This window comes from Belliella marina, assembly GCF_042682445.1.
GTDB lineage: Bacteria > Bacteroidota > Bacteroidia > Cytophagales > Cyclobacteriaceae > Belliella > Belliella marina.
Genome location: NZ_JBHUHR010000005.1, coordinates 1 through 103,846, shown reverse-complemented (window position 1 = coordinate 103,846; position 103,846 = coordinate 1). Strand labels below are relative to the sequence as shown.

Below are 103,846 nucleotides of genomic sequence, written 5' to 3'. Positions count from 1 at the left end.
AGTTCGTATATAAGCTAAACAGAAGGTATTTCGGTGAAAAATTATTCGACAGATTAATTATTGCAGCAATTCAACACTACGTGTAAGATTGTGGGGAGTCATATTAAGTAAAATCGAATATTATTTTTACAATCCCGGGGCAGACTAATGTTCCGGGATTTTTTTGTGAATACCAAAAGATGAATATGTAGGAAAATTGCTTTTAAGCCAATACCAGACAGAATCTGGACCTTGTGGACTTGGTGAAACCTTAGTGGACTTGGTGGTAAAAAAAACTTTACCACAAGGAACACAAAAGCATTAAACTAAAAGCTTCGCCTAAAAGCGAGAGGTTCTCCCTCCTGCTTGGTACATAAACTTGGCAGCAGATAACTATACAATTCTCACCCAAATAGATCAGAACTCAGGTAACGGTCCCCACGATCACAGGCAATACAAACTATCAGCCCCTCAGATATTTCAGAGGCGACCTGTATTGCCGCACACAATGCCCCACCACTACTCATCCCAGCAAGGATCCCTTCTTCCATTGCCATTCTCCGTGTCATTAAAGTAGCATCCTCCTCACTCACATCTATAATTTTATCTACGCGCTTGGGATCAAATATCTCCGGCAAAAACTCAGGTGACCATCTCCTGATACCCGGAATGCTTGATCCGTCAGTAGGCTGTGTACCTATGATTTGTATGGCATTATTTTTCTCTTTGAGAAATTTAGAAACTCCCATAATAGTCCCGGTGGTCCCCATCGCAGACACAAAATGTGTCACTTGTCCATTGGAATCATTCCATATCTCAGGCCCCGTGGATTTATAGTGGGCGAGGTAATTATCTTCGTTTGCAAATTGGTTCAGCATAAAAAACTCTTCCTCATCAGCCATTTTCTCTGCCAATTGCCTGGAATACTCAATGGTTTTATCAGCTGGGGTAAGGATTACTTTTGCACCATATGCCTCCATAGACAATACCCGCTCTTTGGTAGAGTTGTCGGGCATGATCAGCGTCATTTTTACCCCGAGCAAATTCGCTACCATCGCCAAGGCTATTCCGGTATTACCACTTGTAGCCTCCACAAGACTATCTCCCTCTTTGATATCACCTCTATCCAAAGCAGATGAAATCATATTGTAGGCAGCCCTATCCTTGACGCTTCCAGCTGGATTTTGTCCTTCCAATTTGCAAAAAATCTTGACCTTGGGATTGGTGGGAATCGCATTCAACTCCACCATGGGGGTACTCCCTATTAATTCAAATAATTTCATTTTTCTTGATTAAGCAAAACCTATTCTGAATCATTCCTGAAGACATACATATCGGTCTTTTCAGAATCGGCATCATACATTCTTGCTTGATAGTAAATTTTACTGTTTGCCGGCACTGATCTGGTTAACCAGACGTTTCCACCAATGATGGAATTCTCCCCGATTACGGTATTTCCTCCCAATATGGTGGCTCCTGCATAGATCACCACATTATTTTCGATGGTCGGATGGCGCTTGGTGTCAGCATCCTCCTTGTGCACACTCAATGCGCCCAGTGTCACTCCCTGATACAATTTTACATGATTGCCTATGACCGTAGTCTCTCCAATCACCAATCCTGTACCATGATCTATGCAAAAGTGATGTCCAATACTTGCTCCCGGGTGGATATCTATCCCTGTTCTGCTATGCGCAAATTCAGTGATGATCCTCGGGATCATCTTGATTCCAAGCAAATACATCTCATGGGAAACCCTATATGCGGCAATCGCATAAAAACCTGGGTAACATCTCAAAATCTCAGCTCTGGACTTGGAAGCAGGATCCCCTGTAAACATCGCATCAACATCCTGATGAATCAAATCAAATACTTCCGAAAGGCTTTCAAAAAACCTGGCGCTTAGCGCATCTCCATCACCTTGATGTAAATGTTTGTTTCTTCTCAAAATATCAGAAAACTGTAACTTTAAAGCTTCTAAATTCTCCCCTATTTCCTCTTTGTCCCGCATGATGTTCAACGCATATTCAGGAAAAAGCAAACCCAACAAGCTTTCAAAAAAAGTCTGGATGAGCTTTGGTGAAGGGCATTCCGGGCAATCTTGATGGGATTTGTATATTTTGTCAATCAAATTTTTCATGCTGTTTGGAGTGATTTCAAATCATAGAACAAAACCCACCCGAATCACATAAGGTTCATTATAGGGTGATCTTAAATTATCGTGGAGTAGATTGTACAAAAACGTAAAATTAGCCCCGCCTCGGTTACCAAATGGAACAAAATATCCTGCACCTACAAAAAAGGCAGGCACCCATTCCCTTCGATACTCCAAAGTACTTCTATTATACAAATCAAAATTCAACATTTCGAACTCCGTATGTGCGAAGATACTGGGGAACACATTGTATCTCAAAAAAGTACGTCCTCCATATAAACTTCTATTGCCTGTAGAGTTCCCAACAAAACGTCTATCATCAAAATACTGATAAGTAGCACCAACACCTCCAGAAAACTTATCTGTTATCATTGCTCCCACCAGAGGGGATACATCCACAAAGGTGATTGTACCAAATTGCATGGCTAGATTTCCTCCGTAATACAGTCTGTCCTTAAGTGGCGGATTACTTTCGGTATCAATTTCCCGCTGTGCCTGTGCACCGAAACTCAAACAAAAAAATAAAGCTAGGAGAAGGAATGTGTAGTGTTTATTATTTGTCTTGGATAATAACATAGAGGTCTTCAGTTTTCTTTTTCATCAAATACCTTTCACGGGCAAACTTCTCAAGAAGTTCGTAATTGCTCATCAATTCTTCCCTGTCTTGCTTGATTTTTTCTTTTCTCTCCAAGAGAAATTCCTTTTGATTCTCCAATTCCTTCACTTTGGAATTCAACTTGAAATGGGAAAAAATATCATTGGAATCTATGAATATCATCCACAGGACAAACAATGCCGTGAAGACGAAATAAAAATTCTTGGTGTATTTTAGGTATTTGTTCATTTTTGAAAAGCCTAATATTAAACAAATATAGAAAATTCATGACTATAGATAAAAGAAGAATCTCTTTTAAATCAGATTGGTCCCATTTAACAACTCCACGTCTACATCACCCCTCTACTGTCCTTTACCTAATACAATCGAATTCCCCAATAATTGGCCCTGAATATTTCAACTTTATTTCTACCATATTTCTATGGTATATCTACTTTATTTTCTCACTATTTCTATTTTATTCATACCTTATCCCAACCACACACAGCTTTCAAAAATCACCTCACAAACCTCCACTCAGCCCCATCACCAAACAATTCATAGCCTGCCTCATTGAAAGTTTTCAATTGCTCTGGGTCATTGATTCTATTTTTGATAATAAAGTCTGTCATCATCCCTCTTGCTTGCTTTGCAAAAATGCCTACAATCTGATATTTACCATTTTTGTATTCCTGAAAAACAGGGGAAACGACTTTTGACTTTAGAGCATCTTGATTGACCGCCTTGAAGTATTCCTGTGATGCCAAATTAACGATAGGCTCACCATCCGCTGCGGCATTGATAGCTTTCGCAATCCTGTTGTTCCAAAACTCATACAGGTTTTTACCCTTCTTGTTTTCCAATTTAATCCCCATCTCCAATCTATATGGCTGTATCAAATCCATCGGCTTCAATAAACCATACAAACCTGACAATATCCTGAGGTGGATTTGGGCAAACTCAAAATCCTCTCTGGAAAAATTATCCACATCGATCTTGGTATAAACATCCCCTTTGAATGCCAGTAAAGCCTGTTTGGCATTCTCTGTATCAAAAGTTTTTTTAAACTCTTTGTATCTCTTTTCATTCAAAGAAGCGATATTTTCGCTTACTCCCATGAGTTTCCTAATATCATCAGTACTCTTTTTCTTCATGATAGACACCAACTCAAAAGTTTCTTTTTGAAAATCAGGTGTCGTAAAAACTTCCACTTCGGTACTCGACAAATCCAAAGTCTTGGCAGGTGATATCAATGTAAGCATATATTATAAATTATTCTAATCTATTCGATGACCAAGATCGCTTCCCTAAGCGTCCTTGTAATATTCTGGTTGTTACTCCTAAACCGTACAACCACCGGATATGTTCCAATCGGGACAATCTCTCCATTCACTTTTCCATCCCATGGGCAGTATCCAGTTGTCGTGTCTCTTGGCAGGTTACTTTCTTCACAATAAAAAATCAACTCTCCCCATCGATTGTATATAAACACTGCCAATTCGTCAATAAACTCATTGGTATAAACCACAAAACCTTTGTTTCCAGAAGGATGACTTGGATTCATGGCATTGGGAAATCTAATCAACAGGTTGCATTCTTCCACAACATCAAATTCGACTTCTTCCTCACAACCCAAATCATCAAACACTACAAGTCTGTATCGCCCTTCTTCTGTAGGGGTAAATGTAGGTTCTGTTGACACAGGAAGTTCTTCTCCTGCTTTGTACCATTCATAATTCTCATATTGTCCCGGGTCGATTTCAGTCAAGATATTTTCCAAAGCACAAATAGTATACGACTCCAGCAACACCGGACTTTCCAAGTCTGACTGCCTGATTGAAACCTGCTCCCTACCTACTACACATCCGAAATCATTCCTGATCACAAATTCATACAAACCATCTACTGTAGCGGTATACACACTTGAATCTTCAAATTCCGTAAGGGGAATCCTGTTGGTTCCTTCAATCCTGAACCACTCTATGCTTGTGTTATCCAAATCTCCACTGATGGTAATTGTCGTAAAGGGATCTTCGGCACAAAAAGGAAGTACCTCCACCTCATAATCCAGTTCATTTTCAAATTCCTCAACTGTAAACGGTATGGGAGGTGTCGGGCAATTTGACCCTACCCTAGGCTGTACGTCCAATGTATAATCACCAGCCCCAGAAGGGTTGAAAACCTGGCTCCTTCCCACCACATCCCCATTTGCATTTCTCCAGAAGAAAAACACATCAGCAGGATCAGTTCCATTCAGAATTGCTTCATACGACACCCCTGTCACACAATCCACTTGGGGTTCGGAAAGATCAAATTGAATGGCATCATTGATGGTCAAATCGATGGTCCTTTCTCTTGGACAAGCATCTCCATCCTGTCCTTCTGCATATACGGTATAGACTCCAGTAGTCAGCAAGGTATAGATACCGTCTGCATCTGGAGCTACAAGTCCATCAGGTCCCTCTACTTCATAGGTTAAGTTTGACTGACTCAAGGGTTCAAATTCAAAAATCTCACAGGCCACGACATTCGAAGGGACTGAAAAATCAACCAAGAATCTTCGCTGAACAACTACTTCTCCAACAGGTACCGCACAGCCAGTTGCATCCTCAATTTGAACCTCATACTCACCATGCCTCAAACCTTGGATAAGGGTACTTTGTCCTGCAAGACTTCCTGTAAGCTCTTCCCCATCTCCCTGACGGGTGATGGTATAGGTATAGGTGCCTGTTGGGGGGGCATTCAATGCTATTGTAATGGATCCCGGTAAAATTTCATTTACCCCACATGCTTCACCAGTACTCTCCAAAACCACATCTTCAAGCTCAGCAGGTGGGCTTGCATTAGAAATAGTGGCAGTTTGGGTAAGCTCGCATCCGAAAGCAGTTTCTGCCCGGATGGTATAGTTCCCCGGATCGAGATTCTCAAAAACAGGAAGAATTGTTCCCGCAGAAATATTCGTAAAAGAATCCCCTGTTTCCAACACCTCAATCAATGCTACATCAACCAAGACAGTAACTTCAAAGCTACCCTCTGGATTATCGCAGTCGGCTTCTGGAATCAAGTAGACTATTTCAAAATCCGGCAATGGAAACACCTCCAACTCTAACACTTTTTCTACCATACAACCTGGTACAATCGGATCTTCTGTGATAAAGATGATCTCGTACTGACCAGGGCCTGGCAAATCCTGAGAGGGGGTAATTTCGAGTTCAAATGCTTCACCTACCGGAAACTGAACCCTATCAGGAGAGCCTACAAGCTGATAAAACCACTCTCCCGACACAGGGGTATTTGGAGCAAAAACCACCAATGATTCATCATGACAAACCTCTTCGGCAGTCTGTGTCAGTTCAAATTCAAAAGCAGGACCAACAAAAACCGATCTTGTAGCTGGACAAGCATCAAAAAACTCTTCGTCCTCATTGGTATTTCTAAATGATACCGTCACGGTATAAATACTTTCCTCTTCTACTGTAATTTCATTGGAATTCTCATCACCAATTTGGAATCCAGCCGCATTTCTCCATTCAAAATCATAGAGTCCCTCTGCTGGATCATAGCCATCTATTGCGGTCAAAGTAACAGGAGTGCCGCTACAGAGAGTCACATCATCTTCCAAAGTGATCGCAGGTGGCGCAACTACCAATACCTCCCACTCGCCTTCGTAATACGCTGCGTCACCACACCTATCTACCAGCAAGGCAACAGTAAACAAGCCATCCCTTTGGAAAAAATATGTCAAAGTCTGATTCTCTTCACCTGGGCCTCCCCCTTCAAAGACCACCTCTCCATCTTCATGGGTAATCGTCCAGAAGTAACTGTCAATATCCGGTTCGCCAGCACCCTCAAAGAGACCTTCCGCACCATTCTCTGGATCCAAGCATAATCTTTCCGGGCCTGATATTTCCGGTTCGGGAATACTGCTTCCCGACTGCTGTACAAATGACGGGAGTCCCAAATTAGAGCTTGTTCCCGGCAATAATTGAAAACCATCTGTCGTACCAGTACTTGGCGTACACAAACTTCCAGGCTGGATTGTTCCCAAGAAATTCTGCCCCGGCCTTGCCACATAGATATCTCCCATAGGTCCCATTTGGATCGCTCCAATCGGCCCATTGATCCCCAAATCATTTCTGGAATCCAATATACACTGTGCTCTTTGTGCACTTGTAGTGGCAGACTCGAAACATTCCCCACAACTCAAATCATCATCTTCATCTTGTGATGTGGGGCTTTGGATGGTAAACTCCTCCACTTTTCCTCCATTTCCAGTGTAAGTGACGAAGATCCTATCGCTGTCATTTGAAAACTCCACTCCATAAACATCGTCTCCATTACAATCCAGATCCACCAAAGCATACTCCGTCAATCGCCCTGTACTTTGGTCAAAATCAAAAAGCTCCACCCTGCTACAGGCACCGTCTTGGATGGTCACCGCCACCTTCGATCCATCAGGGCTAAACTTCATACCTCCAACCCCAGTATCAAATCCATGGGTAGAGCCAACAGAGGAGAATACAGGTGGCCCAATCCCAAACCCATTGACAGGATAAGCCCTAAATGTATTGTTTCCCAATTCATGGAAAAGTACCCAGGTAGTATCCCCCGCTGCAAGTGCCGCAGAATGCTCTGTGGAAGGGCTGAACAAGAAATTGTCTTTTGTTACTACATTCCCAACACCTGTAGGGTTCTCAGATTTGATATCTACCAGGGAAAATTTCACCTGATTGCTCCCGTCAGCTGCCGTAGATGTTGTGAAAAGATAAAAAATCGTCTCGTCTTGGGGAATAGGGACTGCCAAAACACCTTCCGAGGCCTGGTTACTCCCTCCAATATCTTCGCCATTTTCCATGACATCACCGTTCAGATCCCAAACAGTGGACCCATCAGTGTAGAACAATACTTGCCCAGTTTCATCTGAAATGGTTGTAGTGCCTGCGGGAATATTTTGCGGATGCGTAACTGCCCTTGGTATAGGGCCATTTGGATCATCTGGGTCTGGATTGAAGTCCATCCCAGCGCCATCCCCAAAATACCAGACATTATTACTCTGATCATCCAAATCCCAAATCCGCACCCGGATACTTGCATAGGCATAGCAAGAAGACCCCTCTTCCCTAACCAACGCCCAATACAATCCAGGCTCACAAACTTCATTTGGCTCCTCTCCCATCCAACCTCTATCACGCTTATTTGACCAAAAATATTCAAAATTACCGCCACCTCCAGGTCCACCGACTCCACCACCACCAGGCTGTCCACCTTGCCCCTCTTCTCCCTGCTGAGCTTCCAAAAGCGGCATCAAATCAATACAGTTTGGCGCACAAATAGTGGTGTCTTGGGGAGAAAAATTAGCTTCCAGATCATTCTCCAATAGATTGATTGTTTTGGTCACTTGCCTTGTAGTCCCATCCGCAAATGTCACTACAAGCGTTGCTGTCACACTTTGATCAGCGGTCGCCTCTGCCGGCAAAAGCAAATGTTCCTGATTGAAATCAATTTCTATTGGATCCCCATCTTCATCTGTCAGTACCGGCTCAAAAGACCACTCGAAACTTACAGGCCTATAGTTCAAAGGTGTGATGCTGCTTGTAAGCTGGACAGGATTGTTACTACAGGGTTCTTCTGGCTCCCAAGTAAAATCCACATCTGCTTCAACATCTGCATTGGGCGCAAACTGTGGAAAAATCCTGCCACAAAAATCCACCCCATCAAACGGATCTTCATTTATTTCCAATTCATCTAAATCTTCTTCATCGGGATTATCTACCCTTCCGATAAGCTGAGGACCACCTTCTACTTCTTCATAGATATAATACAACCTGCCATCTGGCCCCACCTTGATATCATAAATATTAAAAATTTCATTTTCCAAAGGAATCAATTCAGGTTCGGCATCCAGATCGTTTGTGGGAACTCTAAACAATTCATTTCCCCTCGAAAAGTAAACAAACGCTCCATCAGGGCTAAATGAGACACCTTCGATGGCATCATCCCCACCTGATTGGGAAACCGTGCTGACAGCTCCGAAACTGCCCGTGGCAGTATCATAATCTATCAAAATCAGATCTTCATTAGGGTTCTCCGGGATCAGCATCAACTGTCCAGTTTCCTCATTGAAGATGATGGCTTTCGGAGTAAAGGGAATGTTAATATCATCAGTATCAGTAAAATCACCTTGGGTATCCTCTATTCTCTTTGAAACCAAATTCCCTCCAGAGAAGCTAATCAAATAGGAAGGTGATTGTGAAGACTTGATTACGGCGATTGCACCGCTGGCCTGACCGATATTTTGGTTCAGAGTAATCACCTCACCCAAAGGAGGTTGATTTCCCGCTGCTCCACCAAGAGCATTCATATCCACGACAGAATAGAGCAATTGCCCTGCCGGGGAAATGTGAAAAGTGTAGAACAACCTATCTCCATCTGGATCATAGCCCAAGGTACCAATGGCAACCTGTTGCCTTCCATCAATATTTCCATTGATCCCATTTGGCGCCCCTTGCATTTGCAGATCGTCCGAGTTATATACCAACTCCCCATTGGTATAAAAAATAACATTCCCAGTGATGGGGTCTATTGCTATTGCATTGTTGTTTTCTCCCACCACAATAGACCCAGGCAAGGTTCTTACAACAGGATCTTCCCCTCTCCCAAAAGACAGGTAATTGTTTTCCTGTCCCGAACCACAGTACCCAAAAATCCACTCATTGTTATTTACACCTTGTGAAAAACCACTTTTTATGGAAAATATGCATGTCAGCACACATAAAAGTGTGAAAATCAAATTAAACTTTATAGATTTAAAGGGGCTTTTCATATTTTACATTCCGAAGGTAAAACAAGGCTAAGTCATCAACGTTTACCTAATAAATTGGATATCTTAAATAAACGAACAAAAACTTGATTAGGTCTCATCTATTCCTTCTTTTTTTCACATGCTCATGTATTTTTATTGTGGGATCTTCCAATGCGCAAGACCCGCAATATAGTCAATATTATGCAGCGCCTTTATATTTGAATCCTGCTTTTACAGGTTCAGAACAGGCTACACGTATTGGTGCAAACTATAGAAACCAATGGCCGGGAATGAATGCACAGTTTACCACCTTCTCTGCATACATTGACACGTATCTTGATGACTATAACAGCGGGGTCGGTCTCCTTGTCATGAATGATGTCGAGGGAGCCGCCCAATTAAGGTCTACTACTATTTCAGGGCTATATTCCTACGAACTAAGAATCGGACAAGGTGCTTATTTCAGGCCGGGATTTCAGGCAAGCTACATCAGACGGGACATTGGTTTTTATGAAAATCTGATCTTCGCCAATCAAATTGACCCTACCGACCCATTTGGACCCACACTCCCCGGTGATGAAATCCCCGGTCTGGGAGAACCAGTCAACTTGCTTTCACTGTCTTTGGGAGGCTTGTTTTTTACAGAAAAATTTTGGCTGGGGGCATCTGTCCACCACGTCAACCAACCCAACCAATCTTTTATCGACAATGGGATAAGCAACCTTCCTATGAAACTTTCGCTTCATACCGGCTATAAGATTTCTTTGGGATCTGGTGGGTACAGAAATGATTTCACCCACATGTTCAAGGAGCGGTATTTTGTACCTACAGTCAATTACAAAAGGCAAGGTCCCTTTGAACAGCTAGATGTCGGAGCTTATTTATTTATGGAGCCAATTATTTTTGGGCTTTGGTATAGAGGCTTACCCTACAAACCCGTAGAACAACAAAGTAATCGTGATGCCATCGTCATGATGGTAGGCGTCAACTTGCTTTCGGGCTTGAACATGGGCTACAGCTTTGATTACACTGTATCCAATTTGGGCATACAGTCTGGAGGGGCTCATGAGGTCAGCATCTCCTATGTTTTCCCCAGCCAAAACCAAGGAAAACCTAGAAGAAGAGACACTATTTTGCCATGTCCTAAATTCTAAAAAAGGATATTAAAAGATTAAAGCAAAGACTACTGTTGACGAGATTTACTTTTTCTTCTTGAAAAGAGAATCCACAAACTCCTTTCTGTTGAAAACCTGCAGATCTGTCATTTTTTCCCCGACACCGATGTATTTTACTGGGATTTTGAATTGATCAGAAATTCCGATTACAACGCCACCTTTTGCTGTCCCATCCAATTTGGTGATCGCAAGTGCATTGATATCAGTAGCCTTGGTAAATTCCTTGGCTTGGAGGAATGCATTCTGTCCAGTGGAACCATCCAAGACCAGAAGAATCTCATGAGGCGCATCTTCGATGAATTTTTGCATGACCCTTTTTATCTTGGTCAATTCATTCATCAAATTCACTTTTGTGTGCAGTCTACCTGCTGTATCTACGATCACTACATCAGCATTCATCTCGACTGCTTTCTTGACTGTATCAAAAGCAACAGAAGCCGGGTCGGTGTTCATACCGTGGGATATCACAGGCACATCGACTCTATTCCCCCAAAGGATCAATTGGTCAACAGCCGCAGCCCTAAAAGTATCGGCAGCTCCAAGTACTACTGATTTCCCAGCTTGCTTAAACTGATGGGCCAATTTACCGATTGTGGTAGTCTTTCCCACTCCATTCACGCCCACCACCATGATGACATATGGCTTTTTGTCGGCAGGGAGATCAAAGTCAGCCAGATCAACACTTTGGTTTTCTTCCAGTAATCCCACCACTTCTTCTCTGAGAATAACATCCAGCTCGGCAGTATTTACATATTTATCTTTTGAGACACGCTCTTCTATCCTTCTGATGATTTTGATTGTAGTATCCACACCTACATCAGAAGTGATCAGAATTTCTTCCAGTTCATCGAGTACAGCCTCATCAACTTTAGATTTGCCAACTACGGCTTTGCTAAGTTTTGTTAAGATATTATCACTTGATTTCTGAAGACCTTGATCAAGACTTTCTTTTTTCTCTTTGGAGAAGAAGCCAAAAATTCCCATAACATTTACAATTTGAGCCCGAATATAATAAAAAAGTCCCTCTAGAGTCGTACTCAGAGGGACTTTATATTTGCATAATGATGCAAATCGTAATTATTTTTTCAAGGTTTCCTGAACCATAGTGGTTGGAACCATCTCTTCTCTGAAGGTGTAAGCTCCGGTTTTTTCAGACTTGACAGCCTTGATAACCTTAGCGTAAGTTACACCACCTTCTTTCTTCAGGGTTGCTACTACTTTCTTAGCCATATCTTTGAGGTTTTATATATTGCCTTTCGACAACAGTCCTAGATTATTTAATTTCTTTATGAACCGTTACTTTCTTCAAGATAGGGTTGAATTTTTTCAATTCCAATCTCTCAGTTGTATTCTTACGGTTTTTTGTTGTGATGTATCTTGAAGTACCTGGAACACCAGAAGCTTTGTGCTCTGTACATTCCATAATCACTTGTACTCTGTTACCTTTCTTAGCCATCGCTCTGATTTTTTATAAAGAGTAAATCTTATTATTTAATGATAATGAAACCTTCGTTTTGAGCTTTTTTCAAAACTGAACTGATACCATTCTTGTTGATGGTTCTCAAAGCCTTTGAACAAACTTTCAATGTGATCCAAGCATCTTCTTCAGGCACATAGAAAGATTTCTTATGTAAGTTTGGAAGGAATTTACGCTTGGTCTTGTTGTTCGCATGCGATACATTGTTACCTACTTGAGGTCTCTTACCGGTGATGTCACAAACTTTTGCCATGATATATGATCGTAATATTTAAGACGTTTTTATAATTGAGTCTGCAAATATCGGAGTTTTTGCTGAATTACCAAAACCAACATTCAAAATAATTCCGTAAAGTTTTAAAAATGTGGATGATTAGGGGAAAAAGACAAAAGATTCAAGACAATAGACACAGGACGCATAATTCTTGGTGGGGAATAAGTTATTGGTTGATTAGGTTGATAAGGGACTAGGATGCTAGTAGTATGATTAACACTAAACAACTATCGACTAAAGACCGATAGGTTTGGTTTCGCCTAAAGAAGACTAAAGTGAACCCGAGACTTTGTGTTCCTTTGTAAAAAACTTGGTGATCTTTGTGGTTATAATTTTTACCACAAAGGTCACCAAGTAAAAACACCAAGTTCACAAAGAAAAAACACTAAAGTCTCCGCCTAAAGGCCAGCCCCCCCCCAAGATTGATACATTAATTAGTAATTAAAGAGTACAAGCAACATGAAGTTCTTCCCCAAGTTCTGTGTCCCCACAGAACTTTAGCTATTAGACAGATTGGTTTGTAAGGACACAAGCCACAGTAAAATCGAAAAGTCAAAGACTGATATATGCTTTGCGATATAATAGAAATAAGCCTTCGGCGAAATATTTGATTCTCGTATTGGATGAGAGCTGTTAGGTTTTTTAAAAGCCGACAGTTCTTTTATAAAGTTGATTTGTCTGACTTTCCCCCGAAGTCTTGTGCCCCACTGACCTTTTGCTGTCAAATAGAGATTAAATAAGAATTGACAGATGAGAAGAGACATAAAGTCTGCCCAATGGATATTGGGGATTCAAGTGGTTATTAAAGATATGGCTAAAGCCAATTTTTTAGCATTACTTTTCTTAAGGACGGGCTAAAGCACCATCCCATTTGATAATCTTCCAATTTTATAATTCTTCAACCCCTTATTTCTTCAACCTTTTGCCTCTTCCTTATATGGACAATGCTTGCAGCCATTTCCGCAGCAATAGCCTCTTCTTAGATGATATTGGGCGGTGAACACCATCATCCCATTAGAATTCAAGTAATAATCCCCCGGTATGAGTTTCGTCGGTTCAACTGGCTTCTTTTTTGAATTCATTCTTTATCCTCTATCGCTTTTACTATATTTGTGAAAGACGCTTAACCTTTTCACACAGCTAAATTTAAAGCTGTAAAATTACAAATTTTATGATGGAAACAATAAATTCAAGCAAGCAGGCCATTGAACTGGAAGATAAATATGGGGCACATAACTACCATCCACTCCCTGTAGTCTTATCAAAAGGAGAGGGCGTATTCCTATGGGATGTAGAGGGAAAAAGATATTTTGACTTTCTTTCTGCCTATTCGGCAGTAAACCAAGGCCACTGCCACCCTAGGATCAAAAATGCGTTGATTGAACAAGCTGGCACATTGACATTGACATCCCGTGCTTTTTTCAATGATGTGCTTGGCCCCTTTGAGAAATACATCACATCCTATTTTGGATTTGACAAAGTCCTGCCGATGAATACCGGAGCTGAGGGAGTGGAGACTGCTTTGAAGATCGCCAGGAAATGGGGCTATGAAAAAAAGGGGGTCGCCGAACACGAGGCTGTGATCGTAGTGGCTGAAAACAACTTCCATGGAAGAACAACTACTATCATCTCTTTTTCAAATGATGAAAATGCCCGCAAAAACTTCGGCCCATACACGCCGGGTTTTGTAAAGATACCTTATGATGATATTCCTGCTTTGGAAAAAGCTTTGGAAGATAAAAATGTGGTCGCATTTCTAGTCGAGCCTATCCAAGGTGAAGCAGGAGTCTATACACCTGCCGAAGATTTTATCAAAAAAGTATCTGAAGCTTGCAAAGCCAAAAATGTACTTTTCATCGCCGATGAAATCCAAACTGGTATCGCCAGAACGGGCTCCCTACTAGCCGTATGTGGAAACTGCACCTGTGAGGCACATTGCGAAAAGCAGTCTAGCTATACTCAGCCTGACATGCTGATTTTGGGCAAAGCCATTTCTGGTGGATTCTATCCAGTGTCAGCTGTCCTTGCCAATAATGACATCATGAACGTCATCAAACCGGGACAGCACGGCTCTACTTTCGGAGGTAATCCACTTGGAGCAAAAGTAGCAATCGCTGCCTTGGAAGTGGTAAGAGACGAAAAACTTGCCGTTAATGCGCGAAAACTCGGGGGAATTTTCCGAGAGAGAATGCAAATTTTGGTGGATAAATACAGCATTCTGAAGTTGGTAAGAGGCAAGGGCTTGCTCAATGCCGTTGTAGTCAACGACTCTGAAGACAGTTCCACTGCCTGGGACATGTGTGTAGCCCTGAAAGACAATGGGCTCTTAGCAAAGCCAACCCATGGCAATATCATCCGTTTTGCTCCACCTCTGGTGATGACCGAGGAGCAACTGCATGAGTGCTGTGATATTATCGAGAAGGTGGTGAAGGAATTTGATAATTGAAATAATCTCCAGTGAAATATAACTACGCTGATGTCCATCACTTTGATCAGATTGATCTTTGATGAAATAAAGTAGAAATATGGTGGATATACAGTTGAAATAGGATTGGAATATGGGAGATATAATCTGAAAGAGAACTCTGAATGGAGTGCCATGGTAATTTTAAACCATGGCATTCCATCTTAACTAGGGATACATCCTCCGTTATTTTTTGAATGTGTTATAATGCTGAGAGTATTAATACCTTCAGCTGAAAAATTACAACACCCCAAAACCCCATTCTTCACAGTGTTTTACAAAAGAAGAAAACTTACCACAAAGAGCTCCAAGGTTGCACAAAGGACACAATGGCATTGATTCATTAGTGAACCTCGTGAAAACTTTGTGAACTCCGTGGTTAAAATAACAACTATCTGATGGCTAAATCAATCTTCAATGAATCAATCCTTTGGATTGGAGATTTTCGAAAGCGTTGATCTGCCCTTGTACATCATTGCCGAAAAAACTTTGGAGCACTTGAGTCCATTCTGATTGTGCATACAACTTATGTAACGCATGGGCATCTTTGATATAGAGCATGGTAGGGTTTGGAATGAATTCTGCCAAGCCTTCAAATGTCTTTGGATTGATGATCAGGTTTTGGGTCGAACAAACCATCATCAATTTTCCGGAGAACTCGGTCAACCGATCATAATGCATGCCTACAAACTCAAATGGATTGTTTAAATATGCTTCCCAAAGCTCTTGGCTATTGTTATTCATCCACCGAATGACCTTGGGAGTAGATCGGGATGACAAGTGGTCATATAAGTAGTTTCGGCTATGTTCAAAAAGACGGACTTTTACAGCTATCTCATTTAAATGATCCTCATTGATATCCGGGATTAAATATTGCCAGTTATTAAATTGAAAAACCTTGTTTTGCATGACTAGTTTCTTCCTCCTAGAATCATCGAAAGGCTGGTCTAAACCAACATACCAAGCGAACTTAATCCATTTTTCCAGTGAATATAATTCTTGAATCACATCACCAAGGAATTCAAATGGTCTAAAGTTCATATTCCTCTGCAAATCAAAAAGAAGAGGATTGATGATAATCATTTTACCAACTTTATCTGGAAAAACACTGAGATAATGAAGCGCTATACCTGAGGCACTTGGATAAGCAATCAGATGGACCTGCCCATCCCCCAAAACCTCTTTCCTCCACCAAGCGAGATCTTTGGCTTGCTGATCTATGTTCAACCATTTGTAGGCATTGGACCAGTTCCTTTGCCCAGTATAGTTTACAAGCTGGCTTACTTCCTGAGACTTTGATCTCCCTTGAAAATACACGACGTTGTACTTTTTGGATAAGTCCAGCTGTGGCAAAAAGTTCATAAAACACCCATCCAAGGCATCCGACAAAACTACGATTGTTTCTTTGTCAGGATCAAAACCATTTACAAATGCATACTCTACTTTGATTTTTACACTGTTGGCATCATTGTGATCCAAGGGCACTAAAACATAATCAACTTCTGCTCCAAGTGTTGCTTGGACAGTCAAGGTAATCATAAATAATAAGCCAATTATTTTCATAGAGTATAAGTACAGCGAACATAAGCACAATTCTTGTTTTATGGTTTAATCTAAAGTTAATTCTAGTTAAGCGTACCAATGAAGGATCAAAATCTGGAAAATGCAAAGATGCAAACAATTAAAACGAAACTGTTTCCCCAACATCCTGTGGCATTTCGGTTGTATGCTTTACCTTTGCACCAAATCAAAACCAAACCTATTAGCCCATGCAAAAAGCAATAATTTTCGATATGGACGGAGTGATCTGCCACACCAACCCTTTTCATTCCATGGCATTCAAATCATTTTTTGCCAAAAGAGATATGCAGCCAACAGAAGAGGAATTTGCCGAGCACATGTATGGCAAAAGCAATTCATATATCATGAGCCATTTTTTCGGCAGAAAAATAGAAGGCGAAGAATTGCTTCAGCTTGAAGACGAAAAGGAGAGCCTGTTCAGGGAAATCTATGCCGACAAGATCATCCCAATAGCTGGATACCTGGAATTCTTGGACACCATCAAAGCAAAGAATATCCTGACCGGAGTAGCTACTTCAGCACCATTGGCAAACTTAGAGTTGATAGCAGGCAATCTTTCTCTTCTGAATAAAATGGAGTCTGTCTTGGCAAGTGAAAATGTCAGCAAACACAAACCTGATCCTGAAGTCTACCTCAAATCTGCCGATAACCTAAAAGTATCTCCCAAAAACTGTATCGTATTTGAAGACTCATTCTCTGGTGTAACAGCCGCTTTGAATGCAGGCATGAAGGTAGTCGGTGTACTTTCTTCACATACCAAAGATGAGCTTCCACCTTGCGACCTATACATCAATGATTACAAAAACCTCAAACTGGAAACTGTTTTGGATTTGTTTTAATATTCCAAACCACCTCCCAATCCTTCAAGGAGTTTGAACCTATTTCAGAAACCCAACCCTTCAAGGGGTATTGAACCCTTGAAGGGTTTATTTATTGCCTTCACCGAAATTTACTTAACAATTTTTTGCCCTTAATTTAATGTTTGAGTTTCCTTAACATTTTGGTAATAATGGAAACCAGTATAAAAATGGTATTTACTATTGTTTTTCAAGCTTTTGGATCCCACATCTCTCTACCTGTGTCATACAATAGGGAAATCACATAACAAATATTTAATTTCTCCATCATCATAAAGAAATATTGGCTTACCACCTTTGTAGCGCTGTACAATACTTCTTATTATTAAAACCCTTTCTGGTTATGCGAAGCAAAATCGCTATGGTCATCGTCTTAGGATTGATGGTCTTCTCCAAGGATGTTTTTGCAAGGGACATTCAACGAGATTCAACCGCAACGGAAGAGGTTCAAGCAACTTTGAAAAAAAGCTGGTTTGAATCCATTCAATTGCGTGGCTATGCCCAATTACGGTACAACCGATTATTGGAAACCAATCCCGACTTATCATGCGATCAATGTGACAAGTCTTGGGGTGACAATGGTGGCTTTTTCTTCCGACGAATCAGGCTTGTTTTTTATGGACAAATCCACGAAAGGGTCTATTTCTATATCCAACCAGACTTTGCCTCAGGGGGAGGTAATTTCGCCCAAATCAGGGATGCCTATTTCGATCTAGGCTTAGACCAGAAACAGGAATTCAGGCTCAGAATAGGTCAAAGCAAGGTTCCATTTGGCTTCGAAAACCTTCAATCCAGCCAAAACAGGACTCCCCTCGACAGAAATGACGGACTCAACTCCGCAGTAGCCAACGAACGTGACATAGGAGTGATGTTCTATTATGCTCCTTCGGTGATCCGAAAGAGGTTTAGCTATCTGGTTTCGTCAGGCCTAAAGGGCTCGGGAGACTATGGTGTATTTGGCTTTGGACTTTACAATGGACAAACAGCCAACCAGCCTGACAAAAACAATTCACTACATGTTGTATCGAGATTGACCTATCCTTTTGAATTGCCATCTGGTCAAATCTTCGAAACCTCCTTCCAAGGCTATACAGGAAAGTTTGTCATCAACAGAAATCCACAGACTGACTTTGACCAGACAGAATTCAAAGAATACAGGTATGGGCCAAGCTTTATCCTGTATCCCCAGCCATTTGGAATCCAAGCTGAATTCAACTGGGGGCGAGGTCCGGAATATGACCCGGAAACAAATACGGTAAACGACGCACCTTTGGAAGGTGGTTATGTTTTGGCTTCTTATTTTCTAAAGAAAGGAAAAGATATCTTTATCCCTTTCACAAGATACCATTATTATAAAGGTGGAAAAAAACACGAATTGGATGCTACCAAACACCGCGTAAAAGAAATGGAGATCGGCATGGAATGGCAACCTCATAAAAACTTCGAACTTGTCGCCATGTACACCATATCAGACAGAACCTTCGAAAACTCCCTGAATCCAAACAACAGACAAAAAGGCTCATTGTTAAGACTACAAGCTCAAATCAATTTCTAAATTTGATTTGAGCTTGCCGCAGGGAGCGCAAGGGTACGCAAAGTTTTAACACTCCGCACTTCATCTAAAAAACCCTTTGCGGCACTTTGCGACCTTCGCGGCAAACCCATTTCAGAAAAAAAAACTGCAATAGAAAGCGCAAGCACACACAAAGATTAAATGCTACGACCTTACCTAAAAATTCCTTTGCGCTACTTCACTACCCTCGCGGCAAACCCAGCCCAAAACATAATTTAACGGCAAGCTTTTTTATTTTCGCACATTTGAATATATATTTAGTCACAACTAAACAAATATTCAAATGAAAGCACTTGCAGGTTTTGTATTGTCCCTATTTATTTTTCTTTATTCCAATACTGAAAAAACATCCTCGAACTTCAAAGAGGACTTCAACAAAACCTTGAGAAAAAGTTCTGGAATTCCCGAATTGGCACAGGGCGAAGCAGCTGTCATCAATGTCTGGGCGACTTGGTGTGGCCCATGTATTCAAGAAATCCCGGAAATGAATGAAATTGTCCATGATTACAAAGGGGAAAACGTAAGGTTTATCGCATTTTCTGAGGAGACGGAAAAAGTCTATGAGACCTTTTTGAAGAAAAGAAAAAGTTTCCAATTCGACTATGAACTGAGTTTCGGCAACAAAGCAGCGACAGCATTGCTCAAGTCTTTGGACAAAAGTGATTACAAAGGCAGAGCCATTCCCCTACATGTACTGATCGACAAAAATGGAGAGGTAGCAGATGTCTTTGTAGGTGCCTCCCCCATCAATATCCAAAAAATAAAAGGTTTTTTGGAAGCAAATACATCCTCAGAATAATGTTGTTAACTTTGCAGCAAAACGACACCCACAATCATGCAAAGAAGACCGAGAAGAAATAGAAAATCCCAAGCCATCCGCAATATGGTGGAAGAGACGAGACTTTCTGTCAAAGACTTTATATTCCCAATGTTCCTGATCGATGGAATCAACCAAAAGATTGAAGTAGCTTCCATGCCGGGGATTTACAGATATTCACTGGACTTGATGCTGAAGGAAATCGAGGAATGTGTCAACCTTGGCATCATGGCATTTGATATTTTCCCTGCTTATCCCGAAAGCAAAAAAGACAAATATGCTACGGAAAGCCATAATCAGGAGACTTTTTATCTCAAAGCCATCCATAAAATCAAGACAATATTTCCGGAAGTGGTTGTCATGACGGATGTTGCCATGGATCCATATAGTTCTGACGGACATGATGGCTTAGTGGAGAATGGAAAAATCCTCAATGACGAAACGTTGGAGATTTTGGGAAAAATGTCCTTGGCACAAGCACAAGCCGGAGCCGATATTCTAGGTCCATCTGATATGATGGATGGAAGGGTTGGTTTCATCAGAGATATTTTGGATGAAAATGGCTTCACTGATGTGTCTATCATGTCCTACACTGCCAAATACGCTTCGGCATTTTATGGACCATTCCGTGACGCATTGGATTCCGCACCAAAATCAGGAGACAAGAAAACCTATCAAATGGATGCTGCCAATTACTATGAAGCTTTGGTAGAGGCTGATTTGGATACGGAAGAAGGAGCTGACTTTCTAATGGTGAAACCCGCCTTGGCTTATCTTGATGTGATTCGACTTTTGAAAGACAATTCCAATTTGCCGATTGCTGCATACAATGTAAGTGGAGAGTACGCTATGATCAAAGCCTCTGCTGAAAAAGGCTGGCTGGACGGAGAACGTGCCATGCTTGAATCCCTTCTCAGTATCAAGCGGGCTGGAGCGAATGTGATTTTGAGTTATTTTGCAAAGGAGTTTGCTTTGATTACCAAGGATTAGAAGATTGTGGAATTTTAAACTTGGAAGATTGGAAAATTTTAAGATTTTGGGGATAATTTTTTGGCTAAAGCCTCTTTTCATTATTGATCATTTTTTTCCTCCAGCTAAAGCAGGAGGCAAAGCAAAAGGAGAAAGCTATTTTCAATGAATTGGGATGGCGCTTTAGCCCATTCATTAGAAATACAGGACTAGATTAGGGGGCTTTAGCCAAATCTTTTCAATTTGTCTTTCTATTTGCTCTGGCTCTTGATTCTTATGTCTTGTGTCTCAAATCTCATATCTAAAAAAAGGCACCCATATCAAATACAGGTGCCTTTTTTATTTACCAAAAGCTAAACTAGCTTATTTTTTATCCTCAGATACTTCTTCGTAATCTACATCAGAAACACCGTCTCCAGCTTCAGCCGAACCTCCGGCGTTTGCTTCAGCTCCTGGTTGTGCACCTTCCGCTCCGCCGGTAGCATTGTACATCTCCTGGGAAGCAGCTTCCCAAGCTTTGTTCAAGCCTTCCATGGCTCCGTCGATTCCTGCCAAGTCTTGGGACTGATGTGCAGTTTTCAATGTTTCCAAAGCAGATGAGATATTCGCTTTATTACCATCGGAAAGCTTGTCACCATATTCTTTCAACTGCTTTTCAGTTTGGAAGATCAAGCTATCAGCTCCGTTCAGTTTTTCGATTTTCTCTTTCTCTGCTTTATCTCCGGCAGCATTTGCTTCTGCTTCTTTCTTCATTCTTTCAATATCATCCTGAGACAAACCTGAAGAAGCTTCGATCTTGATTTTCTGCTCTTTTCCTGTGCCTTTGTCTTTTGCAGATACATTGAGGATACCATTCGCATCAATATCGAAAGTCACTTCGATTTGCGGAACACCTCTTTGTGCAGGCGGAATATCACTCAATTGGAACCTACCGATAGACCTGTTGTCCTTCGCCATTGGTCTCTCTCCTTGCAATACATGGATATCAACCGCAGGCTGGTTGTCTGCTGCAGTAGAGAATACTTCTGATTTTTTGGAAGGAATGGTCGTGTTGGATTCGATCAATTTGGTGAAAACCCCACCCATGGTTTCGATACCAAGAGAAAGAGGAGTCACATCAAGCAACAACACATCCTTAACCTCACCAGTCAATACACCACCTTGGATTGCAGCACCGATAGCTACTACTTCATCAGGGTTTACACCTTTTGAAGGCTTCTTGCCAAAGAATTTCTCTACTTCTTCCTGGATTTTTGGGATTCTGGTAGAACCACCTACCAAGATCACTTCATCGATATCAGAAGCAGAAAGACCTGCATCCTTCAAAGCCTTGATACAAGGATCCATAGATCTTCTTACCAAACTTTCAGAAAGTTGCTCAAATTTTGCTCTGCTCAATGTTCTCACCAAGTGCTTAGGACCTGATTGTGTCGCAGTGATGTAAGGCAAGTTGATCTCTGTAGAAGAAGAGCTTGACAATTCAATTTTCGCTTTCTCAGCTGCTTCTTTCAATCTCTGAAGTGCCATAGGATCTTGTCTAAGATCGATTTGCTCTTCAGACTTGAATTCGTCTGCAAGCCAGTTGATGATCACTTGGTCAAAGTCATCACCACCTAGGTGAACATCACCGTTGGTAGATTTCACTTCGAATACACCGTCACCCAATTCCAAGATAGACACGTCAAATGTACCACCACCAAGGTCATACACTGCGATTTTCATATCTTGGTTTTTCTTGTCCATACCGTAAGCCAATGCCGCAGCAGTAGGCTCATTGATGATTCTTTTCACTTCCAGGCCTGCGATTTGTCCAGCTTCTTTGGTCGCCTGACGCTCTGCATCGTTGAAGTAAGCTGGTACGGTGATGACCGCTTCAGTTACTTCCTGACCCAAGAAATCTTCCGCAGTACTCTTCATTTTCTGAAGAATCATTGCCGAAAGTTCCTGTGGTGTATATGATCTGTCACCGATTTTAACGGCAACTGTATCGTTAGAACCTTGTTCTACTTTGTAAGAAGCATGTTTTTTATCTTCTGAAACTTCAGAAAACTTCTTCCCCATAAATCTTTTTACGGATGAAATAGTATTTGCTGGGTTTGTGATTGCCTGACGTTTTGCAGGGTCACCTACTTTTCTCTCTCCATTGCCGTTGTCCAAGAATGCCACGATAGATGGCGTGGTTCTTCTACCCTCACTGTTTTGGATGACCACTGGCTCATTCCCTTCCATTACAGCAACACAAGAGTTCGTAGTACCCAAGTCTATACCTATGATTTTTCCCATGATTATATATTTTTTATTTTTTGATTACTGATTTTTGAACTACAAATATCCTATTGGCAAGGGTTGTGCCAAGGGAAAACCCGTGGTAAATCACGTCAGATTGTCAGTTTGGAATGTCAAAACAAAAGGCGAAACCTGACATGCTTTTCCAAAACCATAAAAATCCCATGACAAAAACTGCATCCAATCCAAGTATTTTACAACAATCAACCATGCCATGCAACCATTTTATCAAAATACGTATCTTAGTAGTATGATTCGGAATAATTTGGCAAAACGTAGAAAAGAAAGAAAAAGATGGGCAGTCGTTTTTCTTATTTGCTTGGCCACAGCCTTATTCTTTTCTTATGAGCCAACAGAAAGTGATTTTTTGGGAAGGATATCCAACCCGATAGACTTTTTGAAAATGGAACAGGAAAACCAATTTTATAGAATAATCACAAAAATCTTCCCCCCGGAATTACCTGAAAGATTCAAAAGATTGTAACTTGATGATCAATTCTTTTTAAAACCAGCATATGTATTTAAGTGACATTTATATCTACCCTATCAAATCATTGGGAGGCATCAGGCTACCGGAGGCAATTTTGGAAGAAAAGGGCCTGCAGTATGACAGAAGATGGATGCTGACAGATGCATCTGGGAAATTTATGTCCCAAAGAAGCACCCCCAAACTCTCCCTGCTTCAAGTAAGCCTTTCAGAAAGCGGTCTGGAAGTACGGCACAAGCAGGATGAAACCATCCACATTTCTATACCTTTTGAGCCAAAAAGCACCGAAAAAAAAACAGTCACCATCTGGGATGATGGCGTAGAAGCACAGCTTGTGGATGAGGAAATCAGCAATTGGTTTAGCACCCAACTTGAAATACCCTGTGACTTGGTAATCATGCCGGAGAGCACCCAAAGAAAACTGGACGAAAAATACGCCGTCAATGGAGAGTCCGTCAGTTTCGCAGACGGGATGCCTTATTTGCTGATAGGTCAGGGATCTTTGGATGACCTGAATGAAAAGCTGGAAGACCCTGTGCCCATGGATCGGTTTCGGCCGAACCTGGTTTTTTCGGGTGGAAAAGGTTTTTCGGAAGACAGTTGGGTACAAATCCAAATAGGCTCTGCCCAATTCAAGATTGTCAAACCTTGTGCCCGCTGTATCATGACGACAATAGACCAAGAAACTGGCAACAAAGGCAAAGAACCGCTCAAAACTTTAGCAGGCTATAGAACAATAGGTAAAAAAGTCATGTTTGGACAGAATATGGTGCTTTTAAAAGGTTATAAAATCCGTATCGGAGACGAACTGAAGGTTATAGAAGAAAAATAGGAGACCATGGACTGATCACTGAATTAGGAAACCTGATTTTCAAACACAGCTAATTATCAAGAATACTTCTTTAGTTATTATTCCACACACAATAAAAAAATGGGGCTAAAATTTTAGCCCCATTTTCTATTCTCCAACACCTATTTTTACTAGAACGTACCATAGAAATATGAACCTGGATCATCCACGACTACCAGTGCGCCATATAGATTACCATCTCCAGCTGCCCAATCTATCTTGAATGTATTAGATTCGAAGTAGTTTTTGATAGCTGCCAATCCACTGCCTACCACATTCGTATTGTTGTCCTGTGCCATAAATTCAAACGATAGGTTCCCTTCATCATCCGTGAGGATTCTATAGGTAGTCCTTGCGTTGAAATTACTGCCGGCAACATTGTTATATGCAAAGTTGAGAATTGCTTCATTGGTATTTGTGAAAGTGAACTCCACCCTATTCAAGTTTCTACCTGCCAACCCAGCAAGTCCCGCTTTCCCAGCTGCAAACACATCCAAAAATACTGACGGCAATGGACTTACTGTCGAAGGATTGTATGTAAGCATGGTATATTGTTTGCCGTACCCCAAAAGGGTAGCCAAAGGAATAATTGGTGTAGGAGAAATACTAAAATACAACTTTTCCCCTTCTATCAGCAAGTAGAAATTCTCTTTCTCCACATCCCAAATAATATCTCCAAACGCCTTCCCTTCATACTCTAGCGTATCCCCTAAAGACAAACCCTCCAGCGTAAAAGCAAATTTTCCCTCAAGGGAAACGCTTTGACCATCCCCATCAATATAACTTAGTTGGAATGTCTTGTTGGACAAGGAAATATCTACAGCTTGTCTAATCCCATCACCAAAATCTACATACGGGAAACCATTCCCACCCAAATAGTTTCTGGTGATGCTGAACATTGTAGAAATCTCGCCGTCCTTCCATGCTGTAGCCTGAGCCGATGTTGCCGCATACAATGTCATTTTACTCCCTTTCTTCACTCCTTCCAAATCAATTTGGCCACTGGAAACGGATACAGTCGCAAATTCAAAATCGGAATCAAGCCCAGAACCCCTAGTCCCGCCATTGATGCTCTCATCCGGATCTGCAATCAGGTGGATATAATTGTAAGTATCAAAAATAACAGTCGGTCTTTGCAATGCCTTCAGCCTGTAGGTACTTTCCCTTGTCTCTGTAGCAGTTTCATCGCTGAAATCGGAGAGCATCTTCACCCTTCCGTTTGCCCCAAACTCAAAGAAAAACGAGAAACCTTTGCCTCCAGATGGATACATCCTTCCAATCCATCCGTTGTCAGCACTTTGCAACACCTCTTGCAATTCTTCCAAATTGGCAATCAACCTCTCGTCAGGGTTGTCCAATACCAGCTCCTCCTCCAAGTCGCAACCAAACAATCCTAAAACAAAAAGGAATGAATATATATATTTAAGTTTTTTCATGACTATCAAATTTTAGTTACCAAGTAGTCCAAAGAAATAATTTTCGTCATCACCTTCAACAGTGAACTTCCCAAACTGATCGGTCGTGCCTATCTGTGGCCTCCCATCTTTCCAATCGATCTTGAAATTGTTTTCTCCCAGATAGTCCATCAATGCCATCACATAGCTTTCGATAACCCTTGCATTGTTGTTTCGGGTAACAGCCTCTTCTGGTGGTCCTGTATAAGTAAAATCAGCTACCCCATCACCATCCACATGATAGTCAAACCCAAAATCGGCATAAAATGTACTGGCTAGGTTATTTGGGTTCTTGTAGGCGATACTGACCAATAGGGAACCTGCATCCACGAAAGTAAAATCAACACTTTCTATAAACCTTCCGGCATTTCCCAATGTCCCCAATGTTTCATTTGCTGTTTGGAATACCCCCATAAACAACCCTGATTGGTCTTCTCTTTCTTCCAAATCAAGCTTCAACGTCGAATAGGTTTCTTCTGCACCCAAAATAGTGTGCAATGGAGTCACTGGGCTTGGCGAAATATCTTCAATCGCCAAAGTTGTGGTTTCCTGTAATTTATAAAAATCGATGTCCCAAACTTGCTTGAAGTAGGTTACCACAATCTCCTCTTTTCTCCTCAGAGCCTGGACGGCTTGTGGGCTACTGATTCCTGCCAAGATATTTTCATACCCTAGCTTGCCTTCCGTCAACATGATTGCAATCATCTCGACAAAGTCTTCATCAGGAGATGAGGAAGAGTAGGGTGTAATAAAACCCATTTCCCTGGCCTGGGCATCGCTCAAAGTATTCCAAGAAGCTGTGTATGCCCCAGGGGTAATCTCTTTGTACTCGGGTGCATACATGATGTTTTGGTGAAGAATATGGGCAAACTCATGATGGATAGTCTTCAAAGTCCTCTTCACCATCGTCCGGTTGCTTCTTTCAAACTGGTTGACCCTGAATAAAACCACTTTTCTGCCAGCCTCTGCCTGCCCTACTGTGATCGTTCCGTTGGAATTATACTGCGGACTCCCTACCAATTGGTATTGCTTAGGTGCATACCTTTTGATAAAAGCCTCTTGGGTTTCTTTATTATACACATCTATCCAGCCTTCTTTCACTACTTCCATGATAGGGATGACCCTTTCTTCCTGTGGTGGAACCAACGTCCTATCGATAGCCAATTCCGATGCATCCCAACGGTACTTCACTTCTACATTGTATGGGACAAGGAAATTCTCATCCAACCAATGGTCGATTTCCGTTTTCTCCCAAACATCCCCCTCCAATCCCAATATCGGTTTGGACAAGTCTTCCTGAACAGCGCAGGAAAATACTACAAAGGAAAGCACAAGGGCAGATACCTTGTCAAAACACTTATTATCAATAATATATCTTTTCATAATTCAACTCTTCCGTTATTTAGAACAAATTATATTTTAGCGGGGATTCAACTCCAATCCCGCCTGCAATGCATCCTCAGGAATCTGCAAGACCCTTCTTAGGTCATCAGCGGCAAGAACGTGCGTCTCTCCAGTGGAAGTCCTATGCGTAACAGGGATCTTATGCCTCAAAATATCAAACCACCTCAATCCTTCATGCATAAACTCTGCTCTCCTCATATCCAGTGCGGCTTTTACGATTGCCTCTTTTGAATCTTCTGTACCATAATAACTGCGCACTTTTTGTTCTGTAAGACTGTGATTTGACGGGCTATAATTCACCACCCGCTGACTGACAAAAGTATTTAAGTCTTGGAGAGCCGCTTCATTGTTGCCTAACATGGCATGAGCCTCTGCTCTACTCAGCAACACTTCCTCTGTCGTAAACAATGGCACCATCACATACCCCCTACCAGTCGTGGCATTGATACTGGTCCTCACAAAATGCTCAGAAAATTTCCTCACATAGAAGGAAAGATTGCTTTGGGACCAAACGTTGTAAGCCATCTGGGTGCCTATCACATTGACTCTTCCCGAGCCACCAAATACGGAGTAGATGATCTCATTGGAAGTGGAATACCTATACCCCCTAAACCTTCTTGCCCACCAGGATGTCGTCTGTGCCAAAAGCAAATTTGAACTCTCGGTTGCCTTGGTGTAGTTCAAGGACAAAGCCTCAGCAGTCCACTCCTTGTAGGTTGTAGTCCATGCACGCATGCTATTGACATAGTTATTGCTTGGAAAGGCTATTTCTGCATGGTCTATTACCTTTTGGTAATCTCCCTTGAAAAGGTAGAACCTGGCGGCAAATGCATGTGCAGCCCTCCTGGTAAAGTGGTAGCCTGGCACTTCATAATTGTTGTCATTGATCAGGGGGATACCTTCTTTTAAATCCTTTTCAATCTGCTCATACACATACGCAACTGTCTTCCTATCATAATCTTTCCACACTACTTTTTCCGGCTCCAAGACATAGGGAATCCCCAAATCCGTGTCTGCTGTAGTTGGGTCATACATTTTTGAGAAAAGACTAACAAGCATAAAATGGGAATAAGCACGAGTCAAAAGTGCCTCTCCCTTTTGGGAACTATAAGCCGGTCCATCCCCCAGGAGCTCGATGGCTTCCAAGGCTTGATTGGATGCCGCAATTGCCGAGTAGCAGTTGTTCCAATAGAAAGTAGGCGTATCCTGATTGATCCCCTGGACATCTCTCCAGAAATACGGATCTGTGTTGATATTTTCCACATTTCCCATTCCAAAATTATCCGTCACATTATCACTCATGGCTTCCATAAATGTGATATAATTTGCCCCTGGATACGCAGTTACCAACAGTTCGGATATTTTGCCTGGGGTATTCAACTCAGTTCTCTGATCGGGAAGCTGATCGAGAAAACTATTGCAACTGACCATCACAAAAGATGTGACCGTCAAAATCGAGAGTATATTTTTTAGTGATTTCATCTGTAGCATCTTTAAGTAAAATCTAGAAAATAGCTTTTAAAGACAAAGTAAACTGTCTAGGCAATGGCAGCGCCACCCCTCCGGAATTGAAGAATTCGGGATCCTGTCCATTGAGTTTTTTGTCCGCATAGATCGTCCAAAGATTCGTCGCATGGAGGTTTAAGCTGATGTTCTGCGCTTTCATTTTGTCGACAAATGACCTTGGCAGCATGTAGCCTACCGTCACTGTTCTCAATTTGACAAATGAACCATCAGCTACTCTGGCCGAAGAATAGTTGTAGTTGTTGTAAGGATAGACACTTCCCAACAATTCTGCCTGAACAGGATCCATGATCACTGGTATATTCGTAACCTGCTCGTCTCCCGGCAAAGTCCATCTATCCAAAAACTCCCTCGGCATTGCATCAAGATCGGAATACGCTCCCTTAAAGACAGGGTTCATCCTGATTTTATGCCCTGCTTGATAGGTGAAAAATGCAGCAATATTGAAATTCCTGTATTTGAAGCTATTGGAATACCCACCAAAAATAGTAGGATCAACAGGCCCTTCATAAACCAAATTATCGATATCAATACTTTGCAGATATACATTCGGGCTAGTCTCACCATTTTCATTGACAAACATTGGAATCCCTGTAGATGGGTCCAACCCGACAAACGGTATGGAGTACAACCCCCTTACTGCCCCGCCCTCACTTGGTCCACCTTCCGGTTTTACCAAATCGAATATCCTTGGGTTATTCCTAAGGTTGGTAATCCTTGTTTGGTTATAGGAAAAGGTCAAATTCCCCCTCCATTCCCAGTTGGTTCCTTTCAAATATCTATGTCCGATGTTCAAATCCACACCGCTTGACTTCATGTCAGCATAATTTGCGGATTTGGTGGCTTGACCACCGATTCCGGAAGTCCTCACTGTATTGATCAGGTCAAACATATCCCTGCGGTAATATTCCACAGTCAGATTCAATACCCCATTCAACAAGCCTAGATCAACCCCAAAATTGGAAGTATAATTCTTTTCCCAAGTCAGCTCTGAGTTTTCCAAACTTTGGATACCAATCAGAGACTCCATCTCCGAAGGGTAAGGCCTCAGCGTATTGTTACTTTGGAAAATTGCTTTTGAGTTGGTCGCATTTCCCATGGATGCCGTCAATCCATAAGACGCCCTAAACTTGAAGTAATCGATGCTGGTGTATTGCTGCATAAAATTTTCCTGGTCTACATTCCACGCACCGCTGACTGTCCAAGTAGGCAGCCACCTGGCCTGCCTTGAATCCCCCATCATATTTGAACCATCATACCTGGTAGTGAATTCTGCTACATATTTCCCATTGTAGGAATAATTCACATTACTGAAAAATCCAACAAACCTATCATAGAACAAACTCTGACCATAGTAATTGAAATTCCCCAACAAAGCCTGTTTGATAATCCTGTAGTCAGTGAATGGAACACCCCCTTTGTCAAACTGGAAGCCATAACCATTGAAAAAAGTAGTCTGTCTATCTGTATACTTTATTTCTTGGCCTCCAAAAGCACTCAGAAAATGTCCTCCCGAATACTCTTTGCTCCACTGCAACATGTGTCTCGCATAGAAATTGACCAGGTAATTTTCGTTTTTATTCAAAAACCCTCCTTGAGGAAGAACCACTTGCGCCTCTTCTGCCGGGAAATCCGGATCGTCGAACAGAAACCTGTTGTTTCTTCTGATTTGTGTAGACCAATCCTGACGGTAAGCCTCTGCCATGTTGGAATACTCAGTCACATTATGCTGCCTATTCGTTTTTACATAGCGATAAGACCCCAGTGCATTGTATTTGAAGTTTTCGCTAAACTTATAGGTAGCATCCAGCTGCAACTTGAAGTCCATCATATTGAGGTCCACATAATTGTTTGCTGTTTCATGGATGATGTTGAATGGCGCATAATTTCTTGTGAAAAACTCCAGATCACCATTTTCATCATATGCCGAAAGCACCCTACTCGTATTCAATGCGTAGCTAAAAGGATTGATATCAAAATCCCTTGCATAAGCCCCCCTCACAACATCATTGACCCTATTCACAGTACCGGGTGTTCTTTGCTCCCTGATAGATGCTGTTGCTATCACACCTATCTCCAAGCTATTGGTTATATCATAGTTGGACCTCAAATTGGCCGTATATCTATTTACATTGTCGGCAATCGTCCAACCACTGTCATTGTAGTAACTGGTGGAAAAATAGTGCCTAGATTTTTCTGTACCAGAAGAAATACTCAGAGAGTGTTCTTGAACGAATGAATTTCTGAACAAAACATCAAACCAGTCTGTATTACCCCTCGCATACCTTTCCAGGTATTGGGCTCTTGCCTCTGGTGTATTCTGAAGACCAAATTGGCCAGTCGATTCGTCATAGGTATTGATCAGGTTGTACATTTTCACAAACACACCTCCATCAGATGCATTCGATATGCTAGCGTGGTTCAACCAGCCCTTTCGGTACATCTCCGCATACACAGACATCTGATCCACCGAATTCATAATGTTGAAATTGTTATAATTTGGCTTCAGGTAGGTAGAGTAATTACCGGTATAGGTCACGATTGGTTTCCCTACACGTCCTTTTTTTGTATTGATAACCACCACGCCATTCATGGCCCTCGCCCCATACAGTGCCGTCGCAGCAGCATCTTTTAGAATGTCAAAACTCTCTATATCATCCGCATTGATTCCCGCTACCGATGAACCAATCAAAGTCATCGGATCACCGCTAGCCAATTGGTCGTTGGACACATTTACCACATCTTCCAAGACCACACCATCTATCACCCAAAGTGGTTTGTTGTCCCCAGTAATAGAAGTTGCCCCCCTGATCCTCAGCTTTGGTGCCGATCCAAAAGTTCCGGAAACATTCTGGACAGATACTCCAGAGGCCCTTCCTTCCAACATCCTGGAGACATCTATAGTCCCTTCCATCTTCACGTCATTCCCATCCAACGAACTTACTGCCCCGGTGAATCTTCTTTTATCTACATCCATAAAGCCAGTAGACACGACAGTCACTTCATCAAGTGCAGTCGTCTCCTCTTCCATCACTATGGTAAACTGGGTAGTATTTCCTACGGTAACTTCCTTCGGAACAAAACCGATAAAACTCACTAGCAAGACCGATTCTGTGGAAGGTACCAAAATTGTAAAACCGCCATCCACATCCGACACAGTGCCCAATGAGGATCCCTTCACCTTGATGATAGCTCCCGGCATAGATTCCCCAGCTACATTCAATACCTTTCCACTAATCCTGATCTTATCCATCACGGAAATCGGACTGACTGAAGTTTTTCGGGGAGAAATGATGTATACATTACCATCCTTGACAGTGACATTGTAATTTTTGCCTACCAAAACTTCCAAAACCTCCTCAATCTCCTGATCATAGAATTTACCTGAAACCACCCTACTCAAATCGAGTTCATCATGGCTAAAAAAGAATATCGCATCACTTTTGCTCTTCAGAATACTAAAAGCTTCCCTCAATGGCTTATGGTCCAGCTCAAGGGTTATTTTCTGTGGTAAAGCCATGGCATTCAGACTAAAAAAACAAGCTATGAACAGAACCGAGGTTTTTATCAATAATCCTACTCTTGCGAGATACCGTTGCTTTTCAAGCAACTTTTTTGATTGTCCAGTAAAGTTTTTCTTCATAAATCAATTGGTTTTAGTGGTTGAACATTTTTATTTTAAATATTTTCGATTTGGTTTTGCCGAAGTCTCTTTTTGGTTTTTGATGAAAACCGTATCCTCTCTGGCTTCGAAAGTGATGTCTGAAGTTTCCTTTACCATTTCAAAAAATTCCTCAATGGTCTCATCTTTCTTAAAAATCCCGGTAAACCTCTTTGCTTTCAAGGCATTGTCTTCAAAGACAACTTTCAGATCATACCATCTTCCATATTGCTTTAAGATTTCTTCCAGGGCGACTTCTTCGAAGTAAAACATGCCATTTTTCCAAGCTATGCTTTCTTTGACATGAACCTTCCGGACATTGAATGTCTTTTTCACTTTGTGGTAATTCCCCTGGGTTCCGGGTGTCAAATCCAACTGTTCATCACCTACCGCCATATTTACTTTACCAGTGACCAAAGTAGTAGCGATGACATCGTCATCTGGATAAGACCTCAGGTTGAATGAAGTCCCCAAAACTTTCACCGCCACTTCGCCAGATCTGATCCTAAATTCTTTCTGATCTTTTGCTACTTCAAAATATGCCTCGCCAATAAGCTCTACCTCCCTGCTATCTCCAGTAAAAACCATTGGGTATCTCAGTGTTGATGCAGAATTCATCCATACCTTTGTGCCATCAGATAGACTAACAGTGTATTCTCCACCAATAGGCACTATCAACGTATGCATTTTTGTTTCTTTGCCATCTTCTTCCAGCTCTGATTCATCAACAAAATAATCCAAGACACTCTGTACGCTTTTCACTTTAAACCCATTGGATGCAAGCACTTCCTGTTCATTGCTGTTTAGGTTGAACTGCTTCCCGTCTTCCATGATCAATATTGCTTTTCTGGTGCCTGGGACAAATTGGGCAAACTCGGTTTTCCCATCATCATTCAAAAACACAAGGGTGGACACTCCCAAACCGACCAAAAGCCCGATGGCAACAACCGCTGCTATTTTTCTTAATCCAGTCCAAAAAGTTTTTTGCGGGACTGTACTATCAGAAACCGTAATCCTACCAATTGTTTTTGACCATACAGCGTCCTTGTCAGCTGTGTCATACAGTTCCATTTTATTCCGGACGCTTTCCTTTGAGCTGATTTCCCCGAACAACTTCTTGTTTGCAGGATTTTTCACCCATTCATTAAACTCGTCTTTTTCTCTTTCACTGCCAAGTCCAGAGATTGACTTAAAAATATTTAAAGCTACCTTAAAGGATTGCTTGGAATTCTTCATTATCAATGTGTTTTAAGTAAGACTGCACAATAGTTAAAATGGGTGGAAAAATTTTCGATTATTTAATGAAAAAATAATTTTACCGGAGAAAAATCGAAATCTTATAAATTCTGAAAGTAAAAAGTCAGCAATAATAAAACGATATATTTGCCCAAGTAAATTTTGATCAACTTAATCGCCCTGCTTCGTTGGGACTTGACGGTGTTGAGGGATATGCCCAATTCCTCAGAAATCTGCTTGTACTTCATCCCTTCCAAACATGATAGCTCAAACACCTTTCTACATTTATCAGGCAAGGCATCAAGTGCTTGGTATATCAATGCGTGAAATTCCTCCTCTATCAAAAAGGGATCTTCCTCCACCACATCTAGTCCTCCGATTTCCATAAGGATCATTTTACTGTTTGATTTGAGATAATCCAATGATTTGTTCCTCAAAGCAGCAAACAAATAGGCTTTCATCCGATCAAAATCATCAAACTCCCCCCTCTTCTCCCACATGAGGACCATCACATCTTCAACAAGCTCCTCCGCTGTTTCTTTATTTTTCACGTACCTGAAAGCAAAACCAAAAAATCCATAAAAAAGCATGTCAAAGAGCAATTTGAATGCTTTTTGATCACCATTGTTAAGATTTTCCAAAATTTCGTTTTTACTCATCTTATCCTATTCTCTGCCCAAAAAACCTTGCCTATACGTTTGTTGAGAAAATACACTACCAATTACTATTTCACATAGATAAAAAAATAAAAGCAATTATCAGTTTCGGGAGATCACTTTTTGAACCAAGGAAAATCTTTATTTTGAAATTTATGGGAATCCTCATTTAAATACAATAGAAAAACTGACTAGTGGACAAATTCATTTATCAAATGACCTATTTGATTCAATTTTATTTTGACAAACAAAGTCCTTTATCCCACCACTAAAACCTCCATGCTTTTTTAAACGAAAAAAAGCCATCCGAAATCAATCGGACAGCTTTTTATATAATTTAAACTTTTTGTGCTTAGAAGCTATAGCCAACAGTCAGCTTGAAGAAGGAAGGCTGCTTGGTATTACTTTTGATAACCTGCTCATCACTTCTTAGATCAGCACCTGAAGTAAATCTTGCAAAAGCACCTCCGTTTGGATCTGCAAACTGTACATATGGACCTAAAGCCACGTAGTAATCGTAAGCCGCATCAGATGGTGCATTGTTTCCTCCTGTATATCTCAATTGTTCCAAATGAAGGCCTGCAGAGAAGAACGGAGTGAATTTATATCCAGTATTAGCCCAGTAATGTAGGTAATTGTTGGTCGAAGGATTTCCATGATCAAACCCATGATAGTACCCAATGTAAATCTCACCTTCAGTCTTGGCTTTATCCAAACCAATAGTCAAATTAGGAACAATACCTTCTCCCAATACCGGAGTTCCCAAACCTGATGTCAAGCTACCACTTAGCAAACCAATCTGTGGATTGATATTGATCCCATCGGCTACGTCGAAGTTCATACCAACACCAAACTCTGTCCAGTTACCCCAGCTACCACCAGCTGCTCCGCCTGACCATAAAATCCCATAAAATGTAAATGCAGTGTTTTGGCTTAAGCTATAAGAACCTGCGAAGAATGGGTAAAATCCAAAAAAGATATCTGAGTTAAGCGTAACATCCATGCTAAATCTGCTATCCTCTTCTTGAGCGAGTGCAGGAGCTGATACCAATACCAAGCAAAGCGCAACCAATGCTGAAGCCTTTGCCAAAACTTTTGTAAATCTGTTTTTCATTTTTTCAAATAGGTTATGTTAGAAATAGGTTAGAAAAATACCCATAAGAACAATTTTTTATGTTCCATTATGATATTATGGTTTCAAATTTAACCATGATTTTATAAAACACAACATATATCAGTTTTTTTAATCAAAAAAATAACAATAAAACATAAAATTTACAGAAACGACAAAAAAAACAGATGAAAATTATGCCGAGCCAATCACAAACCCATTCAAAAATTGAAATACAGAATAAAAATGACACCCAAAAAACAACTTTTGACAATAATTTAGCAAGAGACACAAACAAACATAACCGAAATTTTATAATATTTCACAAAAAACAAAAAACCAACCCCTAAAACGAAGCTGGTTTTTATTATTATGTTTGTATTTAAAACGCACCAAGATAGTTGGAGCAATAACTGAAAATTGTTGGAATCTTTTCCTGAGCTCCGTCACGACGAGCAAGTGAACCAAGGCCTAACTCCCGTCATGCGTCAGGGCAAGCACTTCGTGGCTGATTTTATTTACTTTTCACCTCTTAATCTTCACTAATCCATACTTAAATGTTTGACCCTTTTAGGGTCGTGGGACGCTGTATTTGCCCCCCGGTTTCACCGAGGGTTATTTAAAAGTTTAAGCCCTTCAGGCTTTTGACTCATGCCTAGCATCTCTAAGCTTGAGTCTTGCATCTTCGTTTCTTCTCAATTCTCGCTTTTGCCTCTTGCTTCTCGTCTCTCGCATCTTGTTTCTCGGCCTTAGAATCTTAATACTCCATTACCCGACTTTTCTACCGATACCCCTTCACAGTCTCAATAAACACTTTGACCATATCCGGATTGATGTCTGGATAAACCCCATGGCCAAGGTTTGCAATGTGTCTACCCCCCTTGAACTGGTCAAGCATCAATTTCGTAGCTGCCTCGACTTCTTTTGGCGTGCCATAAAGTGCAGCTGGATCGAGATTCCCCTGGAGGGTTTTGTGATCCCCAATCATCTTCCTGGACTCAGCAATCCCCATATTCCAATCCAAACCTATGGTCTCACAACTCAATTCCCCCATTTGCTCCCGTGCAAAAAACGCCCCTTTTGCGAAAACGGTCTTTGGCACCTCAGTGATAGCATCACATATCTGGGAAATATATTTCAGCGAAAATTCTTCATAATGATTGGGGGGAAGAACCCCTGCCCAGCTGTCAAACAACTGAACCAGATTTACCCCTGCCACTACCTGAGCCCTGAGGTAGTTGATCGTGCTATCGGTAATCATCTGCAACAATTGATGCGACAATGCCGGCTCTGTATACAACATGGCCCTTGCCTTGGAAAAAGTTTTGCTCCCAGAACCTTCAATCATATAGGCAAATATTGTCCACGGTGCTCCCGCAAACCCAATCAAAGGCACCCTGCCATTCAATGCTTTCTTGGTGATTTTGATCGCTTCGATCACATAGCTCAAATCATCCACCCCATCTGCAATCCTCAATTTCTTCAAATCTGCAGCCGAACTGACTACGTTCGGAAACCAAGGACCTCTTTTTTCTACCATCTCATAAGGCAATCCCATGGCTTCGGGAATGACCAAAATATCCGAAAAAATAATCGCTGCATCCACTCCAAGGAGATCAACAGGCTGGATAGTCACCTCTGCCGCCAGTTCTGGAGTCTGAGCCAATTCTATAAATCCGCTGACGCTATTTCGGACAGCTCTGTATTCCGGAAGTATTCTACCTGCCTGCCTCATCAACCAAACTGGCGTTCTCTCAACAGGTTCGCCTTTTGCGGCTCTTAGTAATAAGTCGTTTTTCAATTGCATGCTGCAAAGATAAGATAGGAAATTTTATTTCGTGATATACGAGGATAAATTCAAAATAGACTAAAAAGAAAAAAAGCCTCACTGGGAGGCTTTTTTTTTAAAAGATTATATTTATCTAAAGCTTTACTACACCTTCTTCCGTCATTCCTATCATTTCCATTACACCTTCATAATTGTTATAGTCAATCCTAGCATTTGCAAATAAACCTGGCACAACAACAATTCTAAATTTCTGATTCAACAACCAGCTACTGTCTAAAATACTAGGATCAAATGTAGTATCTAAGAAAATTGAATAATCATCTTGCGTAAAATCGTAATTATATTGTAAAATACCTTCTTCAAAAAAGACTGATTGCGGCAATAACCTCCAAATTGGCAATCCTTGATTAGTTCTTTCCCATTCTATATATATCAATACAACATCATCTTCATAAATAGGATTTGGAAAATTAAACTCCTGAATATACCCATTATTAGCATTGAAACTTACCGTTCTTTCATAAACAGAACTGTATTCTACCCCATCCAAACCTGGAGGTCCTGCAGGCCCTGGAGGTCCTTCACATGCAAAAAAGGCCATCAAGCCCATTATCAAAACTCCTTTTATCAGATTCTTCATACAGATAGATTTATGGTAAATATTAATTCAAAGACGTAATCATGTTGGATTTGGTTGCTCGACCTCCCCCTTGATCTGCGAATACACTAAAACTGTACCAAATATTTTACAATTGTGTCAGCAAACTCATTCCTCAAGCAATCCAATCACATGGACTTCATCGGATGAAATGATTTTATCAATAAAGACAGTTGGTGAACTTTCCCCAGATTGCTTTGCAAAATCAGCTATTTGTTTTTTGACTTTATTTGGCCCTGGCATCACAAATCTATGACCGATGATTTTTGCCAAAACGGCTTTATCCGACTGAAACTTTCTCGATTCAAAAGCATTGCCTTGCACATCACTCGCCACACCAACAAAAACTTCCATTGTATCCAGTTTGCCAGCAGGTTCTATGTAATAGATCGTGTAAAGAGGGACTTCTAAACTTTTGGCAATCCCCCCTGCTTTTTCAAAAACCTTTCCAAGCCCCTCGTCTTGTGGTGTACCTCTATAATACAACCCCTGGATTTCCAAATCCAAAGGGCTAATCAATTCCATTTCTATCTCATTGAAACCTCCCAGTTTGCCAAACAGCAAACACCCAGCAGAAAACAGCAGCAAAACAGCAGCACCAATTACCCACTTTTTCATTTTAGAACAAATACCTGATTCCCAATGCCCCTTGCAACTTCAAATGGCCAAATCTATCCAACAACTCTACAAATAAACCTACCTCTGCAAAAACACTTATCGGAAGGTCATCAAAATAATACTCCCCACCTCCAAAAATTTCTGGTCCAAAATCTATATTTCTTCTCGAATCTCTCAAAATAGGACCTTGTGGAAAAGTGGAAGAATCGGTATAACTGTAATCAACTCTTGTACTTCTCAATTGAACACCTGCACCTGCATAAGCCAAAAAATAACCCACATCTATATTTAGATCATCAGTGATATCTTCATGATAAGCCCCCCTTACATTGAATGCGTAAGAAGCGCCCGTACTATGCCCCGAATAAAATGCATTTGAACTAGGTCGATTTCTGTCAAATGCCCTTTGGTAATACTGGTTGCTATTGATCCCAGCCCTTCCAAACATCCCCTCTATGGAAATATTGTCATCCAAAAACTTCTTATAGGTAATTGACAATGGTTCCCCTAGCCTCAACCCAACTCCATCTTCCTGCGCATTCACAAAAAAAGGCGCCATCAACATGGCTAAAATCAGTAACTTTTTCACGTTTATTATATTTATTTGGTTTAGTAATTGAATTTCTAACGCAAGCAATCAAAAGTCGTTGCTTCAATCTTATGAAATTGTACGAAGTACAACGTACCAAGTACCAAGAACATTTGCAAACCAACACCAAGATATGTGTCTCCACAGACCTTTTTCTGTTGATTAAGTTTAGCTTACGGCTTGTGGGGACACAAGCCATGGTGCGGGACACAAGTTATGGTGCAGTAATCAGAAGCCACTTGTGCGCAAGCCAACTTTTAAACGTTTCAACATTATAACCTTTAAATAGCTAGCGACTTCATCTGCATTTTGTGCAAATTGGCATAATAGCCTCCATGCTCCAGCAAGGACTCATGGGTACCCACTTCCTTGATCTCACCTTGGTGTAGCACGATGATTTTATCTGCCCTTTGGATAGTAGACAATCTATGGGCAATGACAATAGAAGTCCTGCCAGTCATCATCTTGTCAATGGCCTTCTGGATCAGCAATTCAGTTTCAGTGTCAACCGAAGAAGTGGCTTCGTCCAAAATAATGATCTCAGGATTATAGACCATCGCCCGGACAAAAGATATCAATTGCCTCTGTCCTACCGACAAAGTCGCACCCCTTTCCATCACATTATAATCCAAGCCTCCTGGAAGTCGCTCAATGAATTTCTTTGCACCTACCAGTTTGGCTGCATGCATAACTTCTTCCCTACTGATATCCGGATTGCCCAAAGTGATGTTGTAAAAGATAGTATCTGAAAACAAGAATACATCCTGCAACACCACCCCAATATGCCTTCTCAAAGTCCCAAGTTCAAACTCCTTGATATCTGTCCCATCTATCTGGATAGAACCTTTGTTGATCTCATAAAATCTGCTGATCAGGTTGATGATCGAGGATTTTCCCGCCCCTGTTGCCCCAACCAAAGCAATTGTCTCTCCATGCTTCACTTCGAAATTGATGTTTTTCAACACATATTCCTCATCGTTGTATGCAAACCATACATCTTCCAATTTGATATTCCCTTTGATTTTTTCTGGCTTAAACCCACCTTCATTGGCTATATGCTCTTCACTATCCAGCAACTTGAAGATCCTTGAAGAACTCACCACGCCCATCTGAAGGGTATTGAACCTGTCTGCAATCATTCTGATGGGCCTAAAAAACAATTGTAGATACATGATAAATGAAATCAAGACCCCCACTTGGATTTCCAAATCAAAAACCCCCGTGGCACCATACCAAACCACCAAACCAATCCCAAACGCCTGGATTATCTCTGCCACTGGAAAGTATACTGAATAATACATCACAGACTTCACGTGTGCCTTTCTGTGATCTTTGTTGATGGCTTTGAATTTGTCATATTCCCTTTTTTCCCTATTGAATACCTGTACGATATTCATTCCGGTAATATGCTCCTGCAAAAAGGAATTAAGATTCGAAACGGCATTTCTGACATCATTGAAGGCAACCTTGATCTTTTCCTTGAACACATAAGTTGAAATAATCAAAAACGGCAACGTACACAGACTGACCAATGTCAACTTCCAATCTATGTAAAACATGACTCCCAAAATGGTCATCAGCTGCAACAAATCACCAACGATGGCAGCCAAGCCTTCACTGAACACATCAGCCAAAGTCTCAATGTCAGACACATTTCTGGTAACCAACCTTCCTATAGGCGTATTGTCAAAAAACTTCAGCCTCATTTTCAACAAATGTCTGTAAAGCCTCACTCTGATATCCCTAATAATCACCTGCCCAATCCAACCGGAAAGGTAAGTATGCAAAAACTGCACAATTGCCTGTAGGACCATCAAGCCAACCAAGAGATAGATGATTTGTACCAAACCAGGCTTATCACCGAAAGCAACATAATCATCTATCGCAATCTGGATATAGTAAGGTCTCGTTGGAGCCAATACAGCTAGGGCAAATGTCAAAAAAATCAACAGATAAAACTTCACTCGATAAGGCTGAATGAACTCATAGAGCTTTTTCAACACTTTGGTGTCGAGAATTTCACCACTTTTTACATTTTCCTGTTCTAGACTCAACTTGAATTTGTTTTTTTAAATGAAAATATGCCTTGGATAGGAGACTTGACACAAGTACAAGCCTTTGGCAGGTGCAGAAGAACCTGCCTGGTTCCTATCCCTACTGTCCAAAACAGCCTGAAAACCTGACTTTGAAAGTTTGCCCTCCCCCACATCGGCCAATGTCCCTACTATCGCCCGCACCATTCCCCTCAAGAACCTGTTGGCGGTTATATGAAATAGCAATTCATGCCCATTTTGTTCCCAATACGCTTCTTTTATTTTACACCCAAAATGGCTGACATCGGTTTTAACTTTGCTAAAGCATTCAAAATCCTGATGAGGCACTAACAATGCCGCTGCTTCATTCATTTTCTCCAAATCCAATGGGCGGAAATAATGCCAAGACAACTCCCCTTCGAAAGGTGTCTTTCGGAGGGTGATCTTATAAACGTAGCTCCTCCACTGGGCATCAAACCTGCTGTGGGCTTCAGCCTTTACTTCTTTCAAAGAATATATTGCTATATCCCGAGGAAGCAGGGAGTTTATTTTTTTGAGAAAATCAAACTCATCCAAATCCCCAACGAAATCAAAGTGCGCAAATTGTTGGGATGCATGGACTCCAGTATCTGTCCTGCCGGAGCCGACTATCGAAACTGTAGTTCTCAGCAAGATAGAAATTGCTTTTTCGATTGTTTCCTGCACAGAAACGGCATTGTTCTGAAACTGCCATCCATGGTAATGAGTGCCTTTGTAGGCAATCTCCAGAAAGTATCTTTTGGTATTTATCGTCACGATTGCAAAGATACTAAACCCATCCAAAATTAAACACCAAAATAACTAATCCTTGCGATTCATCAAATTACCCTGTTTCTTTGTCAAAACTTCTATAAAAGATGATACAAAGAGTTCAAACCGTATTCCTATTCTTGGTAGCTATTGCAATGGTTGTGGTAGTGAGCTTCCCTATCTGGCAGCAAGTAAATCCTGACCAGTCCATTATGCTGACCCTTACAGCATGGAACTTGGAGAAATTAGATATTCAAACCCAACAAGTGATCGAATCTGAAGGCAAGTTCTTCATTGGGATCCTAGCCATCATCGCAGCGGGACTGGCACTGTTCAGTCTCAGCCAATATAAAAACAGAACCCGACAAATGTTTTTGAACATGATCAATTCCCTGGTGATGGTCATCACCCTTGCATTGATCATTTGGACAAGCCACCAAGCAAACGCTGACTTCAACCCTGATGTCAATGGCGCTTTTGTGGTTGGTTTCTGGGCAATTTTTGGAGGAATGATCTTAAACCTACTTGCAAACAGGTTTATCCGAAAGGATGAAATGCTAGTAAGATCAGTGGATAGGATTAGGTAAAGTTAGTTGAAGAGTTTTAATGTTGTAAGGTTGACTGGCGCACGAGAAGTTGCAGGATGTTTTTCTTAACGTCGACGCCATGGTTTGTGGAGACACAAACCGTACCTTGATCTGTTTAAGTGGCAAAAGGCCTGTGGGAGCTTGGAGCTGTTAAGATCCAAATCAGGGAACAGTTAATTGATAATTTGTCCTACACCGTTCGTGCCTGCGGCATTTTTCAATTATCAACTATCAATCAATGCAGTTTAGAGCCTGTCAGGTTTAACCATTCCAATGGCCTTCCCTGCCAAATAAGACCCATGCCCTATGTTAATAGAAAACCTGACAGGTCTTATCTAAACGACATTGAATTGTCAATTATAAATCCACCTTGCCTCTTGCCACTTTTTGGTTTACCTTTATTTCAAATAAAAGAAAAAGTCCATCCTCACCTTCTTTTTTATGAAACTAGAAACTTTAGCCATCCACGCAGGGACAAAAATTACCGATTCCCATAGACCAGCAGTACAACCGATTACACTTGCCACGACTTTTGAGCATCATGAAGACTCTGTGATCTACTCCAGGGCGGCAAACCCAAACCGAAATGCACTGGAAAATGTGTTGGCTAAGCTGGAGCATGGGAAAGTAGCCGCCGCATTCTCATCAGGAAATGCAGCGGGGATGTCTGTTTTTCAAGCTTTGGCTCCGGGATCACATATCATCGCTCCTGATGACATGTACCATGGCCTGAGAAATCAGCTGTTGGAAATCTTTCGTGGAATCCTGCATGTGGATTTTGTGGACATGACTGACCCTGAAAATATCAAAAAAGCTCTCAAAGAAAACACGAAACTGGTTTGGATTGAAACCCCTTCAAATCCCCTTCTGAAAATTAGCGACATCAGAGCCATCAGTAAAATCGCCAAAGAAAATGATTCCATAGTCGTCTGTGACAACACTTTTGCGACTCCTGTATTCCAAAACCCACTGCTTATGGGAGCAGGCATCGTGATGCATAGCACAACAAAATACCTAGGCGGCCATAGCGATATCCTGGGAGGGGCATTGATAGGAAAAGAAAAAAATGGATTTTGGGACAAGATAAGAAATGTACAGATCTCTGGTGGTGCCGTCCCATCTCCATTCGATTGCTACATGCTCACAAGGAGTATCAAAACTCTCCCCTACCGAATGAAGGGACATGCTGAACATGCAGGAATTATAGCCACCTATTTGGACAACCACCCAAATGTGGAAAAAGTCTACTATCCTGGACTGAAAAACCATCTCGGACACCAAATCGCTTCAAACCAAATGACTGGATTTGGCGGGATGCTTTCATTTTTGGTAAAGGGAAATGCCGACAGAGCTGACGAGGTAATTTCAAAGCTTCAATTTTTCACCAACGCAACTAGCCTTGGAGGGGTGGAAAGCCTGATAGAAAGAAGGGCTGCTTCGGAAGGCCCTGAGACCAAAACCCCGCAGAATCTGATTCGTGTTTCTGTAGGATTGGAGCATTTGGATGACCTTTTGGATGATTTAGATAATGCCTTACATTGAAAAAAGGCTGCCCGGTATGAGACAGCCTTTTAAAAAGTAATGATAAGGCATAGGTAAACCTTATCTATCAGGTGATGGGAACAACTTTAACTTCATCGATTGTTAATGTGAAGTTATAAAGATTTTTTTATATTAAAAAATTATGGTTGCCCACTACTTTGCCAGTAGATAAATAACAGCTAAATGATTTCCCTGATATGTGGGGATTTGAAATTGGGGATTATTTTTTTTTTAAGCAGCTACAGGCTATAGCTAGCCGGCCCATCCTTCCCTATCTAGACTTCTATACTGTATGGCCTCGGCAAGGTGCTCCACCTTTATATCTTCACTGATAGCCAAATCGGCAATCGTTCTGGCCACCTTCAAAATCCTATCGTAAGCCCTTGCCGAAAGCCCCAACCTTTCCATAGCTGTTTTCAGCAAAGTCCTACCTGCTTCCGTGATTTGGCAGACTTCTTTGACCATATGCGAAGGCATCATGGCATTGCAATAGATTTCCGGCGTTTTGGCAAAGCGCTCCACTTGAAGTTCCCTGCCTTTGATCACGCGTTCCCGAATGGATTTACTTGATTCGGCTTTTCTTGTAGAAGTCATCTCGTCGAATTTTACGGGAGTAACTTCCACATGCAAGTCTATCCTGTCCAACAAAGGACCACTTATTTTATTCAAATACCTCTGCACAATGCCTGGTCCACAAACACACTCTTTGTCAGGATGGTTGTAATAACCGCAGGGGCAGGGATTCATACTTGCTATCAACATAAAATTTGCCGGATAATCCACCGAAACTTTTGCTCTGGATATCGTAACTTTTCGCTCTTCCAAAGGCTGCCGCATCACCTCTAGCACCGTCCTTTTGAACTCCGGCAATTCATCCAAAAACAAGACCCCATTATGGGAAAGGGAAATTTCTCCCGGCTGGGGATTCCCTCCACCACCTACCAATGCAACATCCGAAATCGTATGATGCGGAGACCGAAAAGGTCTTTGTGAAACCAAAGAGGCATTTCTCCCAAGCTTGCCTGCCACCGAATGGATCTTCGTAGTCTCCAATGCTTCCTGCAAGGAAAGTGGTGGCAGGATAGATGGCAAGCGCTTTGCCAACATGGTCTTTCCTGCTCCAGGAGGCCCTATCATAATCACATTGTGTCCGCCGGCTGCAGCTATCTCCATAGCCCTCTTGATGTTCTCTTGTCCCTGAACATCCGTGAAATCAAATTCATAGTGATCCAAAGAGTTGTAAAAAATATCCCGGGTGTCGGTGACTAATGGTTCTATTGGCAGCTCCCCTTCCAAAAACCGGATAGCCTCTTCCAAAGAATCGACTCCGATGATGTCAAGACTATTGACAATGGAAGCTTCCGCTGCATTTTCCTTGGGCAGAATAAAGCCTTTGAAGCCCTGCTTTCTCGCTTCTATGGCAATGGGCAAAACACCCTTCACTGGCCTAAGCTTTCCATCAAGAGCCAACTCCCCCATGATAACATACTGTTCCAATTCAGGGAAAAGAACTTGCTCGGAAGCCTTTAGGACACCCAATGCAATCGGCAAGTCATAGGAAGAACCTTCCTTTCTAATATCCGCAGGGGCCAGGTTGATGACTACCTTTTGGCGGGGCATTCTATAACCAAAATATTTCAAGGCGGATTCGACGCGCTGTTGACTTTCCTTCACTGCGCTATCAGGTAGACCTACCATATAAAAACTGGTACCTTGCCCAACATTCACTTCTATGGTGATTAGCTTTGCAGCCACACCTGACACTGCACTACCAAAAGTCTTTGCTACCATAATTCAAACATGATTCATCAAAAAAGGAAATCTTAATAGATTTCCTAATATAATTAAAAACAGATGGAATTACACCAAACACTTACTTAAAATTCTGTCTTGGCTTAATCACTGAATTTTCTTTTTCTTCTTCAGGCAGATCAACTTTCTTTTCTTGACTCTCAAACCTTTTTAACTTCAAGCCTTGTTCCAGATCATAAAGCTTTGCCTTCAATTCATTTTTCTCCAATTCTTTCTTAACCAATTCTCTCTCAACTCCCTTGAGCGCCATGGAAGCTGTACCCCACGAAGCCAGAAACAAGATCAACCCCACCAATAAAAAGGTGACAACTGTGCCTGAATGTAATTCTGTCACACCAAATAGCCCCTTGACACTCTCAAATGCCAAGAAATAAACCAAACTTATTGCAAAAAACAGTGCCAAAAGCAACTGGATTATGTTATTGAACTTTTTCATAGATATCTATTTTTTCGGGATTCGCCTCTAAATATACTAAACAGACTGCATTGTGGAAAGTTTCTTGTAAATACCTTCCTGCATTATCAATTCTTGGTGTGTCCCTCGTTGGACAATCTCCCCTTGTTGGACTACCAAGATCTCATCTGCATGCTGGATTGTGCTTAAGCGATGGGCTATCACCAAAGTTGTCCTATTCGTCATAAGCTTTGTCAAAGCCTCTTGCACAAGAAGTTCAGATTCCGAATCCAGTGCCGAAGTCGCTTCATCGAGAATCAATATAGGTGGATTCTTCAAGACTGCCCTTGCTATGCTTATCCGTTGTCTCTGCCCTCCCGAAAGTTTGGACCCCCGCTCCCCTATGGAAGTATGGTAACCATTTTCTAGCTGGGCTATAAATTCATGTGCATTCGCAATCTTTGCAGCTTCCATAACCTTGTCTTCCGAGATACCTTCCAACCCAAACGCAATGTTGTTGAACACAGTGTCATTGAACAAAATGGATTCTTGAGTCACAATCCCCATCAATGCCCTCAAATCGGACAATCCTATCTCCCTCAAATCAACACCATCAATACGAACTTTCCCCCGTGTGGGATCATAGAATCTTGGCACTAGATCTGCAATGGTAGATTTCCCTCCACCCGATTGGCCTACCAATGCAATTGTCTTTCCCTTTTGGAGATCGAAATTGATGTCTTTCAACACATCCACTTTCTCATAACCGAAGAATACCCCTTCAAATGACACGCAATTTTCAAAGGATTTGACCTCTTTTGGATTGGCTACATCCTTGATTTTACTTTTCGTATCTACTACTTTGAAAATCCTCTCGGCAGATGCCAGCCCCCTTTGGATGACACTTGCTGCCCTAGATATCTCCTTGGCAGGATTCAGTACTTGGGTAAAAATAATGATATAGGTTATAAAATCACTAGCGCTCAAATCGGAACTGTTGTTCAAAACCAAAGCGCCGCCATAGAGCAATATCCCTGCAACTACCGCCACCCCCATAAACTGGGAAATCGGAGATGCCAATTCATTTTTCTTTGCCATTGAAATATTGACATCAGAATAATAATCTGTCTCTTTGTCAAATTTATCAATTATATATTTTCTTGCCCCAAACGCTTTGATGACACGCATTCCCCCAATGGTTTCGTCCAAGATATTCACTATCCTACCCAATGACTCTTGGCTCTCCACCGCTTTTTTCTTTAGTCTTTTGGTTATCCCGCCGATAATTGCCCCAGATATTGGAATTACCAAAATCGTAAATAGGGTCAATTTGACAGACATAAAAAACAAAACACCAAAATAAAGCAAAATCGTAGCAGGCTCCCGAAACACAACCCTCAGGGACTGGACAACACTGTTCTCCACCTCTTGGATATCGTTGGTCATCTTGGACATCAGGTCTCCTTTTCTTTCGCTCGAAAAATACCCGATATGCATCTGGGTAACTTTACCAAAAATATCCATCCTCATTTTTTTGATCACTTCGGCACGCACCTTTGCCAAAACTACTCCGGAGAGGTACGAAAAGAGATTTGCCAAAAACACAGAAACTACGATGATTATACAGACATATACAAGTGTTCCAAATTTCCCAAACTCCTCAGAAATCTGTAAGAAATAGTAGTTGAACAAATGCATGAAGTATTCAATTGACAATGAAAACTCCGGTTTCACCTGATACTTCAAGACATCCACCGGACCTCCCTGCTCAAAAATCACATCAAAAAGCGGCTTGAGCAGAGTGAAATTCAAAAGGCCAAAAATTATCGCCAAGAGCGTGTAGAGTATATAAACAGGTATAAATCTTCTAAAGGGTCTTGCGTAGGATATTATTCTAAAATAGGTATGCATGTAGGCTGATGAAATTTCAAGACCGCAAGGTAATTAATTTTACACACTCTTTGACTGTCTTATGCACTCTTGATACTCTTCCAATCCAAATATCGACAAAAAGTAAGAAATTGAAACAGCATACCCCATCTCCAGAATATCGGCAAATGACGTCTATGGTGACACAAGCGTAGAATTATTGCTTCTACTTCCCAGCCCTCAACTTTCTTCCGGCTACAGCTAACCAAAATAAACCAAACCCAATAATTCAAGCGCTTTTGGGCTATAATGCGGATATACATCCCCCATCTTCACAAAAGAAAAATTAATCGACAGCAGTCTACAATTCCAATTGGATAAAAAGTGTATTTTTGGGGAAATTTAGTTGGTGGTATTGCCCTATCGGAAAACCAATCTAGGTTCAGAAACCCAAATAGAGTAATTTTTAAAAGATGAGAAACTTGATTGATCGGCATCTTTGGTGTTTAGCCGTGGTTGTGACAGCTCTATGCTCTTGCAGCAAATCAGAACCGCACGCCACAGATTTTTATTATTGGAAAAGTGAATTCAAAATCGGCAATACCGAACGAGAAATTTTTGAGACGCTCAACTCCAACAAACTATACGTCCGGCTATTTGATGTAGATAAAGAAGGTGCCAAGCCCAATCCAAAAGGTATCATCAATTCATTCAGCCCAGACTTGCTTGACACAGAGTACATCCCTGTAGTCTTCATCACCAACCGGGTGTTTTCGGGTCTTTCGATGGAAGAAAACCAACAACTGGCAAAAGATGTCTGGTCACTTACCAGCAACATCATTTCCAAAAACAATCAAATTCAGTTCAATGAAATCCAAATAGATTGTGACTGGACTTCAAGTACAAAAGAGTCTTTTTTCACTTTTCTACGCACCCTGAAAACTGTCTCGGAAAAAGAAGTCACCAGTACGCTTCGTCTACACCAGGTAAAATACAAAGAAACTACCGGCATTCCCCCTGTAGACAAAGTATATCTAATGGCTTATGCCACGTCCAACCCAATTGAGGACTCTGAATTGAATTCCATATTGGACCGTGGGTTACTGGAAGATTATTTACAATCCATCAATGAATACCCACTGAAATTCGACATTGCACTTCCTCTTTACTCTTGGGGAGTAGTGAGCAATCACCTGGGGAATAAGAAGTTGATAAACGGGGTAAGCCACGAGCACTTGGAACGCAAAGAATACAGAAAGCTGGGATCCAGCACCTATGAAGTACTAGAGGATGTGTTTTTGCGTGGAATTTGGTTGAATAAAGGATTCCTTATAAAAGTAGAAACGATAACACCAGAATTGCTTAAGGACACAAGAGCCTATCTGAACAAAAAAGTCAAAGAGCCTTACAACATCGTATACTATCATCTCGATAGTTTATTTACCCAAAGGTTTGCCATTGATGATTTAAAATAAACAAGTATTTGATTGACGATCGAATTATGAAAAACATATTGTTGATTACGCTATTTCTTGCCTGCACCTATATATCCGAGGCAAATCCACTCAAAGCACCTGCATCATTTTGTGCCGGCGGATGGGGTGAAGATTATTACTACTACAATCTATTTTTGCAAGAAACAATGGGTGAACCCCAGTACGAGCCATTTCTTCTTACTTATGAATCTGCGTATTATTCCCGCAACGCAAACCAAGATGGGCAACTTCCAATCTTAAATGAGAACATTGAAGAATGGCAAGAATATCTTGGAATCAGCTATGAAAATGCACATTACCTGGTATTCAAATCTTCCCGTGAAGACATCAAATCCTTGATCCAAGGAAAAACCATAGGCACTTCCCAATTGGACTTTGTAGACGCTTCTTTTATCAAAAAACACAAGCAAGCATTACTGTACCTTTCTTATGCAAAGTATCTGGAACCTTATATGGCAGTAAAAAGTACAGGATACAACTATTGGGGCGACCGCCCAGAAAACAATGTATCTGAACTTGATTACGAAACAGTCACCAATGTACTTGAGCGCAGTTGGAAAGCCGAAAGCGATAAAGAATTGAAACTTCGCTATGGCTACCAACTGGTTCGTTTTGCGCATTACAACTTGAGATTTGCCGAAGCTATTGGCTATTTCGAAACACATGTGGAAAGCCTAAACCACCGCCCCATCATGTATTATTATGCATTGGATCAAAAAGGAGGGGCAGAACGCGGTATAGGAAACCATATGCAGGCATTGAATGACTTTTTTAAATTTTTTACCCATACCAAAAACAAAAAAGAACAAGCTTACAGCTCTATGCGGGTCACATTCGATCTTGATTTTGAGACCTTGCTGAATTCAGCCAAGACCATCCAGGAGAAAAACGACCTCTACTTGCTGCTCGGCTACAGGGACTTCAACAACCCGATAGCTGCTTTTGACAAAATCATCAACAATGACCCTAATGCACCACAGGCAAAAGTGCTCATGGCCCGTGCAATCAACCATCTGGAACGTTCATTTTTGCCAACAGAATACTATTGCCCATATGACAATCCCAATTGTCGGGAAGGTGTATCAGACCTCAGGATTCCTTTGGGAGCGAGCACGCAGTCCATCTCATTTTTAGACCAAACGCTTGAGGCTTCTTTGAACCAGACGAAAAACACTGACATTGAGGATGCTGATTTTTGGCATCTCACCTCTGCTTGGCTCTACTTCATCCAAAAAGACAACATCGCTTCCAAAGCCCAACTGGACTTAGTTAAACAAGCCAAATACCAGTCGCAAAAAGACAAACTGGAGATGCTGCTTGACATAGTAGGGAAGCCTGTGATTACCTCCGATTTTGAGGAAACACTGGTGAATCGTTACAAAATCTTCAATGATCCCCAAGGCTACGAAAGAGATTCCTATTCTCCTTCTACAAACGATTTTATCATTGATGTACTAGCCAACCGCTATCTCTTGCAAAAGGATTATGCCAAAGCATTCCTATTGCAAAATTCCATCTTAAATTTAGAATACAACCCTGACTTAGCGCTTATGGAAGCGATAGAGGAATTGTATTACAAAAAAGAAAAAAATGTTCTGGAGCAACATTTGATGACAGCTATCACTCCGAAGCATTATGACTACAACACCCGGAAATATGTCAATGACAAAACTTTCGATTTCCCAGTGTACATAGCCTTTGTCAAGGGCAACACCTTGCTACGCCAAGGAAAGGCCAAAAAAGCGAAGGAGCAGTTTGAATTGGTACCAGACAACTACGCAAGGTTCAAAGACTCTTACAACCCAAACACACAGCAATACGATCCTCTTCATGAAGCGTTTTACAATGGTTACGCCAATGTACCTGCAAGCATTTTTGGATACAACCGTATAGAGTGCTTTGAATGCCCTGAAGACTTACTAATTGGTGAAACCCAAACGGCAATAGAGTCAGAATATTTGGATAATTTCCCATATATCAAACTTATGATGAATAAGGGAGAACTTGCTTCGGCCGTACTTCAGCTGGAAAAAGATGCAGGCAAAAAAGGGGAAAAAGCAGCGAAAGCCAATTACCTGCTGGGCAATTTCTATTATAATACGACTACGATTGGCTATTACCGTCATATCCTGGCTTTTGACAGCTCCAATGGAAACGGCAGTAAGTACAGCAACTATCAGAGCTGGGGAGGCCAATACATAGTCCAGAAACCAAGCTATCCATTATATTTCAAAAATTACGGCTTCAAGGCATGGTTTCCAGACAATTTCCACTTGCCTTTGGAACATTTGGACAAAGCGCTAAAACTTGCCAAAGATGATGAATTGAAAGCACAGATACTCTTCGCTGCCGCCAAATGCGAACAGGGCATCTTTTACAGTACGCAAGATGACGTTGACCTGAACAATTTGAAATCTTTGAATTATCAAGACAGACATAACAAACGCATAGAAATAAAGAACACACGTTATAGAGCGTATTTCAAAAAATTGAAAACCTATGACCATACAGCGTTCTACGAAGAGGTGAAAACCTATTGTAAGTATTTTGAATATTACAGCACCAGATAAATAATTAAGGATCTTCTCCGGAAACAAAAAGGTTTTCGGGGAAGGCTTTACTTTTTGATCATCATAAATACTGGCTGTCTCTTTAAAATCCTGATTATACCATTTTTGAACCTTCCCCTAAATATTAAACACGCTATTCAAAGCAAAAAAGGTTATCTCATAAATGCTATATCGATCTCATGCCTTAAGATAAAGTATTGACATTTGAGTCAACCAGTTCAGTAAAGTCACCTAGATTCCTCAAAAAGCAGGGTGACAACCCGGTTTGTCGACTATGCTATTTTTTAAAAAGCCACACATTGACCTTGTTTCACTTCAATATTAGAGAAACAACAAAAATCTCTCTTTTATCTTTATTTAGTTAATGAAAATTATAAAATAACAACATATCTATAGGTAAAAATTAGCACATAATAAACCAACTTAATTAAAAAAAGAAACAAAGAATAAATAGATACACAATTTTTTTAACATATTTTATTTGATTAAGTTTTTGAATTTTATAGATTTAGACCGCAGATTATCTACAGCAACTCAGAATAAACCCAATATTCAACACATTTTAACAATTAAAATCTGCTAGTTGTAATCCTAACTATAGATACAACCAAATATTATACTGTACAAAAACCTGAAAATTCTGAGCGACATGGCATATAAGACACCAAACATGCCACTTTAAACAAGTTTTAACTATCTATTGAAAATTATGAGAAAAATTTTACCGATTGCATTCGTCTTGATATGTATATTGGGTCATATAGACCCAGTGTTTGGTCAAGAGCGGGTAGTAAGGGGCATCGTCACTTCTAAGACAGACGGATTGCCTATGCCAGGAGTGTCAGTTCTGGACAAATCCAGCCGATCTGGAACCGTCACAGACATTGACGGCAAGTATTCACTTACTGTAGGACCAAATTCGGTTCTAGTCTTTTCGTTCATTGGATTTACGATGCAAGAGATTCAGGTTGGTAACCAATCAGAAATCAACCTCCAACTTGATGAAGACACAAGTGAACTATCAGAAGTCGTAGTAACAGCATTTGGTATGGCTAGGGATCAAAAATCCCTTGGCTATGCAACCAGTGTCGTGAAATCTGAGGATCTAATCAAAGTGGGCACCCCCAATTTTGGAACAGCACTATATGGTAAGGCTCCGGGAGTAAGAATCCAATCTGGTGCTGGTGGAGCAACGTCGGCTGTGAATATCCAAATCCGTGGCATAAACTCCATAACAGGTAAAAGCCAGCCGCTGATAGTACTGGACGGTGTGCCTATCCGAAATGAAGAAGTAACCAACAACAATTACTGGGAAGATCAGCGATTGAGAGGAAATGGACTTCTGGACATCAACCCAGAGGACATTGATAACATCTCCATACTAAAAGGTGCATCAGCAGCTGCTCTGTATGGTTCAGAAGCTGTAAATGGAGTGGTATTGATTACAACCAAAAAAGGGGAATCCAGAGGCAATAAAATGGCTGTTGACTTCAACTCCAATGTGTCAGTAGACAATATAGCTTATCTACCAAGATACCAGAATGTACGCGGACCTGGCATGCCACAGCGTATCTTGGATCTAGGGCAAGCCGCTGATGGCTTTAACTATACAGAAGACGGGATAAGGACAGTCCCAAATACCAACAACAACTTCGGACCAGTGTTTGACGGCAACCCAATGTTGACATGGGACGGCGTCACAAGGCCTTATGAAGCCCAGCGAAACAATTATGCCGCGCTATTCAACAACCCAGTCAGCTCACAGGTAAATGTGTCCATTGCAGGCAATACCGACAAAGCGAATTTCAGACTTTCCCTGACACGTCAGGACAACGAATCCCTGAGTCTTAACTCCAAAAACAGCAAAAACATCGTCAACATCAATTCCAGCTATCAGGTCAACAAAAGGTTAAAAACGGATTTATTGGTAAATTACATCAATCAAAATACAAAGAACCGTCCCTACTCTATCGATCGTATGATCAACAATTTTGGAGGTATGATGACTCGATTTGACAATGGCGCTTGGTATTTTGACCGAAATCAAACAAGTAGAGGCTACCGATATGTGACTGGCAATGGTGAAAGCTTGACTCCGGATGAGAACATCCCATCAGGCCAAGGATTTATGGATGCTATCGGTGACTATGTCTGGAGGGTAAACAACCACCGGTCAACAGAACTAAGTAACAGGGTAATTGGGAGCTTGACAAATACTTTCATCATTACGGATGATTTGAACATAAGGGCGAGAATATCTACTGATTTCACCAACAGGTATTCTGAAGACCAGAATGCAACAGAAAGACCTCTCGCATTTGGCCCTTCAGGGTACTTTGGGATGGAAGCCGAGACCTTCAACATCCTCTATGGTGATATCATGCTGAACTACAGCAAATCATTAACCGAAGATGTGACTTTAAGTGCAATGGTGGGATATACTGGACGCCGCGAAAGTTACACGAGTATTGGCAGAGGTACAGCGGGTGGCCTAAGTACAGAGAACCTATTCGACGTAGTTGCTTCTGCGGACATTCCACAAAACAGCTCAAATAGAACCTTCAGCATCCTGGAAGCTGCTTTCGGGACACTTAACCTTGATTACAAAGGAGTTTGGTTTGTAGAAGGAACCATTAGAAGAGACAGGATCTCCACGATGATCCCAAACAACAACACATTTTATTACCCATCTGTAAACACCAGTTTTGCTATTTCGGATGCGGTCACCCTACCTAATTTCATCACCTTTTCCAAGTTGAGAGGTTCTTGGGGTATAGTGGGCAACTACCCAGAGGTATACGGAGCAAACATAGCCTACACACAAAATTCACTGGGTACCCAACAGCCTGGAGGCAGCAATGTGCTCTATACAATTATCCCCTCGGAATTTGGAAACGACGGAATTGTACCCGAACAAAAACATGAGTTTGAGTTCGGTCTGGACACCAGGTTGTTCAACAACCGTTTTGGCATTGATCTTTCCTATTACAATGCGCAAATCAGAGACCAAATTCTACCATTGACTTTACCAGCAACCTCTGGAGCTAGATCTGTACTGACCAATATTGGGACCTTGAGAAATTCCGGAATCGAGCTATCCTTGAATGGTGACATCATCAACAACCAAAATTTTGGATGGAATGCCACCTTGAATGTAGCCAGAAACATCAACAAAGTAGAAAAACTCGCGAATAATGCCACCGAACTTTTGCATGCAGACTATGACGGAAACGCAGCACAACTTCGCTCAGTAGTAGGCCGTCCAATGGGGGACTTCTATGCCAGACCTATTGCGACTGACGACAATGGCAACAAGATAGTCCAGGCAAATGGCCTGCATCGAATAGATGATCAAGCTTGGATTCAAGTAGGGAATGCCATGCCTGATGCGGTAGGTGGTATCATCAATGATGTTAGGTACAAAAACTTCTCCCTTTCCGCAGTAATGGATTTCCAGATAGGCGGAAGTGTGATGCCTACTGGGATCAACTGGATGATCAGCCGTGGTCTGACAGAAGAAAGTCTCAACTACATGAATGAAGAACGGGGAGGATTGGCTTATTATCAAAATGAAGCCGGCCAGGGTATCCAAGTGCCACATTCTACCGCTCAAGGTCCCAACGGAGAAACCATCTACCATGATGGTATGCTGATGGATGGGGTAACTGCAGATGGATCTCCTAATACCAATGTAATCTCCCAGGCACTTTATTACAATAGAACCTACAACTGGGGAGGACCTCAATACAGCCAATCAAGGTATGAATTGTACATCAAGGATAATCATTACATCAAAATGAGAGAAATATCCGTGAGTTATACAGTCCCTCCACATTTGGCTTCCAAAATCGGCACTTCCAATTTAAACATCTCTGTGTTTGGAAGAAACCTTTTCTTCCTCTACAGAAACATCAAAGACTTGGATCCTGAAGTCTTGACAGGTGGGTCCAGATGGACTCAAAGCTTGACAAGCGCAGGCACGAATCCTGCCACCAGGTCATATGGGGTAATGTTAAGAGCACGATTCTAGCCCTTGGGTTCACTAAAACTAAAATCATCATGAAAAAAAATAGATTAATCCTTTACTTAACAACGCTCTGCATCTCTATGAGCTGTTCGGTTTCAGACTTTGAAGACAACTACACTGACCCCTCCAAACTAGACCGTACCAATGTAGGAAAACAATTTACAGGTATGATTTATTCCAACAGGGAATATGTGTTGCCTAGCTACTGGGATTACTATGTAGTCAGGAGAATCACCTCAAACAGATATAGCCAAGCTGTAGGTTGGATAAACAATGAAAACCAATACATCCCGGGATCAGCTGCCGTAGGAGATCGCTGGAATGCTTATTACAATTTCCTAGCCCAATTCAGGGAGCTTGAAAAAGTATACGATGAGCTGCCAGAACTAGACAAACCGAGAAACCGGATTTTCATCATTGCTGGCAGTACCTATTTCTATGACCAAACCCAGCAGGTAGTGGACTTCCATGGGGACATCCCTTGGTCCGAAGCTGGTATGCTGAGCAGCAACAGTGGAGATTATACAAAATCATATGCTGGTTATGACAAGGCAACTGCCATCTACACAAAAATGTTGGATGACTTGGCTGGATTTGCCGATGAAATTCATGGAATGGAGCTTAGTGCTGATGTACAATCTATCTTCGATACGCAAGACTTGATCAACCGGGGAGATTTGGATTTGTGGAAAAAATACATCAACTCACTTAGGCTGAGAATACTTACGCGTGTAAGTGCTACAAGTGAGTTTGGGACAAGGGCAAAAGCAGAAATCAATGCGATTCTTTCAGACCCTGTCAAATACCCAATAGTTACAGAAAATGCTGACAATGTTCTATTCAGAATCCACTCTTTGGGTACTTTATTGGAATCAAATCAGTTCCAGAGAGGCTTGGAAGACGATAATGGAAACTTGGCTGGAAAAAAAATAATAGACCATATGCTGGCAAACCAAGACCCGCGACTATCCTATGTTTTCGAACCGGGACTGGAATCGGATGGCACTTATTTGGGACTAGACCCAATGATGAATCCAAACCAGCAAAATGAATTGGTGCTTACCCAGACTTTGGCGATATACAATCGCTCGACCATCAGTAGAAACCAGTTCTTTCCAGGATTGGTCTTCACTGCTCCAGAAGTCCATTTGCTTGCAGCGGAATACTATCTAAAAGAAAATCAAGACGCCATGGCGAAGCAACATTACGAAGAAGCGATCAAGAAGTCAATCGAATTCTATGTATACCTGAGAAGCATCAGCAACAACTCACTTGCTCCTGCCCCTGTTGCCCCTACTTTGGCTTCGATCAACAACTACCTGGCCATGGACGAGGTGGCTTGGGATGGCGCCGCTGACAAACTCGCTTTGATTAGCTACCAGAAATGGTTGCATTTTAATGTGGTTCAACCAAATGAAAACTGGCATGAAATACGGAGACTTAAAAAGATGGCATTGGACTTTTGGGTTGACAACAACAATCAGCAGAGTCTACCACCTTCTCGCTGGATGTACCCAGGATCAGAGCAAACTTATAATGTGGAAAACTACTCCAAAGTCCAATCGGAAGATAAGTTGAACAATAAGCTGTTCTGGGACGTCAACTAGGCATATTATACTTCACACAAAAAAATGAAAAACACCTCTCAGGATTTCGAGAGGTGTTTTTTTTGTTGCCAAGAAAAAAAGAAATCAATAATTAAAATCCTGCCTTACGATATTCAATCTCACACCAAGCTGTGTGAAATTATTGACATCTGGTGAATCCAGTCCCTGTGCAGTTCTTCTTCTATAGCTATGGCTCAAGTCCAAATACAGATTATGCTTGAGCATATAGCTTGCATTGAGCGTTCCCATGGCGACTTTATTCTCCACACCTTGACCTATCACATGTCCGAAGAGTCCCAAACCTGTATTAGTGACCAACCTGTTCTTAAGAAGGTCTCCTCCAAAATTCACTTCTTCACTAGGATCGGCACCAAAGAGCTGATAAAACGCAGTGGCATTCAATGACAATCTTGGCAGTGGCTGATATCTTACAATTGTAACAAACTCCCTGAAATTTGCCCCTCTTGGATGGGTCAAGGGAGTTCGGTAGTTATCAAATGCCTGGTACTCGAATTTCTCCTGATAGGTATATGGCCTAGCTTGGTTGTATTCCAGTTGCAAGTCAAGATTTGAAATCTTGAAGACATTGATGTACTTATAGCCCAGTTGGATGGCATGTTTATTTCTTCTGGAATTTTCCCCATCCTTTCCAAAAAACTCATTGAAGACAAATTCATCAAGCGCAAATTGTCCATAGAGTTGCATTCCCGGAGTAAAGTTCCATTTGCCATCAAACCCCAACATGACTTTATCCGGTGTACCCAGTTGATGTTCTACCCATCTATAGAAAATGATAGGGTTGAGGTAATTCCAATCAAACCTGTTGGCCATTACAGATTCAAAAACGCCTATATTTAGTTTTCTACCCAAATTAATCCCCAACCGGTGGTGTGAAAACCATTTTTGGGGATACCTGCCATCTGTTGGCCTGCCTCTATTATATATCACATCCGCAGTCATTTGTGACCATAGGTTGGTTAAGTTGAACTTCCAGATTTTGGTATTCAGCTTGAAGAACACATAGGGATTGGAAAAATCCGACAAAACCATGGACCGATAGCCTTCACCAATGAAATTCCTGTCATGGCCAAACTGTGCTTCTATGCTTTTGCTTATGTTGAAAGTGAGATGTCCCATCGCAGAAAAGTAACCATAGCCTTCAGATTCATATTCTTTCCAAAAACCTTCCCCTGGCACTGCCCCATTGTGGGCCGCATAGGTTTTTACCCATGACGGAAAAACTGTTTGTGTGGTAGTCAAATACGTGTAGAAGCCGATTTTCCTATCAATACTCCCCCTGATTTCGATCCCCCGTGTATTCCTGAACCTAAATGCATCATGCCCTTGCTCCCTCCCACCGGAAAGGTATAAAACAGGATTGACATGGACATCAAAAACAGAATCCCTGTAATGGAAGAAGTCTGATTGTTTTCTGTACAATTTTCCCAGCAGGGGCTTTTTCGATTCACCAGCTTCCCCAACTCCAAATTCCCAATTGTCATTTCTGAGAAATTCCAAGTTAAACCCATCTACCACACTGCCCGCCCCCCCCTTGGACAAAGTATCCCCAAGATAATCCTCCAAGTATGAAACTATCCGGTCTCTTCTAAAAGGCTTGACACCCGTATGGAACACGGGGTTCATCTCACCATTCAGGATTTCATAGCGCTCAATCAAATGGTAGTAATCCCTATTAAATGGAACATAAGCCCCCTGAGCCAAAGCCCCTTCAAAGAAAAGACAGGATAAAATTGCCAGCAGAAAAAACTTTTTCATATGATACATTTATAGCTTAACTTTGTAAATCTATAAAAAGCCATTAAATATTATTGGTCTCTTGCGCCTTTTTTAAAGGTCTGATGGCGATAATTTTGACTAATCGACAAAAGTTCGAAATAAATTCGGCAATTTGATTTGGATGGTTTTTCAAAAAAGAATAACTTTGCGCTCTATTTGAAATAAGGCATCTAAGAAAAATAACAATAAAATGAAAAAAGATATTCATCCAAACTACAGAGAAGTGGTATTTTATGACACTTCAAGCGAATATAAGTTCATAACAAAATCAACTATCGAAACTTCTGAGACTATTCAGTGGGAAGATGGAAAAGAGTATCCTCTTTTCAAGATTGAAGTTAGTTCTAATTCCCACCCATTCTACACTGGCAAGAAAATGCTATTGGATACTGCGGGTAGAGTTGAGAAATTCAACAGAAGATACGCTAAGAAGTAATCTTCAGCTTCCACATAGGAGTTTAAAAAGTCTCTTGGATTTGTTTTCCGGGAGACTTTTTTATTTTTGTGGCATGGACAATATTATTTTATTCGACGATGCCGCCATCCGCGGTTCTTTGCTACCTTTTACCTTTACCCGACCGATCGCAGATATCCGTGTAGGAATACTCAAAATCAGTGAAAAGTGGGAGAAATATTCAGGTATCAAGCCGGGATTCATCACACAGGATTATTTGGGCAAAAAATTTGGCTACATCAGCAGTGATGCCATTATCATCAATGGAGCTGTCTGTCCTACCATAGAACTTTGGGAAGCAATCATTGCCTTGGAAACACACCAAGCCCTCTGGTACAACCAGACTTTGCTGGCAGTGAAATCGGACAAGCCTTCCGCTTTCAGCCAAGACTCCGTAAAGGAAAAAACCAAGGTTGAATTCTCGGGGAATTTCACATTGATCCAAAAAACCTGGAATATATTTGAATTCAATGCACAAGAGATCAGAAATGATTACAGCATAATCACTGGGGGGAGAAAATCAATCGGTATCAGCGACCCTAACACCATTGTCTATAATGAAAGCCAGATTTTCGTAGAAGAAGGTGCCATAATCAAAGCCGCTGTCCTCAATGCCGAGAATGGACCAATCTACATTGGTAAAAATTCCGAAATCCAAGAAGGCGCTTTGATCAGGGGGCCATTTGCACTCTGTGAGGGATCTACTGTGAATATGGGAGCTAAGATGCGGGGAGACACCACCGTGGGACCACACTCCAAGATAGGAGGGGAAGTCTCTAATTCTGTCATCTTCGGATACAGCAACAAAGGACATGATGGGTTCATGGGTAACTCGGTGTTGGGCGAATGGTGTAACCTTGGAGCAGACACAAATACATCAAACCTAAAAAACAACTATGCTTCCGTAAAAGTATGGGATTATATCAAAGGGGGATTCTCAAATACAGGGTTACAGTTTTGCGGTCTGATGATGGGAGACCATTCCAAATCAGGGATCAACACCATGTTTAACACAGGTACTGTAGTGGGAGTTGGCGCCAATGTATTTGGAGATGGCTACCCCCGTAATTTCATCCCTTCTTTTTCTTGGGGTGGGGCAGCAGGGTTTACGACTTTTCAGGTAAGAAAATTCGAAGAAGTCGCCACTGCAGTGATGAAAAGAAGAGGGCTGGAATATGACGATACAGAAAAAGAAATCATTCAAAAGATTTTTGAATTGACAAAGCATTACCGAATTTGGGACAAAACACTTTAAGCGACAAATATGCTATTTTCATCCATTCCCGGACTCCAAGAAGTAAAAGACAGAATCATCCAATCTGTCCAAAACAACCATTTGGCACATGCATTACTTTTCCATGGACCGGAGGGGTCAGCAAACCTGCAGATGGCCTTGGCGCTTTCGACTTACCTGCATTGTGAATCCCCAACTGACTCCGATGCTTGTGGAAATTGCCCATCATGCCACAGGATGGCAAAATTGGTACATCCAGACATGAACTTTGTAGTACCCACCCCCGGGGAGGAAAAAGATGATGATGACAAAAAAAAGAAAGTTGATTTTATCGCTTCGTTCAGGGACTTTGCTTTAAAAATAGGATATGGAAATGTCTCAGACTGGATTTACCACAATGGAATTGACAAAAAGCAGCTGAACATCTCACGGGGAACGGCAAGAAATATATTGAGAACCATCTCTTTGAAATCATTTGAAGGGGGGTACAAAATCATGTTGATCTGGGGAGCTGAATACATGAATACACAAGCTGCCAATTCCCTTTTGAAAGTATTGGAAGAACCACCTGAAAAAACGCTCTTTCTACTTCTCACCACGCAACCTGAACAATTACTCACCACGATCCTTTCCAGAACCCAAAAGGTGATGGTCAGGGCGTTTACAGATGAGGAAATCAAGGAGCATTTGGTGACCGAGGGAATGTGCACCAAAGAGGCTTCTGAACAAATAGCGCCACTTGCTGACGGGAACATGCGTGAAGCTTATCGCCTGGTAGACCAGGTACAGGATGAAAATACCGCCCAAATCAGAGATTGGTATAGATTGTGCTTCACTTTGAAAATCGGGGATATTTTAAAACTTTCGGAAGATTTTGCCAAGAAAGACAAGGAAGCCCAAAAATCCCTCTTTCTAAGTGGCTTGAATGTACTTAGGGAAGTAATCCTAAGCAAGTCCCAACTTTCCGGACTGATGCGTAGCGTACCCCAAGACAGAAGCTTTATAGAAAACCTGGGCTTACATGTCCTTGATGAGGAAAAAATCTCCAACATGTACACCAAAATGAACCAGGCACATTACCATTTGGAAAGAAATGCCAATGCCAAGATTTTATTCACAGACCTATCGTTTCAATTGGCAAGGATTATGCGTAAAAAAACCAATGCATGACCATGAAAAAAATAATAGGAAGAAGGGAAAGGATCACTTTACCGGATTGGAAATTGAAAATGATATTGGCAAAAGTCGATACAGGTGCCTATACCAACTCCATTCATTGTTCCTATTTGGAAGAGAAGGAAGTCAATGGGAAAATGATCCTTTGCTACAAGGTCCTTGCTCCTGAGGACAGGAAATTCAAAGACATTATCCATCAGACAAATGATTATACGCAGAAGAAAGTAAAAAATTCTTTTGGACAAGCCGAAATCAGGTACAAAGTGAGCACAAAAGTGATTATGTTTGATGAAGAATTCGAAGCGGAGTTCACACTTACAGATCGGTCTAAAATGAGGAACTCCATACTCTTAGGCAGAAAGATGATTCAAGGGAGATTTTTAGTAGATGTGTCACAAGTTAATTTATCCCAAAAATCATCCATATGAAAATCGCAATATTGTCAAGAAACTCACACCTTTATTCCACCAAGAGGCTTCACGAAGCTATTCTGGCAGCTGGACATGAAGTAGTGACCATCGATCATTCCCTTTGTGACATTATCATAGAGCAAGAGGGCCCTTCCATTATATACAAAGGTGAAAAAGTCCTTGGGGTAGACGCAATCATCCCAAGAATCGGAGCATCAGTCACTTTCTATGGCACAGCTGTAGTTCGCCAATTTGAATTGATGGGGACATTCTCCGCGGTAGAGTCACAGGCGATTGTCAGAAGCAGAGACAAGCTGAGAAGCCTTCAGATACTTTCAAAAGCTGGACTAGGCATGCCAAAAACAGCTTTTACCAATTTTTCAAAAGGCGGTGAAAAAACCTTGATTGAACATGTAGGCGGAGCTCCACTGATCATCAAACTCTTGGAAGGAACCCAGGGGCTGGGTGTGGTATTGGCAGAAACAAAAAAAGCAGGCCAATCGGTAATTGAAGCATTCCATGGTTTGAAAGCACGGATTATTGTGCAAGAATTCATCAAAGAAGCAAAAGGTGCCGACATCCGGGCATTTATTGTCAATGGCAAAGTCGTAGGCGCCATGAAAAGGCAAGGTGCAGAAGGTGAATTCAGATCCAACCTGCACAGAGGCGGAAAAGCTTCCATCATCAAGCTATCTAGGGCAGAAAAGGCTGCGGCACTTGGTGCGGCAAAAGCCTTGGGGCTCGATATTGCTGGAGTAGACATGCTCCAATCATCCAGGGGGCCGCTCATCTTGGAGGTCAACAGCTCACCAGGACTTGAAGGAATAGAAAAAGCAACTGGAATAGACATCGCCGGAGAGATCGTAAAATTCATAGAGGAATCAGTATCCAAAAAAATCCCAAAAAGAAAAATCAAAGAATAATGCAAAATATCAAAATAGGTACCCGGGGAAGCAAATTGGCACTTTGGCAAGCCTATCATGTTGCAGATTTATTGAATGCCCATGGCATATCCAGTGAAATCGTAATCATCGACACCAAGGGGGATAAAATCCTGGATGTATCCATTGCCAAAATCGGAAGCAAAGGCGTATTCACCGAAGAATTGGAAGACCAACTGGTAAGTGGAGCCATAGATATCGCTGTGCACAGTGCCAAAGATATGCAATCATCACTTCCCGAAGGCTTTGAGATCATTGCCTTCACCGAAAGGGAAAAAGTAAATGATATCGTCCTCAGCCACAAGCCTGATATAGATTACAAAAACAGTAACAAGCCGTTGGTGCTGGGTACCTCCTCTACCCGAAGAGTAGCTACTTTGAAACATTTTTATCCACACATACAGACTGTAGAAGTAAGGGGAAATCTCCAAACCAGAATTGCAAAAATGGAATCCGGGCTTTGCGATGCACTTCTACTCGCTTATGCAGGGGCACACAGAATGGGTTATGATGATTTGATCCGACATGAACTGTCTCTGGATGAATTCACCCCTGCTGTGGGCCAGGGAAGCGTGGCAATAGAAGCTGCTGCCTCATTGGATCCGGATGTGAGGAAAAAAATCATTTTGGCTACACACCATCAGGAGACAGGTTATAGGTTGACAGCAGAAAGATCATACCTACGAGTCCTCGAAGGAGGATGTAGCATACCTGTTTTTGCTTTGGCCACTTTGGAAAACGATTCTTTGGCAGTCAAAGGAGGAATCATCAGCCTGGATGGCAAAGACAAAATTGTACACCAAGTTTCCGGGAAGCCGGAAGAAGCAGATATCCTCGGAAAACTTCTTGCAGAAAAGGTATTGACATCAGGAGGGGATACAATATTAAAGAATATAAAAGCTACACTAAACAAATGAAAACTGCCCAAAACCTTTGGACGATACTCCTTTGCATAGCAATGATCAGTTGCTCTGTAGAAAAAGATTACCTAGTCAAAATAGAAACCCGGCATGGCGACATGTATGCCTTGCTTTTCGACGAAACCCCAAAACACAAAAGCAATTTCATCAAACTTACTGAAGATGGGAGGTTTGACTCAACCCAATTCCATAGAATAATCAAAGACTTTATGATCCAGGGAGGTGATGTATTTGGAAAAGAAAATCTCCCACAAAGTGACTGGTACACTGTGCCTGCTGAAATAAACCCAAAGTTCATCCACAGCAAAGGGATGATAGCAGCAGCAAGGTTAGGCAATAATGCAAACCCCGAGAAAGCGTCAAGCGGCTCGCAGTTTTATATTGTCCAAGGGAAAGTCTATTCGAAACCTGAACTGGTGACAGATATGCGCCTATTGGGACAGAAGTTCAACCAGTACATTGGATTGGAAAGCAATAAAGAATTGAGGGAAGAATACATGAGACTCTATGAAGCTAGAGAATACGACTCCCTCAATCAAATCATGTTGGAAACCAAAACACAGCTTGAGGACTTCTACAATGTAAGTCTTGAGAAAAAAATGACCACCCAACAAATCAAAGCCTACACTTCTGTAGGTGGTACCCCACACTTGGACAACGAATACACAGTGTTCGGGAAAATCATCAAGGGATTGGAGGTCATGGACGCTATCTCAAATGAAAAAACGGCATCCCAAGACAAGCCAATAGAGCCTGTATACATGAAGGTGAGTGTCTCCCACATGAACAAAAAGAAAATCACTAAGGAATTTGGCTATGACTTTGAGTAATCTGAAAAAAAAGAAAATCCTGATCACTGGAGCTAATGGGCTCTTGGGTCAAAAAATTGTCCGGCAAATTCTTGACGAAGGGATTTTTGATGCCATCCCTAGTGGTCTTGGGGAATGTAGGTTGCCCGAGGAGTTGAACATAAGCAATTGGCTTACACTGGACATTCGGAAAAAGGAGCAAGTGATGTCTAAAATCGGAGAGCTAAAACCCGACTTCATCATCCATACCGCTGCCATGACGAATGTGGACCAATGTGAAAGTGAAAAAGAAGCATGCAAGACACTGAATATCCAAGCTGTAGAAAACCTGGTTGAAGCTTCTGAAAAATACAATTCCCACCTGATTCATTTATCTACGGATTTTGTTTTTGATGGAGAAGGAGGACCTTACACGGAAGAGGCAACCCCTAACCCTATCAACTTTTATGGCTGGACCAAACTGGAAGCTGAAAACACCATCCAGGCGTCCAACATCAAATGGTCAATTGTAAGAACTGTATTGGTCTATGGAATCGCCAATGACATGAGCAGGTCCAATATTATCCTTTGGGTAAAAGATTCATTGGATAAGGGGAAGTCGCTCCAGCTGGTCAACGATCAGCTCAGGACACCGACATTGGCTGAAGACCTGGCGGCCGGGTGTCTCCTGATTGCCAAAAAAGAAGCTGTCGGAATCTACAATATTTCGGGTAAAGACTTACTGACCCCATATGAAATGGCAATAGCCACTGCCGAATACTTTAATTTAGACAAATCCAAAATAAAGGAGACTAATTCACTGGCATTTACCCAAGAAGCCAAGAGGCCTATGAAAACCGGATTTATCATCGACAAAGCGATCAATGACCTAGGCTATTCCCCGAAAAGTTTTATGGACGGAATTGGTATTTTGGCAAAACAACTTAAATTAGCCAATTATTAACAATTCTATAATCTAACTAAAACTAATTATTCGAAAGGTATGGCAGTTAATACTGACACTGAAGGCAGAGGTCAATGGGGCTCAAGTCTAGGATTTATAATGGCAGCAGCAGGGTCGGCTGTAGGATTAGGTAATATTTGGAGATTCCCATACATCACTGGTGAGAATGGTGGAGGCGCATTTGTGTTTGTCTACATCCTTTGTGTGATTCTAATTGGCATACCTTTATTATTCAACGAGCTGGCAATAGGTAGACTTACCGGGAAAAACCCAATAGGTGCTATGAAAATTGCTTCCAAGAATAAATTATGGATGACTCCAGGGATTATGAGTGTAATAATCTGTTTTATGGTGTTGACTTATTACTCTGTAATAGCGGGATGGACCGTTGGCTACATCATCACGGAATTGGTAAACATCCCTGTTGATTTTGCTGTATTTATCCGTACCCCCGAGTACATAATCCCCCTCACGTTCTTCTTTATGATCATCACCATTTTGGTTATACTTGGAGGTGTGTCAGGCGGAATCGAAAAAGCTTCTAAGCTGTTGATGCCAGTTCTATTTGTTCTGATCATCCTCATAGCTGGAAGAAGCGTGACATTGGAAGGGGCAGGTGAAGGGATCAAATATTACCTACAACCTGATTTTTCCAAAATAAATGGCGGTGTGATCTTAGCAGCATTGGGACAAGCATTCTTCTCCATGAGTGTAGGCTGGGGTCTTATGGTCACTTACGGTTCTTACTTGCCAAAAAGCTCAAATTTGGTAAGCAGTGGCATGTGGATTGGCGCCATTGATAGCTTTGTAGCCCTACTTGGTGGACTGATGATATTCCCGGCGGTTTTTGCCCTTGGACTAAAACCAGACGAAGGACCTTCCTTGGTATTTAAAATTTTACCACAGGTATTTGACCAAATCCCCGGTGGACAAATTATTGGCGCATCATTTTTCCTATTGCTGATGGTTGCAGCTTTGACATCGACCATTTCGATGCTTGAAGTTCCTGTTGGATATCTGATAGATGAAAAGAAAATCTCAAGAAAAAAAGCAGCTTGGGGAGTTGGTATCGCAGCCATGGTTATTTCCATCCCTGCTATTTTGAGCTCAATTGACGGAAATTTCTTCAGTACCGTTACCATGAAAATTGGATCAATCTCAAAAACAGGCTGGTTTGATATTATGGACTGGACTTTTGGGACTTTGGCAGTGACTGTTCTCTGTCTTTTGTTTGCAGTATTTTCGGGATGGTCGTTCAAAACAAATGATCTGGTAGACGAAATAGCAATTGGATCTCCAAATTTCAAAAAGAATATCATATTTGGTTTGAGTGCCGGAAAAATCTGGGTATTCTTCATTAGATTCATTTGCCCATTGGTAATTGGACTTGTTTTATTGAACCTATTTGGTGTATTTGGTGAGCCTGAAGCAGGCGGATAATCAATAAGATCCAAAAGAAATAAGCGGGGCATTTTGAAGCATTTCAAGATGTCCCGCTTATTTTTATATACATTCATAAGTTTTTTTGGTATTTTTAATGATATTAGACCTTTCACCTCGTAGATTTGTAGCCAACTATTTCAATTCCATAAACTATTGTGATTGAAAAATTCGTTATACACCATGAATAAGACTTCCTTTACAAATGTTTTATTTATCCAATCTAAAACCGGACTTATGAAAAATCCAATCATATTTATTCTCGTCTTCCTGTTGGCAAACTCCCTTCAAGCCCAAGATTTCTCTATAGGCCCTAAGTTCGGAGTATCCCAATCCACCATAAAAGTGAATGGTGATGGCTATCAATCAGGAGAAGATAGATTGGGATACCATATTGGTGCATTTGTCCGAATGGGAGGTGCTTCGATATTTGTACAACCGGAATTTCTGTACACAAACACGGGAGGATTTATAATCGACGAAAACAACAATGCAACAGTAGAAACAAATTTCAATAGGCTTGATATCCCCTTGATGGTTGGTTTCAAATTCGTGAGGTTTTTCAGGATCCAGGCAGGTCCTATTGCAAGTATTTTATTGGATCAGTCATTTGGGGATGATCCCATTGCCGCAACCCAAAACATCGATTACAAGAGTTCTACCATCGGCTACCAAGCAGGTATAGGATTGGATATAGGCAATTTGATTTTAGACGCAAAGTATGAAAGCTCACTGGGAAAAATAGCCAACAGTGTTGCCGGATTCCAAACAGACCAAAGACAAAACCAATTAGTATTGTCTGCTGGGTTTAGGTTGTTCTAGTAGATTTAGAAAAAAAGGGGGCGGAATATTTTAAAATTCCGCCCCCTTTTTTTGTTTAAACTTTACAACAGCCCCGTTCCCTCTTCAGGGGAGACTATATAGAACTTTGGAGATTTATTGAATTTCCTTTCATATGCTTCCGACACATCTTTTTGAAGTTGCCCAATGATATCTTCGTGTACAATATTGATAGTACAGCCGCCAAAGCCTCCACCCATCATCCTACTCCCCAATACACCCGAAACCTCTTTTGTATAATCCACCAAAAAATCCAGCTCATCACAACTCACTTCATATAACTTACTAAGTCCTTCATGCGATTGGTAAACTTTTTCTCCAAAACCTTCCAAGTCCCCTTTTGATAGCAAATCACAGGAATCCAACACCCGCTGATTCTCCTCAACCACAAATCTACATCTATCATAAACGACACTTGGCAAATCCAACTGCCCGAGCAAGTCCAGGCTAACATCCCTCAAGTCTTTGATGTCCGATTGGATTTGTTTTGCTGCACTCACACCTTCCTCACACTCCAACCTTCTTTGATTGTAGGCACTGTCTGCCAATGAATGCTTCACTTGTGTATCTATCAGCAAAATTTTATATGCCCCTAAATCAATTGGGAAATAATCAAATTCCAATGTTCTACAATCCAGCCTTATGGCATGGCTTTTCTTCCCCATGACAGAGGCAAATTGATCCATTATACCGCACTGTACCCCTGCAAAAGTGTGCTCTGCTTTTTGTGCATAATGTACGATGGATTTCTTTGGGATATTCAACCCAAACAACTCCGACAAGGCAAACCCAACTGCACATTCCAAAGCTGCAGAGGAAGACAAACCAGCCCCCACGGGTATATCCCCACCAAAGACCATATCAAAGCCTTTGACGGCATACCCTGCCTGCTGCAGCTGTGAGACTACGCCCATGACATAGGTGGCCCAATGCCCTTTCTTAGGTGAAAATGATGCTATATCAAAAGAAAACTCTTCCTTAAAATCAACTGAATATATCCTTCCAATCCCGGAATCATTTGCAGCAATTGCCACTACCATTTTCTTGTCAATGGCAGCCGGCAACACATAGCCCCCGTTGTAATCTGTATGCTCACCGATCAAATTAATCCTCCCTGGAGAATATACCAACAATGGCTCTTTGCTGAATAAATCGATGAAAGTACTTTTTATTGATTGATACATGGTTTTGAGTTTTATTGGGCTGAAAATTTAAAAATGGATTTTGACGAAAAGACTTCACCAGGTCTTAAAACTACGGACGGGAAATCTTTTTGGTTGATGCTATCCGGAAAGTGCTGTGTTTCCAAGCATATGGCAGCATGCTGCTTATACGCTACATCACCTTTCCCCCTAATGTTGCCATTTAGGAAATTTGATGTATATACCTGAACACCCGGTTCTGTGGTAGTAAGCTCCAACAATCTCCCACTTATGGGATCGTATAGGCTGGCACATTTTTCCTGGACATCAAAAGCAAAGGAATGGTCTATCCCGTTTCCAAGCTTGATTTGCTCGTGGTTTTGGTGGATAGCTACTGAAATTTCCTTTGGGTTTGTGAAGTCAAATGGGGTGTTTTCTACAGCTGCCAATTCTCCAGTCGGAAAACTATTTTCATCAATTGGCAAAAAACGACTTGCCTCCAATCGCAATGTATGGTCCAGAATAGACTTGGAAAAGTCTCCGCCCAAATTAAAATAAGAATGGTTGGTTGGGTTCAGAATAGTCGCTTTATCCGTAGTCCCGCGATATTCTATGCTCAACTCCCCTTCTGGATTGACACTATAAATCACACTAAAATCTATTTCCCCAGGGTAATCCCCACCTTCTGGACTTTTCAACGAAAACTCAACACCTATAGCACTATCATGGTTGATAGGTTTTGCATTCCATACTTTTCTGTCCCAACCTTCTTTTCCCCCATGGAGATGTATTTTCCCTTGGTTGGGTTCCAGTTTATAGGTCACACCATCCAATTCGAATTGGTTTCCCCTGATCCTACCTCCAACTCTCCCTATCGTAGATCCCAGATAGCAATAATTTTCTTGGTATTCTTTCTTTTGGTATCCTGCAAGGTCATCGAATCCAAGCACCACATCTTCCATTTTTCCATTTCTATCGGGCACATACAAATGGGTCAATGTGGCTCCAAAATCCATAATCGAGGCTTTTATCACCCCTGGGATTTCTATAGTGTACAGTTTTATTTCTTCACCATTTGGTGTACTGCCAAATAGTTCAGCGTTCAGAACAGGTTTGATAAGCATTATTTTAATAGGTTTGAATGCTAAAAATAAAGGCTGAAAATGTAATTACCCAATACTTTGGCAAATTGATTGATAATTATTGATTTTCAGTCTTTGTGCAACCGTAAATTTCAGATTACTTGATTTTCAATGTGGAATTTCTCGCGATCAGGGTTGTGCCCAAAACAAAAGATTTTGGTTCATCAGAAACAATATCATCCAGTTGGTCCAAAAGATGGTTGGCTGCAATTTGCCCCATTTCATATCCCGGCTGGGACACAGTTGTCAGCGCCGGTTCTACCACCGAAGATGTCGGGTTGTTGGTAAATCCAGCCAAAGCGATTTCTTCCGGAATCTTGATTCCTTTTTCTTTCAATATCAACATCACATCGACAGCCACAGGATCTATCATTGCAAATATTGCATCTGCCCGATCCTCCTCCTCCAATATTTTATAAGCAATTTGCCTATTGGACTCTTCATTAAGGTCAGACACATACACCCGGCTTTCATTTTCGGAAATCCCATATTCAGCCAATGCCTTCAAGTACCCTTCTTTCCTCTTTTTGCTGATGTATAAGTCTTGCGGACCCGATATAAATGCAATTTTCCTACAACCCTGCTCCAGCAGGTGATGTGTCACCTGATAAGCCCCATGGGCATCATCTACGGTAACTCTTGACACTGGAATTTCTTCAGTAACCCGATCAAACATGATGAACGGAATCTCCCGATCATAAAGATCCTGCAGGTGTTGATAATTTTTGGTCTCCCTACTGAGGGATATCAACAGGCCATCTACTTGGCTTGCCACAAGAATCCTGATATTGGAAATCTCTTGTACATAGGACTCATTCGATTGGCAAATCATCACATTATAGCCTCTCTTATAAGCGGTATCTTGTATTCCTGATATATTGCTTGAAAAAAAGTGGGATGTCAGCTCAGGCACAATTACCCCCAGCACTTTGCTCCTACTGATCCTCAGACTTTGCGCCAATAAATTTGGCTGATAATTCATACTTTTGGCCATTTCCACGATACGTTGTTTTGTATCTGGATGCAGCTCTGGGGAGTCTTTCAATGCCCTGGAAACTGTGGAGACAGAAACGTTGAGCTTCTTGGCAATCTCCTTCATGGTTACCTGATGGCCTCTTTTCATTGACTGTATTTTGGTTAAGTTACTCCTGATATATTGTAAACAACACTGTTTGACCAACTGCCTTCAATGTCCTCTTATCGATCAAATCCATATTGTCTTCATGGGTATGATGATACCTTCCAAATCCTACCTCCGGCGAAAACTCTATAATATCTATCATAGGTATGCCTGCATTTTTATTTACAAAGAAATGATCATCAGTGATCTCCCCCGTATCTTTAAGTATGAAGAAGTCCGAATATCCCAATTCTATTCCATAATTCCATACCTTGTTGACAATGTTTTTGGCAAAATACATGGAATACCCTTCCCTGTGGAATCTTGCACCCTTGCCACCTACCATATCCAAAAGGATTCCATAAAATGCCTTGTATCCATTTTGGTGTGGATTCTTAGACCAATATTGTGATCCCAAACACCACCAAATCTGGGAATTGTTCCTTCTGGAAGTATGCTCAGGCTCTCCATCATCTTCTCCATCAAACAAAATAAAATCAACACCTACATCAGCTTTCAAATCGGAAGTAGCCAAGACCCTTGCGAGCTCCAAAGCGACACCGACTCCCGATCCCCCATCATTGGCACCATCTATCGGCTCATCCAACCTCTGGGTATCTTTATCAGCAATCCTCCTTGTATCCCAATGTGCAGAGATCATGATCCTTTTCTGGGCCGCTGGGTTATAAGATGCTATGATATTCGTCAAATCCCATGTTTGGTTATCATAGGTAGTGGCTTGAAATTCCTGTGTCTGCACATCCAAGCCAAATTCTTGAAATTTGGAGACAATCCATTCTTTCGTCTGCCGATGCCCAGCTGTCATAGGTACACGTGGACCAAAATCCACCTGTTTTTGGATATAATGAAAAGCCGAATCTGCATTGAATTCAGGAGTATCCCTGTAGTTGACTTCCTCAACAACCTGATCAGATGATGACTTGGGATCACATGCCCAAAAACCCAATAGCAACAATATGCTAAAAAGAATCTTACTCTTCATATGCCCAATCGATTTTATCTTTCATATCTTTTACAATAATCCCCATTGTCTTCAAAGCACTTCTAATCTCATCAACTTTACCATAATTCTTTGCAAGCTTTGCATCCGTGTACAACTTTAGCAAAACCTCCAACAAACCTTCTTGGTGGTCAGGTTTTTCCTCCTGCAATCCCAATATTTCTTCAACAAAAACAACAAAAGTATCGATCATTTTCTCAAATACCTCTTTGCCCAATTGCCCGGCATTTAGCTGGCCAGTATATATGGAATTGATCTTTTTCAAAATATTGAAAAGATGACCAATCGCCTGTGCCGTATTGAAATCATCATCCATAGCCCTGTAGGCATTGGCAATGATCTGTTCTACCTGCTGTGCTTGTTTTTCATCTACCTCCACATCATTGTCGGCTTCAAAAACCAATCCCTTGGCAATCCTCAAGCCATTGATGATTTTTTTGTAGCCTTTCTGTGCAGCCCTCAGTGCGTCATTGGAAAAGTCCAAAGTAGACCTATAATGCGCCGTCAGGATGAAGTAGCGAATAGTCATCGGGCTATAAGCCTGCCCCAACAAGTCATGCTTCCCTGTAAACAACTCCTGAAGTGTAATAAAATTACCCAAAGACTTGCCCATTTTCTGACCATTGATTGTGATCATATTGTTATGCATCCAGTATTTGGCTGGATCCTGATGGTTGCATGCATTACCCTGTGCAATCTCACACTCATGGTGGGGAAACATCAAATCCATACCTCCTCCGTGAATATCAAATTGCTTTCCAAGATACTTGGAACTCATTGCGGTACACTCCAAATGCCAACCGGGAAAACCCGTTCCCCATGGAGAATCCCATTTCATCAAATGTTCCGGAGCGGCATTTTTCCATAAAGCAAAATCTACCGCATTTCTTTTCTCCGACTGACCGTCAAGATCCCTGCTTCCAGAGACCAACTCTTCCAAAACCCTCCCCGATAATTTGCCATACTGTCGGGTTTCATTGTATTTCAACACATCAAAATACACGGATCCATTTACCTCATAAGCCAACCCTTCCTTCAAAATCCCCTGAACCAAGGCTATCTGCTCTGGGATATGCCCAGTGGCCCTCGGCTCAATACTCGGCTTGATGGTGTTTAATGCCAACATATCCCTGTGGTATGAGTCCGTATATTGCTGCGCCACTTCCATTGGTTCGAGTTGTTCCAATTTGGCTTTTTTGGCAATTTTATCCTCCCCTTCATCAGCATCTCCCTGAAGGTGACCTACATCTGTGATATTTCTGACATACCGTACCTTCATCCCAAGATGCGTCAAATACCTGTATACAGTATCAAAAGTGATCGCAGGCCTACCATGTCCCAAGTGGGCATCACCATAGACTGTCGGCCCACAAACATACATCCCTACGAAAGGTGGACTTAGTGGTTCAAAAATCTCCTTTGTTCTGGAAAGGGTGTTGTATATTTTAAGTTGGGATTTATGTTTCATAGTTATCATCTTGCTTACTCTACCCAAAAACGGGTCAAATACATCAAGTTTTTAAATAAGCCTGCAAATTAGGATTTAGAATTTATCTTAAGAAGAATCTAGGCGATTTTCGGATCAACTTTAACCTTATTTTAATCCTAAATCGTTCAATAATTCATTTATTTCATCTTTAGTAAGGCTATCCAATTCACTTTTGTCATAAATGTAAACCAAATAAACTTCCTCTTCCTTCCTTAAAATAAATGATATCACTCTAGCACCTCCCGATTTCCCCCTGTTTTTGGAAGAAATTGAAATTCTGATCTTGTGAAGATTTTGACCTAAGGAAACCCCTAATTTAGGTTCTTCAGATAGTTTTTCGATCAGTTCTTCAAGTTCAGTTTTTAGAGATGGGTATTTTTTAGCTAATTTTTTGAAAAGCTTCTTGAAAACTGGCGTAATGATTACATCAAAGCTCATTTAAAAAATCTTTGGCTTTTTGCTTTGGCAATTTGCCTTCTTTTATAAGCTTCACTTCAGCCAGGCTAACTTTAAGATTTTCCAAGGCATCCTCATCAACCACTTCTATCTTTACGTAATCAAGCGTTCTGATGAACTCAAGAAAAGTCTTGTATTTATTTTCCGAAATATTTAAAGTCAGCTGTTTCATAATTACACAAAGCAAATTTACTAAAGATCAAATCTAAAATCTTCTGATCAATCCAATTATCCCTTAAACAAATTTACATTAATAAAAGGTCAATTTCAAAAAAGTTCTTTCCCACCCCAAAAGGTTGCATTTGAGATCTTTTTTTTGGCAAAAAAGACCTGAACTACAATTGTCCAGGTCTTTTTGATTCAGTTAGTTGATCTTTTTAAGAGTAATTATTAATGCTTGAAATGCCTCACTCCTGTCATCACCATACTCATGCCACGCGCATCGCAGAAATCAATAGAATCCTGATCTTTGATAGAACCTCCTGGCTGAACTACCGCGGTAATCCCTTCTTTTGAAGCGATTTCCACACAATCTGGGAATGGGAAAAATGCATCTGATGCCATCACCGCACCCTTTAATTCAAACCCAAAAGACTTTGCCTTTTCAATAGCCTGTCTCAACGCATCTACCCGGGAAGTCTGTCCTACACCTGAAGCAAACAGCTGATTGCTGTTGCTCAAGATAATGGTGTTGGATTTGGTATGTTTACAGATTTTGGCTGCAAAGACCAATGCATTCTGCTCCTCATCCGAAGGAGACACTTTCGTAACTACCTTAAAATCCGCCTTCGTCTCAGTTTGCAGATCTTTATCCTGCTCAATGATTCCATTGAGCAAGGTTTTGATTTGTTTAGTACCTTCTATCTGGATTTTTTGTCTTAGAAGAATTCTGTTTTTCTTCCCTTTCAATAATGCCAAGGCGTCCTCATCAAATGATGGCGCTATCAATACCTCAAAGAAAAGGCTGTGCATTTCTTCAGCGGCAGCCAAATCTACATTCTTATTCGTGATCAATACACCACCAAATGCGGAGGTAGTATCTGCTGCAAATGCCTTTTGATACGCTTCCTTCACTGAATCAGCAAGTGCAACACCACAGGCATTGGTATGCTTCAAAATCGCAAAAGCAGTTTCTTCTTTGAATTCCGCAATCAATGCTACTGCCGCATCCACATCCACGAGGTTGTTGTATGACAATTCCTTGCCATTCAACTGGTCAAACAACTCTTCCAAATCTCCGTAAAAATGTGCCGCTTGATGTGGGTTCTCTCCATATCTCAATCCCTTAGATTTGGACTCGGAAATTTTCAGGGCAGGAATATTTTCTGTTCTATTGAAATAATTGAAGATATGCGTATCATAATTGGATGACACTTGGAAAGCCTGTGCAGCAAAATATCTTCTATCTTCCAAAGTAGTCGCTCCATCTTGGGCTTTCAACCTCTCTTCCAATTCACCATACTGGGCTTTGGAGGCAATGATCGTGACATCTTTGAAGTTCTTGGCGGCTGCCCGTATCAAAGAAATCCCACCAATATCAATCTTCTCAATAACATCCGCTTCAGAAGCTCCTGAAGCTACAGTTTCCTCAAATGGATACAAATCCACAATTACCAAATCTATTGCGGGAATACCAAATTCCGTGGCTTGCGAAATATCACCTTCATGATCCCTTCTGTGTAGGATTCCGCCAAAAATCTTAGGATGTAGGGTTTTTACCCTTCCCCCAAATATCGATGGATAACCCGTCAATTCTTCAACAGGGATTACTTCAGCTCCTTGTTCTTCAATAAACTTCTGTGTTCCACCTGTAGAGTAGATTTTCACCCCTTGAGCTTTGAGTTGTGCTATAATCGGTTCAAGATTGTCTTTGTAAAAGACCGAAATTAGAGCGGATTGGATTTTTTTGTTTGCCATAATTTAAATTCACCACAAAGGCACAAAGACACAAAAGTCAATTTGCATTTGAAAGTGTGTATAGTGATTGGATTTTTTTCAAGTTGCAAAGGTAGGAAAACCAAGGCATTAAAGCAGGCTTTCTATGACATTTGGAAAGTATTTATGCTCCAATTCATGCACTTTTTGGGCAATATCTTCCGGAGTATCTGATTCCTGTACTTCCACTCCTGCCTGAAAGACAACTTTCCCCTCATCATAATTCTCATTTACGAGATGGATGGTTATCCCCGTTTCTTCATCTTTGGCAGCTTTGACAGCTTGGTGTACATGCATGCCATACATTCCTTTCCCTCCATACTTTGGGAGCAGTGCGGGATGGATATTGACGATTTTGTCTGGAAAGGAGCGGATCAAATTCTCCGGAATCTTCAATAAAAACCCGGCCAACACAACCAAATCCACCTCTAATCCCAGCAGCATCCTAGTCAACAACCCTGCCTCCAAATCTGCTTTGTTGAATATGAAAGTCGGAACATCAAATTTCTTCGCCCGCTCTAGTACAAAAGCGTCTTTCTTATTTGAGGCAATCAATGAGATTTGGGCTATTTCAGAATCCTGAAAATACTCCATTATTTTCTCAGCATTGGAACCGCTTCCTGATGCAAGTATTGCTATTTTTTTCACCGGGATTTCTTTTTTGGTTTTGAAAAAACAAAAATAGAGAAATAGAAAAGAATTCAATCCTCTTTCTGGGATTTAGACTGCTTGGGTATAAAAACTTATATGATTATCCGCAATGGCACCAGTAGTTAAATTATGTAGTTGTAATCATGCGGATAATTGTCAACTGTCGACGGTTGACAGTCAACTTGCCCTGGAAACAATAATGGATACATTATTTTAAATGGCTATTCGTAAGAAAGCTGATATACATAAAAACTTATAACCTTAGGTAGCACAATACACGTTAACAAAACTGAATCCTAAAAATAATCGACCATGAAAAAGTTTCTTTTATTCTCAATTATTGCCGCACTGATTGCCTCGTGTACAGTAGTCAGGCAAGGCGAAGTGGGTGTCAAGCGTAAATTTGGTAAGCTCAATGAAAACATCTCCGATGCAGGGCTTGTTGGCTACAATCCGTTGACCACTACAGTGATCAAAGTCCCTATCAGAACTGTCAACCAAGAGGTAAAACTCAATCTTCCGAGCAAGGAAGGGTTGACAATAGAATCAGAAATTTCCATCCTTTACAATATCGAAAAAAACAAGGTCCCATTCATCCTGGAAAATGTAGGAGAAAACTATGAAAGAGTCTTGATCATGAATGTCTTCCGATCCGCAGCGGCAGATGTGACGGCGCAATACATGGCCAAAGACATGCACTCAGGCATGCGGGGGCAAATAGAGAACCAAATACAAGACAGAATGCATGAATCACTCCGGGAGAGGGGTTTTATCATTGAGAGAGTTCTCATGAAAAGCATCAAACTGCCTGCGGAATTGAGTAGGGCTATCGAGAGAAAACTGCAAGCAGAACAGGAGGCACAACAAATGGAATACGTGCTGGACAGGGAAAGAAAAGAAGCAGAAAGAAGACGTATCGAAGCTGAAGGGACTCGGGATGCCCAAAAAATCCTAGCAGAGGGCTTGGTTCGGGAAATCATCGAATTGAGAAGCATCGAAGCCTTCAGGGAACTGTCAAACTCCCCAAACACGAAAATCATCATCACCGATGGCAAAACCCCTTATCTGATCAATAGCCAGAGGGATTAGGTAGAGAAAAACAAATCTAATTTTTCAAGCAGGTCTAAGTGGGAAATCATCTGCAAAGACCTGCTTTTCTTTTGGTATTTTCAGATATAAGGAAAATTTTACAAGAAAAAGCGAATAGCTGCTTCAGAAATAACACGCAACAATTCATAAGAAGAAAATCAATGAAATGTGAGGAATATATTTATTTAAGACTGTAAATTGAAAGCATAATAAAACATTTGATTATGTTGACAAAAGTACAAGTGAAAAAACAATTAGGAAACATACCTGAAGAGTTTTCACTGGATAATTTGGTTGAACAACTGATTGTGATTCAGAAAACCGAAAAAGGCCTTAAAGACTCTGAAAAGATTGATTAGCAGATAATCAATTGTTTTAACCTGCGATTATCAGCCCAATCTGCGTCATCAGTGTTCCATACTACAACAAGCCCATACTAATTATCCCTGTCAGCATCAATAATTTTGACAAAACACTTAACTCTGTAAAGTGAGCTTTTCGGTCTGCTACATATATTTTATACATAAACAAAAAGAAAAGAAAGCTCAACCCTCCAAAGTAATAGAATAATGATGAATTGTTTATTTTGAAGGTCACAACCAAGATTGCACAGACAAAAACGATGGCAATCGCAAAAATCACCCTTTTGGTATTTCTAAACCCGATTACAATCGGAAGTGTCCTACAGCCATGCTTTCTATCACCCTGCCTGTCCTCTATATCCTTGATGATCTCCCTGATTAAATTGATGAAAAAAGCAAAGATTGCATAAGTCAAAACCAACAATTCCGATTTTTGATAATAATATCCCACCATCCAAATTGCTGTACCAGTCAATAATGCCACAACAAAGTTCCCCACAAATGGCAGCCTCTTCAATAAATTGCTGTATAGCCAAAGTAAAAATGCCGCGATAAAGAAAATCACACCAATCCTAGGGCTAACTATCCAAGCAATCCCTATCCCAGTAAAATTGAGGAGAGTATGATAAAAAATCGCTACCCTTCTACGCATCCCTTTGCCTATAACCACCTCATTTGGCTTGTTGATATAGTCGATTTTCACATCATAATAATCGTTGATCACATAGCCTCCTGCTGTCAAAATCACCGTTGCCAATACCATCAGGTATAAATCAATATCTTGAAGAACCGGCAATCCACGCCTATTCGTTTCAACCAAAAAATAGGCTGCCATCATCTGCGCAAAAGCAACAATCAACAAATTCGCAGGCCTGCTGATCTTCAGTAAACTCCAAAAAGAAAAAGACTTAGCCATGTGTTGTATATTTAACCATAAAAGTACAACAAGAATCTGGTATTGGAAGGATGGAGAAGGTTTTAGATTCTAGATTTCAGAAGGCAGATTTTATAGAGACAAAAGGTACAAGAAGCAAAATACAAGGTTTGGGACAGTCATGAAATGCCTATCCCTATGATCCATAAGTAGGAAATTGAGTTTTCCTTAAAAATAAAAAAATGCCAACCAATTTAAGAAAGACCATTGAAAAGATTCGGCTAAAGCCTCCTGATCTAGCTCTATACCCTTAGTGGATGGGCTAAAGCACCATCCTAATTGAGAATCCCAAAATCTTTCAATCTTTTTCCGCCAAGCCAAACTCCAGACAAAAAGCTTTTGCGGGTCTTAGCCCCTCTGCTTCCTTTGCGAGAGCCTCTAAGCCCTACCTCTCTTCTGCCAAAGCTACCTTCAACTGAAAATAAGAATACCTTTCACCAAAATGCTCTTTCAAAGGCTTCAGAAAATGTGTGCCCTGCCTTCTATAAGCTAGGCGAATGTTGAGGATATCATCTTTTGCCAAAAACTTCTCTGCCTCTACTACTTTCTTTTTGACCATGTTCACCAAATGCTCTTCCACGGTATTGAAAGTCATTCCTCGCTCTTCAGCTATTTGGTATATATTTTTCCCCTCTTTGAAAAGCTTTAAGGTCATCGCTTCAGACTGGGAACTGCGAACTGGCTTGGTTCTTTGGGTTTGTACTTTTCGCTGTGGTGTGAGCTTGTTTTTCTTGACATAGTCATCTATGATTTTCAGAAAATCATCTCCATAACTCTGTGCCTTCACCTGGCCAACTCCTGAAATCGTCAAAAACGAAGGTTCGTCAACAGGCAAATAGGTAGCCATCTCCAACAATGAACTATCCGCAAATACCACATAAGGTGGTACTCCACTTTTTTGGGCAATCGAATATCTCAAAGCTTTCAATTCATCCAACAATTCTTCATGATGTGTACTTGGTTTACTTGACACCTCTGACAGGGACTCTCCCATTGGAAGCAAGATCTTTTCTTTTGCTTTCAGCTTTTGCCAGGCAAATTCTGTGAGCTTCAAGGTCGGAAATTGGTTACCTGCCTCTGCCAAATAATCTTCCTGGATCAGCTTGTCCCCCAAATCCTTCCAAAAAGACTCCGGTCTGTCTTTTCCTATTCCATAAACACTCAAACTTTGGTGTGCTTCTTGGACTTTGGCAGACTTAGAGCCCCTCAGCACCAAAATCACGTATCCTATCCCAAAACTCTCGCCCAACCTGGCTATGGTCGAAAGCAACATCTGGGAAGGAATGGTCATGTCATGGCGATTGCCTTTTTGGAAGCATATATCACAATTGCCACAATCTCCTGCATGGTTCTCCCCAAAGTAATTCAGCAAAAATTTTCTCCTGCAGAGCTTCGTCTGACAAAATGATTTCATCTTTTCCAACTTTTCCTGCATCACATGGGTAAACTCCTGGTTCTCCCCTTGCTCCAGCATCCTGCCTAGCGTCACTGCATCTTGGCCAGAGTAAAACAGCAGAGCATCACTTGGAAGCCCATCCCTTCCTGCCCTACCAGTTTCCTGATAATAGCCTTCTATATTTTGGGGCATATTCATGTGGACGACAAACCTTACATTCGATTTGTCTATCCCCATACCAAAAGCAATCGTGGCCACCATGATTTTGATTTCGTCTTTGATAAACAACTCTTGGTTTTTCTCACGCTCTTCCCTTGGCAATCCTGCATGATATGGCAAGGCAGACAATCCTCTCGCCTGAAGTTCTGAGGCTGTCTCCTCCACATTTTTTCTGGATAGGCAATATATCACACCTGAGTCTTTTTTGTGAAAGTCCAAAAACTCCAACAATTTGCCCATGGCATCCCTTTTGGCTGTGACACGATAGGTGATATTGCTTCTGTCAAAAGATGAAATAAACCACTGTGGAGTTTTTAGTCCCAACTTATCTGCAATATCTTTTCTGGTCAATTTATCAGCTGTGGCAGTCAATGCAACAAATGGTATTTGGGGAAATAATTTCCTCAATTCCCCAATTTTCAAATACTCAGGCCTAAAATCATGCCCCCATTGGGAAACACAATGTGCTTCATCTATGGCAACAAGAGACAAATTCACCGTTTTCAGAAAATCTATCAAAGGATAATCCCCTCTATACAGGCGCTCGGGGGCGATGTACAACAATTTGATTTTTCCCGATTGGATCTGGGAAGATATAAAACGCTGTTCACTTTGACTTTGGGAAGAATTCAAAAATGCAGCAGAAATCCCATTGGCATTCAATGCATCCACCTGATCCTTCATCAAGGAAATCAAGGGAGAAATCACCAAAGTCAAACCCTCAAAAACCATTGCGGGGACTTGGTAACACACTGATTTCCCACCACCTGTGGGCATCAGGACAATGGTATCTTTTTTTGTAAGAACAGAATGGATAATCTGTTTTTGATTGCCCCTGAAATCGGAATACCCAAAAAACTCCTTTAAAATCTCCTCTGGTTTTTTGACTGATACAGCTTGGTTCATGACTTTATGATAGATAAAAATGAAAATTTAAAGATACTAAATTTTGGGCTTTTGGGGAAGGGAAATAATTCCCACGCATTAAAATTTGATAAATATTTAACTTTAACAATATTTATTTTACCATTACCAATACTTTGGAATAGTAGTTGCACTATAACAGACATAATATATTTTAAACTAAACCAATTATTGTTATGTCTACTAAATTGAAATTGAAAGGAAACTGGAACGAAATGAAGGGTAAGTTGAAGGAGAAGTATGGCGAATTGACTGATGATGATTTAGCTTACGCCGAAGGTCAAGAAGATCAACTTCTAGGCAAACTCCAGAAAAAAACAGGTGCTGCCAAAGAAGAATTGAGCAAATACCTTTTTGAAGATTAAATAGCACATCAATTGATTAAAACCAGTTGATCATGAATAATTGCTTAAAAGCGGCTCTGTGCCGCTTTTTTTTATTTTATTGAGACTTTTATGATTCTCTGCAATTTTACTTGTGTGTAAACTAGACACATAAATTATAATGGCTAATCATTTTACCTTAAAACCAAACTTTTTCCTCACTTTTCAAGTAAAATCATATGTATATACGCTACTTTGCCACAAGCCAAACAAAGTTTCTCCAACAACGGATTTTCATTACTGTTGACTGTCGTCCGTTGACACTCGTGCGCTCCACCACGGCGGACAGGCGTGGCGTAGTAGACGATTATCCGCAACATGATGGTTTGCTTACTTCATTACTGGCAAAGTAGCGGATAATCATATAAAATCATCATACTTTTAATCAATCAAACTTAACCACATGGAATTATCACTTTCTGAAAAACTGCTTTTGTTGGCGATTCATCGTGAAAACGGGAAATTCATCACTTCCGATTTACATCTAAACTATAGTTTGGCGGGAGCTATTTTATTGGAGTTATCAATCAAAGAACATCTTAAACTAGTAGATGGCAATGTATACCTCAAGGATATTGAAAAAATAGACAGCCCTCTTTTGCTTGGAGTGACCAACTTGATCCAAGAGTCAAAGAAACCCAGAACACTTAAATATTGGACTCAGACATTGGGTCGGAAAAGTGGTAAATTCAGGTGGTCTGCATTGAAAGGGTTGGAATCAAAAAGAATAGTTAGAAACCAAGAAAAAGCATTTTTGGGGATTTTCCCGTACAAAAGATCATTTATCCTAGACAAACAGCTAAGAAATGAAATACATGACTCATTGAAGCAGTTTATCAGAAACCCAGATTTCCAAAACACCGAGCAAATAGCATTGTTGGGATTGATAGATGCGAGCCAAATGCATAAGTTGTTAACATCAGACAGCCAAAACAAGAAGGCAATCAAAAAGAAAATCCAAGAAATCGTCAAAGAAAACCCTATAAAAGATACTGTAGAAATTGCTATCAAGGAAATTCAGGCTGCAATCCTGACGATTATTGCCATAAGTGCAGCTACATCAGCTAGTGCAAGGTAAATAGAATCTGAAAAACCATTCAAGCCCTTGTTTTGTACAATGTACCAAGTATGAAGTACAAGGAGAGCTAATAGAACTTAAAATCCGCTAAGCATATATGTCCCGCGCTTAGCGGACAAATATTTGCAATTAAAAAAATACAAAAGGAATTTATGGCTAATTCATCAGCAAGCTTGCTTGATGAACATCTTTAAAACCTTTAATTTATGATGAAAAAACAACTTCCCTTTTCATTATCTATGCTTTGACATAAATTGCTCGTAATCAAATTTTTCACCCCTACCCAACTCATCCATCCCCTGTAGAATTTCTTTTCTTTGCGCATCCGTAAGTTCATTCCAAAAATCTTTTTCACTTGCTTTTACAAAATCCTTTAGCTTTTCAATCAGCTTAATATCAGTGATTTTTGTAATGTATTCGATAAGAGCATATTTTTCTGTTTGGATGTCCATAACTTGACCTTTTTTTTACAAAGTTAATAATATGATTATCCCAAATCTCAACAACTAAACCGCAAATGTCAACAACATCTGATATTTTGAAAAGTTTCGCCATTCAACAACTTTTAAACGTTGCAACCTTTAAACATTTTTACAATTTTATAACTCCTCTTCTACACCAAAGGAAATAATTCTGCCACCTTGACAGCAGGTCAACATAAATCCTTAAATTTGAATATAAATATAAACCCAAAAGTAAATGGCATATTATCACAGACTTGGAAACATCCCTCCAAAGAGACATACACAATTCAGACAGCCCGATGGTAGTCTATACAAAGAAGAATTGGTGAGCTCCAAGGGGTTTTCTGGCATTTATTCAAACTTATATCACATCCACAACCCCAATAATGTTCAGAAAATCGGCAAGCCCATTCCTTTTGATTGGGAAATCGCCAAGGAACACGGCTTGAATCAGACTCATCTAAAGACAGCTGGTGTAGGCACAACGGGCAAAGACTACCTCAGTGCGAGAAAAATGCTGATGAAAAACAATGATGTGATGATGGGAATTTGCTCTCCAGAGCAAAGAAAGATGGATTTCTTTTTCAAAAATGCTGATGGAGACGAGTTGCTTTACATCCATGATGGCGAAGGTGTGATGTATTCCCAGTTTGGGAAACTGGAAGTGAGACAGGGGGATTACATTGTGATACCGAGAACTACCATCTATAGATTCGAATTTAAGGAAGAAGGTCCACTCAGGCTCTTGGTCATAGAATCCAAAGGACCAATTGAGACTGTCAAAAGATATAGAAATGAGGTAGGCCAGCTTTTGGAACACTCACCTTATTGCGAAAGGGATATTCGTCCCCCGCATGAAATGTACACCGAAAACGAAAAAGGAGAACACCTCATTCAGATCAAAAAACAGGGGATGCTTCATCCATACACATATGGACACAGCCCGTTGGACATTGTTGGTTGGGATGGATATCTTTATCCTTATGCCCTTTCGATCCATGATTTTGAACCGATCACAGGCCGAATCCATCAGCCACCTCCAGTGCATCAAACTTTTCAGGCTTGGGGATTTGTGATTTGCTCATTTGTCCCAAGATTGTTCGATTACCATCCATTGGCAATTCCAGCTCCATACAACCACAGCAACATTGACTCTGACGAAATCTTGTATTATGCCGAAGGTGAGTTTATGAGCAGAAAAGGAATCGACAGGGGTTCTTTTACCCTTCACATGGGCGGCTTGCCACATGGCCCACACCCAGGAACTGTAGAAAAATCCATCGGAGCAAAAGCCACTGAAGAACTTGCGGTAATGTTGGATACTTTTAATCCTATGTACGTCACAACCCAAGGATTGGAATTCGTAGATCCAGATTATCCGATGAGTTGGAGGGAGTAAATTAGGAGAAAATCTTCAACTCCCTTAGGGTAAAATAACTAGATAGCTCTAAAAAGGAAGGGCATGTCCCAAAAGCCAATACCGGGATTACCTAACCTAACATCGATTTTACAAAGCAACCCAGATAAGGAAAAAAGGCAAAAAGAGTAGCTTCTTTTGCCTTTTCCCTTATTCTTAACTTATTGACCTGGCTTGCTCCAAACTGCTTGATACTTTTTCCATTGCCTTCTACTTGGGACCCCAAACTGTTTCAGATTGTCTTCTGACCAGATTTATGTTATGCAATGCCTCAAATCACCTTTAGATTATCACCTGCTACTTGATACCAGTATATAGGCATATCTTCTCTCTTGCAACTAAACTACTATCGGCTAAATACCGATAGGTTTGGTTTCGCCTAATGGCGACCAAAGTGCATCCGAGGCTTAGTGTTGTGAAAAACTTGGTGACCTTTGTGGTTATAATTCTCACCATAAGGATCACAAAGAAAAAAAAACACTAAAGTCCATGCTTCCTTTGGGATTTTTGGGTTTAGCGAATTGGAAGAGTCATATTTAAAGTTGGTAGAAAAGAGGTTTCGTGGTTATTATTGGAAGGAATTCACCAATCTATTCACCAGCGCAAGGATTATACTTCCCTTGGCAATTATTTTTTTGATTTATCAATCCTCTGTTATTCTCAAGGATTCGGGCACATGGTATCTAACAATGATTGTTTTCTTGCTTTTATCATTTGCGTGGATAGCTTTCAGATATTGGGGCTTGCACAAAAAGTATAAAAATTATGCATCCTATTTTGCCCACAACCAACTTTACGCTTTTATGAATCTGGGGATCAACTTTTGCATCCAGGGACATTTTTTTCTTTACCGAAAAGACGAAGCTTTGGAAAACACCTTTGGTCAAGCTTTTCTGGGGGGGTTAACATTGGTTATATCCCTACTATTCATAGGCATCCTGATATTGCCGAGAGTATTGGATAGAAATATTTCTGACACTGAAAAACTGATAGAGATTTATGGAGAAAGTGAAAAAACTAAATAGATAGACCATTGCACTTTCTTGAACTCCAAGAAAACTCGAACAACCTCCCCTTTTCAACTTTCCTTTCAACCTAAGACTCAGTAAATTCACACTATGGAAAAGTAGGATTTGTTTTGGAACTTGAGGAGGTTTTTGATGAAATGATTTAAGAACATCCATACTTCGTATGAAAGGTTCCCATAGTCACTTTTGCATATTTTTTGTATATATCCTCATAACCACCTTCCTCCAAAACACTAAATATCAATAAAGTATGAAAATATTTAATATCCATAGATATTTTTAAAAACACAATAATGTATCTTAAACAGAAACAATCGTATTTCATTAAATAAATGGATTTTTCTTAGATTTTTCTTTTGCTTTATTGAATTTAATCTCTAATTTTCAACACTTTCAAGTAAGATATGCCAAATTTAAGTATTGCAGAATTAGCCTATTTTATCTTGAACCCACCTATCCCACCACCCAACGAAAATAATATTTGATTTTGATTATGAAACTAGGAATATTAGGAGGAACCACGCTTTCAAAAACTTTAGGCAACAAATATTTGTCCACGGGGGCAAATGTAGTGTTTGGAGTTCGGCAAGGATTCGAAACAGTGGATGTGGAATGGAAAATCCTAAATATGTTTTCGGATAAGGTATTCAGCTACAAAGAAGCGATCGACAAATCGGATATAATCCTGATATGCTGCGAAAATGAGCATTTGGTCAAAGTTTGTGAAGCCCTCAAAGAGGTAGATTTGACAGACAAATTACTCATCGATTGTACAAACAGTGCCTACAACAAGTATTTTTACTGCAATACTACTTTTATCCAAGAAAGCATAGGTGGCACACCACCAATCTACAAAGCATTCAATAACCTGGGGATAGATTATCCCAAATCAGATGTCTTGGGAATGATCAACGAGACTTATTTTTGTGGTGAAAAAGGAAATGATAAATGTAGGGTAAAGAAACTAATTGAACTGATCGGATTCAAAGCTATAGATGCTGGTGAAATAGAAAGCGCATTGCTTTTGGAAGCTTTTTATCACCTAAAGAAAGAGATCACTTTCACCAAAAGAGAAAACACCGACTACCATTTCAAGTTAATTTCCTTCTAATCACCCAACAACAAAATCTTCGGGATATTTTGGGCTAAATTATTCCCTGCGGTATAGCACTAGGCAAATCGCTTTTAGCCAAACCTCCCTTCAAGGGTTTAAGCTTGACAACCTTGAACCATGCCCCCAACCCAACGCACCTAAACCGCCCCCATCGAAGGGCTTCTCACTTTGAAATTCTCAAAAGCGATTCCCCTGAATATTAACCGTAATGGTTTCTCCCTTCCATAATTTTGAAAAATAAAATATGTGCCATCTTTCGCGCATGTTCCTTTGCGTAATCCGCATGCACTCCTGTAAAGTTTGAATCCAGGGTTTCAAACCACAGCTCCAACCAATTCCCAAAATGTCTTTGTTCAATGGAATGATTCGTCATTGTATCTACCGACTTATGTACTGGCACAGGGTTGAACTTGCCGGCACCGGGACCACTTTGCAACAACACCATTTCCCAAAAATCAGTCAAGCGTTCCAAATGCTCCTCCCAATCTTCAACAATTTGGTTGAAAATTGGTCCCAAGGATTCATGCTTCCTCACTTTGGAGTAAAAAGTCCGTACCAAAACAGAAACCTCTTCCCTTGTTTTAATTTCTTTCATCTCTCTTGCTCTTTCAATATTGGTGCTAAAACTTCCAACCTTCCATCAATTCCTTCCGGCATAGGCAAACCCAACAAATTGGCAATCATCGGGTAAACATGGATGTTTTGAAACGAATCTATTTTCATGCCTTCACAGACCTGAGGTCCATTTGCATAGAATATGGCATGCATTTCTTTATATTCAGGACTGAACCCATGTTCTCCAAACACTTCCGTTTTCATCATGGCAGCCCTGTTTTGATATTTCATCATGTCCGAAGATGTCGCAAGGTAAAACCCCAAGTCAGGTATTACCAATAATTCCCCCAAACGATTGGCATAACTATCTGTATTTTTATAATACTGCTTGTCTTTCACTTTGACCACATCGAATGGTCCCTCTATCATTTTCAGATCGAGATAAACCTGCTCCAATTCCAAAGGGTTATCCAAATAAACATGTGCCAAAGCCCCGTTATTAACAATTCTTCCTGCAATATTTTCCGTGATTTTATCCAAATTGAGAAGATTCTGCCTTGGGACATCGACCATACCATGATCAGACACCAAAAACACATTGATATCAAGGTCAATACTTTTTAGTCCCTCAAACAGTGCCCCCAATTCCCTATCTAGTTTATTTAGCTTTTTACTAAGTTCAGAATCATTGCTAGGGCCATAAGCATGACCCACATCGTCCATATCTGAAAAGTACAGGGTAATCAACCTTGGCCTTTCCTCTGAGGGCAACTCCAACCACTCAAAAACCTTAGAGACTCTGGTCAAATTTGACACCCCGCCATCGTAGTTCTTATAATAGCTTGGGCGAATTCCCTGGATATCTGCCTCTGATCCCACAAAATAATAGCTCGCTGCTTTCATTCCATTTTGCTCCGCAAGCACCCAAAGTGGGGTGCCACCATACCAATAGCCATCTTCTACAATACTTCTATCACGAATACTGTAGACTGTGTTTTTCGATGGATCAAAAAACGAATTGTTGACCAGGCCATGATTTTCGGGTTTCATCCCTGTGGCGATGGAATAGTGGTTCGGAAAAGTCTTGGTGGGAAATGAAGGTATCATCGAAGTAGCGGCCGTACCATTTTCTATAAACCTACTGATATTCTCTGGCTGAAAGCGCTCTGTGTAGTCGAACCTGTACCCATCTAGGGAGATCAATATGACATAGGTATCTCGTTCCTGTCCATATGATTGGTTTTGACAAATAATAAAAGCAAAATAAAACAGGGTGATCAACTTCAATTTTCCCATTTTTCGTGAGGATTTTTAATCCACCAAAGGTACGGTTTGCCTTTTGATCAGGCAATCATTCCAAATAAATTAGTGATTTGATAATGCTGCATGCGATCTTCGTTTAATTGATGAAACGATTTTGGACAAAATATATCTGTTCTGATTTTTTTTGAAAAGCTAGGGATCGTTTTAGTGAATACAACAAATCTTGGATAGGTACCTAAAAATATTTCCGATTCCTTTTTTAAAATGAAATCAGAGCACCTGCTTGATCTGATTTCTACGATGGTTAATTTTATTTATATCTTTGCAAGAACCAACCCAAATATGTTTGTTATATGAAAAATAAAATTATTGCATTTGCTACGGCCACATCACTACTTTATGCTTGTGGTACAGCTGAAGAAAAAACAGAATCTATGAACCCATTCTTTGAGCCATACGAGACACCTTTTGAAGTGCCTCCTTTTGATAAATTCAAAAACGAGCACTTCGCTCCAGCCTTGCGAGAAGGCATCAAAGCACAGCAAAAAGAGATTGATGATATCGTCAACAACCCTGACGTTCCTACTTTCGAAAACACCATTGAGGCAATGGAATATTCCGGGGAACTACTTGGCAATGTTTCCAGGGTATTTTACAATCTCAACTCAGTCAATACCAATGATGAAATCCAGGGGATTGCCAAAGAAATGGCTCCAGAGATCTCGGCACACAGTGACAACATCTCCCTCAATTCCAAACTCTTCGAAAGAGTAAAGGCTGTATGGGAAAACAAAGACCAACTCGATCTCAACGCAGAACAGCATAAACTCCTGGAGAACACCTATAAGTCCTTTGTGAGAAATGGAGCAAACCTTAACGATACCGACAAGGAAAAACTAAGGGAAATCAACAGCAAACTCTCTTCCCTGACACTGCAATTTGGCCAAAACCTGCTTGCAGAAACCAATGCCTATAAGCTGGTGGTTGATAAGGAAGAAGATCTGTCTGGACTTCCAGAAGGACTAATCAGCGCAGCGGCAGATGATGCCAAAGCTGCCGGAGAAGATGGGAAGTGGTTATTTACACTCCAGAATCCAAGTGTAATGCCATTCCTTCAGTATGCAGACAACCGTGAATTGAGAAAGCAAATCTGGGAAGCTTACAAAAACAGGTCGGATCAAGGAAACGAATTTGACAACAAAGCAGGCTTGATAGAAACTGCTAACCTGAGAAGGGAAAAAGCACAGCTGTTGGGTTACAATACCCACGCAGATTATGTCTTGGAAGAGTCAATGGCAAAAAATGCAGATAATGTATATAAGCTTTTGAACCAACTATGGGCTCCGGCTTTAGCCAAAGCCAAAGTGGAAAGAGATGAAATGCAAGCAATGGTAAAATCAGAAGGGCATGATTTTACAATCGAGCCATGGGATTGGAGGTATTATGAAGAAAAACTCAGAAAGCAAAAGTTTGATCTGGATGAGCAGGAAATCAAGCCATATTTTTCTTTGGAAAAAGTTCAGGCCGGGGTTTTCATGGTCGTCAAAAATCTCTGGGGTTTGACTTTTGAGGAAATCAAGGATATCCCTGTCTACCATGAGGAGGCCAAGGCATATGAAGTAAAAGAAGCCGACGGTACGCATGTTGGTGTAATCTACATGGATTTTCATCCTAGGGCTTCGAAAAGAGGTGGTGCATGGATGACTTCTTACAGATCCCAAAAAACAGAAAACGGTGTAAGAAAAGCGCCTGTTATTTCCATTGTGTGTAATTTCTCAAAACCTACCGGAAATGCCCCTGCTTTGTTGACATTTGATGAAGTGACGACTTTCTTCCATGAATTTGGCCATGCGCTTCATGGATTGCTATCAAATGTACAATACCAGAGCTTGGCCGGCACATCTGTCCCAAGGGACTTTGTGGAACTCCCTTCACAGGTAATGGAAAATTGGGCTACAGAGCCTTCAGTCATGAAGCAGTATGCTTTCCATTATGAAACTGGAGAAGTCATCCCTGATGAATTGATCACAAAGTTGACGAAAAGCGGCACGTTTGGACAAGGTTTTGCCACTACTGAATACCTTGCAGCTTCTTTGCTTGATTTGGATTATCATACCCAAAGTTCAAACATCAGCAGCAACGCAAGTGATTTTGAGAGTGCTTCTTTGGAAAAAATTGGATTGATAGATGAAATCATCCCAAGATACAGAAGTCCGTATTTCCAGCATATTTTTGCAGGAGGATATTCCTCAGGATATTATAGCTACATCTGGTCAGGGGTATTGGATACAGATGCTTTCCAAGCTTTCAAGGAAACCGAACTTTTCAACCAAGAAAAAGCACAGGCATTCAGAAAAGAAATCCTTGAAAGAGGTGGCACTGATGAGCCTATGAACATGTATGTCAACTTCAGGGGAGCCGAACCAAAAATCGACGCATTGCTGAAAAAACGAGGTCTTGACCAAGTCAAAGTAGATCGGTCGAATTAAGTGCTTGATGATGATCCGCTATGACACCAAGATGCATTTAGGCACTTGTAATCATGCGGACAATCGGAATGAAAGCAGGATTATATAAAGTATTTTAAGAATCCCTATCTAAAAAGCCCCATTCAGAGAAAACTGAATGGGGCTTTTTAATTTTATTTTTGCGGATAATCACTTCTTTGCCAGTAGCTCTATAGACCATCCCCAACAAAGGATCTATCCAGTCTGTTGACTACGCTGTGGAGAAGTGTGAACAATAGACGATTAACTCCAGCATTATGACTTTGTTATTTATTTACCAGCAAAGTAGCGGATAATCATTTTCCCATCTATTCTGAAGTACAAATCCAGATCACCATTAATCTATATTCTTGAAAACCTCCAAACGAACACTTGAAAGGATTGTAATCCCCAATCCTGCTATAGCCACCAACACAAAAGAAACCTGAAGACTCAAAAGCTCAGCAATAAACCCTATCAGAGGCGGTCCCATCAGAAAACCAAAAAATGATATGGTAGATACGATTGCCAGAGCGATTCCTGGAGAATACAATTTGGATCTGCCAGCGACACTATACGAAACGGGTATGATTGATGCCACTCCGAGGCCTACCAGCAAAAACCCAAACGTTGCAAAAAACGGTGTGGGTACAATTACAGATAAAATCAATCCCAAGAAAATCAAAAAACCACTCAACCTCAGAATCAGCAGGCGGCCAAATCTATTGGTCATCTTGTCTGTTATAAACCTTCCTGAAGCCATGGTCGCCATGAAAGAAACATACCCCAAGGCCACCAACCCAGGTTCAATCCCCACAACTTTTTTGAAATAAACTCCACTCCAATCAAACATACAGCCTTCCGAAAGCATCCCCAAAAATGCAATCCCACCAATCCTCAGCAGCAATGCGTCCGGCTTTTTCAATACCAAACCTCCACTTTCATGACTCTTTTTTTCTTTTACCAAGAAACTCTGTGCCACAAGTATAATCAAGAAACAGATCCCCGAAACCACCAAATAATGAATACTGGGCAAAACCCCCATATAAATCATGATGGCACCAATACCTGCACCACTAAACCCCGCCAAACTCCAAAGCCCATGAAAAGAACCCAAAATACTCCTCCCATACATATCCTCCACTGCTAATGCTTGGGTGTTTAGGGAAATGTTCATCATATTTCCAATCATTCCGAAAACCACGACCACCGGAACCAACATCCAAACACTGGAACTATAGCCGATCAGCGGAAGAAACAGCATATACCCAATTGCGCCCAAGACAATGACAATCTTGCTACCAAAGCGATGTACTGCCCATCCTGCCAGAGGCAAAGCGACCAAAGATCCAATCGGCAAGCCCAAAAGCAATGTTCCCAACTGGGATTCAGACAAGGAAAACTTCGTCTGAACATCGGGGATTCGCGATGCCCAAGATGCAAAACATAAGCCTGCTAGAAAAAATAAACTCCCGAGTGCTGTCCGGCGTTTTTGAAGTATAGTCATAGATGCAATAGGTTCAGGAAATAGCCTGCAAGTTACTTACTATTTTGCATTCACAGACATTGATTTCCTCCATAATTCTTCCTTGGTATCACAATCGATTGCAAAAATAACATATCATTGATAAATGGTTTCCAAAACAAAATACCAATCAAACAGTTTAAAATATCATGGTATTCATAATCGTAGCCTGCATAGTATTGGCGGCAATTTTACTCATCAGATTAGTCATCAAAAAAGTATTTGATTAAGTACCTATGCCGTTTTTCAGAAAGTCATCCCGCATGTTCTGATTCATGAGAAACTGTATATTGGACAGGGGAAACCTAAAAAGCCCTATTTTGACGGCATTGGAATTGGAACAGTCAAGCAAGTGGACTACTTGTTTGACTGTCCGTTTTTTAGGCTTGGTTTTAGTTTGGCAGTTTGTCAGAAAACCTACCATAAACCCAGGTGCCAGCAATTGCACTCAATAGGGTCACCAATACCACAGTAAACCCACTCCCGATTTGAGCAAACAAAGGTCCGGGACAGGCTCCAGTCAAAGCCCAGCCTAATCCAAATATAAAACCGCCGATTATCTGTCCTTTTCTGAATTCCTTCTTCCCGATTTTTATGGCTTCTCCATTGATGGACTTTATGTTGAACTTTTTTATCAGGAAAATGGAAAGCATTCCCACTACTATGGCAGACCCTATCACCCCGTACATAAAAAATGATTGCAGTCTAAACATTTCCTGAATTCTAAACCAAGATACGATCTCAGCCTTCACAAAGACAATTCCGAACATTATTCCTACTATGAGATATTTCGTCAAGCCTAAGGCGGACTCTGGCTTTTCGCTAAAATTTGGCGCCTCACATTCCAAAGGCTGATTTATCATTTTGCTTTTGTCGTCTATTTTCATTTTTCCTTACTTAAAATCCAACCAAATCCATCAAAGGCATCAACAGAAGATGTGTCATCACAAACCCTCCGAGCATAAAGAAGATTGTCGCTACCAGAGATGGCCACTGCAATGAACTGATCCCCATGATCGCATGGCCCGAGGTACAGCCTCCGGCATACCTTGTCCCAAATCCTACAAGAAATCCCCCAATCACAAAGAACAACAAGCCTTTTGAGGAAAACAGATTCTCCCAGTTGAAAATCTCTACCGGCAATAATTTGGTGTAATCCGTGATTCCCAGTTGCGCCAAATCAGCCTGGGTAGAAGCTGCCACAACTACATCCTCTGGATTGGAGAAAAATACCGTGGCAACAAATCCGCCAATCAGTACACCCAATACAAAAACCATATTCCAACTTTCTTTTCTCCAGTCGTAGGTAAAAAAAGGGATATTGGCTGGCACACATGCAGCACAAATATGCCGAAGAGAAGATGAAATGCCGAATGATTTATTCCCTATGAGCAAAAGTACAGGGACAGTAAGCCCTATCAACGGCCCTGCTACATACCATGGCCAAGGCTGGCTGATCCAATTAATCAATTGTTCCATTTTACTTATCTATTTTTGTTTTGTTCTACATCAATTACTTTCCTAAAATCTATAATATACAATAAAGTTCAAATTCCGCATATCTACCCTATTGATTTTCAAAATGAATTTGAATCCTCTTTGACACTATCCATTTTGGTGCTTGAAGCTTGTGCCAAGGCAAAACCAGACAATGCAAATAGGATCGCCATGGACAGAAATCTAATCATTTTCAAATTTGGGGTATTATCTTGTTGGTTTAAGTGACTCTTATCACTTAGGTCTTCAATAAACCAAAAATGGCAAGATCGAAATCTTGCCATTCTGTTTATAATTCTAACTTTTACTGCTCCTGCTTATTTACAACAGTGTCGTAGGGCAGACGTAGTCACTTATCTCGAATTTACCGGATTCCTTGATACTCTTGAATCCGCCATTGACATCAATCAGGTTTTCATACCCCCTAGCTCTCAATATTGATGTGAAAACCATAGACCTATACCCTCCTGCACAATGCACATAATAAGTCTTGTTTTTGTCAACCTGAAGCATGCTTTCGTTGATATAGTCAAGCGGTGCATTCTCAGCATCCAAAACGTGTTCGCTCAGATACTCACTGTTTTTTCTTACATCAAGTATATTTACCGGACCTTGTTTCTTTTGGATTTCTGCCAATTCATCTGAACTGATAGACTCAATGGAATCTACCTCATTTCCTGATGTCTTCCAAGCATCAAAACCGCCATCCAGATACCCAATTGCATAATCATACCCTACCCTGGCAAGCCGGGTGATTACTTCTTCCTCTTTTCCTGTCTCGGCAATGACAAGGATCTCTTGTTTCAAATCTGGAATCATCGCCCCAACCCATACGGCGAAACTTCCATCTATGCCAATGTTGATGGAATTTGGGATAAAACCTTTTGCGAATTCTTGCGGATTTCTGGTATCAAGCAATACAGCACCTGTTTCATTGGCCACTGCTTCAAAAGCACTTGGAGATAAAGGACGTACACCTCTTTCCAATACCTCATCTATGCTATCATACCCTTGGATATTCATCATTACATTCTGCGGGAAATATGCCGGTGGAGGTGTCAATCCGGAAGTGACTTCTTTGACAAATTCCTCCTTTGTCATTTTTTGAAGCGCATAGTTTGTCTTCTTTTGGTTACCCAGCGTATCGGTAGTCTCCTTGCTCATATTTTTGCCACAGGCAGAACCTGCTCCATGTGCAGGATAGACTGTCAAATGATCCGGCAAGGGCATTATTTTCTCCCTAAGGGAATCATAAAGATGTCCGGCAAGCTTATCCTGTGTTAGATCTTCCACTACTTTCTGAGCCAAATCAGGTCTCCCTACATCACCGATGAACAAAGTGTCTCCAGTAAATACCGCCTCTTCTTTTCCTTCCTCGTTGAAAAGAAGATAACAGGAACTTTCCATCGTGTGGCCGGGAGTATGCAGAAGCCTTACTTTGATTTTACCAATCTGAAATTCTTGGCCGTCTTCTGCCACAATAGCATCAAAGCCAAGCTTCATCCCAGTAGGACCATATACTATGGCAGCACCGGTTTTGGCTGCCAAATCTTGGTGTCCAGATACAAAGTCTGCATGAAAATGTGTTTCAAAAACATACTTTATCTTCGCATTGTCGCTTTTTGCCTTTTCTATGTATGGCTGTACTTCCCGCAAAGGATCAATGATGGCAGCTTCTCCATCTGATTCAATATAGTAAGCCCCTTGCGCCAAACATCCGGTATAAATCTGCTCTATTTTCATATCTAAATTATTTATTTTCTTGTTGCAAAGTTATCATAAGCAAATCCGCTCATGTATGATCTTTGTCACATTTATAGGTTTTTCCCAATATTCTGACTGACCACACTTACGAGCTGATGTGTAGGTACCACCCCAGATTGTCGCCATAACACTTTCCCTTTTTGAAAAAGGATCAAGGTAGGAACTCCACGAACTTGGAAGTTACTCGCTGCAAGTTGATTTTTGTCTATGTCTACCTTAATAATTTTCACCTTCTCTCCCAATTGCTTTGCTGTATCCTCAAGAATAGGCTGCATCATTTGGCATGGCCCACACCAAGTTGCAAAGAAATCTACTAAAACGGGCTGATCTCCCGAGATCAACTCATTGAATGATTTAGGTCTTGAACTGTTCATGGTCTTCGATTTAATATAGATCAAATTTACGGTAAAGTGCCGAATAGGACGGTAATTTTTGTCACAGAAGCTTAAATGCTGTTAAATTTCCTGAGTTTAGTGATTATTTGCTTATTTTCGCCCGACACATCTATTTCAAAAACAATGCTTGATTACAAAAAGGTCAATAATCTGACAGGTTGGCTGATTGCCTTGGTCGCCACTTTAGTTTATGTATTAACAGTTGAGCAAACGGCAAGCTTTTGGGATCCGGGGGAATTTATAGCCGTTTCCTACAAACTGCAGGTGCCACACCCTCCGGGAGCACCATTGTTCTTGTTGATTTACAGGATGTTTGGATTCCTTGCCATGGGAGATGGCCTTCAGGTAGCATATTGGATGAATATCGGGAGTGCTATATTTTCGGGATTCACTATTCTTTTCCTCTTTTGGTCTATCACCTTGCTAGGCAGGAAACTTTTCAAGATGGAAAATGGAAAAGAAAGCAAAGGACAAACAATCAGCCTGATGGGTGCCGGAATAGTTGGAGCTTTGGTTTATACTTTTTCGGATAGCTTTTGGTTTTCCGCAGTTGAAGCAGAAGTATATGCAATGTCATCCTTCTTTACCGCCATAGTCATCTGGGCATTTCTCAAATGGGATGTCATCGAAGACCCTGTTTTGGAAAACAAATGGATGATTTTCATCGCCTATTTGGTAGGCTTATCTATTGGTGTCCATTTGCTGAACTTGGTCACTTTGCCTGCATTGGCATTGATTTATTATTTCAAAAAATACAAAGAACCAAACATCAAAGGAGGCGCGATCGCTCTGGTTTTAGGTGGTGTGGCATTGATTATCATCAACAATTTCATCATCCCAGGACTTCCAAGCTTGGCTGGATCCATTGAGATCTTCTTTGTCAACAGCATGGGGCTTCCATTCGGATCTGGGATTGTTTTCTTCAGTATTGTTTTTATAGGATCCCTAGTCTATGCCATTCTTTATTCCATCAAAAAAGGAAAAGTTATCCTTAACACAATCTTATTGTCATTGACATTTATACTCATTGGCTATGGCTCCTATGCACTGATAGTCATCAGGGCCAATCAAGACCCCATCATCAATGAAAACAACCCCAAAGACATCGTCAGTTATGTGTCTTACCTCAAGAGAGAGCAATATGGATACCGCCCACTTTTGCACGGACAATATTTCACTGCTGCCGTAGAATCGCAGGAAGATGGAGCGCCAATTTATCTCAAAGGAAAAGACAAATATGAAATAGTCGATTACAGTACCGTCACCAAATATGACAAAAACAAAACGACTATCTTGCCAAGAATCTATTCCACGCAAGAGCGGCACAAGCAAATCTACCGTGCCAAACTGGGGTTGGGTGCAGGTCAGGAGCCTACCTTTTCAGACAATATTTATTTCATGTTTTCCCATCAGCTCGGGCACATGTATTGGAGATATTTTATGTGGAACTTCTCCGGACGGGAAAGTGATTACTCAGACGCACCTTGGCTAGGCATTACTGACGCATTCAGTGATAAATTCCCTGATTATATCAAAGAAAACAAAGCACACAACAATTACCTGATGCTACCTTTGATACTTGGTCTTATAGGTCTGTTTTTCCAAGCCAAGAAAGATCCCAATTCATTCTACGTGACGATGGGACTCTTCCTCATGATGGGTGTGGTCTTGGTGATCTATCTGAATTCCCCTCCCGTAGAGCCACGGGAGCGAGATTATATCTATGTTGGTTCTTTTTATGCTTTTGCCATATGGGCCGGTTTTGGGGTATTGGCAATCGCCCATGGAATCGCCAAACTCAACAAAAACCTAGCTGTATCTGGCATCATCGCAACATTGATCACTTTCCCAATCCCTGTATTGATGGGAAGCCAAAACTGGGATGACCACAACAGACAGGGCAGATATTTCTCCGTAGATTCGGCAAGAAACTTCTTGGCATCCTGCGAACCCAATGCCATTCTATTCACAGGGGGTGACAATGACACTTTCCCACTATGGTATGTGCAGGCGGTAGAGGATTTCAGGACTGATGTAAGGGTGGTCGTATTGAGTTATTTTGATACTGATTGGTATGTGGATCAAATGACCAGAAAAGTTTACGAGTCTGAGCCTTTGCCTTTTTCACTGGAATATGACCAATATAAGAAAGGAACAAATGACTATCTCTATCTCTTCGAAAGAGAGGGGCTTGATGCAATCTCTGCCAAAGAATACCTAAAACTAATCAGGAACAAAAGTGATCTTTTGAAACTTCAAGGTTCAAATAAAATGTCCATCAATATGGTCCCTGCAAGAAACATTATCCTGGACGTAGATGTAGAAAAAGTCTACAACCAAGGACTGATCCCTGAGGGCATGGAAGCTTTGATGGTAGACCAAATGAACCTTAGAGTCAAGGGAGAATATTTATCCAGGGGAAACCTGATGCTATTGGATCTCATCACTACCAACAACTGGGAAAGACCTATCTATTTCAACAATACTTCATTGGCGACAATAGGGTTGGACTTGGAAGACCATGTAGTAATGGAAGGAATGACTTACAGACTATTGCCTGTAAGAAAACCCCAAAATTTCAGGGCAGAATTGGTAAATACCGAAAAATCCTACAAGCACGTTATGGAAGACTTTGCTTTTAGAGGCATGGACAATCCTGACAACTATTTCGATGATGAATTCAGAAGGTTCACTTCCAACCACAGAAGTTCGATCAACAGCATTGCCATTGCGCTTCTTGACGAGGATGAAATGGATAAAGCTGCAGACATCCTAAAATTCAGTTTGGAAAAAATGCCAAACAAAGCCATTGCTTATGACTTGGCAAGTGGACAATCTGTACCATTGCTGTTTGAGGTTGGTGAAGATGATTTGGCTTTGGATATAGTAGATAAAATGAGTGTAAAATCAATCCAACTTCTGGAGTTCTATGCAAGGACTGACAGGGCTTATGATAGAGAAGCCATGATCTCTTTGGAGATGCTCAGATACTTTGTCCCACTCCTGGAAGAAAGAGGCTATGAAGAACTGGCTGCCGAACTCAAAAAGGACTTGGAGAGATTCATAGGGACTTCTGACAATAACCGATTGGACAGAAGATAAAAACTGGCTTATCTAAGTAAAAAATATTCAATTCCCAACAAAAAAACGCCCAAACCACTGGGTGTTTTTTTGTTGGGAATTAATGTACAGAATACAGAAAGGCAACTTGGATGAAATTAACTTAACTTCTTTTCTCCAAAACATAAAACAAATCCAATCCCTGATCCGGATGATCGACCAATTGATAATCCGCATGGCTTATATCTGTAACGGCATTTCCCTGCTGTTTGTGGAGTTTTTTTCGATTCAACCTATTTAGGATCTCATAAGGAAATCTCAAGACCGCAGCAGGCAATCTATGCTGTAAATCGAAAATATCAAAACGCATGATCTTGTTGACAGACTTACGATTTTGCTCATGATAATTCCAGACTTTGTCATTTCCTCCTATTCCCATCGCATTCACCTTATCAAAAACCTCTTCACAAAGCTTTACCAATTCCTTCGCTGTATATTCCCGGATATGCCATGGGTTTCGGGACAGAGTATGGCGAATATTCGGGGTAGAGATAATCGCCTTCCCACCCGGCTTCAAAACCCGGTAGATTTCTTCCAAAAAAAGTTTGTCGTTCTGGATATGTTCGATCACCTGGAAACTAACCACCGTATCAAACGAATTGGATTCAATTCCAGCGAATGGCGGGATCACTGCCTGTTCAAAAGCCACAGTAGGGTATTTTTGCTTCAAGTCATCAATAACCTCTTGGATCTTATCAATCCCCAAATAAGTATCTACTTGATTCAACAATTCCTCCACTCCCCTTCCTTCTCCACAACCTACTTCCAACAGCTTTCCCGAGACCAAAGGTTTGGCTGCAATATAGGCTTTCAGTAGACGTTGATGAATTGGGTTATCACTAACCAACTTATCCGATGCAATTTCCGTTGTATAGGTAGCCATTTAAAATTTTATTAATTTGAGCAAAAATAAGGTTAATTTTTGAACCAAATGACAACAAAGACAATAACAAAGAAATTCCAGCTACTTTTAAGTGCCTTGTTGCTAAGCTTCACTTGCACACTTGTAGGAGTAGCCCAACAATCTTTAGAATCAACCAATCAAGCACTTAGATACTCGAGGTATTCGAGGATATCCTTGAAAATCATTCCTATCCAGGAAAGCCCGAGGGATTTTGTCCTCCAGATTCCCATCGAGAAGCTTGAGGAAAATGCCGCTTTTGGTGATTACAATTTTTATTTCACCATCCTTTCGGGTTACAATCAAACTTTCACCGATGAAAATTTGACTAAATTGGAAGAGAGTGATTTGAGGTCAAATACCCAAAACCATTTTTATTTTGAACAAAAAATCAAAGTTCCCGAAGAACAAAACGTAGCGATAGCTTTTTTGAAAGTAGTAGATACGCGGCAAGGGGATGAGTATTACTACCATGTTGATTTGATCAGCCCATTTGTCTTGGGACACCCAAACTTTGGGGCATACTTCGGCAACAACATCCCTTTTGACCAGAATTTTCTCGTTCAGGAGGAAGCACTGCTTTTCAAAACAAAAGGGCCAATTAGCCTGAACACCTTTTATTATCCAACAAAATTCGATGCCCCATACCCACCGATGGAGACAAAGCCTGCACCAGTACCAAGAGAGGTAAAAGTCTTGAATCAGGGAGATTTCCTTGCGAACACCCCCAAAAGCTTCGATGACTATGGCTATTATTTTATCCAATCAGACACCAATTCCACACAGGGATTGATGATCAAAACAGTCCCCCAGGCATTCCCAAGAGTAGAATCATGGGATGAAATGGTGGACATGGTCGTCTATATTTCGACTAGGAAAGAACATGAAGCATTGTTGAATGCCGACAACAAAAAAATAGCCTTGGATCAATATTGGATCGGGTTGACTAAGGATGAAGAAGCTGCCAAAACCTTGATCCGTGAATATTTTAGACAGATAGAATTTGCCAATATTCTATTTACCGATTTCAAAGAGGGATGGAAAACAGACAAAGGAATGGTCTACACCGTCATGGGACCACCAAACGGGGTCACTTTCAGGCAAAATGCAGAAATATGGACTTATGGCAATCTTGATTCAAATTCAAAAATAAACTTTACCTTTGCACGCGTCAAAAATATTTTGACTCCTAACTATTATACACTCAACCGTTCGAGAGCCCTACAGCCGGAATGGTTCAAAAGCATTACATTATGGAGAAGCGGAAGGATGGATTTCTGATAGAACGTGGTGAGCAGGACAAGGATTTTATCTTTGGAACGCGAGCAGTCATGGAAGCTATAAATGCCCAAAAAGATATAGACAAAATCCTTGTCAACAAGGAACTCAACAATGATCTGATCAAAGAATTGTTGGCTTTGGCCAAACAGGAAAAAATCATGGTAGTCCGTGTGCCTGAGGCAAAACTTAACCGAACTACAAGAAAAAACCATCAAGGAGTTTTGGCGCACATTTCTGCAATCCAATATGCATCTCTGGACAATGTCATAGATGAGTGTTTCAACAAAGGTGTAGCACCACTCATTTTGGTTCTTGACAGGATCACTGACGTGAGAAATTTTGGTGCAATGGCCAGGACGGCAGACTGTGCAGGTGTTCACGCTATTGTCATACCAGAGAAAGGCAGTGCCCAAATCAATTCCGATGCCGTAAAAACTTCAGCTGGAGCATTGAATTTTCTTCCTGTATGCCGTGTAAAGAATCTTTATTACACAGTGAAAGAGTTGAAAAAAATGGGGTTGAGTGTGGTAAGTGTGACTGAAAAAACCGATAGGGAAATGTATGAAGCTGACTTCACCATTCCAACAGCATTGGTATTGGGTTCTGAAGAAGATGGGATTTCTCCTGAATTGATGGGAATCAGTGACGAATTTGTCAAAATCCCACTTTCGGGAAATATAGACAGTTTGAATGTGTCAGTAGCTGCTGGAGTAGTTATCTACGAAGCGTTAAGACAGAGGAAGTAAGACCAAAGGATTAGGGAAAAGGTGAAAGGAGTTGCTTCTTTCACCTTTTTCTCATTTAGCTTTTGGCACTAAACTCTCAGAATACGGATTCACAGAACATTGTTTCTTTTAAAAAGGGCTTCTTGGAAAATTCCTTCGGAATTTGAAAGTAGGGCAAAAACTAAGCTCTACTTTCTTTTTTTGAGCTATTTGAGTGTAGTTCAAGAGTCAATTTATAC

General features: G+C 41.0%; 85 protein-coding genes. 34 read left to right on the top strand and 51 right to left on the bottom strand.

Annotation, left to right across the window (positions count from 1 at the left end; genetic code table 11):
* Nucleotides 1–383: 383 nt before the first annotated feature.
* The 6 genes from cysM to ACFSKL_RS02730 all read right to left on the bottom strand — a co-directional run bounded on the left by cysM (nucleotide 384) and on the right by ACFSKL_RS02730 (nucleotide 9,552).
* Entirely contained in the window at nucleotides 384–1,262 is an 879-nt protein-coding gene (gene cysM / locus ACFSKL_RS02755; protein WP_376883328.1) for a cysteine synthase CysM, read from the bottom strand.
* 20 nt (nucleotides 1,263–1,282) lie between these two features.
* Nucleotides 1,283–2,119: a serine O-acetyltransferase EpsC gene (gene epsC, locus ACFSKL_RS02750; RefSeq protein ID WP_376883326.1), complete on the bottom strand. Its 837-nt coding sequence runs from the start codon at nucleotides 2,117–2,119 to the stop codon at nucleotides 1,283–1,285.
* Nucleotides 2,120–2,140: 21 nt separating this feature from the next.
* Nucleotides 2,141–2,710, bottom strand: coding sequence for a hypothetical protein (locus tag ACFSKL_RS02745; RefSeq protein WP_376883324.1), 570 nt, complete (start codon nucleotides 2,708–2,710; stop codon nucleotides 2,141–2,143).
* Nucleotides 2,688–2,978 carry an FtsB family cell division protein gene (locus ACFSKL_RS02740; RefSeq protein ID WP_376883322.1) on the bottom strand — a complete coding sequence of 97 codons (291 nt, stop codon included), beginning with the start codon at nucleotides 2,976–2,978 and terminating at the stop codon, nucleotides 2,688–2,690. The genes ACFSKL_RS02745 and ACFSKL_RS02740 overlap by 23 nt, the downstream gene beginning before the upstream one ends.
* Before the next feature lie 269 nt (nucleotides 2,979–3,247).
* Complete coding sequence (yaaA, locus tag ACFSKL_RS02735; protein WP_376883320.1) at nucleotides 3,248–3,991, bottom strand: peroxide stress protein YaaA; 744 nt, start codon at nucleotides 3,989–3,991, stop codon at nucleotides 3,248–3,250.
* A 20-nt stretch (nucleotides 3,992–4,011) separates the two neighbouring features.
* Nucleotides 4,012–9,552 carry a hypothetical protein gene (locus tag ACFSKL_RS02730; protein ID WP_376883318.1) on the bottom strand — a complete coding sequence of 1,847 codons (5,541 nt, stop codon included), beginning with the start codon at nucleotides 9,550–9,552 and terminating at the stop codon, nucleotides 4,012–4,014.
* A gap of 83 nt (nucleotides 9,553–9,635) precedes the next feature.
* On the opposite strand from ACFSKL_RS02730, the gene ACFSKL_RS02725 reads away from it, so the two are divergent.
* The gene (locus ACFSKL_RS02725; RefSeq protein WP_376883316.1) at nucleotides 9,636–10,685 is read left to right on the top strand and encodes a PorP/SprF family type IX secretion system membrane protein; all 1,050 of its coding nucleotides are present in this window, start codon (nucleotides 9,636–9,638) and stop codon (nucleotides 10,683–10,685) included.
* 45 nt (nucleotides 10,686–10,730) lie between these two features.
* On the opposite strand, the gene ftsY is transcribed toward ACFSKL_RS02725, so the two are convergent.
* The 5 genes from ftsY to ACFSKL_RS02700 all read right to left on the bottom strand — a co-directional run bounded on the left by ftsY (nucleotide 10,731) and on the right by ACFSKL_RS02700 (nucleotide 13,539).
* The gene (gene ftsY / locus ACFSKL_RS02720; RefSeq protein WP_376883314.1) at nucleotides 10,731–11,690 is read right to left on the bottom strand and encodes a signal recognition particle-docking protein FtsY; all 960 of its coding nucleotides are present in this window, start codon (nucleotides 11,688–11,690) and stop codon (nucleotides 10,731–10,733) included.
* Between the two features lie 93 nt (nucleotides 11,691–11,783).
* Nucleotides 11,784–11,936, bottom strand: coding sequence for a DUF4295 domain-containing protein (locus ACFSKL_RS02715; protein WP_376883312.1), 153 nt, complete (start codon nucleotides 11,934–11,936; stop codon nucleotides 11,784–11,786).
* A gap of 43 nt (nucleotides 11,937–11,979) precedes the next feature.
* On the bottom strand, nucleotides 11,980–12,162 hold the full coding sequence (gene rpmG, locus ACFSKL_RS02710) for a 50S ribosomal protein L33 (RefSeq protein ID WP_014770901.1): 183 nt from the start codon (nucleotides 12,160–12,162) through the stop codon (nucleotides 11,980–11,982).
* A 31-nt stretch (nucleotides 12,163–12,193) separates the two neighbouring features.
* Nucleotides 12,194–12,436, bottom strand: coding sequence for a 50S ribosomal protein L28 (gene rpmB, locus ACFSKL_RS02705; protein ID WP_014770902.1), 243 nt, complete (start codon nucleotides 12,434–12,436; stop codon nucleotides 12,194–12,196).
* A 935-nt stretch (nucleotides 12,437–13,371) separates the two neighbouring features.
* Nucleotides 13,372–13,539, bottom strand: coding sequence for a DUF5522 domain-containing protein (locus tag ACFSKL_RS02700; RefSeq protein ID WP_376883309.1), 168 nt, complete (start codon nucleotides 13,537–13,539; stop codon nucleotides 13,372–13,374).
* A gap of 89 nt (nucleotides 13,540–13,628) precedes the next feature.
* Here ACFSKL_RS02700 and rocD point away from each other — a divergent pair, with 89 nt between their 5' ends.
* On the top strand, nucleotides 13,629–14,903 hold the full coding sequence (rocD, locus tag ACFSKL_RS02695; RefSeq protein WP_376883304.1) for an ornithine--oxo-acid transaminase: 1,275 nt from the start codon (nucleotides 13,629–13,631) through the stop codon (nucleotides 14,901–14,903).
* Between the two features lie 432 nt (nucleotides 14,904–15,335).
* On the opposite strand, the gene ACFSKL_RS02690 is transcribed toward rocD, so the two are convergent.
* The gene (locus ACFSKL_RS02690; RefSeq protein ID WP_376883302.1) at nucleotides 15,336–16,484 is read right to left on the bottom strand and encodes an alpha/beta fold hydrolase; all 1,149 of its coding nucleotides are present in this window, start codon (nucleotides 16,482–16,484) and stop codon (nucleotides 15,336–15,338) included.
* 206 nt (nucleotides 16,485–16,690) lie between these two features.
* Here ACFSKL_RS02690 and ACFSKL_RS02685 point away from each other — a divergent pair, with 206 nt between their 5' ends.
* The 4 genes from ACFSKL_RS02685 to hemB all read left to right on the top strand — a co-directional run bounded on the left by ACFSKL_RS02685 (nucleotide 16,691) and on the right by hemB (nucleotide 20,739).
* A complete protein-coding gene (locus ACFSKL_RS02685) occupies nucleotides 16,691–17,341 on the top strand; it encodes an HAD family hydrolase (protein ID WP_376883300.1) in 651 nt (216 codons plus the stop codon).
* A 361-nt stretch (nucleotides 17,342–17,702) separates the two neighbouring features.
* A complete protein-coding gene (locus ACFSKL_RS02680; RefSeq protein ID WP_376883298.1) occupies nucleotides 17,703–18,914 on the top strand; it encodes a porin in 1,212 nt (403 codons plus the stop codon).
* A 301-nt stretch (nucleotides 18,915–19,215) separates the two neighbouring features.
* Nucleotides 19,216–19,731, top strand: a complete 516-nt coding sequence (locus tag ACFSKL_RS02675; RefSeq protein ID WP_376883296.1) for a TlpA family protein disulfide reductase — start codon at nucleotides 19,216–19,218, stop codon at nucleotides 19,729–19,731.
* A gap of 36 nt (nucleotides 19,732–19,767) precedes the next feature.
* Nucleotides 19,768–20,739 (top strand): porphobilinogen synthase, encoded by a 972-nt coding sequence (gene hemB, locus ACFSKL_RS02670; protein ID WP_376883294.1) that lies wholly within the window; start codon nucleotides 19,768–19,770, stop codon nucleotides 20,737–20,739.
* Nucleotides 20,740–21,081: 342 nt separating this feature from the next.
* Here hemB and dnaK read toward each other — a convergent pair whose 3' ends face one another.
* Nucleotides 21,082–23,001, bottom strand: coding sequence for a molecular chaperone DnaK (dnaK, locus tag ACFSKL_RS02665; RefSeq protein ID WP_376883292.1), 1,920 nt, complete (start codon nucleotides 22,999–23,001; stop codon nucleotides 21,082–21,084).
* A gap of 90 nt (nucleotides 23,002–23,091) precedes the next feature.
* Nucleotides 23,092–23,220 carry a hypothetical protein gene (locus ACFSKL_RS02660; protein ID WP_376883290.1) on the bottom strand — a complete coding sequence of 43 codons (129 nt, stop codon included), beginning with the start codon at nucleotides 23,218–23,220 and terminating at the stop codon, nucleotides 23,092–23,094.
* 299 nt (nucleotides 23,221–23,519) lie between these two features.
* On the opposite strand from ACFSKL_RS02660, the gene ACFSKL_RS02655 reads away from it, so the two are divergent.
* Nucleotides 23,520–24,323, top strand: a complete 804-nt coding sequence (locus tag ACFSKL_RS02655) for an MOSC domain-containing protein (RefSeq protein ID WP_376883288.1) — start codon at nucleotides 23,520–23,522, stop codon at nucleotides 24,321–24,323.
* A 149-nt stretch (nucleotides 24,324–24,472) separates the two neighbouring features.
* On the opposite strand, the gene ACFSKL_RS02650 is transcribed toward ACFSKL_RS02655, so the two are convergent.
* From ACFSKL_RS02650 to truA, 13 genes are all read right to left on the bottom strand, one after another.
* Nucleotides 24,473–25,777 carry a DUF4302 domain-containing protein gene (locus tag ACFSKL_RS02650; RefSeq protein ID WP_376883286.1) on the bottom strand — a complete coding sequence of 435 codons (1,305 nt, stop codon included), beginning with the start codon at nucleotides 25,775–25,777 and terminating at the stop codon, nucleotides 24,473–24,475.
* A gap of 12 nt (nucleotides 25,778–25,789) precedes the next feature.
* Nucleotides 25,790–27,178, bottom strand: coding sequence for a zinc-binding metallopeptidase (locus tag ACFSKL_RS02645; RefSeq protein ID WP_376883284.1), 1,389 nt, complete (start codon nucleotides 27,176–27,178; stop codon nucleotides 25,790–25,792).
* A gap of 36 nt (nucleotides 27,179–27,214) precedes the next feature.
* A complete protein-coding gene (locus ACFSKL_RS02640) occupies nucleotides 27,215–28,681 on the bottom strand; it encodes a RagB/SusD family nutrient uptake outer membrane protein (protein WP_376883282.1) in 1,467 nt (488 codons plus the stop codon).
* A 22-nt stretch (nucleotides 28,682–28,703) separates the two neighbouring features.
* Nucleotides 28,704–32,366, bottom strand: coding sequence for a SusC/RagA family TonB-linked outer membrane protein (locus tag ACFSKL_RS02635; RefSeq protein ID WP_376883280.1), 3,663 nt, complete (start codon nucleotides 32,364–32,366; stop codon nucleotides 28,704–28,706).
* 30 nt (nucleotides 32,367–32,396) lie between these two features.
* Nucleotides 32,397–33,620 carry a FecR family protein gene (locus ACFSKL_RS02630; RefSeq protein ID WP_376883278.1) on the bottom strand — a complete coding sequence of 408 codons (1,224 nt, stop codon included), beginning with the start codon at nucleotides 33,618–33,620 and terminating at the stop codon, nucleotides 32,397–32,399.
* A 101-nt stretch (nucleotides 33,621–33,721) separates the two neighbouring features.
* Complete coding sequence (locus ACFSKL_RS02625) at nucleotides 33,722–34,279, bottom strand: RNA polymerase sigma-70 factor (protein WP_376883277.1); 558 nt, start codon at nucleotides 34,277–34,279, stop codon at nucleotides 33,722–33,724.
* Between the two features lie 349 nt (nucleotides 34,280–34,628).
* Complete coding sequence (locus ACFSKL_RS02620; protein ID WP_376883276.1) at nucleotides 34,629–35,390, bottom strand: DUF6733 family protein; 762 nt, start codon at nucleotides 35,388–35,390, stop codon at nucleotides 34,629–34,631.
* Nucleotides 35,391–36,168: 778 nt separating this feature from the next.
* Complete coding sequence (hemE, locus tag ACFSKL_RS02615; RefSeq protein ID WP_376883275.1) at nucleotides 36,169–37,194, bottom strand: uroporphyrinogen decarboxylase; 1,026 nt, start codon at nucleotides 37,192–37,194, stop codon at nucleotides 36,169–36,171.
* A gap of 115 nt (nucleotides 37,195–37,309) precedes the next feature.
* Nucleotides 37,310–37,816, bottom strand: coding sequence for a hypothetical protein (locus ACFSKL_RS02610; protein WP_376883274.1), 507 nt, complete (start codon nucleotides 37,814–37,816; stop codon nucleotides 37,310–37,312).
* A gap of 126 nt (nucleotides 37,817–37,942) precedes the next feature.
* Entirely contained in the window at nucleotides 37,943–38,452 is a 510-nt protein-coding gene (locus ACFSKL_RS02605) for a hypothetical protein (protein ID WP_376883273.1), read from the bottom strand.
* 1 nt (nucleotide 38,453) lies between these two features.
* The gene (locus ACFSKL_RS02600) at nucleotides 38,454–39,041 is read right to left on the bottom strand and encodes a hypothetical protein (protein ID WP_376883272.1); all 588 of its coding nucleotides are present in this window, start codon (nucleotides 39,039–39,041) and stop codon (nucleotides 38,454–38,456) included.
* A gap of 281 nt (nucleotides 39,042–39,322) precedes the next feature.
* Nucleotides 39,323–41,095, bottom strand: a complete 1,773-nt coding sequence (locus ACFSKL_RS02595; protein WP_376883270.1) for an ABC transporter ATP-binding protein — start codon at nucleotides 41,093–41,095, stop codon at nucleotides 39,323–39,325.
* Nucleotides 41,096–41,110: 15 nt separating this feature from the next.
* Entirely contained in the window at nucleotides 41,111–41,863 is a 753-nt protein-coding gene (gene truA / locus ACFSKL_RS02590; RefSeq protein WP_376883330.1) for a tRNA pseudouridine(38-40) synthase TruA, read from the bottom strand.
* Between the two features lie 107 nt (nucleotides 41,864–41,970).
* Here truA and ACFSKL_RS02585 point away from each other — a divergent pair, with 107 nt between their 5' ends.
* A complete protein-coding gene (locus ACFSKL_RS02585; protein ID WP_376883268.1) occupies nucleotides 41,971–42,450 on the top strand; it encodes a DUF4293 domain-containing protein in 480 nt (159 codons plus the stop codon).
* A 441-nt stretch (nucleotides 42,451–42,891) separates the two neighbouring features.
* Complete coding sequence (locus tag ACFSKL_RS02580) at nucleotides 42,892–43,992, top strand: trans-sulfuration enzyme family protein (protein WP_376883266.1); 1,101 nt, start codon at nucleotides 42,892–42,894, stop codon at nucleotides 43,990–43,992.
* A gap of 252 nt (nucleotides 43,993–44,244) precedes the next feature.
* On the opposite strand, the gene ACFSKL_RS02575 is transcribed toward ACFSKL_RS02580, so the two are convergent.
* From ACFSKL_RS02575 to ACFSKL_RS02565, 3 genes are all read right to left on the bottom strand, one after another.
* Nucleotides 44,245–45,783 (bottom strand): YifB family Mg chelatase-like AAA ATPase, encoded by a 1,539-nt coding sequence (locus ACFSKL_RS02575; RefSeq protein ID WP_376883264.1) that lies wholly within the window; start codon nucleotides 45,781–45,783, stop codon nucleotides 44,245–44,247.
* Nucleotides 45,784–45,865: 82 nt separating this feature from the next.
* Nucleotides 45,866–46,240 (bottom strand): hypothetical protein, encoded by a 375-nt coding sequence (locus tag ACFSKL_RS02570; RefSeq protein WP_376883262.1) that lies wholly within the window; start codon nucleotides 46,238–46,240, stop codon nucleotides 45,866–45,868.
* A 36-nt stretch (nucleotides 46,241–46,276) separates the two neighbouring features.
* Complete coding sequence (locus ACFSKL_RS02565) at nucleotides 46,277–48,109, bottom strand: ABC transporter ATP-binding protein (protein ID WP_376883260.1); 1,833 nt, start codon at nucleotides 48,107–48,109, stop codon at nucleotides 46,277–46,279.
* Between the two features lie 431 nt (nucleotides 48,110–48,540).
* On the opposite strand from ACFSKL_RS02565, the gene ACFSKL_RS02560 reads away from it, so the two are divergent.
* The 4 genes from ACFSKL_RS02560 to ACFSKL_RS02545 all read left to right on the top strand — a co-directional run bounded on the left by ACFSKL_RS02560 (nucleotide 48,541) and on the right by ACFSKL_RS02545 (nucleotide 57,767).
* On the top strand, nucleotides 48,541–49,542 hold the full coding sequence (locus ACFSKL_RS02560; RefSeq protein ID WP_376883258.1) for a hypothetical protein: 1,002 nt from the start codon (nucleotides 48,541–48,543) through the stop codon (nucleotides 49,540–49,542).
* A 26-nt stretch (nucleotides 49,543–49,568) separates the two neighbouring features.
* Nucleotides 49,569–52,133, top strand: coding sequence for a hypothetical protein (locus tag ACFSKL_RS02555; RefSeq protein WP_376883256.1), 2,565 nt, complete (start codon nucleotides 49,569–49,571; stop codon nucleotides 52,131–52,133).
* Nucleotides 52,134–52,842: 709 nt separating this feature from the next.
* Nucleotides 52,843–56,163, top strand: coding sequence for a SusC/RagA family TonB-linked outer membrane protein (locus tag ACFSKL_RS02550; protein WP_376883254.1), 3,321 nt, complete (start codon nucleotides 52,843–52,845; stop codon nucleotides 56,161–56,163).
* 29 nt (nucleotides 56,164–56,192) lie between these two features.
* The gene (locus ACFSKL_RS02545) at nucleotides 56,193–57,767 is read left to right on the top strand and encodes a SusD/RagB family nutrient-binding outer membrane lipoprotein (RefSeq protein ID WP_376883252.1); all 1,575 of its coding nucleotides are present in this window, start codon (nucleotides 56,193–56,195) and stop codon (nucleotides 57,765–57,767) included.
* Nucleotides 57,768–57,851: 84 nt separating this feature from the next.
* Here the strand turns inward: ACFSKL_RS02545 and ACFSKL_RS02540 are convergent, their stop codons facing one another.
* Nucleotides 57,852–59,543, bottom strand: coding sequence for a hypothetical protein (locus ACFSKL_RS02540; protein WP_376883250.1), 1,692 nt, complete (start codon nucleotides 59,541–59,543; stop codon nucleotides 57,852–57,854).
* 211 nt (nucleotides 59,544–59,754) lie between these two features.
* On the opposite strand from ACFSKL_RS02540, the gene ACFSKL_RS02535 reads away from it, so the two are divergent.
* From ACFSKL_RS02535 to ACFSKL_RS02490, 10 genes are all read left to right on the top strand, one after another.
* Entirely contained in the window at nucleotides 59,755–60,000 is a 246-nt protein-coding gene (locus ACFSKL_RS02535) for a type B 50S ribosomal protein L31 (protein ID WP_376883248.1), read from the top strand.
* A gap of 73 nt (nucleotides 60,001–60,073) precedes the next feature.
* Entirely contained in the window at nucleotides 60,074–61,273 is a 1,200-nt protein-coding gene (locus ACFSKL_RS02530; protein ID WP_376883246.1) for a GlmU family protein, read from the top strand.
* Between the two features lie 9 nt (nucleotides 61,274–61,282).
* Nucleotides 61,283–62,422: a DNA polymerase III subunit gene (locus tag ACFSKL_RS02525; protein ID WP_376883244.1), complete on the top strand. Its 1,140-nt coding sequence runs from the start codon at nucleotides 61,283–61,285 to the stop codon at nucleotides 62,420–62,422.
* Nucleotides 62,423–62,424: 2 nt separating this feature from the next.
* On the top strand, nucleotides 62,425–62,856 hold the full coding sequence (locus ACFSKL_RS02520) for an ATP-dependent zinc protease family protein (protein ID WP_376883242.1): 432 nt from the start codon (nucleotides 62,425–62,427) through the stop codon (nucleotides 62,854–62,856).
* Nucleotides 62,853–63,761 (top strand): 30S ribosomal protein S6--L-glutamate ligase, encoded by a 909-nt coding sequence (gene rimK, locus ACFSKL_RS02515; protein ID WP_376883240.1) that lies wholly within the window; start codon nucleotides 62,853–62,855, stop codon nucleotides 63,759–63,761. The genes ACFSKL_RS02520 and rimK overlap by 4 nt, the downstream gene beginning before the upstream one ends.
* Entirely contained in the window at nucleotides 63,761–64,696 is a 936-nt protein-coding gene (hemC, locus tag ACFSKL_RS02510; RefSeq protein WP_376883238.1) for a hydroxymethylbilane synthase, read from the top strand. The genes rimK and hemC overlap by 1 nt, the downstream gene beginning before the upstream one ends.
* Nucleotides 64,693–65,529 (top strand): peptidylprolyl isomerase, encoded by an 837-nt coding sequence (locus ACFSKL_RS02505; RefSeq protein WP_376883236.1) that lies wholly within the window; start codon nucleotides 64,693–64,695, stop codon nucleotides 65,527–65,529. The genes hemC and ACFSKL_RS02505 overlap by 4 nt, the downstream gene beginning before the upstream one ends.
* A complete protein-coding gene (locus ACFSKL_RS02500; RefSeq protein ID WP_376883234.1) occupies nucleotides 65,516–66,451 on the top strand; it encodes an SDR family oxidoreductase in 936 nt (311 codons plus the stop codon). The genes ACFSKL_RS02505 and ACFSKL_RS02500 overlap by 14 nt, the downstream gene beginning before the upstream one ends.
* 39 nt (nucleotides 66,452–66,490) lie before the next feature.
* Nucleotides 66,491–67,891, top strand: a complete 1,401-nt coding sequence (locus tag ACFSKL_RS02495; protein WP_376883232.1) for a sodium-dependent transporter — start codon at nucleotides 66,491–66,493, stop codon at nucleotides 67,889–67,891.
* A gap of 237 nt (nucleotides 67,892–68,128) precedes the next feature.
* A complete protein-coding gene (locus tag ACFSKL_RS02490) occupies nucleotides 68,129–68,713 on the top strand; it encodes a porin family protein (RefSeq protein ID WP_376883230.1) in 585 nt (194 codons plus the stop codon).
* A gap of 62 nt (nucleotides 68,714–68,775) precedes the next feature.
* Here the strand turns inward: ACFSKL_RS02490 and ACFSKL_RS02485 are convergent, their stop codons facing one another.
* The 9 genes from ACFSKL_RS02485 to purN form a co-directional block, all read right to left on the bottom strand.
* Nucleotides 68,776–69,915, bottom strand: coding sequence for a galactokinase (locus ACFSKL_RS02485; protein ID WP_376883228.1), 1,140 nt, complete (start codon nucleotides 69,913–69,915; stop codon nucleotides 68,776–68,778).
* Nucleotides 69,916–69,926: 11 nt separating this feature from the next.
* Nucleotides 69,927–70,997, bottom strand: coding sequence for an aldose epimerase family protein (locus ACFSKL_RS02480; RefSeq protein ID WP_376883226.1), 1,071 nt, complete (start codon nucleotides 70,995–70,997; stop codon nucleotides 69,927–69,929).
* A gap of 115 nt (nucleotides 70,998–71,112) precedes the next feature.
* Nucleotides 71,113–72,138: a LacI family DNA-binding transcriptional regulator gene (locus tag ACFSKL_RS02475; RefSeq protein ID WP_376883224.1), complete on the bottom strand. Its 1,026-nt coding sequence runs from the start codon at nucleotides 72,136–72,138 to the stop codon at nucleotides 71,113–71,115.
* A gap of 19 nt (nucleotides 72,139–72,157) precedes the next feature.
* The gene (locus tag ACFSKL_RS02470; RefSeq protein ID WP_376883222.1) at nucleotides 72,158–73,138 is read right to left on the bottom strand and encodes a M28 family peptidase; all 981 of its coding nucleotides are present in this window, start codon (nucleotides 73,136–73,138) and stop codon (nucleotides 72,158–72,160) included.
* A complete protein-coding gene (cysS, locus tag ACFSKL_RS02465; RefSeq protein WP_376883220.1) occupies nucleotides 73,128–74,633 on the bottom strand; it encodes a cysteine--tRNA ligase in 1,506 nt (501 codons plus the stop codon). The genes ACFSKL_RS02470 and cysS overlap by 11 nt, the downstream gene beginning before the upstream one ends.
* Nucleotides 74,634–74,750: 117 nt before the next feature.
* Nucleotides 74,751–75,083, bottom strand: coding sequence for a type II toxin-antitoxin system RelE/ParE family toxin (locus ACFSKL_RS02460; RefSeq protein WP_376883218.1), 333 nt, complete (start codon nucleotides 75,081–75,083; stop codon nucleotides 74,751–74,753).
* Entirely contained in the window at nucleotides 75,073–75,273 is a 201-nt protein-coding gene (locus ACFSKL_RS02455) for a hypothetical protein (protein WP_376883216.1), read from the bottom strand. The genes ACFSKL_RS02460 and ACFSKL_RS02455 overlap by 11 nt, the downstream gene beginning before the upstream one ends.
* Before the next feature lie 218 nt (nucleotides 75,274–75,491).
* Entirely contained in the window at nucleotides 75,492–77,018 is a 1,527-nt protein-coding gene (purH, locus tag ACFSKL_RS02450) for a bifunctional phosphoribosylaminoimidazolecarboxamide formyltransferase/IMP cyclohydrolase (protein ID WP_376883214.1), read from the bottom strand.
* 108 nt (nucleotides 77,019–77,126) lie between these two features.
* A complete protein-coding gene (purN, locus tag ACFSKL_RS02445) occupies nucleotides 77,127–77,684 on the bottom strand; it encodes a phosphoribosylglycinamide formyltransferase (protein WP_376883212.1) in 558 nt (185 codons plus the stop codon).
* A gap of 315 nt (nucleotides 77,685–77,999) precedes the next feature.
* Here purN and ACFSKL_RS02440 point away from each other — a divergent pair, with 315 nt between their 5' ends.
* Nucleotides 78,000–78,776, top strand: a complete 777-nt coding sequence (locus tag ACFSKL_RS02440; RefSeq protein ID WP_376883210.1) for a prohibitin family protein — start codon at nucleotides 78,000–78,002, stop codon at nucleotides 78,774–78,776.
* 224 nt (nucleotides 78,777–79,000) lie between these two features.
* On the top strand, nucleotides 79,001–79,135 hold the full coding sequence (locus tag ACFSKL_RS02435) for a hypothetical protein (RefSeq protein WP_376883208.1): 135 nt from the start codon (nucleotides 79,001–79,003) through the stop codon (nucleotides 79,133–79,135).
* Nucleotides 79,136–79,196: 61 nt separating this feature from the next.
* Here the strand turns inward: ACFSKL_RS02435 and ACFSKL_RS02430 are convergent, their stop codons facing one another.
* Together ACFSKL_RS02430 and recQ are read right to left on the bottom strand one after the other, a co-directional pair.
* Nucleotides 79,197–80,054, bottom strand: a complete 858-nt coding sequence (locus ACFSKL_RS02430; protein WP_376883206.1) for a geranylgeranylglycerol-phosphate geranylgeranyltransferase — start codon at nucleotides 80,052–80,054, stop codon at nucleotides 79,197–79,199.
* A 403-nt stretch (nucleotides 80,055–80,457) separates the two neighbouring features.
* Nucleotides 80,458–82,593, bottom strand: coding sequence for a DNA helicase RecQ (gene recQ / locus ACFSKL_RS02425; protein ID WP_376883204.1), 2,136 nt, complete (start codon nucleotides 82,591–82,593; stop codon nucleotides 80,458–80,460).
* Between the two features lie 194 nt (nucleotides 82,594–82,787).
* Between recQ and ACFSKL_RS02420 the strand changes: the two genes are divergently transcribed.
* Both ACFSKL_RS02420 and ACFSKL_RS02415 read left to right on the top strand, forming a co-directional pair.
* Complete coding sequence (locus ACFSKL_RS02420) at nucleotides 82,788–82,976, top strand: CsbD family protein (RefSeq protein WP_241410431.1); 189 nt, start codon at nucleotides 82,788–82,790, stop codon at nucleotides 82,974–82,976.
* Nucleotides 82,977–83,397: 421 nt separating this feature from the next.
* Nucleotides 83,398–84,072 carry a GOLPH3/VPS74 family protein gene (locus tag ACFSKL_RS02415; RefSeq protein ID WP_376883202.1) on the top strand — a complete coding sequence of 225 codons (675 nt, stop codon included), beginning with the start codon at nucleotides 83,398–83,400 and terminating at the stop codon, nucleotides 84,070–84,072.
* A 233-nt stretch (nucleotides 84,073–84,305) separates the two neighbouring features.
* Here ACFSKL_RS02415 and ACFSKL_RS02410 read toward each other — a convergent pair whose 3' ends face one another.
* Nucleotides 84,306–84,524 (bottom strand): hypothetical protein, encoded by a 219-nt coding sequence (locus tag ACFSKL_RS02410; protein ID WP_376883200.1) that lies wholly within the window; start codon nucleotides 84,522–84,524, stop codon nucleotides 84,306–84,308.
* A 247-nt stretch (nucleotides 84,525–84,771) separates the two neighbouring features.
* Here ACFSKL_RS02410 and ACFSKL_RS02405 point away from each other — a divergent pair, with 247 nt between their 5' ends.
* The 3 genes from ACFSKL_RS02405 (at nucleotide 84,772) to ACFSKL_RS02395 (ending at nucleotide 88,092) form a co-directional block, all read left to right on the top strand.
* Nucleotides 84,772–85,935: a homogentisate 1,2-dioxygenase gene (locus ACFSKL_RS02405; protein ID WP_376883199.1), complete on the top strand. Its 1,164-nt coding sequence runs from the start codon at nucleotides 84,772–84,774 to the stop codon at nucleotides 85,933–85,935.
* Between the two features lie 707 nt (nucleotides 85,936–86,642).
* Complete coding sequence (locus ACFSKL_RS02400; protein ID WP_376883197.1) at nucleotides 86,643–86,978, top strand: hypothetical protein; 336 nt, start codon at nucleotides 86,643–86,645, stop codon at nucleotides 86,976–86,978.
* 496 nt (nucleotides 86,979–87,474) lie between these two features.
* Nucleotides 87,475–88,092, top strand: a complete 618-nt coding sequence (locus ACFSKL_RS02395) for an NADPH-dependent F420 reductase (protein ID WP_376883195.1) — start codon at nucleotides 87,475–87,477, stop codon at nucleotides 88,090–88,092.
* A gap of 202 nt (nucleotides 88,093–88,294) precedes the next feature.
* Here the strand turns inward: ACFSKL_RS02395 and ACFSKL_RS02390 are convergent, their stop codons facing one another.
* Nucleotides 88,295–88,690 (bottom strand): group III truncated hemoglobin, encoded by a 396-nt coding sequence (locus ACFSKL_RS02390; RefSeq protein ID WP_376883193.1) that lies wholly within the window; start codon nucleotides 88,688–88,690, stop codon nucleotides 88,295–88,297.
* Nucleotides 88,687–89,946, bottom strand: coding sequence for an alkaline phosphatase family protein (locus ACFSKL_RS02385; RefSeq protein WP_376883191.1), 1,260 nt, complete (start codon nucleotides 89,944–89,946; stop codon nucleotides 88,687–88,689). The genes ACFSKL_RS02390 and ACFSKL_RS02385 overlap by 4 nt, the downstream gene beginning before the upstream one ends.
* Before the next feature lie 320 nt (nucleotides 89,947–90,266).
* On the opposite strand from ACFSKL_RS02385, the gene ACFSKL_RS02380 reads away from it, so the two are divergent.
* Nucleotides 90,267–92,402: a M3 family metallopeptidase gene (locus tag ACFSKL_RS02380; protein ID WP_376883189.1), complete on the top strand. Its 2,136-nt coding sequence runs from the start codon at nucleotides 90,267–90,269 to the stop codon at nucleotides 92,400–92,402.
* A 355-nt stretch (nucleotides 92,403–92,757) separates the two neighbouring features.
* Here ACFSKL_RS02380 and ACFSKL_RS02375 read toward each other — a convergent pair whose 3' ends face one another.
* The 5 genes from ACFSKL_RS02375 to trxA all read right to left on the bottom strand — a co-directional run bounded on the left by ACFSKL_RS02375 (nucleotide 92,758) and on the right by trxA (nucleotide 97,559).
* Nucleotides 92,758–93,906 carry an MFS transporter gene (locus tag ACFSKL_RS02375; protein ID WP_376883187.1) on the bottom strand — a complete coding sequence of 383 codons (1,149 nt, stop codon included), beginning with the start codon at nucleotides 93,904–93,906 and terminating at the stop codon, nucleotides 92,758–92,760.
* A gap of 410 nt (nucleotides 93,907–94,316) precedes the next feature.
* The gene (locus tag ACFSKL_RS02370) at nucleotides 94,317–94,811 is read right to left on the bottom strand and encodes a DUF6691 family protein (RefSeq protein ID WP_376883185.1); all 495 of its coding nucleotides are present in this window, start codon (nucleotides 94,809–94,811) and stop codon (nucleotides 94,317–94,319) included.
* Between the two features lie 10 nt (nucleotides 94,812–94,821).
* Nucleotides 94,822–95,403, bottom strand: coding sequence for a YeeE/YedE family protein (locus tag ACFSKL_RS02365; RefSeq protein ID WP_376883183.1), 582 nt, complete (start codon nucleotides 95,401–95,403; stop codon nucleotides 94,822–94,824).
* Nucleotides 95,404–95,742: 339 nt separating this feature from the next.
* Nucleotides 95,743–97,164: an MBL fold metallo-hydrolase gene (locus ACFSKL_RS02360; protein ID WP_376883181.1), complete on the bottom strand. Its 1,422-nt coding sequence runs from the start codon at nucleotides 97,162–97,164 to the stop codon at nucleotides 95,743–95,745.
* 71 nt (nucleotides 97,165–97,235) lie between these two features.
* Nucleotides 97,236–97,559 carry a thioredoxin gene (trxA, locus tag ACFSKL_RS02355; RefSeq protein ID WP_376883179.1) on the bottom strand — a complete coding sequence of 108 codons (324 nt, stop codon included), beginning with the start codon at nucleotides 97,557–97,559 and terminating at the stop codon, nucleotides 97,236–97,238.
* 144 nt (nucleotides 97,560–97,703) lie between these two features.
* Here trxA and ACFSKL_RS02350 point away from each other — a divergent pair, with 144 nt between their 5' ends.
* On the top strand, nucleotides 97,704–100,682 hold the full coding sequence (locus tag ACFSKL_RS02350; protein WP_376883177.1) for a glycosyltransferase family 117 protein: 2,979 nt from the start codon (nucleotides 97,704–97,706) through the stop codon (nucleotides 100,680–100,682).
* A gap of 121 nt (nucleotides 100,683–100,803) precedes the next feature.
* Here the strand turns inward: ACFSKL_RS02350 and ACFSKL_RS02345 are convergent, their stop codons facing one another.
* Nucleotides 100,804–101,583, bottom strand: a complete 780-nt coding sequence (locus ACFSKL_RS02345; protein WP_376883175.1) for a class I SAM-dependent methyltransferase — start codon at nucleotides 101,581–101,583, stop codon at nucleotides 100,804–100,806.
* Between the two features lie 48 nt (nucleotides 101,584–101,631).
* Here ACFSKL_RS02345 and ACFSKL_RS02340 point away from each other — a divergent pair, with 48 nt between their 5' ends.
* Both ACFSKL_RS02340 and rlmB read left to right on the top strand, forming a co-directional pair.
* A complete protein-coding gene (locus ACFSKL_RS02340; protein ID WP_376883173.1) occupies nucleotides 101,632–102,882 on the top strand; it encodes a GWxTD domain-containing protein in 1,251 nt (416 codons plus the stop codon).
* Nucleotides 102,855–103,628, top strand: coding sequence for a 23S rRNA (guanosine(2251)-2'-O)-methyltransferase RlmB (gene rlmB, locus ACFSKL_RS02335; RefSeq protein WP_376883171.1), 774 nt, complete (start codon nucleotides 102,855–102,857; stop codon nucleotides 103,626–103,628). Before ACFSKL_RS02340 ends, rlmB begins: the two co-directional genes overlap by 28 nt.
* Nucleotides 103,629–103,846: the final 218 nt, after the last annotated feature.

Bases quoted from the DNA above. Each gene is read 5' to 3' on its own strand.
- cysM (WP_376883328.1), bottom strand. From the start codon at position 1,262: ATGAAATTATTTGAATTAATAGGGAGTACCCCCATGGTGGAGTTGAAT.
- epsC (WP_376883326.1), bottom strand. From the start codon at position 2,119: ATGAAAAATTTGATTGACAAAATATACAAATCCCATCAAGATTGCCCG.
- ACFSKL_RS02745 (WP_376883324.1), bottom strand. From the start codon at position 2,710: ATGTTATTATCCAAGACAAATAATAAACACTACACATTCCTTCTCCTA.
- ACFSKL_RS02740 (WP_376883322.1), bottom strand. From the start codon at position 2,978: ATGAACAAATACCTAAAATACACCAAGAATTTTTATTTCGTCTTCACG.
- yaaA (WP_376883320.1), bottom strand. From the start codon at position 3,991: ATGCTTACATTGATATCACCTGCCAAGACTTTGGATTTGTCGAGTACC.
- ACFSKL_RS02730 (WP_376883318.1), bottom strand. From the start codon at position 9,552: ATGAAAAGCCCCTTTAAATCTATAAAGTTTAATTTGATTTTCACACTT.
- ftsY (WP_376883314.1), bottom strand. From the start codon at position 11,690: ATGGGAATTTTTGGCTTCTTCTCCAAAGAGAAAAAAGAAAGTCTTGAT.
- ACFSKL_RS02715 (WP_376883312.1), bottom strand. From the start codon at position 11,936: ATGGCTAAGAAAGTAGTAGCAACCCTGAAGAAAGAAGGTGGTGTAACT.
- rpmG (WP_014770901.1), bottom strand. From the start codon at position 12,162: ATGGCTAAGAAAGGTAACAGAGTACAAGTGATTATGGAATGTACAGAG.
- rpmB (WP_014770902.1), bottom strand. From the start codon at position 12,436: ATGGCAAAAGTTTGTGACATCACCGGTAAGAGACCTCAAGTAGGTAAC.
- ACFSKL_RS02700 (WP_376883309.1), bottom strand. From the start codon at position 13,539: ATGAATTCAAAAAAGAAGCCAGTTGAACCGACGAAACTCATACCGGGG.
- rocD (WP_376883304.1), top strand. From the start codon at position 13,629: ATGATGGAAACAATAAATTCAAGCAAGCAGGCCATTGAACTGGAAGAT.
- ACFSKL_RS02690 (WP_376883302.1), bottom strand. From the start codon at position 16,484: ATGAAAATAATTGGCTTATTATTTATGATTACCTTGACTGTCCAAGCA.
- ACFSKL_RS02685 (WP_376883300.1), top strand. From the start codon at position 16,691: ATGCAAAAAGCAATAATTTTCGATATGGACGGAGTGATCTGCCACACC.
- ACFSKL_RS02680 (WP_376883298.1), top strand. From the start codon at position 17,703: ATGCGAAGCAAAATCGCTATGGTCATCGTCTTAGGATTGATGGTCTTC.
- ACFSKL_RS02675 (WP_376883296.1), top strand. From the start codon at position 19,216: ATGAAAGCACTTGCAGGTTTTGTATTGTCCCTATTTATTTTTCTTTAT.
- hemB (WP_376883294.1), top strand. From the start codon at position 19,768: ATGCAAAGAAGACCGAGAAGAAATAGAAAATCCCAAGCCATCCGCAAT.
- dnaK (WP_376883292.1), bottom strand. From the start codon at position 23,001: ATGGGAAAAATCATAGGTATAGACTTGGGTACTACGAACTCTTGTGTT.
- ACFSKL_RS02660 (WP_376883290.1), bottom strand. From the start codon at position 23,220: ATGGCATGGTTGATTGTTGTAAAATACTTGGATTGGATGCAGTTTTTG.
- ACFSKL_RS02655 (WP_376883288.1), top strand. From the start codon at position 23,520: ATGTATTTAAGTGACATTTATATCTACCCTATCAAATCATTGGGAGGC.
- ACFSKL_RS02650 (WP_376883286.1), bottom strand. From the start codon at position 25,777: ATGAAAAAACTTAAATATATATATTCATTCCTTTTTGTTTTAGGATTG.
- ACFSKL_RS02645 (WP_376883284.1), bottom strand. From the start codon at position 27,178: ATGAAAAGATATATTATTGATAATAAGTGTTTTGACAAGGTATCTGCC.
- ACFSKL_RS02640 (WP_376883282.1), bottom strand. From the start codon at position 28,681: ATGAAATCACTAAAAAATATACTCTCGATTTTGACGGTCACATCTTTT.
- ACFSKL_RS02635 (WP_376883280.1), bottom strand. From the start codon at position 32,366: ATGAAGAAAAACTTTACTGGACAATCAAAAAAGTTGCTTGAAAAGCAA.
- ACFSKL_RS02630 (WP_376883278.1), bottom strand. From the start codon at position 33,620: ATGAAGAATTCCAAGCAATCCTTTAAGGTAGCTTTAAATATTTTTAAG.
- ACFSKL_RS02625 (WP_376883277.1), bottom strand. From the start codon at position 34,279: ATGAGTAAAAACGAAATTTTGGAAAATCTTAACAATGGTGATCAAAAA.
- ACFSKL_RS02620 (WP_376883276.1), bottom strand. From the start codon at position 35,390: ATGAAAAACAGATTTACAAAAGTTTTGGCAAAGGCTTCAGCATTGGTT.
- hemE (WP_376883275.1), bottom strand. From the start codon at position 37,194: ATGCAATTGAAAAACGACTTATTACTAAGAGCCGCAAAAGGCGAACCT.
- ACFSKL_RS02610 (WP_376883274.1), bottom strand. From the start codon at position 37,816: ATGAAGAATCTGATAAAAGGAGTTTTGATAATGGGCTTGATGGCCTTT.
- ACFSKL_RS02605 (WP_376883273.1), bottom strand. From the start codon at position 38,452: ATGAAAAAGTGGGTAATTGGTGCTGCTGTTTTGCTGCTGTTTTCTGCT.
- ACFSKL_RS02585 (WP_376883268.1), top strand. From the start codon at position 41,971: ATGATACAAAGAGTTCAAACCGTATTCCTATTCTTGGTAGCTATTGCA.
- ACFSKL_RS02580 (WP_376883266.1), top strand. From the start codon at position 42,892: ATGAAACTAGAAACTTTAGCCATCCACGCAGGGACAAAAATTACCGAT.
- ACFSKL_RS02575 (WP_376883264.1), bottom strand. From the start codon at position 45,783: ATGGTAGCAAAGACTTTTGGTAGTGCAGTGTCAGGTGTGGCTGCAAAG.
- ACFSKL_RS02570 (WP_376883262.1), bottom strand. From the start codon at position 46,240: ATGAAAAAGTTCAATAACATAATCCAGTTGCTTTTGGCACTGTTTTTT.
- ACFSKL_RS02565 (WP_376883260.1), bottom strand. From the start codon at position 48,109: ATGCATACCTATTTTAGAATAATATCCTACGCAAGACCCTTTAGAAGA.
- ACFSKL_RS02560 (WP_376883258.1), top strand. From the start codon at position 48,541: ATGAGAAACTTGATTGATCGGCATCTTTGGTGTTTAGCCGTGGTTGTG.
- ACFSKL_RS02555 (WP_376883256.1), top strand. From the start codon at position 49,569: ATGAAAAACATATTGTTGATTACGCTATTTCTTGCCTGCACCTATATA.
- ACFSKL_RS02550 (WP_376883254.1), top strand. From the start codon at position 52,843: ATGAGAAAAATTTTACCGATTGCATTCGTCTTGATATGTATATTGGGT.
- ACFSKL_RS02545 (WP_376883252.1), top strand. From the start codon at position 56,193: ATGAAAAAAAATAGATTAATCCTTTACTTAACAACGCTCTGCATCTCT.
- ACFSKL_RS02540 (WP_376883250.1), bottom strand. From the start codon at position 59,543: ATGAAAAAGTTTTTTCTGCTGGCAATTTTATCCTGTCTTTTCTTTGAA.
- ACFSKL_RS02535 (WP_376883248.1), top strand. From the start codon at position 59,755: ATGAAAAAAGATATTCATCCAAACTACAGAGAAGTGGTATTTTATGAC.
- ACFSKL_RS02530 (WP_376883246.1), top strand. From the start codon at position 60,074: ATGGACAATATTATTTTATTCGACGATGCCGCCATCCGCGGTTCTTTG.
- ACFSKL_RS02525 (WP_376883244.1), top strand. From the start codon at position 61,283: ATGCTATTTTCATCCATTCCCGGACTCCAAGAAGTAAAAGACAGAATC.
- ACFSKL_RS02520 (WP_376883242.1), top strand. From the start codon at position 62,425: ATGAAAAAAATAATAGGAAGAAGGGAAAGGATCACTTTACCGGATTGG.
- rimK (WP_376883240.1), top strand. From the start codon at position 62,853: ATGAAAATCGCAATATTGTCAAGAAACTCACACCTTTATTCCACCAAG.
- hemC (WP_376883238.1), top strand. From the start codon at position 63,761: ATGCAAAATATCAAAATAGGTACCCGGGGAAGCAAATTGGCACTTTGG.
- ACFSKL_RS02505 (WP_376883236.1), top strand. From the start codon at position 64,693: ATGAAAACTGCCCAAAACCTTTGGACGATACTCCTTTGCATAGCAATG.
- ACFSKL_RS02500 (WP_376883234.1), top strand. From the start codon at position 65,516: ATGACTTTGAGTAATCTGAAAAAAAAGAAAATCCTGATCACTGGAGCT.
- ACFSKL_RS02495 (WP_376883232.1), top strand. From the start codon at position 66,491: ATGGCAGTTAATACTGACACTGAAGGCAGAGGTCAATGGGGCTCAAGT.
- ACFSKL_RS02490 (WP_376883230.1), top strand. From the start codon at position 68,129: ATGAAAAATCCAATCATATTTATTCTCGTCTTCCTGTTGGCAAACTCC.
- ACFSKL_RS02485 (WP_376883228.1), bottom strand. From the start codon at position 69,915: ATGTATCAATCAATAAAAAGTACTTTCATCGATTTATTCAGCAAAGAG.
- ACFSKL_RS02480 (WP_376883226.1), bottom strand. From the start codon at position 70,997: ATGCTTATCAAACCTGTTCTGAACGCTGAACTATTTGGCAGTACACCA.
- ACFSKL_RS02475 (WP_376883224.1), bottom strand. From the start codon at position 72,138: ATGAAAAGAGGCCATCAGGTAACCATGAAGGAGATTGCCAAGAAGCTC.
- ACFSKL_RS02470 (WP_376883222.1), bottom strand. From the start codon at position 73,138: ATGAAGAGTAAGATTCTTTTTAGCATATTGTTGCTATTGGGTTTTTGG.
- cysS (WP_376883220.1), bottom strand. From the start codon at position 74,633: ATGATAACTATGAAACATAAATCCCAACTTAAAATATACAACACCCTT.
- ACFSKL_RS02460 (WP_376883218.1), bottom strand. From the start codon at position 75,083: ATGAGCTTTGATGTAATCATTACGCCAGTTTTCAAGAAGCTTTTCAAA.
- ACFSKL_RS02455 (WP_376883216.1), bottom strand. From the start codon at position 75,273: ATGAAACAGCTGACTTTAAATATTTCGGAAAATAAATACAAGACTTTT.
- purH (WP_376883214.1), bottom strand. From the start codon at position 77,018: ATGGCAAACAAAAAAATCCAATCCGCTCTAATTTCGGTCTTTTACAAA.
- ACFSKL_RS02440 (WP_376883210.1), top strand. From the start codon at position 78,000: ATGAAAAAGTTTCTTTTATTCTCAATTATTGCCGCACTGATTGCCTCG.
- ACFSKL_RS02435 (WP_376883208.1), top strand. From the start codon at position 79,001: ATGTTGACAAAAGTACAAGTGAAAAAACAATTAGGAAACATACCTGAA.
- ACFSKL_RS02430 (WP_376883206.1), bottom strand. From the start codon at position 80,054: ATGGCTAAGTCTTTTTCTTTTTGGAGTTTACTGAAGATCAGCAGGCCT.
- recQ (WP_376883204.1), bottom strand. From the start codon at position 82,593: ATGAACCAAGCTGTATCAGTCAAAAAACCAGAGGAGATTTTAAAGGAG.
- ACFSKL_RS02420 (WP_241410431.1), top strand. From the start codon at position 82,788: ATGTCTACTAAATTGAAATTGAAAGGAAACTGGAACGAAATGAAGGGT.
- ACFSKL_RS02415 (WP_376883202.1), top strand. From the start codon at position 83,398: ATGGAATTATCACTTTCTGAAAAACTGCTTTTGTTGGCGATTCATCGT.
- ACFSKL_RS02410 (WP_376883200.1), bottom strand. From the start codon at position 84,524: ATGGACATCCAAACAGAAAAATATGCTCTTATCGAATACATTACAAAA.
- ACFSKL_RS02405 (WP_376883199.1), top strand. From the start codon at position 84,772: ATGGCATATTATCACAGACTTGGAAACATCCCTCCAAAGAGACATACA.
- ACFSKL_RS02400 (WP_376883197.1), top strand. From the start codon at position 86,643: ATGATTGTTTTCTTGCTTTTATCATTTGCGTGGATAGCTTTCAGATAT.
- ACFSKL_RS02395 (WP_376883195.1), top strand. From the start codon at position 87,475: ATGAAACTAGGAATATTAGGAGGAACCACGCTTTCAAAAACTTTAGGC.
- ACFSKL_RS02390 (WP_376883193.1), bottom strand. From the start codon at position 88,690: ATGAAAGAAATTAAAACAAGGGAAGAGGTTTCTGTTTTGGTACGGACT.
- ACFSKL_RS02385 (WP_376883191.1), bottom strand. From the start codon at position 89,946: ATGGGAAAATTGAAGTTGATCACCCTGTTTTATTTTGCTTTTATTATT.
- ACFSKL_RS02380 (WP_376883189.1), top strand. From the start codon at position 90,267: ATGAAAAATAAAATTATTGCATTTGCTACGGCCACATCACTACTTTAT.
- ACFSKL_RS02375 (WP_376883187.1), bottom strand. From the start codon at position 93,906: ATGACTATACTTCAAAAACGCCGGACAGCACTCGGGAGTTTATTTTTT.
- ACFSKL_RS02370 (WP_376883185.1), bottom strand. From the start codon at position 94,811: ATGAAAATAGACGACAAAAGCAAAATGATAAATCAGCCTTTGGAATGT.
- ACFSKL_RS02365 (WP_376883183.1), bottom strand. From the start codon at position 95,403: ATGGAACAATTGATTAATTGGATCAGCCAGCCTTGGCCATGGTATGTA.
- ACFSKL_RS02360 (WP_376883181.1), bottom strand. From the start codon at position 97,164: ATGAAAATAGAGCAGATTTATACCGGATGTTTGGCGCAAGGGGCTTAC.
- trxA (WP_376883179.1), bottom strand. From the start codon at position 97,559: ATGAACAGTTCAAGACCTAAATCATTCAATGAGTTGATCTCGGGAGAT.
- ACFSKL_RS02350 (WP_376883177.1), top strand. From the start codon at position 97,704: ATGCTTGATTACAAAAAGGTCAATAATCTGACAGGTTGGCTGATTGCC.
- ACFSKL_RS02345 (WP_376883175.1), bottom strand. From the start codon at position 101,583: ATGGCTACCTATACAACGGAAATTGCATCGGATAAGTTGGTTAGTGAT.
- ACFSKL_RS02340 (WP_376883173.1), top strand. From the start codon at position 101,632: ATGACAACAAAGACAATAACAAAGAAATTCCAGCTACTTTTAAGTGCC.
- rlmB (WP_376883171.1), top strand. From the start codon at position 102,855: ATGGAGAAGCGGAAGGATGGATTTCTGATAGAACGTGGTGAGCAGGAC.